This is a genomic window from Pseudomonas sp. GNP012, from assembly GCF_054343835.1.
Genome location: NZ_JBTGUU010000001.1, coordinates 5,778,390 through 5,893,732, shown reverse-complemented (window position 1 = coordinate 5,893,732; position 115,343 = coordinate 5,778,390). Strand labels below are relative to the sequence as shown.

Annotated in this window: 96 protein-coding genes and 2 pseudogenes (2 of these 98 cut by a window edge); 39 read left to right on the top strand and 59 right to left on the bottom strand. The window is 60.9% G+C overall.

Translation table 11 applies throughout. The features are described from left to right. From gspG to ACXX83_RS26570, 17 genes are all read right to left on the bottom strand, one after another. Window positions 1-398, bottom strand: partial view of a type II secretion system major pseudopilin GspG gene (gspG, locus tag ACXX83_RS26650; protein WP_458550027.1) — the 5' portion only. Its footprint begins 58 nt before the window's first position; only the first 398 of its 456 coding nucleotides appear in the window; the start codon lies at window positions 396-398; its stop codon lies beyond the left edge, outside the window. A gap of 3 nt (window positions 399-401) precedes the next feature. After that, window positions 402-1,610, bottom strand: coding sequence for a type II secretion system inner membrane protein GspF (gene gspF, locus ACXX83_RS26645; protein ID WP_458550026.1), 1,209 nt, complete (start codon window positions 1,608-1,610; stop codon window positions 402-404). Between the two features lie 3 nt (window positions 1,611-1,613). After that, window positions 1,614-3,086 (bottom strand): type II secretion system ATPase GspE, encoded by a 1,473-nt coding sequence (gene gspE / locus ACXX83_RS26640; protein ID WP_458550025.1) that lies wholly within the window; start codon window positions 3,084-3,086, stop codon window positions 1,614-1,616. Window positions 3,087-3,090: 4 nt separating this feature from the next. Continuing rightward, window positions 3,091-5,010 (bottom strand): type II secretion system secretin GspD, encoded by a 1,920-nt coding sequence (gene gspD, locus ACXX83_RS26635; protein WP_458550024.1) that lies wholly within the window; start codon window positions 5,008-5,010, stop codon window positions 3,091-3,093. An 8-nt stretch (window positions 5,011-5,018) separates the two neighbouring features. Beyond that, entirely contained in the window at window positions 5,019-5,555 is a 537-nt protein-coding gene (locus ACXX83_RS26630; RefSeq protein ID WP_458550023.1) for a type II secretion system protein N, read from the bottom strand. Between the two features lie 77 nt (window positions 5,556-5,632). Next, window positions 5,633-7,099, bottom strand: coding sequence for an N-acetylglucosamine-binding protein GbpA (gene gbpA, locus ACXX83_RS26625; protein ID WP_458550022.1), 1,467 nt, complete (start codon window positions 7,097-7,099; stop codon window positions 5,633-5,635). A gap of 294 nt (window positions 7,100-7,393) precedes the next feature. After that, window positions 7,394-8,461, bottom strand: a complete 1,068-nt coding sequence (gene hemE / locus ACXX83_RS26620; RefSeq protein WP_015093145.1) for a uroporphyrinogen decarboxylase — start codon at window positions 8,459-8,461, stop codon at window positions 7,394-7,396. 254 nt (window positions 8,462-8,715) lie between these two features. After that, on the bottom strand, window positions 8,716-10,134 hold the full coding sequence (locus ACXX83_RS26615; protein WP_007975602.1) for a glutamate synthase small subunit GltD family protein: 1,419 nt from the start codon (window positions 10,132-10,134) through the stop codon (window positions 8,716-8,718). Between the two features lie 32 nt (window positions 10,135-10,166). Further along, window positions 10,167-14,612, bottom strand: coding sequence for a glutamate synthase large subunit (gene gltB / locus ACXX83_RS26610; RefSeq protein WP_458550021.1), 4,446 nt, complete (start codon window positions 14,610-14,612; stop codon window positions 10,167-10,169). Between the two features lie 349 nt (window positions 14,613-14,961). Next, a complete protein-coding gene (locus ACXX83_RS26605) occupies window positions 14,962-16,563 on the bottom strand; it encodes an ExeA family protein (RefSeq protein WP_458550020.1) in 1,602 nt (533 codons plus the stop codon). A 10-nt stretch (window positions 16,564-16,573) separates the two neighbouring features. Continuing rightward, window positions 16,574-17,674, bottom strand: coding sequence for a 3-dehydroquinate synthase (gene aroB, locus ACXX83_RS26600; protein ID WP_015093142.1), 1,101 nt, complete (start codon window positions 17,672-17,674; stop codon window positions 16,574-16,576). A gap of 150 nt (window positions 17,675-17,824) precedes the next feature. Continuing rightward, window positions 17,825-18,343, bottom strand: a complete 519-nt coding sequence (gene aroK, locus ACXX83_RS26595) for a shikimate kinase AroK (protein ID WP_015093141.1) — start codon at window positions 18,341-18,343, stop codon at window positions 17,825-17,827. A 4-nt stretch (window positions 18,344-18,347) separates the two neighbouring features. Next, window positions 18,348-20,411: a type IV pilus secretin PilQ gene (locus ACXX83_RS26590; RefSeq protein ID WP_458550019.1), complete on the bottom strand. Its 2,064-nt coding sequence runs from the start codon at window positions 20,409-20,411 to the stop codon at window positions 18,348-18,350. A gap of 13 nt (window positions 20,412-20,424) precedes the next feature. Beyond that, window positions 20,425-20,952 (bottom strand): pilus assembly protein PilP, encoded by a 528-nt coding sequence (locus ACXX83_RS26585; RefSeq protein WP_458550018.1) that lies wholly within the window; start codon window positions 20,950-20,952, stop codon window positions 20,425-20,427. After that, entirely contained in the window at window positions 20,949-21,572 is a 624-nt protein-coding gene (locus ACXX83_RS26580; protein ID WP_458550017.1) for a type IV pilus inner membrane component PilO, read from the bottom strand. The genes ACXX83_RS26585 and ACXX83_RS26580 overlap by 4 nt, the downstream gene beginning before the upstream one ends. Next, a complete protein-coding gene (locus ACXX83_RS26575) occupies window positions 21,569-22,135 on the bottom strand; it encodes a PilN domain-containing protein (RefSeq protein ID WP_458550016.1) in 567 nt (188 codons plus the stop codon). Before ACXX83_RS26575 ends, ACXX83_RS26580 begins: the two co-directional genes overlap by 4 nt. Beyond that, window positions 22,135-23,199 carry a pilus assembly protein PilM gene (locus tag ACXX83_RS26570; protein WP_458550015.1) on the bottom strand — a complete coding sequence of 355 codons (1,065 nt, stop codon included), beginning with the start codon at window positions 23,197-23,199 and terminating at the stop codon, window positions 22,135-22,137. The genes ACXX83_RS26575 and ACXX83_RS26570 overlap by 1 nt, the downstream gene beginning before the upstream one ends. Window positions 23,200-23,415: 216 nt before the next feature. On the opposite strand from ACXX83_RS26570, the gene ACXX83_RS26565 reads away from it, so the two are divergent. Further along, the gene (locus tag ACXX83_RS26565; RefSeq protein WP_437179746.1) at window positions 23,416-25,854 is read left to right on the top strand and encodes a penicillin-binding protein 1A; all 2,439 of its coding nucleotides are present in this window, start codon (window positions 23,416-23,418) and stop codon (window positions 25,852-25,854) included. A gap of 263 nt (window positions 25,855-26,117) precedes the next feature. Here ACXX83_RS26565 and ACXX83_RS26560 read toward each other — a convergent pair whose 3' ends face one another. From ACXX83_RS26560 to rpmE, 3 genes are all read right to left on the bottom strand, one after another. Continuing rightward, window positions 26,118-27,386 (bottom strand): malic enzyme-like NAD(P)-binding protein, encoded by a 1,269-nt coding sequence (locus ACXX83_RS26560; protein WP_008047852.1) that lies wholly within the window; start codon window positions 27,384-27,386, stop codon window positions 26,118-26,120. A 180-nt stretch (window positions 27,387-27,566) separates the two neighbouring features. Further along, on the bottom strand, window positions 27,567-28,358 hold the full coding sequence (locus tag ACXX83_RS26555) for a thermonuclease family protein (RefSeq protein WP_458550014.1): 792 nt from the start codon (window positions 28,356-28,358) through the stop codon (window positions 27,567-27,569). Window positions 28,359-28,393: 35 nt separating this feature from the next. Continuing rightward, complete coding sequence (gene rpmE / locus ACXX83_RS26550; protein WP_007975586.1) at window positions 28,394-28,612, bottom strand: 50S ribosomal protein L31; 219 nt, start codon at window positions 28,610-28,612, stop codon at window positions 28,394-28,396. A 290-nt stretch (window positions 28,613-28,902) separates the two neighbouring features. Between rpmE and ACXX83_RS26545 the strand changes: the two genes are divergently transcribed. The 10 genes from ACXX83_RS26545 to ACXX83_RS26500 all read left to right on the top strand — a co-directional run bounded on the left by ACXX83_RS26545 (window position 28,903) and on the right by ACXX83_RS26500 (window position 41,933). Then, window positions 28,903-31,122 carry a primosomal protein N' gene (locus tag ACXX83_RS26545; protein WP_015093133.1) on the top strand — a complete coding sequence of 740 codons (2,220 nt, stop codon included), beginning with the start codon at window positions 28,903-28,905 and terminating at the stop codon, window positions 31,120-31,122. 236 nt (window positions 31,123-31,358) lie between these two features. Next, a complete protein-coding gene (gene argS / locus ACXX83_RS26540) occupies window positions 31,359-33,095 on the top strand; it encodes an arginine--tRNA ligase (protein ID WP_015093132.1) in 1,737 nt (578 codons plus the stop codon). Window position 33,096: 1 nt separating this feature from the next. Beyond that, window positions 33,097-33,804, top strand: coding sequence for an SPOR domain-containing protein (locus ACXX83_RS26535; RefSeq protein WP_015093131.1), 708 nt, complete (start codon window positions 33,097-33,099; stop codon window positions 33,802-33,804). A 247-nt stretch (window positions 33,805-34,051) separates the two neighbouring features. Further along, window positions 34,052-34,582: an ATP-dependent protease subunit HslV gene (gene hslV / locus ACXX83_RS26530; protein ID WP_007975582.1), complete on the top strand. Its 531-nt coding sequence runs from the start codon at window positions 34,052-34,054 to the stop codon at window positions 34,580-34,582. A 54-nt stretch (window positions 34,583-34,636) separates the two neighbouring features. Continuing rightward, the gene (hslU, locus tag ACXX83_RS26525) at window positions 34,637-35,974 is read left to right on the top strand and encodes an ATP-dependent protease ATPase subunit HslU (protein ID WP_015093129.1); all 1,338 of its coding nucleotides are present in this window, start codon (window positions 34,637-34,639) and stop codon (window positions 35,972-35,974) included. A gap of 155 nt (window positions 35,975-36,129) precedes the next feature. Further along, a complete protein-coding gene (locus ACXX83_RS26520; RefSeq protein ID WP_007999201.1) occupies window positions 36,130-36,507 on the top strand; it encodes a gamma-butyrobetaine hydroxylase family protein in 378 nt (125 codons plus the stop codon). 258 nt (window positions 36,508-36,765) lie between these two features. Continuing rightward, a complete protein-coding gene (gene phaC / locus ACXX83_RS26515) occupies window positions 36,766-38,445 on the top strand; it encodes a class II poly(R)-hydroxyalkanoic acid synthase (protein WP_015093128.1) in 1,680 nt (559 codons plus the stop codon). 155 nt (window positions 38,446-38,600) lie between these two features. Beyond that, the gene (gene phaZ, locus ACXX83_RS26510) at window positions 38,601-39,455 is read left to right on the top strand and encodes a poly(3-hydroxyalkanoate) depolymerase (RefSeq protein ID WP_007975576.1); all 855 of its coding nucleotides are present in this window, start codon (window positions 38,601-38,603) and stop codon (window positions 39,453-39,455) included. Between the two features lie 115 nt (window positions 39,456-39,570). Further along, window positions 39,571-41,253, top strand: a complete 1,683-nt coding sequence (gene phaC / locus ACXX83_RS26505) for a class II poly(R)-hydroxyalkanoic acid synthase (RefSeq protein ID WP_015093127.1) — start codon at window positions 39,571-39,573, stop codon at window positions 41,251-41,253. Window positions 41,254-41,312: 59 nt separating this feature from the next. Next, the gene (locus tag ACXX83_RS26500; RefSeq protein WP_007975574.1) at window positions 41,313-41,933 is read left to right on the top strand and encodes a TetR/AcrR family transcriptional regulator; all 621 of its coding nucleotides are present in this window, start codon (window positions 41,313-41,315) and stop codon (window positions 41,931-41,933) included. Window positions 41,934-42,126: 193 nt separating this feature from the next. Here the strand turns inward: ACXX83_RS26500 and ACXX83_RS26495 are convergent, their stop codons facing one another. From ACXX83_RS26495 to ACXX83_RS26485, 3 genes are all read right to left on the bottom strand, one after another. Next, window positions 42,127-42,984 carry a phasin family protein gene (locus ACXX83_RS26495; protein ID WP_458550013.1) on the bottom strand — a complete coding sequence of 286 codons (858 nt, stop codon included), beginning with the start codon at window positions 42,982-42,984 and terminating at the stop codon, window positions 42,127-42,129. Between the two features lie 10 nt (window positions 42,985-42,994). Continuing rightward, entirely contained in the window at window positions 42,995-43,417 is a 423-nt protein-coding gene (locus ACXX83_RS26490) for a phasin family protein (RefSeq protein WP_217836950.1), read from the bottom strand. Window positions 43,418-43,661: 244 nt separating this feature from the next. Then, complete coding sequence (locus ACXX83_RS26485) at window positions 43,662-43,937, bottom strand: polyhydroxyalkanoic acid system family protein (RefSeq protein ID WP_015093124.1); 276 nt, start codon at window positions 43,935-43,937, stop codon at window positions 43,662-43,664. Window positions 43,938-44,092: 155 nt separating this feature from the next. Between ACXX83_RS26485 and ubiE the strand changes: the two genes are divergently transcribed. The 11 genes and pseudogenes from ubiE to ACXX83_RS26430 all read left to right on the top strand — a co-directional run bounded on the left by ubiE (window position 44,093) and on the right by ACXX83_RS26430 (window position 52,268). Continuing rightward, window positions 44,093-44,863 carry a bifunctional demethylmenaquinone methyltransferase/2-methoxy-6-polyprenyl-1,4-benzoquinol methylase UbiE gene (ubiE, locus tag ACXX83_RS26480; RefSeq protein WP_007975568.1) on the top strand — a complete coding sequence of 257 codons (771 nt, stop codon included), beginning with the start codon at window positions 44,093-44,095 and terminating at the stop codon, window positions 44,861-44,863. After that, window positions 44,863-45,486, top strand: a complete 624-nt coding sequence (locus tag ACXX83_RS26475; protein ID WP_126048766.1) for a ubiquinone biosynthesis accessory factor UbiJ — start codon at window positions 44,863-44,865, stop codon at window positions 45,484-45,486. The genes ubiE and ACXX83_RS26475 overlap by 1 nt, the downstream gene beginning before the upstream one ends. After that, window positions 45,483-47,087 carry a ubiquinone biosynthesis regulatory protein kinase UbiB gene (ubiB, locus tag ACXX83_RS26470; RefSeq protein WP_458550012.1) on the top strand — a complete coding sequence of 535 codons (1,605 nt, stop codon included), beginning with the start codon at window positions 45,483-45,485 and terminating at the stop codon, window positions 47,085-47,087. The genes ACXX83_RS26475 and ubiB overlap by 4 nt, the downstream gene beginning before the upstream one ends. An 80-nt stretch (window positions 47,088-47,167) precedes the next feature. Then, window positions 47,168-47,569: a phosphoribosyl-AMP cyclohydrolase gene (gene hisI / locus ACXX83_RS26465; protein ID WP_108230768.1), complete on the top strand. Its 402-nt coding sequence runs from the start codon at window positions 47,168-47,170 to the stop codon at window positions 47,567-47,569. Then, a complete protein-coding gene (locus ACXX83_RS26460; protein WP_007975564.1) occupies window positions 47,562-47,894 on the top strand; it encodes a phosphoribosyl-ATP diphosphatase in 333 nt (110 codons plus the stop codon). The genes hisI and ACXX83_RS26460 overlap by 8 nt, the downstream gene beginning before the upstream one ends. Before the next feature lie 25 nt (window positions 47,895-47,919). Then, entirely contained in the window at window positions 47,920-48,192 is a 273-nt protein-coding gene (locus ACXX83_RS26455) for a twin-arginine translocase TatA/TatE family subunit (protein ID WP_015093120.1), read from the top strand. A 10-nt stretch (window positions 48,193-48,202) separates the two neighbouring features. Next, window positions 48,203-48,652, top strand: a complete 450-nt coding sequence (gene tatB, locus ACXX83_RS26450) for a Sec-independent protein translocase protein TatB (RefSeq protein WP_095964598.1) — start codon at window positions 48,203-48,205, stop codon at window positions 48,650-48,652. Next, complete coding sequence (gene tatC / locus ACXX83_RS26445; RefSeq protein WP_217836948.1) at window positions 48,649-49,443, top strand: twin-arginine translocase subunit TatC; 795 nt, start codon at window positions 48,649-48,651, stop codon at window positions 49,441-49,443. Before tatB ends, tatC begins: the two co-directional genes overlap by 4 nt. Then, window positions 49,440-50,147, top strand: coding sequence for a 16S rRNA (uracil(1498)-N(3))-methyltransferase (locus ACXX83_RS26440; protein ID WP_458550011.1), 708 nt, complete (start codon window positions 49,440-49,442; stop codon window positions 50,145-50,147). The genes tatC and ACXX83_RS26440 overlap by 4 nt, the downstream gene beginning before the upstream one ends. A 204-nt stretch (window positions 50,148-50,351) precedes the next feature. After that, window positions 50,352-51,413, top strand: a pseudogene (locus tag ACXX83_RS26435) (methyl-accepting chemotaxis protein); the annotation flags it as partial. After that, window positions 51,396-52,268 (top strand): methyl-accepting chemotaxis protein, encoded by an 873-nt coding sequence (locus ACXX83_RS26430; protein ID WP_420832649.1) that lies wholly within the window; start codon window positions 51,396-51,398, stop codon window positions 52,266-52,268. The pseudogene ACXX83_RS26435 and the gene ACXX83_RS26430, both read left to right, overlap by 18 nt. Before the next feature lie 199 nt (window positions 52,269-52,467). On the opposite strand, the gene mdoH is transcribed toward ACXX83_RS26430, so the two are convergent. The 14 genes from mdoH to hutU all read right to left on the bottom strand — a co-directional run bounded on the left by mdoH (window position 52,468) and on the right by hutU (window position 71,142). Beyond that, window positions 52,468-55,038 carry a glucans biosynthesis glucosyltransferase MdoH gene (gene mdoH, locus ACXX83_RS26425; RefSeq protein ID WP_217836945.1) on the bottom strand — a complete coding sequence of 857 codons (2,571 nt, stop codon included), beginning with the start codon at window positions 55,036-55,038 and terminating at the stop codon, window positions 52,468-52,470. Next, on the bottom strand, window positions 55,031-56,845 hold the full coding sequence (locus ACXX83_RS26420) for a glucan biosynthesis protein G (protein ID WP_015093113.1): 1,815 nt from the start codon (window positions 56,843-56,845) through the stop codon (window positions 55,031-55,033). The genes mdoH and ACXX83_RS26420 overlap by 8 nt, the downstream gene beginning before the upstream one ends. Window positions 56,846-57,166: 321 nt before the next feature. After that, window positions 57,167-57,604, bottom strand: a complete 438-nt coding sequence (gene dtd / locus ACXX83_RS26415) for a D-aminoacyl-tRNA deacylase (RefSeq protein WP_015093112.1) — start codon at window positions 57,602-57,604, stop codon at window positions 57,167-57,169. After that, window positions 57,601-58,572, bottom strand: a complete 972-nt coding sequence (pip, locus tag ACXX83_RS26410; RefSeq protein ID WP_095964593.1) for a prolyl aminopeptidase — start codon at window positions 58,570-58,572, stop codon at window positions 57,601-57,603. The genes dtd and pip overlap by 4 nt, the downstream gene beginning before the upstream one ends. Before the next feature lie 104 nt (window positions 58,573-58,676). Next, window positions 58,677-59,582: an alpha/beta hydrolase gene (locus tag ACXX83_RS26405; RefSeq protein WP_458550010.1), complete on the bottom strand. Its 906-nt coding sequence runs from the start codon at window positions 59,580-59,582 to the stop codon at window positions 58,677-58,679. 154 nt (window positions 59,583-59,736) lie between these two features. Then, window positions 59,737-60,684: a choline ABC transporter substrate-binding protein gene (locus ACXX83_RS26400; protein ID WP_217836942.1), complete on the bottom strand. Its 948-nt coding sequence runs from the start codon at window positions 60,682-60,684 to the stop codon at window positions 59,737-59,739. A gap of 263 nt (window positions 60,685-60,947) precedes the next feature. Further along, complete coding sequence (hutG, locus tag ACXX83_RS26395) at window positions 60,948-61,751, bottom strand: N-formylglutamate deformylase (RefSeq protein WP_217836941.1); 804 nt, start codon at window positions 61,749-61,751, stop codon at window positions 60,948-60,950. Between the two features lie 10 nt (window positions 61,752-61,761). After that, the gene (hutI, locus tag ACXX83_RS26390) at window positions 61,762-62,967 is read right to left on the bottom strand and encodes an imidazolonepropionase (RefSeq protein ID WP_217836940.1); all 1,206 of its coding nucleotides are present in this window, start codon (window positions 62,965-62,967) and stop codon (window positions 61,762-61,764) included. Window positions 62,968-63,182: 215 nt separating this feature from the next. Next, window positions 63,183-64,715 carry a histidine ammonia-lyase gene (hutH, locus tag ACXX83_RS26385; RefSeq protein ID WP_217836939.1) on the bottom strand — a complete coding sequence of 511 codons (1,533 nt, stop codon included), beginning with the start codon at window positions 64,713-64,715 and terminating at the stop codon, window positions 63,183-63,185. A gap of 119 nt (window positions 64,716-64,834) precedes the next feature. Then, window positions 64,835-66,358, bottom strand: coding sequence for a histidine ammonia-lyase (hutH, locus tag ACXX83_RS26380; protein WP_458550009.1), 1,524 nt, complete (start codon window positions 66,356-66,358; stop codon window positions 64,835-64,837). Window positions 66,359-66,508: 150 nt separating this feature from the next. Beyond that, a complete protein-coding gene (locus ACXX83_RS26375) occupies window positions 66,509-67,339 on the bottom strand; it encodes a quaternary amine ABC transporter ATP-binding protein (RefSeq protein WP_015093103.1) in 831 nt (276 codons plus the stop codon). Continuing rightward, entirely contained in the window at window positions 67,336-68,187 is an 852-nt protein-coding gene (locus ACXX83_RS26370) for an ABC transporter permease (RefSeq protein WP_217836937.1), read from the bottom strand. Before ACXX83_RS26370 ends, ACXX83_RS26375 begins: the two co-directional genes overlap by 4 nt. A gap of 70 nt (window positions 68,188-68,257) precedes the next feature. Further along, window positions 68,258-69,226 carry an ABC transporter substrate-binding protein gene (locus ACXX83_RS26365; RefSeq protein WP_126048741.1) on the bottom strand — a complete coding sequence of 323 codons (969 nt, stop codon included), beginning with the start codon at window positions 69,224-69,226 and terminating at the stop codon, window positions 68,258-68,260. Between the two features lie 233 nt (window positions 69,227-69,459). Further along, window positions 69,460-71,142, bottom strand: coding sequence for a urocanate hydratase (gene hutU / locus ACXX83_RS26360; protein WP_104451135.1), 1,683 nt, complete (start codon window positions 71,140-71,142; stop codon window positions 69,460-69,462). Between the two features lie 450 nt (window positions 71,143-71,592). On the opposite strand from hutU, the gene ACXX83_RS26355 reads away from it, so the two are divergent. Continuing rightward, entirely contained in the window at window positions 71,593-73,230 is a 1,638-nt protein-coding gene (locus ACXX83_RS26355) for a methyl-accepting chemotaxis protein (RefSeq protein WP_458550008.1), read from the top strand. Between the two features lie 6 nt (window positions 73,231-73,236). Here the strand turns inward: ACXX83_RS26355 and ACXX83_RS26350 are convergent, their stop codons facing one another. Together ACXX83_RS26350 and hutC are read right to left on the bottom strand one after the other, a co-directional pair. Next, on the bottom strand, window positions 73,237-73,809 hold the full coding sequence (locus ACXX83_RS26350) for a HutD/Ves family protein (protein ID WP_458550007.1): 573 nt from the start codon (window positions 73,807-73,809) through the stop codon (window positions 73,237-73,239). A gap of 10 nt (window positions 73,810-73,819) precedes the next feature. Further along, on the bottom strand, window positions 73,820-74,530 hold the full coding sequence (hutC, locus tag ACXX83_RS26345) for a histidine utilization transcriptional repressor HutC (RefSeq protein WP_162135916.1): 711 nt from the start codon (window positions 74,528-74,530) through the stop codon (window positions 73,820-73,822). Between the two features lie 146 nt (window positions 74,531-74,676). On the opposite strand from hutC, the gene ACXX83_RS26340 reads away from it, so the two are divergent. Further along, complete coding sequence (locus ACXX83_RS26340; RefSeq protein ID WP_458550006.1) at window positions 74,677-76,041, top strand: formimidoylglutamate deiminase; 1,365 nt, start codon at window positions 74,677-74,679, stop codon at window positions 76,039-76,041. A 122-nt stretch (window positions 76,042-76,163) separates the two neighbouring features. On the opposite strand, the gene ACXX83_RS26335 is transcribed toward ACXX83_RS26340, so the two are convergent. Next, complete coding sequence (locus ACXX83_RS26335; RefSeq protein ID WP_015093096.1) at window positions 76,164-76,733, bottom strand: lipocalin family protein; 570 nt, start codon at window positions 76,731-76,733, stop codon at window positions 76,164-76,166. Window positions 76,734-76,763: 30 nt separating this feature from the next. Beyond that, complete coding sequence (locus tag ACXX83_RS26330) at window positions 76,764-77,018, bottom strand: hypothetical protein (protein ID WP_007975531.1); 255 nt, start codon at window positions 77,016-77,018, stop codon at window positions 76,764-76,766. 285 nt (window positions 77,019-77,303) lie between these two features. On the opposite strand from ACXX83_RS26330, the pseudogene ACXX83_RS26325 reads away from it, so the two are divergent. Together ACXX83_RS26325 and ACXX83_RS26320 are read left to right on the top strand one after the other, a co-directional pair. Next, window positions 77,304-78,338, top strand: a pseudogene (locus ACXX83_RS26325) (HAMP domain-containing protein); the annotation flags it as partial. 93 nt (window positions 78,339-78,431) lie between these two features. Further along, complete coding sequence (locus tag ACXX83_RS26320; RefSeq protein ID WP_412071740.1) at window positions 78,432-79,196, top strand: methyl-accepting chemotaxis protein; 765 nt, start codon at window positions 78,432-78,434, stop codon at window positions 79,194-79,196. 133 nt (window positions 79,197-79,329) lie between these two features. Here ACXX83_RS26320 and ACXX83_RS26315 read toward each other — a convergent pair whose 3' ends face one another. The 5 genes from ACXX83_RS26315 to ACXX83_RS26295 form a co-directional block, all read right to left on the bottom strand. After that, window positions 79,330-79,932, bottom strand: a complete 603-nt coding sequence (locus ACXX83_RS26315; protein WP_458550005.1) for a DUF924 family protein — start codon at window positions 79,930-79,932, stop codon at window positions 79,330-79,332. Window positions 79,933-79,935: 3 nt separating this feature from the next. Further along, on the bottom strand, window positions 79,936-80,946 hold the full coding sequence (locus ACXX83_RS26310; protein ID WP_015093094.1) for a class 1 fructose-bisphosphatase: 1,011 nt from the start codon (window positions 80,944-80,946) through the stop codon (window positions 79,936-79,938). 275 nt (window positions 80,947-81,221) lie between these two features. Continuing rightward, window positions 81,222-82,595 carry a DUF3999 domain-containing protein gene (locus ACXX83_RS26305; RefSeq protein ID WP_458550004.1) on the bottom strand — a complete coding sequence of 458 codons (1,374 nt, stop codon included), beginning with the start codon at window positions 82,593-82,595 and terminating at the stop codon, window positions 81,222-81,224. Further along, window positions 82,592-85,795, bottom strand: coding sequence for a DUF2339 domain-containing protein (locus ACXX83_RS26300; protein ID WP_458550003.1), 3,204 nt, complete (start codon window positions 85,793-85,795; stop codon window positions 82,592-82,594). The genes ACXX83_RS26305 and ACXX83_RS26300 overlap by 4 nt, the downstream gene beginning before the upstream one ends. Before the next feature lie 156 nt (window positions 85,796-85,951). Continuing rightward, on the bottom strand, window positions 85,952-88,402 hold the full coding sequence (locus ACXX83_RS26295) for a glycogen/starch/alpha-glucan phosphorylase (RefSeq protein ID WP_015093091.1): 2,451 nt from the start codon (window positions 88,400-88,402) through the stop codon (window positions 85,952-85,954). A gap of 255 nt (window positions 88,403-88,657) precedes the next feature. On the opposite strand from ACXX83_RS26295, the gene ACXX83_RS26290 reads away from it, so the two are divergent. Continuing rightward, window positions 88,658-89,095 (top strand): YkgJ family cysteine cluster protein, encoded by a 438-nt coding sequence (locus ACXX83_RS26290; RefSeq protein ID WP_007970630.1) that lies wholly within the window; start codon window positions 88,658-88,660, stop codon window positions 89,093-89,095. Between the two features lie 218 nt (window positions 89,096-89,313). On the opposite strand, the gene typA is transcribed toward ACXX83_RS26290, so the two are convergent. Beyond that, complete coding sequence (gene typA, locus ACXX83_RS26285; protein ID WP_007970631.1) at window positions 89,314-91,134, bottom strand: translational GTPase TypA; 1,821 nt, start codon at window positions 91,132-91,134, stop codon at window positions 89,314-89,316. 139 nt (window positions 91,135-91,273) lie between these two features. Further along, window positions 91,274-92,728 carry a tRNA uracil 4-sulfurtransferase ThiI gene (thiI, locus tag ACXX83_RS26280; protein WP_126048719.1) on the bottom strand — a complete coding sequence of 485 codons (1,455 nt, stop codon included), beginning with the start codon at window positions 92,726-92,728 and terminating at the stop codon, window positions 91,274-91,276. Between the two features lie 328 nt (window positions 92,729-93,056). Between thiI and glnA the strand changes: the two genes are divergently transcribed. The 4 genes from glnA to ntrC all read left to right on the top strand — a co-directional run bounded on the left by glnA (window position 93,057) and on the right by ntrC (window position 98,117). Then, on the top strand, window positions 93,057-94,463 hold the full coding sequence (glnA, locus tag ACXX83_RS26275; RefSeq protein ID WP_007970634.1) for a glutamate--ammonia ligase: 1,407 nt from the start codon (window positions 93,057-93,059) through the stop codon (window positions 94,461-94,463). A gap of 312 nt (window positions 94,464-94,775) precedes the next feature. After that, window positions 94,776-95,291, top strand: coding sequence for a DUF4124 domain-containing protein (locus tag ACXX83_RS26270; RefSeq protein ID WP_015093089.1), 516 nt, complete (start codon window positions 94,776-94,778; stop codon window positions 95,289-95,291). Window positions 95,292-95,598: 307 nt separating this feature from the next. Then, entirely contained in the window at window positions 95,599-96,684 is a 1,086-nt protein-coding gene (gene glnL / locus ACXX83_RS26265; RefSeq protein WP_015093088.1) for a nitrogen regulation protein NR(II), read from the top strand. Continuing rightward, window positions 96,681-98,117 (top strand): nitrogen regulation protein NR(I), encoded by a 1,437-nt coding sequence (gene ntrC, locus ACXX83_RS26260; protein ID WP_015093087.1) that lies wholly within the window; start codon window positions 96,681-96,683, stop codon window positions 98,115-98,117. Before glnL ends, ntrC begins: the two co-directional genes overlap by 4 nt. Before the next feature lie 547 nt (window positions 98,118-98,664). On the opposite strand, the gene ACXX83_RS26255 is transcribed toward ntrC, so the two are convergent. Next, complete coding sequence (locus ACXX83_RS26255; RefSeq protein WP_458550002.1) at window positions 98,665-99,105, bottom strand: hypothetical protein; 441 nt, start codon at window positions 99,103-99,105, stop codon at window positions 98,665-98,667. Between ACXX83_RS26255 and ACXX83_RS26250 the strand changes: the two genes are divergently transcribed. Further along, window positions 99,104-99,559, top strand: coding sequence for a tRNA (cytidine(34)-2'-O)-methyltransferase (locus ACXX83_RS26250; RefSeq protein WP_015093085.1), 456 nt, complete (start codon window positions 99,104-99,106; stop codon window positions 99,557-99,559). The genes ACXX83_RS26255 and ACXX83_RS26250 overlap by 2 nt on opposite strands. A gap of 132 nt (window positions 99,560-99,691) precedes the next feature. Here ACXX83_RS26250 and secB read toward each other — a convergent pair whose 3' ends face one another. The 3 genes from secB to ACXX83_RS26235 are packed head-to-tail and all read right to left on the bottom strand — an operon-like array spanning window position 99,692 to window position 100,903. Continuing rightward, on the bottom strand, window positions 99,692-100,177 hold the full coding sequence (secB, locus tag ACXX83_RS26245) for a protein-export chaperone SecB (protein WP_015093084.1): 486 nt from the start codon (window positions 100,175-100,177) through the stop codon (window positions 99,692-99,694). A 56-nt stretch (window positions 100,178-100,233) separates the two neighbouring features. Next, window positions 100,234-100,488: a glutaredoxin 3 gene (gene grxC, locus ACXX83_RS26240; RefSeq protein WP_007972741.1), complete on the bottom strand. Its 255-nt coding sequence runs from the start codon at window positions 100,486-100,488 to the stop codon at window positions 100,234-100,236. Window position 100,489: 1 nt separating this feature from the next. Beyond that, complete coding sequence (locus tag ACXX83_RS26235) at window positions 100,490-100,903, bottom strand: rhodanese-like domain-containing protein (protein WP_015093082.1); 414 nt, start codon at window positions 100,901-100,903, stop codon at window positions 100,490-100,492. Window positions 100,904-101,055: 152 nt separating this feature from the next. Between ACXX83_RS26235 and gpmI the strand changes: the two genes are divergently transcribed. The 4 genes from gpmI to ACXX83_RS26215 all read left to right on the top strand — a co-directional run bounded on the left by gpmI (window position 101,056) and on the right by ACXX83_RS26215 (window position 106,259). Continuing rightward, window positions 101,056-102,585 (top strand): 2,3-bisphosphoglycerate-independent phosphoglycerate mutase, encoded by a 1,530-nt coding sequence (gene gpmI, locus ACXX83_RS26230; RefSeq protein WP_015093081.1) that lies wholly within the window; start codon window positions 101,056-101,058, stop codon window positions 102,583-102,585. 251 nt (window positions 102,586-102,836) lie between these two features. Next, on the top strand, window positions 102,837-104,132 hold the full coding sequence (locus ACXX83_RS26225) for a murein hydrolase activator EnvC family protein (RefSeq protein ID WP_458550001.1): 1,296 nt from the start codon (window positions 102,837-102,839) through the stop codon (window positions 104,130-104,132). Between the two features lie 31 nt (window positions 104,133-104,163). Then, window positions 104,164-105,480, top strand: coding sequence for a S41 family peptidase (locus ACXX83_RS26220; protein ID WP_458550000.1), 1,317 nt, complete (start codon window positions 104,164-104,166; stop codon window positions 105,478-105,480). A 2-nt stretch (window positions 105,481-105,482) separates the two neighbouring features. Beyond that, a complete protein-coding gene (locus ACXX83_RS26215) occupies window positions 105,483-106,259 on the top strand; it encodes a divergent polysaccharide deacetylase family protein (protein ID WP_458549999.1) in 777 nt (258 codons plus the stop codon). 124 nt (window positions 106,260-106,383) lie between these two features. On the opposite strand, the gene ACXX83_RS26210 is transcribed toward ACXX83_RS26215, so the two are convergent. From ACXX83_RS26210 to ACXX83_RS26180, 7 genes are all read right to left on the bottom strand, one after another. After that, entirely contained in the window at window positions 106,384-107,139 is a 756-nt protein-coding gene (locus ACXX83_RS26210; protein WP_217836924.1) for a substrate-binding periplasmic protein, read from the bottom strand. Between the two features lie 78 nt (window positions 107,140-107,217). Further along, window positions 107,218-107,988: an imidazole glycerol phosphate synthase subunit HisF gene (hisF, locus tag ACXX83_RS26205; protein ID WP_007972752.1), complete on the bottom strand. Its 771-nt coding sequence runs from the start codon at window positions 107,986-107,988 to the stop codon at window positions 107,218-107,220. 9 nt (window positions 107,989-107,997) lie between these two features. After that, on the bottom strand, window positions 107,998-108,735 hold the full coding sequence (gene hisA, locus ACXX83_RS26200) for a 1-(5-phosphoribosyl)-5-[(5-phosphoribosylamino)methylideneamino]imidazole-4-carboxamide isomerase (protein WP_007972753.1): 738 nt from the start codon (window positions 108,733-108,735) through the stop codon (window positions 107,998-108,000). 42 nt (window positions 108,736-108,777) lie between these two features. Then, window positions 108,778-109,035 carry a DUF2164 domain-containing protein gene (locus ACXX83_RS26195; RefSeq protein WP_458549998.1) on the bottom strand — a complete coding sequence of 86 codons (258 nt, stop codon included), beginning with the start codon at window positions 109,033-109,035 and terminating at the stop codon, window positions 108,778-108,780. Further along, complete coding sequence (hisH, locus tag ACXX83_RS26190) at window positions 109,036-109,674, bottom strand: imidazole glycerol phosphate synthase subunit HisH (protein WP_458549997.1); 639 nt, start codon at window positions 109,672-109,674, stop codon at window positions 109,036-109,038. It lies immediately after the preceding gene. Then, entirely contained in the window at window positions 109,674-110,267 is a 594-nt protein-coding gene (hisB, locus tag ACXX83_RS26185; RefSeq protein ID WP_003186751.1) for an imidazoleglycerol-phosphate dehydratase HisB, read from the bottom strand. Before hisB ends, hisH begins: the two co-directional genes overlap by 1 nt. A gap of 283 nt (window positions 110,268-110,550) precedes the next feature. Further along, window positions 110,551-112,215 carry an OFA family MFS transporter gene (locus ACXX83_RS26180; RefSeq protein WP_458549996.1) on the bottom strand — a complete coding sequence of 555 codons (1,665 nt, stop codon included), beginning with the start codon at window positions 112,213-112,215 and terminating at the stop codon, window positions 110,551-110,553. Window positions 112,216-112,445: 230 nt separating this feature from the next. On the opposite strand from ACXX83_RS26180, the gene panM reads away from it, so the two are divergent. From panM to mutY, 3 genes are all read left to right on the top strand, one after another. Further along, window positions 112,446-112,850, top strand: coding sequence for an aspartate 1-decarboxylase autocleavage activator PanM (panM, locus tag ACXX83_RS26175; RefSeq protein ID WP_126048697.1), 405 nt, complete (start codon window positions 112,446-112,448; stop codon window positions 112,848-112,850). A 78-nt stretch (window positions 112,851-112,928) separates the two neighbouring features. After that, the gene (locus tag ACXX83_RS26170; protein WP_458549995.1) at window positions 112,929-115,160 is read left to right on the top strand and encodes an AsmA family protein; all 2,232 of its coding nucleotides are present in this window, start codon (window positions 112,929-112,931) and stop codon (window positions 115,158-115,160) included. Continuing rightward, window positions 115,157-115,343 carry the 5' end (the start) of an A/G-specific adenine glycosylase gene (mutY, locus tag ACXX83_RS26165; RefSeq protein WP_458549994.1) on the top strand. Its footprint extends 881 nt past the window's final position, so the window shows 187 of its 1,068 coding nt (coding positions 1-187); it begins with the start codon at window positions 115,157-115,159; its stop codon lies beyond the right edge, outside the window. The genes ACXX83_RS26170 and mutY overlap by 4 nt, the downstream gene beginning before the upstream one ends.

Below are 115,343 nucleotides of genomic sequence, written 5' to 3'. Positions count from 1 at the left end.
GCACCCAGGGAGTACAGGTCGTACGTGCCATCCGTCGATCTCACACCCGGATTGAGGTACTGATAAGGCGTGTTCCACGGGTCGACCGGCATGCTCTTGAGGTAACCCTGAGGGTTCCAGCCGCGCGGCGCGGGCAAGCCCGAGGGACGTTTGACCAACGCTTCCAGGCCTTGCTGGGTCGAGGGGTAATGGGCGTTGTCGAGGCGATACATTTCCAGGGCGGTGGAGATGGCCTGGATATCGATTCTGGCGGCGGTGACCTTGGCCTGATCGGGGCGGCTCATGAACTGCGGCACCACAATGGCCCCCAGCACACCGATGATGACCACCACCACCATGATTTCGATCAGGGTAAAACCGCGTTGCACGCGGGAAAGGCTTTTGCGGGCAGGTTGCATGGATCAATTCACCAATTGGTTGAGGCTGAGAATCGGGAGCAGGATGGCCATGACGATCAGCAGCACAACGCCGCCCATCAGCACCAGCATGGCGGGCTCGAACAGGCTCACCACCAGCGCAATGCGCGCGGCGAGGCTGCTTTCCTGTTGTTCGGCGGCCCGGGCCAACATGCGATCGAGTTCGCCGGCACGTTCACCGCTGGCGATCATGTGCAGCATCATCGGCGGGATGTCGCCGCTCAATTCCAGCCCGCGAGTGAGTGTTCCGCCTTCGCGCACGGAACGGGCGACATCGACCATCCGCGCGCGAATGGTCAGGTTGCCGATGACCGAGGCGGAAATTTCCAGTGCGTCCACCAAGGGCACGGCACTTTTGCCGAGGATCGCCAGGGTGCTGGCAAACCGCGCGGCTTCCATGGCCCGCAGTACTTCACCGATGACGGGCGCACTCAGCAGCCAACGATGCCAGCGCAGACGCCACTGCGGCTGCTGCCAGCTCCAGCGCCACAGGCCGAACAGCGTCGCCAGTACGCCCATCAACAACAGGAAATGGTTGCGCAAGCCGTTGCTCACGCCGATCAGCGCCTGGGTTAGCCAGGGCAACGGCTGGCCGCTGTCGACGAAGATCTTCACCACATCCGGCACCACATAGCCGAGCAGAAAACCGACGATTGCTGCGCTGGCCAGCATCAGGATCAAGGGGTACACCAAGGCCATCTGGATCTTTTGCCGCGAGGCCTGGCGAGCCTGCGTGTAAGCCGCCAGTTGCTCCAGCACATGACCCAAATGCCCCGAGCGCTCGCCGGCGGCCACGGTGGCGCGGAACAATTCGGGGAAGGCCCTGGGAAATTGTCCCAGGGCCGAGGCCAGGGCGTGGCCTTCCATCACCCGGCTCCTGACCGCCGAGAGCAGGCCTGCGACCTTGCGCTTCGAGCTCTGTTTCGCCACCGCCTCGAGCGCTTCTTCCAGAGGCAGCCCGGCCTGAACCAGCGTTGCCAGCTGCAAGGTCAACAACGCCAGATCAGCCGCGCTCAGACCTGCGCCGCGAGTTTGCCTGCCTGTATCGCTGCCGACCCGGACCTCGATCAACACACGCGGCCACACGCCACGTTCACGCAACAGCTGTCGCGCATGACGGGGTCCATCGGCTTCCAGGCGCCCCTTGCAGGATCGGCCTTGGGCATCTAGGGCGCGGTAGTCGAAGGTGGGCATCCGTCAGTGCTCCTGGGTCACGCGCAGCAACTCATCGAGGCTGGTCAAGCCTTCCAGCACCCGCTGACGCCCGTCCTGGAACAGGCTGCGCGAAACCTTGCGCGTTGCGTCGACGAGGTCTTGCTCACTGGCGCCCTGATGGATCAGCGCCGAGACGGCGGGCGTCACGCTGATCAGTTCGTAGATGCCGATGCGCCCGCGATAGCCGTGCTGGCACTGCGCGCAGCCCGAGGCTTTGCACAACGTGTGCGACGTGGCCGTGTCGAGCCCCAGGCGCTCACAGGCCGCCGCGTCGGCGGTGTACGAAACCTTGCAATGGGGGCACAGGGTGCGCAGCAGGCGCTGGGCCAGAATGCCCACCAGCGAAGACGCCAACAGGTAGGCATCGACACCCATGTCGACCAGCCGCGTGACAGCGCCGACCGCACTGTTGGTGTGCAAGGTCGACAGCACCAGATGCCCGGTCAAAGACGCCTGCACGGCGATCTCGGCGGTTTCGCGGTCGCGGATTTCGCCGACCATCACCACGTCCGGGTCCTGGCGCAGAATCGCCCGCAGGCCGCGGGCAAAGGTCATGTCGACTTTCGGGTTGACCGGCATCTGGCCCACACCCGGCAGGTGATACTCGATCGGGTCTTCGACCGTGAGGATGTTGCGGGTCTGGTCATTCAGGCTGCTCAACGCGGCGTACAGGCTGGTGGTCTTGCCGGAGCCGGTCGGCCCGGTCACCAGCAGGATGCCGTGGGGTTTGCCCAATAGCTGGCGCAGGGCCGCGAGGGTATCGTCCAGCATGCCCAGCCGATGCAGGTCCAGGCGCCCGGCCTGTTTGTCGAGCAGGCGCAGAACCACCCGTTCACCGTGGGCCGAAGGCAGCGTCGAGACCCGCACATCGACTTCATGCCCGGCCAGACGCAAGGCCATTCGCCCATCCTGGGGCACGCGTTTTTCCGCGATGTCCAGGCGCGCCATGACCTTGATCCGCGACACCAGCAACGTCGCCAGTTCGCGCTTGGGCCTGAGCATTTCCCGCAGTTGGCCATCCACCCGCATGCGCACCGACAGGTACTGCTCGAAGGTTTCCAGGTGCACGTCCGAGGCGCGCTCGCGCACGGCTTCACCGAGCAGTGCGTTGATCAGACGAATGATCGGCGCATCGCCCTGTTGCTCCAGCAGGTCGGCGGTCTGCGGCACCTGATCGACCAGACTGAGCAAGTCCAGTTCTTCGTCCAGCCCTTGGGCTACCTGCTCCATCGCGCTTTGTCCCTCGCGATAGGCTGCCGCCAGGCGTGAGGCGTATTCTTCGGCGTCGACGATGACGAACGGCAGCGTCGACCCGCACACCCGGCGCGCCTCTGACAATGCGCTGAGCGGTGCATCGCTGCGCAGGGCAAGGCGCAGATCGTCGCCGTCACGCTCCAGCAACACACCAAAACGCCGGGCGAAACCGAAGGGCAATTGCTCGCTGAATTCGCCCATGGGTTTACTGCGCCTTGCCGCGCAAGTCGAACACTGACGCGTCGCTGGCTGGTTCAAACAACCCGCGTGCCTCGGATGGCAGCAGCAACGAGTTGTTTTCCCCCGCCCCTGTCTTGCTCAGGTCACGTAGCGCGTTGTAACGCTGCTGGCTGACCTGGGACAGGTCCTCCTTGCTGCGCACGATGGTCGGGCGCAAGAACACCATCAGATTGCTTTTGGTCTGGGTGTCGCGGCTCCAGCGAAACATCGCGCCGAGATAAGGAATGTCACGCAGCAGCGGCACGCCGCTTTTCTGGGTGCGCACGCTGTCGCGGATCAGGCCGCCGATCACGATGATTTCGCCATCGTCGGCGAGGATGGTGCTTTTGAGCGCTCGCTTGTTGGTGATCAGGTCCGAGGAGTCGATGCCCGACACCGAGGGGGCGATGTCCGACACCTCCTGCTCGACCTCCAGGCGCAACGTCGAGCCTTCGTTGATGTAAGGCTTGATCTTCAGGCTGATGCCGACGTCCTTGCGCTCGACGGTGGTGAACGGATTCTCTGCGCCGTTGCTGTTGGTGGCGTAGGAGCCGGTCTTGAACGGCACGTTCTGGCCGACGATGATTTCCGCTTCCTGATTGTCCAGGGTCAACAGGCTCGGGGTGGACAGCAGGTTGCTGTGGGTGTTGCTGGCCAGCGCCGAAATCAGCGCCCCGAAGTGGTCACTGCCCAGTTGCAGGATCGCCCCTTCCGGCGCCGATCGTTTCTCGTCGAACTTCAACCCGCCGACAATAGGAATGTCGGTGCCGGGAAAGTTGATGAAGCCCTTGGCGTCGCCGGTGTTGAGGTTCCACTGCACACCAACGGCCTCGGCGATGTCGCCGGAGATTTCGACGATGGCGGCATGGATCAACACCTGGGCCCGCGGCTGGTCCAGCTGGCGCACGATGCTTTCGATGGTCCGCACCTGTGCCGGCTCGGCAATCAGCACCAGCGCGTTCTGGCTTTCGTCGGCCTTGATCATGAAGGCTGCGCCGCCCGACATATCCTTGGCGCTGCCGATGGCGGACGTCTGTTTTCTGCCCTGCCCCATCGACTCCAGAATCTCGGCCAACTGCTTGGCATCGCTGTGACGCAGGCGAATCACCCGGGCGTTGTCGAGGGTCGTGGTGGCCGGTGTATCGAGCCCACGGGCCAGTTCGATCAAACGCTGGCGAACGACCGGCGGGCCTATGAAAATCAGGCGATTGGTCCGGGTGTCAGCCAGTACCTGTATGGCCGACTCGGCATTGCGCTTGCCCATGGAGGCCTCGATCACCGGCGCGACATCGCCCGCCTGGGCATGCTTGAGCTCAAGCACCGCGTGCAGGTTGTTCTGCCCGGAGTCCAGTTCGCGGATCACCCGGGCGATGCGCTTCACATTGGCGGCCGTATCGGTCAGCACCAACGCGTTGGCCGACACCGAGGGGCCGACATAACCGTTGGCAGAAACCAGCGGCCGCACCAGCCCGGCAATATCGGTGGCGCTACCGGTGTTCAACCCGATGACTTCGGTCACGAATTGCGACGCCGTGGTGGTTTTTACCGTGCCCTGACCGGCCCGGGTCCTGGCTTCGGCAACCGGGGCGATGAGAATCCGGTCGCCCTCATCGATCACCGTGAAATTGTGGGCATCGAGCACTGAATAGAACAACCGGCGCACCCCTTCACGATCGAGGGCCTGCCGGGACATGACGGTTATACGACCGGAGACCTTGGGGTCCAGCACTACCGTGGTCCCGAGAATGCTGGAGATCTCTTCGACGATGTCGCGCAGCTCTGCGTTGTTCATCGCCAGTTGCCATTTTTCTTCGGCGCCTCGTAGCGTGCCCGGGAAGGCTGCAGCCGCCAAAACGGCAAGCAAGAGCATTGAACGCAACCAATGCGCGCCGACGAAGCTGTTCATGAAATTCATCACTCTGGTTGCCCGAAGAGCGGGCGTAAAAAATGGGTGGTCGTGGTGACCGATTGAGCATCGACGGATGATTCGAGTCCCTTCAGAAAACGTGCGCCAGGGGGGAGGAGCGTTAGTAGCTCTTCCCGGCCCTTGTTCCACAGCACAACCTGGTGGGTCTCGATACGACGCAGGACACTGCCGCCGGGCAAACGCTCGCCCACCTGATAGAGACGGGAGCCTTGAGCATTGGCCAGCAGCGCCTTGGATAGTCCGTTGCTGACAAAGCTCGCCTGCAAGGTCAGCGGTTCGGCGCTGGGCCGCGGTGTGGCCTCTGGCGTCAAGCCGAACACGATGGCAATCGATGTTGTTTCGAGCGGCTCACGTACAGGCACCGTCTCCAGAGCTGCGATGTCGGGCAACGGTGAAGCCAGATGCTCGCGAAACGCCCGTTCCTGCCACGCCAGAAACACCGCAGCGCCCACTGGCAACGCGAGCCAACAAATGCTGCTCAGGCATGCCCGAAAGCGTTGTCCGGAAAAATTCGAAACCTTCATTTTCAACTCGGTACTCAGCAGAAGTGCCTGGCATCAGGCGACCTTTTTTGAGGTCGCCTGATGCCAGTTGCGAGGACTTACAACTTGTCCCACGCCATGTGCCAGTGAGCACCGACACCCGGTTCAAAACCGTTGGCGGTAGGGGCGTACTGCTTGCAATAACCCGAAGCAGGGAATGGCTTGCACTCAAAGACTTCATCAGTCTTCGGTTGCAGCACCTTGGTGCCGGCGGTGTAGTCGCTGAGGCCTTCAGGGAACACGAAGTCGTATTCGATGACCGCGCCTTCACCGGTCAGTTGGGTGGTCTTGGTGTCCTGACGGGTGGTGCGGCCATCCAGGGTGGTGCCGACCAGGGTCAGCGTGTGCGCACCCGGATTGCTGCGCACATCCAGGGACAACGAGGTGGAGCCGGTGGCCACTTGTGCCGACGTGGTTCCGACCGGTTTGTTGTTCTGATCGAACAAGGTCGCTTCGACGTCCATCGCGCGGTTCGCAGTCATGCTGAATTCGACTTTGGCCCGGCCTTTATCCAGGACGTATTCGGCTTGCTGAGAGGTCACCGCCATGTGCGCAGCGGCGTCTTCCTTCATGGCCAACTGCACTTCATAGCGGACTACACCGCTTTCTTTTTGCACGTAGAGGCGGTTGGTGCCTTTGACCGGGGCAACATTGCCGCTCTCGTCACGGATACCGGCGCGAACCAGAGTGTGGGTCTGGTTGATTTTTTCCGCCAGCTTGTACGACCAGTTTTGCGGTGTGCCTTCTTCAGCGTTATCGATGCTGATTTCCACGCTGTATTGCGCACTCTCGCCCTTGGCGGTAAACGCGCGAGCCTTGACCTTGTCACCCGCCAGCAACGGGGTCGATGACGCAATGCTGCCTACCGGCGACCAGCCGCCCGGCAAGTCGGGTTCGGCAAGGATGTTCACGTCTGCGACATTGTAAAACGCGGCGTCGGTGTCACCGACGGTCCAGATGGACAGGATGACGTGGTGGCCGGACTTGTCGGACGGGAGGGTGCAGCTGTGCCTGGCGCCCGACACCGGCAACTGGTTGCCGCCATCGATGGTGCAGAACGGCGTGCTTTCGAAGGTGGCGCGCTTGAGCGACTCGTTCGGGTTCCAGCCGTCGCTGGAGATGAAATACTCGTGCTTGGTCGCCGGGTGGGCGGCGGTGTAACGCCATTGGAAATCGATGTTGCGATCCTTGATTTCCGTCAGGTGCCAGCGGGTGGCGGACTGTGCGTCCAGTGCGGAGAACAGCGCGTGACCGCCGCTGGCTATTTTGCCATCGACCGGCCCCTGCAAGGGGGCACCGCCGACACCTGCCGGAAAGCCCTTGAAGGTTTCACCGACGCTCTGCGGCTCGTACTGCGCGCCGCCACAGTTGGTGTTCAAACCTTTCTGGCAGGTCAGTGCGCGTGACGGCGGCACATCCAGATAGCCGTGGGCGGATGCGGTTTGAGAGGCCAGCATTGCCGATAACAGGATCATCGAAGAGGTGCAGGCCGTTAATGCACTTCTTTTATCAAATGTAAGTTTCATGATGTGTTCCAGACTGCCTATCGAAAACAAGGCGCCTTGCAGGCGGCGATGTTTGCTTCGTTACCGTTCAGCGTTGTGCTGAACAGGGGTCTGGAACCTTACGGGGATGACGAAGAATTCTATGTAGGAGTAATCATCGCACCGGGCGGGAATAGTCTTTTCATCCGATTTTCCGACAAGAAAGGAAAACACTCTTACAGAAAGAGATGCTTTATCCGGGAAATGTTTCTGTGGGACATAAAAAAACCTGTCCGGCTCAAGGCGGGACAGGCTTCTGGAAAACGGCGCTGGCCGTTACTCGTGATATTGCGCCGACAATTCATGCACGGCACGCAGGAATGCACCGGCGTGTTCCGGATCGACTTCCGGCGTAATGCCATGACCGAGGTTGAACACGTGACCACTGCCTTTGCCGTAGCTGGCGAGAATGCGCCCGACTTCAGCGCGAATGGCTTGCGGTTTGGCGTAGAGCACGGTCGGGTCCATGTTGCCTTGCAGCGCGACTTTGTCGCCAACACGGGCACGGGCGTTGCCGATATCGCAGGTCCAGTCCAGGCCCAATGCATCAGCACCGGCATCTGCGATGCTTTCCAGCCACAGGCCGCCGTTCTTGGTGAACAGGATGACCGGCACCTTGCGGCCTTCGTGCTCGCGGATCAGGCCGCTGACGATTTTGCGCATGTAGGCCAGGGAGAACTCCTGATACGCCGCTGCCGACAGGTTGCCGCCCCAGGTATCGAAGATCTGCACCGCTTGCGCACCGGCCATGATCTGACCGTTGAGGTAGCTGGTGACCGACTGCGCAAGCTTGTCCAGCAACAGGTGCATGGCTTGCGGGTTGTCGTAGAGCATGGCCTTGGTCTTGCGGAAGTCTTTCGACGAGCCGCCTTCGACCATGTAGGTCGCCAGGGTCCATGGGCTGCCGGAGAAACCGATCAACGGCACACGTCCGTTCAGTTCACGACGGATGGTGCTGACCGCATCCATCACGTAGCCGAGGTCTTTCTGCGGATCGGGAATCGGCAGGGCTTCGATGTCGGCCAGGGTGCTGACGACCTTCTTGAAGCGCGGACCTTCGCCGGTTTCGAAGTACAGGCCCTGGCCCATGGCATCGGGGATGGTCAGGATGTCGGAGAAGAGGATCGCCGCGTCCAGTTGCGGATAACGGTCGAGCGGTTGCATCGTGACTTCGCAAGCGAACGCCGGGTTCATGCACAGGCTCATGAAATCGCCGGCCTTGGCGCGGCTGGCGCGGTATTCAGGCAGGTAGCGACCGGCCTGACGCATCATCCACACGGGGGTGACGTCTACGGGTTGCTTGAGCAGGGCGCGCAGGAAACGGTCGTTCTTCAGGGCAGTCATGTCGGCATCCGGAAAAAAAGTGCGGGCATTTTCTCAGAGCCGGGCGCAAAAGGCACGGATGCAGGTCAGCCTTTTGTCTATCGGGTCAATTTGTCGCGGTGGAATGCAGTATTTGTCTCACCACAAAACGACTGTGGGAGCGAGCCTGCTCGCGAAGAGGCCGGCACATCCAACATTGAAGTTGGCTGACAGACCGCTTTCGCGAGCAGGCTCGCTCCCACAGGGTTACTGCATTTCAAGTCTGGATCGGGTGCTTAGACGCCCAGGTAATCCAGGATCCCTTCAGCCGCATTACGGCCTTCGAAGATCGCCGTCACCACCAGGTCCGAACCGCGCACCATGTCGCCACCGGCGAAGATTTTCGGGTTGCTGGTCTGGTGCTTGTACTGGCCTTGCTCCGGTGCCACGACGCGGCCCTGGCTGTCGGTCTGGATCTCGAACTGCTCGAACCACGGCGCCGGGCTAGGGCGGAAACCGAAGGCGATGACCACGGCGTCGGCCGGGATGATCTCTTCGGAGCCCGGGATCGGCTCGGGGCTGCGACGGCCACGGGCGTCCGGCTCGCCGAGACGGGTCTCGACCACCTTCACGCCTTCGACCTTGTCTTCGCCGACAATCGCGATCGGCTGGCGGTTGTAGAGGAACTTCACGCCTTCTTCCTTGGCGTTCTTCACCTCTTTGCGCGAGCCCGGCATGTTCGCTTCGTCACGACGATAGGCGCAGGTCACCGACTTGGCGCCCTGGCGGATCGACGTACGGTTGCAGTCCATCGCCGTGTCGCCACCGCCCAGTACCACGACCTTCTTGCCTTTCATGTCGACGAAATCTTCCGGCGACTTTTCAAAGCCCAGGTTGCGGTTGACGTTGGCGATCAGGAAGTCCAGCGCGTCATACACGCCTGGCAGGTCCTCACCGGCAAAACCGCCCTTCATGTAGGTGTAGGTGCCCATGCCCATGAATACGGCATCGTATTCTTCGAGCAGTTGCTCCATGGTCACGTCCTTGCCCACCTCGGTATTGAGGCGGAACTCGATGCCCATGCCGGTGAAGACTTCGCGGCGATTGCTCAACACGGTCTTTTCCAGCTTGAACTCGGGGATGCCGAAAGTCAGCAGGCCACCGATTTCCGGGTTCTTGTCGAACACCACCGGGGTCACGCCGCCGCGCACCAGCACGTCGGCACAGCCCAGGCCCGCAGGCCCGGCACCGATGATCGCGACACGCTTGCCGGTCGGCTTGACCTTGGACATGTCCGGGCGCCAGCCCATGGCGAACGCGGTGTCGGTGATGTACTTCTCCACCGAACCGATGGTCACCGCGCCGAAGCCGTCGTTGAGGGTGCAGGCACCCTCGCACAGACGATCCTGCGGGCACACCCGGCCGCAGACTTCCGGCAAGGTGTTGGTCTGGTGCGACAACTCGGCGGCCTGGAGGATGTTGCCCTCGGCCACCAGTTTCAGCCAGTTGGGAATGAAGTTGTGCACCGGGCACTTCCATTCGCAATACGGGTTACCGCAACCCAGGCAGCGGTGGGCCTGGTCGGCCGACTGCTGGGGCTTGAAGGGTTCGTAGATTTCCACGAACTCTTTCTTGCGTTGACGCAACAGTTTCTTCTTCGGATCCTTGCGCCCGACCTCGATGAACTGGAAGTCATTATTCAGACGTTCAGCCATTTTAAAACCTCATCAAACTCTTCAGGCGCATATCACTGCGGGTTGGCACGGGTGCTGGAAAGCAACGATTTCAGGTTGGCAGCCTTGGGCTTGACCAGCCAGAAACGACGCACGTAATCATCGAGGTTCTCGGCGAGTTCACGACCCCACTCGCTGTCGGTTTCCTCGACGTACTCGTTCAGCACGCGTTGCAGGTGGCTACGGTAGGCTTCCATCGCCTCGCCGCTGATCCGCTGGATTTCCACCAGTTCGTGGTTGACCCGGTCAACGAAGGTGTTGTCCTGGTCGAGCACATAGGCGAAACCGCCGGTCATGCCAGAGCCGAAGTTGTAACCGGTCTTGCCCAATACGCAGACGAAGCCACCGGTCATGTACTCGCAGCAGTGATCGCCAGTGCCTTCCACGACAGTGTGGGCACCGGAGTTACGCACGGCGAAACGCTCGCCCGCGGTGCCGGCGGCGAACAGCTTGCCGCCAGTGGCGCCGTACAGACAGGTGTTGCCGATGATGGCACTGTCCTGGGTGCGGTAGACGCTGCCCTTCGGCGGCACGATGACCAGCTTGCCGCCGGTCATGCCCTTGCCGACGTAGTCGTTGGCGTCGCCTTCCAGGTACATGTTCAGGCCACCGGCGTTCCACACACCAAAGCTCTGGCCCGCAGTGCCCTTGAAGCGGAAGGTGATCGGCGCGTTGGCCATGCCCTGGTTGCCGTGCTTGCGCGCGATTTCGCCGGAGATCCGTGCACCGATGGAACGGTCGCAGTTGCAGATATCCAGGGCGAATTCAGCGCCGCTCAGGTCGTTGATCGCCGAGGTGGCCATGTCGACCATTTTCTCGGCCAGCAGGCCCTTGTCGAACGGCGGGTTGCGGTCTACGCCACAGAACTGCGGTTTGTCCGCTGGCACGTGGTCACTGCCCAGCAACGGAGTCAGGTCGAGGTGATGCTGCTTGGCAGTCTGGCCTTCGAGGACTTCCAGCAGATCGGTACGGCCGATCAGCTCCTCGAGGGAGCGCACGCCCAGCTTGGCCAGCCACTCACGGGTTTCTTCGGCGACGTAGGTGAAGAAGTTCACCACCATGTCGACGGTACCGATGTAGTGGTCCTTGCGCAGCTTCTCGTTCTGGGTCGCGACGCCGGTGGCGCAGTTGTTCAGGTGGCAGATGCGCAGGTATTTGCAGCCCAGGGCGATCATCGGCGCGGTGCCGAAGCCGAAGCTTTCAGCGCCGAGGATGGCCGCCTTGATCACGTCGAGGCCGGTTTTCAGGCCGCCGTCGGTCTGCACCCGGACTTTGCCGCGCAGGTCGTTGCCGCGCAGGGTCTGGTGGGTTTCGGCCAGGCCGAGCTCCCACGGCGCGCCCGCGTACTTGATCGAGGTCAGCGGCGATGCACCGGTGCCGCCGTCGTAGCCGGAGATGGTGATCAAGTCCGCGTAGGCCTTGGCCACACCGGCAGCGATGGTGCCGACGCCCGCCTCTGCTACCAGCTTCACCGAAACCAGCGCCTTCGGGTTGACTTGTTTCAGGTCGAAAATCAGCTGCGACAAGTCTTCGATCGAATAGATGTCGTGGTGCGGCGGTGGCGAAATCAGGGTCACGCCCGGCACTGCGTAACGCAGCTTGGCGATCAGACCGTTCACTTTACCGCCCGGCAGTTGACCACCCTCGCCCGGCTTGGCGCCCTGGGCGACCTTGATCTGCAGCACTTCAGCGTTGACCAGGTATTCCGGGGTCACACCGAAACGGCCAGTCGCAACCTGCTTGATTTTCGAGCTCTTGATGGTGCCGTAGCGCGCCGGGTCTTCGCCGCCTTCGCCGGAGTTGGAACGCGCACCGAGGCGATTCATGGCTTCGGCCAGGGCTTCGTGAGCTTCCGGCGACAGGGCGCCCAGGGAGATACCGGCGGAGTCGAAGCGCTTGAGCACCGATTCCAGTGGTTCGATCTCGCTCATATCCAATGGAGTGTCGAGGGTTTTGACTTTCAGCAGGTCACGGATCATCGACACCGGGCGGTTGTCCACCAGCGAGGTGTATTCCTTGAACTTGCTGTAGTCGCCCTGCTGCACAGCGGCCTGCAGGGTGTTGACCACGTCCGGGTTGTACGCGTGATATTCACCACCGTGGACGAACTTCAGCAGGCCGCCTTGCTGGATCGGCTTGCGCGGACTCCAGGCTTCGGTGGCCAGTGCTTTCTGCTCGGCTTCGATGTCGACGAAACGCGCACCCTTGATGCGGCTCGGCACGCCACGGAAGCTCAGGTTGCAGACTTCCTCGGACAGGCCGATGGCCTCGAACAACTGCGCACCGCGGTACGACGTGATGGTCGAGATGCCCATCTTCGACAGGATCTTCAGCAGGCCTTTGGTGATGCCTTTACGGTAGTTCTTGAACACCTCGTAGAGGTCGCCCAGTACTTCACCGGTACGGATCAGGTCACCCAGCACTTCGTAAGCCAGGAACGGATAAACGGCAGAGGCACCGAAACCGATCAACACGGCGAAGTGATGCGGATCGCGAGCGGTCGCGGTTTCCACCAGGATGTTGGAGTCGCAGCGCAGGCCTTTTTCGGTCAGGCGGTGGTGCACCGCACCGGTGGCCAGGGACGCATGAATAGGCAACTTGCCCGGGGCGATGTGACGGTCACTCAGCACAACCTGGGTACGACCGGCGCGCACGGCTTCTTCGGCCTGGTCGGCGACGTTGCGGATGGCCGCTTCGAGGCCGACGCTTTCGTCGTAGTTCAGATCGATGATCGCGCGCTCGAAGCCCGGGCGATCGAGGTTCATCAGCGAGCGCCACTTGGCCGGGGAAATGACCGGCGAGCTGAGGATCACGCGCGAGGCATGTTCCGGCGACTCCTGGAAAATGTTGCGCTCGGCACCGAGGCAGATTTCCAGCGACATGACGATGGCTTCGCGCAGCGGGTCGATCGGCGGGTTGGTGACCTGCGCGAACTGCTGGCGGAAATAGTCGTACGGCGTGCGCACGCGCTGGGACAGCACGGCCATCGGCGTATCGTCGCCCATCGAGCCCACGGCTTCGTAGCCCTGTTCGCCCAGCGGACGCAGCACCTGGTCGCGCTCTTCGAACGTGACCTGGTACATCTTCATGTATTGCTTGAGCTGATCAACGTCGTAGAACGCCGAACCGTGGTCGTTGTCTTCCATGGTCGCCTGGATGCGCAGGGCATTCTTGCGCAGCCATTGCTTGTACGGATGACGGGACTTCAGACGGTTGTCGATCGCATCGGTGTCGAGGATCTGGCCGGTTTCGGTGTCCACGGCAAAGATCTGGCCAGGTCCCACACGACCCTTGGCGATCACATGTTCAGGCTGGTAGTTCCAGACACCGATTTCCGAAGCCAGGGTGATGAAACCGTTCTTGGTGGTGACCCAACGCGCCGGACGCAGACCGTTACGGTCGAGCAGGCACACCGCGTAGCGACCGTCGGTCATTACCACGCCAGCCGGGCCGTCCCACGGTTCCATGTGCATCGAGTTGTATTCGTAGAACGCACGCAGATCCGGGTCCATGGTCTCGACGTTCTGCCACGCTGGCGGAATGATCATCCGCACGCCACGGAACAGGTCGATGCCACCGGTGACCATCAGCTCCAGCATGTTGTCCATGCTCGAGGAGTCCGAACCCACGCGGTTGACCAGCGGGCCGAGCTCTTCCAGGTCCATCAGGTCGTTGGTGAACTTGGTGCGACGGGCCACGGCCCAGTTGCGGTTGCCGGTGATGGTGTTGATCTCGCCGTTGTGCGCCAGGAAGCGGAACGGTTGAGCCAGCGGCCATTTCGGCAGGGTGTTGGTGGAGAAGCGCTGGTGGAACACGCAAATCGAAGTTTGCAGGCGCTCATCGCTCAGGTCCGGATAGAAGGCGGTCAAGTCCGCCGGCATCATCAGGCCTTTGTAAATGATGGTCTTGTGCGAAAAGCTGCAGACGTAGTGGTCGGTGTCGGCGGCGTTGGCCACGGACGAGCGACGACGGGAGGTGAACAGCTTGACGGCCATGTCCTGGTCGCTCAGGCCTTCACCGCCGATGAACACTTGCTCGATCTGCGGCAGGCGCTCAAGGGCCAGGCGGCCGAGGACGCTGGTGTCGATCGGCACTTTGCGCCAGCCGACCAGTTGCAGGCCGGCGGCCAGGATCTCGCGGTTCATGTTCTCGCGAGCGGCTTCGGCTTTGACCGGGTCCTGGTTGAAGAAGACCATGCCCACCGCATATTGCTTGGGCATTTCGACGCCGAAGGTTTCCTGGGCGATGGCTCGCAGGAACACGTCCGGCTTTTGAATCAGCAGACCGCAACCGTCACCGGTCTTGCCGTCGGCATTAATCCCACCGCGGTGGGTCATGCAGGTCAGGGCCTCGATGGCCGTTTGCAAAAGGGTATGACTGGGCTCGCCCTGCATATGGGCTATCAGGCCGAAACCACAGTTATCCTTGAATTCATCTGGTTGGTACAGACCTGCTTTCATAGACACTTTCTCACCAGGCTGCCTCTAATCGAGGCAAATTTCTTTTCAATTCAACCACTTGCCATCCGCGCCGAACGTACGCCAGCTTTGCGGGGACAAAAGGGAGGTCATTGTACACACCGACACTTGGCCTCACAAATTTGACGACGAAATGTCGCAAATCCATGTCGCATTTGTGAAAGGTTTAAAGCGATCTGCTGTGCTAGTCAAAACTTTTTTAATTTTGACCGCAACGACTCAAAGACTACTGTGACGCAGACACCACAAGGCACGCAGCCCGGAAGGCGGCGCGCACTTGTAGAAATTTTGAGGTGCTTGGAGAGGCGGCCTGGGTAAGGCCGCCGAATCTTCAGCGAGTTGTTGCCAGTTCCTGTTGGACGCTGGCGACAGTGCGAGGCCAAGGTTTACCAGCCTGAACCTTCGCTGGCAAGGCCTTGATGGCGGAAACGGCTGCATCGCGATTGGCGAAGTTACCGTAGGTGATCACGTAGAGCGGCTTGCCATTGAGGACTTTCTTGAAATAGCGGTACTCGCCGCCCTGCTCCTTGACGAAGCTTTGTGCGGCCGTTTCGGAGCTGGTGCCGAGGATTTGCACCACGTAATTGCCCGGTGCCTGACCGGCGTACCAGGTGCCACCAGCCGCCTTGGCCGCCGGAGCCGGTTTCTCGGCAGGCTTGGCCGCCGCCGCAACGGCTGGCTTGGCTGGCGCTGGAGCAGGCTTGGCCACTGGAGCAGGGGCTGGCTTGGCGGTGGCGACCTGAGTCGGCGCAGGTGCCGGCGCGGGTGTCGGCTTGGCCGCCGGTGTCGGCGCAGGGCCGGCAGGAACGCCCACAGGCGGCGCCGTGGTGGTCACCGTCGGCGGTGTGGCGCTGGAGCCTTCAACCGGAACGCCGTCATCGCCTTCGGTGATGCCGCCTGCGGCTTCAGCCAGCGGGGCGCGCATGACCGGTTGCGAGTTGCCGACCAACGGCAATGGCATCGGCTGCGTGTTGCCGGCGAATTCGACGGCCGGAGCACCGCCATTCGCGGTCGGCTGGCCCTGGCCAAGCGGCAGTTGCGCCTGTTCATTGGCCGGCGCACCCGTGGTCGGTGCCTTGTTGCGACCCGGCATCATCCAGGCGGCAGCAACCGCAACCACGACAACGGCGGAAATCGCCAATACGTGTTTCTTCGGCATATTGAACCCCATTTTTGGACGCTTGACCGCAGAGCGGCTGGCGATCATGGCTTCGATCATTGCATCGCGGGCGACCTGATTGATGCTGCCAGGCCAACCTTCGGAGCTTTCGTGAATATCAGAGATCTGATCCGCGGTGAAAAGTTCGATGCCGCGGCCAGCGCCCTCGAGCCGCTGCTCCAGATACTCGCGGGTTTCGTCCTCGGTATAGGGCTGCAGTTCGATGACGTGGAATCGCTCTTCCTCGAGATGCAAAGCCTCAAGCTGAGCGATCATCGAGGTCTCACCGAACAGGAACACATGCGGGCGACCTTCAGGCGCGCCGGCCGCCAGGACCATCAGAACCTCAAGGGCAGACTCATCGAGCTGTTCGGCGTCATCGACCAGCAAATAGACTTCCTGCCCGGTGAGTGCAAGCTGCACCACCTGGGCCAGAATAGCGTCGGCATCCGCCTGGGCGACATTCAGCGCCTGGGCCACCTGACGCAGCACACCGGCCGCATCGCCGGCGCCACGGGCGGACACCACCACGCTTTGTACCGACTGCTTGTTGGTGCTGGCGACCAGGGCTTGACGCAGCAGGGTCTTGCCACTGCCCTCGGGACCGGTGACCACCAGCAGCAGTTGACTGTAGCGGGCCAGGTGATGCAACTGCCCCAGCACGGGTTTGCGCTGGGCCGGGAAAAATTTGAAGCCAGGCACCCGTGGAGCAAAAGGGTCATGACTCAACTGGTAATGGCCGAGGAAAGCCTCGTCAGCATGCAAACTAGTCATCGTGTTCTTATTAACCTTTAAGCTGAGCCAGGGCGCGGTAGTCTGCCCCCAGCGTGGCCTGTAGAACCTCTTTCGGATAATCGTCGGTCACCACCGCTTCACCCATGTGGCGCAGCAGCACCAGGCGCAAACGACCGTCGATCACTTTTTTATCAATGGACATATGTTCGAGGAAATCGGCTTCTGTCATCTCTTCTGGCGGGATGACAGGCAGCCCTGCACGCTGGAACAGACGAATGCCGCGATCACGCTCCTGCTCGCTGATCCAGCCCAGTCGCGCGGACATTTCCAGCGCCATCACGGTACCGGCAGCCACCGCTTCTCCATGTAGCCAGACACCATAGCCCATGTGGGTTTCGATGGCGTGGCCAAAAGTGTGGCCCAGGTTCAACGTGGCACGAACGCCCGTCTCTTTCTCATCGGCACCGACCACCGCGGCCTTTGCCGCGCAAGAGCGCTCGATGGCATAGGTCAGGGCTTGCTGGTCCAGATTGCGCAGGCGGTCGACGTTGTCTTCGAGCCAGGTCAGGAACGGCTCATCACAGATCAGCCCGTACTTGATGACTTCGGCCAGACCGGCGGACAGTTCGCGCGCCGGCAGGGTATTGAGGCTGGCGGTATCGATCAGCACCACGTTCGGCTGATAGAAGGCGCCGACCATGTTCTTGCCCAGCGGATGGTTGATCCCGGTCTTGCCGCCCACCGAGGAGTCGACCTGCGACAGCAGCGTAGTCGGAACCTGGATGAAATCGACGCCGCGCTGGTAGCAGGCGGCGGCAAAGCCGGCCATGTCACCGATCACACCGCCACCGAGAGCGATCACCGTGGTGCGGCGGTCATGCCGCGCGGTCAGCAGACCGTCGAAAATCAGCTGCAGGGTTTCCCAGGTCTTGAAGGCTTCACCGTCGGGCAGCACCACGGAAATCACCGAGTACTGCGCCAGGCTGCGGGTCAGACGCTCAAGATAGAGCGGTGCAACAGTCTCGTTGGAGACGATCGCCACTTGCCGTCCGCGAATGTGCGGGGCCAGCAGCTCAGGCTGATCCAACAAACCTTCGCCAATATGAATCGGGTAGCTGCGCTCGCCTAGATCGACCTTGAGTGTCTGCATGTGTCCCCACAGTGAAGATGAATCAGGCGTCCTGCCTTGAGTTAACGAATATCCACGGCATCTGCTGGTATGACGCCGTTCGGTAGCCATCTGCCACAACCTTGAGCGGTCATGGCCAAACGCCGAGGATAGCGCATTTCGCGCGGCGCTTTAACGGGGTGGCAACTGCTGCAGGCGCTCTAGAATGTCGAGTACGACCATTCGCGGCGGTCGCTCATCGGTTTCGACCACCAGGTCGGCAATTTCCCGATAAAGCGGATCGCGGATCGCCAACAGATCCCGAAGGGTCTTGGCCGGATCGGCAGTACGCAACAATGGCCGATTGCGGTCACGGGCCGTGCGGCCGACCTGCTGCTCGACCGACGCATGCAGATAAACCACCCGCCCACCGGCATGCAGTGCCCGACGATTGGCTTCGCGCATGACCGCGCCACCACCTGTCGCCAGCACCACTCCGTCGTAATCGCACAGCTCGGCAATCATTGCCTGCTCGCGATCACGAAAGCCCGGTTCGCCCTCTTTATCGAAGATCCAAGGGATATTGGCGCCCGTGCGCAATTCAATTTCCTTATCGGAATCTTTGAATGGCAGGCGCAGCTCTTTGGCCAGCAACCGGCCGATGGTGCTTTTTCCAGCACCCATCGGTCCTACAAGAATCAAATTTCGCACAGAATCAATGACTCACAGCAATCGCCTGATTATTCATGATACGCGGAGTGAGAAATACCAACAGCTCGGATTTTTTCTCCGAAACCACATCACGCCGGAAAAGGCGGCCAAGATACGGCACATCGCCAAGAAATGGCACCTTATCTACGACCTTGCTCTGAGTATTTGAGAAAACGCCGCCAATGACGATGGTCTCGCCATCGTTGACCAGGACCTTGGCGTTGACCTCGTTTTTCTTGATCGGCGGTACATCCTGGACCTTGTTCAGGTAGTCCGGCTCGTCCTTGGTCACCTTGACCTCCATGATGATCCGGTTGTCGGGCGTGATCTGCGGCGTCACCTCCAGCGACAGCGACGCCTCCTTGAACGACACCGAAGTCGCGCCACTGGAACTGGCCTCCTGATAGGGAATCTCGGTGCCCTTGAGGATCTTGGCGGTTTCCTTGTCGGACGTGACCACCTTGGGTTGCGAGACGATTTCCCCGTTGCCGGTTTTCTCCATGGCCGTCAGCTCCAGATCCAGCAAGACGTTATCGGTGATGAACGCGATGCCGATTCCCGAGGTGTTGTTGGCTACGCCCATGTCGACGAACGGTGAGTTGGTGCTGGTACTGCCGGGCGTGCCGATGGTCGATGACCCGTTGAGTCCATTGCTGACACCGGAGGTGTTCCAGTTGCCCCTGTTCTGTATCGATCCGCCCCAGCGCACCCCGAGGCTTTTGTCATAGTCGACGTTGGCTTCGACAATGCGCGCCTCGATCATGACCTGACGCACAGGGATATCCAGCTGCGTGACAATCCTGCGCAGCTCATCAAGCCGGTCCTGGGTCTGGTAGGCAATGATGTTGTTGGTGCGCTCGTCGACGGTGATCGACCCCCGCTCATCGGGTTTCGCTTCGGCACTGGTCACCGACTGGAAGAGTTTGGCGATGTCCGCCGCCTTGGCGTAATTCACCTGCAACAGTTCACGGCGCAACGGCGCCAGATCGGCAATCTGCTTTTGTGATTCCAGTTCCTGTCGCTCACGGGCAGCAATTTCATCGGCCGGCGCAACAAGCAGGACATTACCGACCTTGCGCTTGTCCAGCCCCTTGGTTTTCAGCACCAGATCCAGCGCCTGATCCCACGGCACGTTCTGCAGGCGCAACGTGATGCCCCCCTGCACCGTGTCGCTGGCCACCAGATTGAGGTTGGTGAAATCGGCGATCAATTGCAGCACCGACCGCACATCGATGTCCTGGAAGTTCAGCGAAAGCTTCTCGCCGCTGTAAGCCTGTGACCCGGCATTGCGCTTTTGCAGGTCGTCGACCGTCGCCGGGCGAACGCTGACCGTGAGCTTGCTGTCGGTCTGATAGGTCGAGTAATCGAACGCACCACCGGGCTCGATGCTGATGATGGCTCGATCGCCGCTCGCGCTGGCCTTGACGTACTGCACGGGCGTGGCGAAATCCTTCACATCCAGACGCACGCGCAACGGCTCGGGCAATCGGGTTTTGGCGAACCCGACAATAATCTTGCCCTCGCGCTGTTGTATGTCGGGCGCAATCGACGGGTCCGACAAGTCGATCACCACGTTGCCCTCGCCCTGCGTCCCTCGCTGAAAATCCACACCCCGAATGGCCTTGCCTGGCGTCGCAGCGGCGCGTGCCGGCATTGCCGGGGCCGCCGGCCTGGGTGTCGACGGTTTGACACCCTGCCCGACAACCACCAGCAAATTGTTGCCTTCAATTCGCGAGTCGTACGGGGCCGACTGAGCCAGGTTGATGATCAATCGCGTACGTCCCCCGGCCTCCACCACCGTTGCACTACGGGCATTTCCACTACCGAGATCGCGAGTCTTGCTGGCCAACTGACTGACGACACCCGGCAAATCCAGCGCAATCCGGGCCGGCGACTCCGTCATGTAACCCTGAGGCAACGGGGGCGGTGCATCGAACGACAACTTCAACTCGACCCGGTCTCCCGGCAGTGCGGCGACATCCAGCGCCTTGAGATTGGCCGCTTGTACCATCGGCGACAACATCGCTATCCATAGCGAAAGGCCGAAGGTGGAGAAAATCCTGTTCATTATTCGGGTTCCACTATGAGTGCTCTTTCAAAGGGATGGTCCGGGGACGCTCCAGCCACGCACCCTGACCATCAGGGACAATTTCAACCACATCGACTTGCGAACCACTGATCGCAACGATTCGTCCGTCGTTACGCCCCAGGTAATCACCGACCTTCAGGCGGTGCACGCCACCCGCCCCGCGCAACAGGGCAAAGGAGCCCGTCGCATTGGAAAGGGTGCCGACCATTTCAAACTGCTCGATGTTGAAACCTTCGAGGTATTGCCTGACCCGGTCAGGGTCGGGTTTGACGTTGCGCGAACCCCGCCGATGGGCCGCCAGATCAGTACTGATCTGTGGTGAAAACGGACTGCGCAGGTTCGCTGCGTCGTAGGTGAATGTCGGGTAAGTCCGGAATACCGGCGTTGGTTCAATACTGCCCGGCCCGCGCAGGCGTATTTCGCTCAGGTAGGCGTCCAGATCGCTGTAGTTATCGCCTGCGCCACAACCGGACAGAACAGACAGCAACAGCACCATAGGAAAACAACGCGCCGGATTCATTGATGCCGCCCCATTTCGTTGTAGCGGTAGGTCTTGGCGAGGATGCTCAAGCGCAGTTTCGGAGCCCCCTGGGGACTGACGGGGACAAGGTCGAAATCGTGCAAGGTGACGATTCGCGGCAACCCGGCCACGCCACTGACGAAGGTGGCCAGGTCGTGGTACCCCCCGGTGACCGTGATCTGGATCGGCAACTCGATGTAGAACGGCTGGGCGACCTCCGGCAGCAGCTTGATCTCTTCGAACTCCAGGCCGCTGCCCAAACCTGTACGCGTGATGTCTTCCAGCAAGCCGGGCACTTCGGTGTCGCCGGGCAGTTGCCGCAACAGCACGCTGAAAGCGCTCTCCATCTCCTTCAACTGTCGGGTGTAGAGATCGAGATTCGCCGCCAAGCGCGCTTTACCGGCGAACTGCTCCTTGAGCGTCGACTCTTCCTCGCGCTTCAGATCAAGCTGGCTCTCGAGGTCGCGAGTGGAAAAGTTGTAGCCCAAGGCCAGCACCACAAGCATGAGCAAACCGGCCACCAGACACTTGATCGCCGGCGGCCAGGCCCCCATGTTGCTGGTGTCCAGCTCATTGATGTCGATCTTGCGCAGCCCTTCGAACCATTCGGACAGGCTCATTTGCCTCCCTCCGGTGCTGCCGGTTGAGTCTGGCGAACGGTCAACTGGAAGACGTTGGTCTGCTCCACCTGACCGGCAGCTGCGGCCTTGACTTCGGTCAGGCTCGGCGCATCGAACCAGTCTGATGCCTCGAGGTTGCGCATCAAGTCTGAAACACGGTTGTTGGATTGCGCGGCACCGGTGATGGACAAGGTCTTTCCGGTCATTCTCACTTCGGTGAAATACACGCCGTCAGGCAGTGCCCGCGCCAACTGGTCAAATATTCGCCCACTGGTTTGGCGATTGTCTTGCAGGCCCTGGATGATGTGCATGCGTTCGACCAGTTGCTGGCGGCGCTCCTTGAGATCATTGATCTGCGTGATCCGCTCATCGACCACGGCGATTTGCCTGCCGATGTAATCGTTACGGGCGATTTGCCGGTCGATGGCACGGCTGATGGCCTGGTTGGCAACCAGCACCGCACCCATCGTACCCGCCATAGCGGCCACCAGGACCAGCAGGAAGCGTTTGCGGCGAACTTCACGCCGCTCCTCGCGCCAGGGTAAAAGGTTGATCCGCGCCATCAGTCGAAGCTCCTGAGGGCAAGACCACAGGCGATCATCAACGCCGGGGCATCACTCGCCAGGGCGGCACCATTGACCTTGCTGCCCAGCATCATTTCGGAAAAAGGGTTCGCGATCAGGGTCGGCGTGCCCAATTGCTGCTCGATCAAAAGGGGCAGCCCCGGGACCGACGCGGTACCGCCGGCCAGCAGGATATGGTCGACGGCGCTGTACTGGCTGGCAGCAAAGAAGAACTGCAACGAGCGCGACACCTGCTGCACCAGTGCCTGTTGAAATGGCTGCAAGACCTCACCGGCATAGTCTTCCGGCAGGCCGCCCTTCCTTTGCGCCAGACTCGCCTGCTCCAGCGTCAGGCCATAGCGACGCTGAATTTCCCCGGTCAACTGCCGACCGCCGAACAGTTGTTCACGGGTGTAGATAATCCGCCCGTTGTGCAGCACGCTCAGGGTGGTCATGGTGGCGCCGATATCCACCACTGCGACCGTCAAAGGTTCCTTGGAAACCGCAAGCCGACTGGCCAGCAACCCGAATGAACGCTCCAGTGCATAGGCCTCGACATCGACTACGCGGGCGGTCAGCCCAGCCAGAGCCAGGGCGGCCTCGCGGACCTCGACGTTTTCCTTGCGGCAAGCCGCGAGCAGCACGTTGACCCGCTCTGGGTTGCGCGCGCAGGTGCCCTGGACTTCAAAGTCAATCGCGACCTCATCCAGGGGATAGGGAATATATTGATCCGCCTCGATCTTCAGCTGACTTTCCATTTCGTCTTCGGAAAGAGCGGCATCCATCTCGATGATCTTGGTGATCACCGCCGAGCCTGCCACAGCCACGGCCACACCCTTGAGGCCGGTTCTGGCCCTGGTCAGCGCGCGCGCGAGGGCCAGCCCCACGCCCTCGAGGTCAGCGATGTTCTTTTCGATCACCGCGCCGACGGGCAAAGGCTCGACCGCATAAGCCTCGATCCGGAAGCGTTCGCCCTGACGGCTCAATTCCAGAAGCTTTACCGAGGTAGAGCTGATATCGATTCCGAGGAGCGTACTGGATTTTTTGTTGAAGAGTCCTGGCACTACCAATTCCCTATGACTTTCCGTGAGTTACGGACTGTGCAATGTCCATTGCGTTCAATCCGCCCGTCTTGACAGCAGCGCCAACCGCGCTCCCGATCAGAAAAATGCTTATAATGCCCAGCGTTTTTTTCCGCATTTGCTCAAGCGCGGGTCGTTCTCATTTAGCCTGAACCCTGTTGCCCAATTCATTTTTGCCCTGGATATCCAAAAGCCTTGATTCGTCTGCTGAAGTTTTTCGGTTGGTCCATCGTCGCGGTTTTCTGCGGACTCCTTCTGGGTCTGAGCGGGGCGTACCTCTACCTTAGTCCCGGGCTGCCGTCCGTGGAGGCGCTGAGAAGCATCCAGTTGCAGATTCCTTTGCGGGTCTACAGCAGCGATAACAAGTTGATTGCAGAGTTCGGCGAAATGCGCCGCACACCGATCCGTTTCGCCGACATTCCCCCCAATTTCATTAATGCGTTACTAAGTGCTGAAGACGACAATTTCGCCAACCACTATGGCGTCGATCCCGGCAGCCTGATGCGTGCCGCGACCCAACTGGTCAAAAGCGGACACATCCAGTCCGGTGGCAGCACGATCACCATGCAGGTGGCGAAGAACTTCTTCCTGACCAGCGAACGCAGCTTTTCGCGCAAGACCACCGAGATCCTGCTGGCCCTGCAGATCGAACGACAGCTGACCAAGGACGAGATCCTCGAGCTGTACGTCAACAAGATCTACCTGGGTAACCGTGCGTACGGCATCGAGGCGGCGGCGCAGGTCTATTACGGCAAATCGATCCGCGATGTCAGCCTGGCGCAGATGGCAATGATTGCCGGCCTGCCGAAGGCACCATCGCGCTTCAACCCGCTGGCCAACCCGGCGCGCAGCAAGGAGCGTCGCGACTGGATCCTGGGGCGCATGTACAAACTCGGCAAAATCAGCGAGGCCGACTACACCGCCGCGATCAACGAGCCGCTGAACGCCAGCTATCACGTACCGACTCCGGAAGTGAACGCTCCCTACATCGCCGAAATGGCCCGCGCCGAAATGGTCGGGCGTTATGGCAGCGACGCGTATACCGAAGGCTTCCGCGTCACCACCACGGTGCCGAGCGACCTCCAGGAACTGGCCAACACCGCAGTCCACGAAGGCCTGATGACCTACGATCAGCGCCACGGCTATCGCGGCCCCGAGTCGCGGCTCCCGGGCAAGACGCGTGAAGCCTGGGTAACCGAGTTGACCAAGCAACGCACCATCAGCGGCCTGGAACCGGCCATCGTGACCCAGGTCGACAAAAGCGGCCTGCAGGTGCTGACCCGCACCGGGCAGGAACATGTCAGCTGGGACACCATGAAGTGGGCCCGTCCGTTCCTGAACACCAACAGCATGGGCGCCAACCCGAAGCAGCCTTCAGACGTGGCCCAGGTCGGCGACCTGATTCGCGTGCAGCGTCAGCCGGACAACTCGCTGAAGTTCAGCCAGATCCCGCAGGCCCAGGGCGCGCTGGTGTCCCTGGACCCACAAAACGGTGCCATTCGTGCCCTGGTCGGCGGCTTCGCCTTCGAGCAGAGCAACTACAACCGCGCACTGCAGGCCAAGCGCCAGCCGGGTTCGAGCTTCAAACCGTTCGTCTACGCCGCCGCACTGGATAACGGCTACACGGCCTCCAGCCTGGTGAACGACGCCCCCATCGTGTTCGTCGACGAGTATCTGGACAAGGTCTGGCGGCCGAAAAACGACACCAACACCTTCCTCGGCCCGATCCGCCTGCGTGAAGCGCTGTACAAGTCGCGCAACCTGGTGTCGATCCGCTTGCTGCAAGCGATGGGCGTTGGCAAGACCATCGACTACATTGCTCGCTTCGGCTTCAACAAACAGGACCTGCCACCCAACCTGTCCCTGGCGCTGGGCACCGCGACTCTGACGCCCATGGAGATCGCTACCGGCTGGAGCACCTTCGCCAACGGCGGCTACAAGATCACCCCGTACATCATCGACAGGATTGAAAGCCGCAACGGCGACACGCTATTCGTCGCCAATCCCCCGAGCGTGCCTAAGGGCGTTGCTGCCAGCGATGGCATTGCCGCACCAGCGCCTCAAGCTTTCACGGTCAATGCAACGCCGGGCGAGACCCCGGGTGCTGCGCCTACGCCACAAGCACCCGCCGTGGCCGAACGCATCGTTGACGGGCGCACCACGTACATCCTCAACAGCATGCTTGAGGACGTGATCAAGCTCGGCACCGGTCGCCGCGCACTGGCCCTGGGACGCCCGGACATCGCCGGCAAGACCGGTACGACCAACGAATCCAAGGACGCCTGGTTCTCCGGTTACAACGCCGATTACGTAACCACCGTATGGACCGGTTTCGACCAGCCGGAAAGCCTGGGCCGCAAGGAATTCGGCGGCACCGTCGCGCTGCCGATCTGGATGAACTACATGGGCGCAGCACTCAAAGACAAGCCGCCGCATACGCAAGCGGAGCCGGAAGGCCTTCTGAGCCTGCGGGTCGACCCGATCAGCGGCCGCGCGGCCAGCCCGGGCACGCCAGGCGCCTACTTTGAGCTGTTCAAGGCCGAAGATACGCCGCCGTCGGGCAACGAGCTCGGTAACGGCAATGCGCCGGGCAGTCCATTGCCAGCGGATGAAGCAGCGCCGATCGATTTGTTCTGATTGCAGCAATGATGAAAAGCCCCGCCTTCGAAAGAAGAGCGGGGCTTTTTTGCCTGCAAGTTTTGCATTGATAGGTCCGGCCTCTTCGCGGGCAAGCCCGCTCCCACAGTGGGCGATGGTGAACACAGGTTTTATGTACGCCTCCGACCCTGTGGGAGCGGGCTTGCCCGCGAAGAGGCCTGTACAGACAACACATAAGCAGCAGGCAATAAAAAGCCCCGACTCAAATGAGCCGGGGCTATCGGTTGAAGCACTACAACGGCTTAGCCGTTGAACACGTCATCCACGCTTTTGAGCGGGTAGTTCTTCGGATACGGCAGGGTCGCCACACCGGTCTCGATGGCGGCTTTAGCCACGGCATCGGAGATCAGGGTGATCAGACGGGCATCCATTGGCTTCGGAATGATGTACTCACGACCGAATTCCAGCTTGATGCCGCCATAGGCGTCGCACACTTCCTGAGGCACTGGCAGCTTGGCCAGTTCACGCAGGGCGTTGGCCGCAGCCACTTTCATTTCTTCGTTGATGCGCTTGGCGCGAACGTCCAGGGCACCACGGAAGATGAACGGGAAGCCCAGTACGTTGTTGACCTGGTTCGGGTAGTCGGAACGACCGGTCGCCATGATCACGTCGCTACGGGTGGCGTGCGCCAGCTCCGGGGAGATTTCCGGATCAGGGTTGGAGCACGCGAACACGATCGGGTTCGGCGCCATCGACAGCAGGCCTTCAGCACTCAGCAGGTTCGGGCCGGACAGACCAACGAACACGTCAGCGCCTTGCAGGGCGTCAGCCAGGGTGCGCTTGTCGGTCGCGTGAGCGAACACAGCCTTGTACTGGTTCAGGTCGTCACGGCCGGAGTGGATCACACCGGTACGGTCGACCATGTAGATGTTTTCGATGTTCGCGCCCATGCTCACCAGCAACTTCATGCAGGAGATGGCGGCGGCGCCGGCACCCAGGCAGACGATCTTGGCTTCCGGCAGGGTTTTGCCAGCGATTTCCAGGGCGTTGATCATGCCGGCCGCGGTCACGATAGCGGTGCCGTGCTGGTCATCGTGGAATACTGGAATATCGCACTGCTCGATCAGAGCGCGTTCGATTTCAAAGCACTCGGGTGCCTTGATGTCTTCCAGGTTGATGCCACCGAAGGTGATGGAGATGCGCTTGACGGTGTCGATGAAGGCCTGCGGGCTTTCGGAGTCGACTTCGATGTCGAAAACGTCGATGCCGGCGAAGCGCTTGAACAGTACGCCTTTACCTTCCATCACTGGCTTGGAAGCCAATGGGCCGAGGTTACCCAGGCCGAGAATCGCGGTGCCATCGGAAATGACTGCAACCAGGTTGCCTTTGCCGGTGTACTTGTAGGCCAGCTCGGGATCGCGGGCGATCTCGCGTACTGGCTCGGCTACGCCCGGGCTGTAGGCCAGCGACAGGTCGCGAGCGGTAGCAGTGGCCTTGGTGAGCTCGACACTCAGCTTCCCTGGACGAGGATTGGCGTGATATTCGAGAGCGGCAGTTTTCAGATCAGACATTTTGGCATTCCGCTTTTTACTGTTGGACAGACTGGTCAGCGAGGATACGCGCCTCGCAAAGTCCCCACAAGACTGACTGGTCACCCCTGTCAAGCGCCCGCCCTTACGACTTTGGGCCAAGAGCCACGGCTCACAAGGGCTAGACTGTTCACAATCGATTGAAAAAATGTCTACAATTTTTTATCGCTGCACCACTTGAAGCATCGCCGGGTCGGTCAAGGGCAACATCCAGCGCGCCTGCCCTTCTTTCAGGCCGCCACGTCGCGAACGATCCAGCACCCAGCCGCGCGCCTCGATCTGCCTGCCCTTGAGGCTTTCCAGCGAACTCACATCGAAACGCGCCAGCAGATTGGGTGCAACGCGCAATACAACCGAGTCCTGCAACTCGATCCAAACCCCACCGCGATTGCGCTGCACCTTGCTCACACGACCGCTGAGCACAGCAAAGCCGGAAGCGCTGATCTGCTCCGCTTTCAATACAGGCGACTGGCGCCACACACCGAGCCCGGCCTGTCGAGCGTTGCGCTCTGCAGCTTGCTGACAGGCGACCAGATCGACATTCGGCGCCACGGCCACCTGGAAACCCAGGCCTTCGGCAAGCATTTGCGCTTCCAGGTTGGCGCCATCTGCACCGTAGACATGTGCCAGCGTGCGGCCGTAATGGTCCTTGCTTTCTTTGCCAGGCACCAACCCGACCCGCCCGTCACTGGCCGCCACCAATGCCTCAAGGCGTTTGCGCGCGGCCACGGCGAAGGGCTCGTCGGAACGCCCCTGCTTGCCCAGCTCCGGCGTGTTCAAGCCAATCATGCGCACATTGCGGCCATCGCCCAGGCGCAGGGTGTCGCCATCCACCACCCGCTGCACCGCGACGGGTGTCAGGCCGCCTGGCGTCGGACAAAAGGCCTGCGCGCCAGAAAGCCAAATCGCGGACACAAAAAAGGCGCCCGCGAGGGACGCCTTTTTCATCAGCATGGAAAAACCGCAGCGGCTTCCCAAGTTGATTGGCCTTAGGCCTTTTTCGCGCCGAAAGCACCGAAACGGTCGGCGAACTTCTGTACGCGACCACCGGTGTCCAGAGTCTTCTGCTTACCGGTGTAGAACGGGTGGCATTCGTTGCAAACGTCGATCGCCAGGGCTTTGCCGAAGGTCGAACGGGTTTCGAACTTGTTGCCGCAGCTGCAGGTAACAGCAACTGCCGGGTATTCTGGATGGATATCAGCTTTCATGGTGTTTTCCTCAGGCTAGCGTGCCGCCACCCAACACTATTGTTGAATACCGCACGTAATTAGGCCGCGGATTCTACCAGACAATCCTGCTCACGCAAGCTGTCGCTTCTACCGACCGTCTGCTAGGCTCCCGGCCCAAAGCACATTCCCCTGTGGGAGCGAGCTTGCTCGCGATAGCGTCGTGTCAGGCAACATAAATACTGACTGACAGGGCCTCATCGCGAGCAAGCTCGCTCCCACAGGTTATGGGTCCAGCCTTTCATTTATTGCCCGCAAAGAGAATCCCCCGCGTGCCCGACGCCATTCTGCGCCTCGCCCTGCCTTCGCCGCTGCGCCGCCTGTTCGACTACCGCGCTCCGGCCGGCGTCCTGCGTGCCCAACTGCACCCCGGCATGCGCCTGCGGGTACCGTTCGGCCGGCGCGAGATGATCGGGATTCTGGTGGAAGTCACCGATACCAGCGAAGTACCGGCCGAGAAACTCAAGCCGGCCCTGGCCCTGCTCGACGCTACGCCACCGCTGCCGCCCGCGCTGTTCAAGCTGTGCCTGTGGACCTCTCAGTACTATCAGCACAGCCTCGGCGACACCTTGAGCTGGGCATTGCCGGTGCTGCTGCGCCAGGGTGAACTGGCGGAAGCGCGACAGGAACGCTTCTGGTCTGTCGCGCCAGGCGCCAGCCTCGATGATCCGCGCATCGCCCGCGCCCCGCGCCAGCGCGAAGCCCTGGCCACGCTGGCCCAGCATCCCCACGGCGTCGCCCATCAGTTGCTGAGCAAACTGATGCTGAGCAAGGACAGCCTGGACTTGCTGCTGGCCAAGGAGTTGGTGCAGGTCGAGATCCGTCGCCACGCCCCCGGTGCACGCCATGAACACTGGCTGGCGCAACCGGAACTGCCGCTGAACCCGGAGCAGCGCGCCGCCTATGAGGCCATTCGCGCCGGCTTCGACAGTTACCACGCGTTCCTGCTGGCCGGCGTCACCGGCAGCGGCAAGACCGAAGTCTATCTGCAGTTGATCCGCGAAACCCTCGAGGCCGGCAAGCAGGCACTAGTGCTGATCCCGGAAATCAACCTCGGCCCGCAGACCCTGGCGCGCTTCGAACAGCGCTTCAATGCCCGCATCGCGCTGATCCATTCGGCGGTCAATGACCGCGAACGCCTCGATGCCTGGCTGGCCGCCCGTGACGGTGAGGCCGACATCATTATCGGCACCCGTTCTGCCCTGTTCACGCCGATGAAGAACCCCGGCCTGATCATCATCGACGAAGAGCACGACGGCTCCTATAAACAGCAGGAAGGCTTGCGCTACCACGCCCGCGATCTGGCGCTGGTGCGGGCGCGACAGGAAAACATCCCGATCGTCCTCGGCTCCGCCACCCCCTCGCTGGAAAGCCTGCACAACGCCTACACCGGCCGCTACGGACTGCTGCGCCTGAATGAGCGCGCCGGCGGGGCCAAACAGCCGCGTTTCCTGCGCCTGGATGTCAAAAGCCGCCCGCTGGACAGCGGCATTTCCGGGCCGATGCAACAAGCCATCGGCCAGACCCTGGCTGCCGGGCAGCAGGTACTGGTGTTCCTCAACCGCCGCGGCTTCGCCCCGACCCTGCTGTGTCACGATTGCGGCTGGATGTCCGAGTGTCAGCGCTGCGATGCGCGAATGACCGTGCATCAGCGTTACGGCGAGCTGCGTTGCCACCATTGCGGCTACGTCGAACGCGTGCCGCGCCAGTGCCCGAAGTGCAACAAGGTCGATCTGCGCCCCGTCGGCGCCGGCACCGAACGGGCCGAGGAGCGCCTGGCGATTCTGTTCCCGGACTATCCAGTGCTGCGGGTCGACCGCGACAGCACATCGCGCAAGGACGCGATGAACCAGCTATTCGCGACCATTCAGAAAGGCCAGCCGTGCATCCTGATCGGCACGCAAATGCTTGCCAAAGGCCACCACTTCCCCCGGGTGACGCTGGTGTCGATCCTCGACGCCGACGGCGGCCTGTTCTCCGGCGACTTCCGCGCCAGCGAACGCATGGCGCAGTTGATCGTCCAGGTCGCCGGCCGCGCAGGCCGCGCCGAAGAGCCGGGCAAGGTGATTATCCAGACGCACCTGGCCGACCACCCGCTGCTGGTGCAACTGACCGAGCAAGGCTATTTCGCTTTCGCCGAACAGGCCCTGAGCGAACGCCGTGCGGCTGGTTTGCCGCCGTTTGCACATTTGGCGTTGTTGCGGGCCGAAGCGCATAAACCGGGTCAGGCCGAAGGTTTTCTCGATGAGGCGTGCAGCGAGGCCGAGCGCTTGCTGGCTGAACAGGGTTTGACCGGGATCGAACTGTTGGGGCCGGTACCGGCGCCGATGGAACGACGGGCCGGGCGTTATCGTGCCCAACTGCTGTTGCAGGCTACGGCGCGGGCGCCGCTGCATCGGTTGCTGGCCAGTTGGTTGTTGGTGCTGGAGCAGATGCCGAGCGGGCGGGCGGTGCGCTGGTCGCTGGATGTTGATCCTGTGGATTTGTATTGATTTCAAACCCGTAATCGCGAGCAAGCTCGCTCCCACAATGGTATTTCAGTGGGCATACAATATGTGTCCACCACAAAACCTGTGGGAGCGAGCTTGCTCGCGATTGCGGTCGAATTGTCACCACACATCCACAACCTGCCTGCTAAGGTTGGCAAGCCCGTCTTCGCAACGGATAATGCCCAGTTTTTCCACCAGCGCATGATGCGCCGCCGCGCCTGCGGTCGAAAGAGAAGACCATGAAAGACACCATTCGCCAGCTGATCCAACAAGCCATCACCCAACTCGTCAACGAAGGTGTGTTGCCTGAAGGCCTGTCGCCGGCGATCCAGGTGGAAAACTCCCGCGACAAGAAGAACGGCGACTTCGCCAGCAACATCGCCATGATGCTGGCCAAACCGGCCGGCATGAAGCCCCGCGATCTGGCGGAAAAAATCATCGCCGCCCTGCCGGCTGACGAAAACGTCAGCAAGGCCGAAATCGCCGGCCCTGGCTTCCTGAACTTCTTCCAGAACACCGACGCCCTGGCAACCCGCCTGGACGCCGCCCTGGCCGATGACCACATCGGCGTACGCAAGGCTGGCCCGCTTCAGCGCACCGTGGTCGACCTGTCGGCGCCGAACCTGGCCAAGGAGATGCACGTCGGCCACCTGCGCTCGACAATCATCGGCGACGGTGTAGCCCGCGTTCTCGAATTCCTCGGCGACACCGTGATCCGTCAGAACCACGTCGGCGACTGGGGCACCCAGTTCGGCATGCTGATGGCTTACCTGCAGGAAAACCCGATCACCAGCGACGAGCTGTCGGACCTGGAGAACTTCTACCGCGCCGCCAAGCAGCGCTTCGACGAATCCGAAGAGTTTGCCGACCGCGCTCGTGGCCTGGTGGTCAAGCTGCAGGCCGGCGATGCCGACTGCCTGGCACTGTGGACCAAGTTCAAGGACATCTCGCTGTCGCACTGCCAGAAGATCTACGAACTGCTCAACGTCAAACTGACCATGGCCGACGTGATGGGCGAAAGTGCCTACAACGACGACCTGATCAACGTGGTCAACGATTTGAAGGCCGCTGGCATGCTGGTCGAGAGCAACGGCGCCCAGTGCGTGTTCCTCGACGAGTTCAAGAACGCCGATGGCGACCCGCTGCCGGTGATCATCGTCAAGGCTGACGGCGGCTACCTCTACGCCACCACCGACCTGGCGGCCGTGCGCTACCGCAGTGGCAAGCTCAAGGCCGATCGCGCGCTGTACTTCGTCGACCAGCGTCAGGCCCTGCACTTCCAGCAAGTGTTCGCCGTGGCGCGCAAGGCCGGTTTCGTGACCCATCCGATGGAAATGGAACACATGGGCTTCGGCACCATGAACGGCGCTGACGGCCGTCCGTTCAAGACACGTGACGGCGGCACCGTGAAGCTGATCGACCTGCTGACCGAAGCCCAGGAGCGTGCCTACACCCTGGTCAAGGACAAGAACCCGGAACTGGCCGAGGCCGAGTTGCGCAACATCGCCAAGGTGGTGGGCATCGGCGCAGTGAAATATGCCGACCTGTCCAAGCACCGCACCAGCGACTACAGCTTCAACTTCGACCTGATGCTCAACTTCGAAGGCAACACCGCGCCCTACCTGCTGTACGCCTACACCCGCGTGGCCGGCGTGTTCCGCAAACTCGGCAAGGACTTCAGCGAAGTCGACGGCCAGATCGTGCTCGAAGCGACGCACGAACACGAACTGGCAGCGAAGCTCGCGCAGTTCGGTGAAATCCTGAACAACGTGTCCGAAAAAGGCACCCCGCACATCCTCTGCACTTACCTGTACGACGTCGCCGGCCTGTTCTCCAGTTTCTACGAGAACTGCCCGATCCTCGCCGCCGATACCCCGGCACAAATGCAGAGCCGCCTGCGCCTCGCTGCGCTGACCGGACGCACCCTCAAGCAAGGCCTGGAACTCTTGGGCCTGGAAACTCTGGAGCGTATGTAAGTTGGCTGCCAAGAAAAAACCTGCACCCAAGCGTGGCGCCAGCCGTTACCAAGCTCCTGCAAAGCAACCGATCCCGGGCTGGCTGTGGATGGCCATCGGCCTGACGGTCGGCGCGTTCATCGTGTTCCTGATGAAGCTGGAACCGGGCAAGGGCAGCGACACGGTCAAGCGTGAAAAGGTCGAGCAACAGCAGAAAGCCAGCAAGATCGCCGAGGCCAACAAGACCCCGCCGAGCCCGACGCAACCGGTGAAGCCGAAGTACGACTTCTACACCTTGCTGCCGGAATCGGAAGTCATCGTGCCGCCGGATGCCGTGCCGGAAAAAACCCTGCCGACGCCGCAAGTGCCGGCCATCCCGACAACGCCGGTCACCCCGGCCGAAGCGGCGAAGATCGACACGGCTCGCGCCCAGGCTGCATTGGCCGGGATCACGCCGCCACCAGCGCCACCGGTCAAGGCTGCGCCTGTGACGAAGTTTTTCCTGCAGGCTGGCTCCTTCCGCAAAGAGACCGATGCGGACAAGGTTCGGGCGCAGATCATCCTGCTGGGCCAGGCCGTTTCGGTTGAGTCCGGTACGGTGAAGGACGAAACCTGGTATCGGGTGCTGGTCGGACCGTTCAGCAACCGCGAACAACTCACGACCGCCCAGAAACAACTGGCCGGCGCCGGCTTCAGCAATCTGTTGTTACAACAACGCCAGAGCCGCTGATCGACTGCCACAGGCACCGTGTCATCGTTCTTCGTCGGAACGCCGCCCGGAGCAAGCCCGCTCCCACATTCGACCGCGATCCAATGTGGGAGCGGGCTTGCTCGCGAAGGGGCCTTGGCAAACACCACCGCTCCCATCTGGCTCACACCACTCGTCCCCTCTCTCGCCTTACAGTTGAAAAACCCTCCACCACCCCCATATGAATGGGCATAAGGCATTTTCGCCCCGCTGCGTGGAGACTCTCCCCTTGACCACCATCGTTTCAGTTCGCCGCCACGGCAAAGTCGTCATGGGCGGCGACGGCCAGGTTTCCCTTGGTAATACCGTGATGAAAGGCAACGCGAAAAAAGTTCGCCGCCTGTACCACGGCCAGGTCATTGCCGGTTTTGCCGGTGCCACCGCCGACGCCTTTACCCTCTTCGAACGTTTCGAAGGCCAGCTTGAAAAACACCAGGGCCACCTGGTGCGCGCCGCCGTCGAACTCGCCAAAGAATGGCGTACCGACCGCTCCCTGAGCCGCCTTGAAGCCATGCTCGCGGTCGCCAACAAGGACGCCTCCCTGATCATTACCGGCAACGGTGACGTGGTCGAACCCGAAGACGGCCTGATCGCCATGGGTTCCGGTGGCGCCTACGCCCAGGCCGCGGCTAGCGCGCTGCTGAAAAAGACCGACCTGTCAGCCCGGGAAATTGTCGAAACCGCCCTCGGTATCGCCGGCGACATCTGCGTATTCACCAACCACACCCAGACCATTGAGGAGCAGGACTGCGCCGAGTAAGTCCGTGCAGCCACCGCACCACGGCTCATTCTTGCTTGAGGTCCACTGAATATTATGTCCATGACTCCCCGTGAAATCGTCCACGAACTCAACCGCCACATCATCGGCCAGGACGATGCCAAGCGCGCCGTCGCCATTGCCCTGCGCAACCGCTGGCGCCGCATGCAGCTGCCTGAAGAGCTGCGCGTTGAAGTCACGCCAAAGAACATCCTGATGATCGGCCCGACCGGCGTCGGCAAAACCGAGATCGCCCGTCGCCTGGCGAAACTGGCCAATGCGCCGTTCATCAAGGTCGAAGCGACCAAATTCACCGAAGTCGGCTATGTCGGCCGCGACGTCGAATCGATCATTCGTGACCTGGCCGATGCCGCGATCAAGCTGCTGCGCGAGCAGGAAATCGTCAAGGTTCGCCACCGCGCCGAAGATGCCGCCGAAGAGCGCATCCTCGACGCCCTGCTGCCACCGGCGCGCATGGGCTTCAGCAACGACGACGCCCCGACTGCCGATTCCAACACCCGCCAGCTGTTCCGCAAGCGCCTGCGCGAAGGTCAGCTGGATGACAAGGAGATTGAAATCGAAGTCGCCGAAATGGCCGGCGTCGACATCTCCGCGCCACCGGGCATGGAAGAAATGACCAACCAGCTGCAAAGCCTGTTTGCCAACATGGGCAAGGGCAAGAAAAAAGCCCGTAAGCTCAAGGTCAAAGAAGCGCTGAAGATGGTGCGCGACGAAGAAGCCAGCCGTCTGGTCAACGATGAAGAGTTGAAGGCCAAGGCCCTGGAAGCCGTCGAGCAGCACGGCATCGTGTTCATCGACGAAATCGACAAGGTCGCCAAGCGTGGTAATTCCGGTGGTGTCGATGTATCCCGCGAAGGCGTGCAGCGCGATTTGCTGCCACTGATCGAAGGCTGCACCGTCAACACCAAGCTGGGCATGGTCAAGACCGACCACATCCTGTTCATTGCTTCCGGTGCGTTCCACCTGAGCAAGCCGAGCGATCTGGTGCCCGAGCTGCAAGGCCGTCTGCCGATCCGTGTCGAACTCAAGGCCCTGAGCCCGGAAGATTTCGAACGCATCCTCAGCGAGCCTCACGCCTCGCTCACCGAGCAATACTGCGCACTGCTGAAAACCGAAGGCCTGGGCATCGAGTTCCAGCCGAGCGGCATCAAGCGCATCGCGGAGATCGCCTGGCAGGTCAACGAGAAGACCGAAAACATCGGTGCCCGTCGCCTGCACACCCTGCTCGAGCGCCTGCTCGAAGAGGTGTCGTTCAGCGCCGGCGACCTGGCCAGCTCCCATGACGGCAAGGTGATCCAGATCGACGCCGACTACGTCAACAGCCACCTGGGCGAATTGGCGCAGAACGAAGACCTGTCCCGTTATATCCTGTAAGCCATACTTACAACGATGACGGACCCTGTGGGAGCGGGCTTGCTCGCGAAAGCGGTCTGACAATCAACATCACTGTTGAATGTTAAGGCCCCTTCGCGAGCAAGCCCGCTCCCACATTTGAATCGGGGGTCCCACACACAAACGGACATCCACTCATGACCCAACTCCCCACCGACATCAAGCTGCACAAAGCCTCGAAAACCCTGTCGCTGAAATACGCGTCCGGCGAGGAATACACCCTGCCCGCCGAGTTCCTGCGCGTGCACTCGCCTTCCGCCGAGGTCCAGGGCCACGGCAAACCCATCCTGCAATTTGGCAAGATCAACGTCGGCCTGACCAAGGTAGAACCGGCCGGTCAGTACGCACTGAAACTGACCTTCGATGACGGTCACGACAGCGGTCTGTTCACCTGGGAATACCTCTACGAACTGGCGCGACGTTATGACGCACTTTGGGAAGATTATCTGGCCGAACTCAAGGCCGCCGGAAAAACCCGCGACCCGAACGAATCCGTCGTCAAGCTGATGCTCTAATCCGAGCCTCTTGCTCTTTAGAGGGCATTTTCTAATTTCATCTGTTTGAATGCTCCGCTTCAGGGCCGTCGCTTGGCCTGCTTGCGAAAAAAATTAAACTCGGGTAACCAATGGAACTGGCAAGTTCCCTGCAGTGCTCACTGCGAACAAAAGCAGCGATGCAGTATTAACGGTCACCCGAGCAGCAGTACCTGGCATTGGTTGTGTGACTGCACAGCAGGCCCCGGGTACTCGTCTCAGGACATTGGAGCGTCGTAGATGAGTAACAAGAATAACGATGACTTGAAGCAACAAGCCTCCGAAAACACCTTGGGGCTGAATCCTGTCGTTGGATTGCGTGGAAAGGATCTACTGGCTTCTGCTCGCATGGTGCTCAGGCAGGCCATCAAACAACCGATTCACAGCGCCAGGCATGTCGCCCATTTCGGTCTTGAACTCAAGAACGTACTGCTAGGCAAATCCGAGCTTCTTCCGAATAGCGACGACCGTCGCTTCGCCGATCCGGCCTGGAGCCAGAACCCGCTCTACAAACGTTATTTGCAAACCTACCTGGCGTGGCGCAAGGAACTCCACGACTGGATCGATGACAGCAACCTGCCGGCCAAGGACGTCAGTCGCGGGCACTTCGTGATCAACCTCATGACCGAGGCCTTCGCCCCGACCAACACGGCGGCCAACCCGGCGGCGGTCAAGCGTTTCTTCGAAACCGGCGGTAAAAGCCTGCTCGACGGCCTCTCGCATCTGGCCAAGGACCTGGTACACAACGGCGGCATGCCGAGCCAGGTCAACATGGGGGCATTCGAAGTCGGCAAGACGCTGGCCGTGACCGAAGGTGCAGTGGTGTTTCGCAACGACGTGCTGGAGCTGATCCAGTACAGGCCCACTACCGAGCAGGTGCACGAGCGCCCTTTGCTGGTGGTGCCACCGCAAATCAACAAGTTCTACGTTTTCGACCTCAGCCCGGAGAAAAGCCTGGCGCGGTTCTGCCTGCGCAGCAACGTGCAAACCTTCATCGTCAGCTGGCGCAATCCAACCAAGGAGCAGCGTGAGTGGGGGCTGTCGACTTACATCGAGGCGCTCAAGGAAGCGGTCGACGTGGTCACCGCGATCACCGGCAGCAAGGACGTGAACATGCTCGGCGCCTGCTCCGGCGGCATCACCTGCACCGCACTGCTTGGCCATTACGCCGCGATTGGCGAGAACAAGGTCAACGCCCTCACCCTCCTGGTCAGCGTGCTCGATACCACCCTGGACAGCGATGTGGCGCTGTTCGTCGATGAACAAACCCTCGAAAGCGCCAAGCGCCACTCCTATCAGGCCGGCGTGCTGGAAGGCCGCGACATGGCGAAAGTCTTTGCCTGGATGCGCCCCAACGACCTGATCTGGAACTACTGGGTCAACAACTACCTGCTGGGCAACGAGCCACCGGTATTCGACATCCTGTTCTGGAACAACGACACCACCCGCTTACCGGCCGCGTTCCACGGCGACCTGATCGAAATGTTCAAAAGCAATCCATTGATTCGTCCGAATGCACTGGAAGTGTGCGGCACACCGATCGACCTGAAGCAGGTCACCGCCGATATCTTTTCCCTGGCCGGAACCAGCGACCACATCACCCCGTGGCGCTCCTGCTACAAGTCGGCGCAACTGTTCGGCGGCAATGTTGAATTCGTGCTGTCCAGCAGCGGGCATATCCAGAGCATCCTGAACCCGCCGGGCAATCCGAAATCGCGCTATATGACCAGCACTGAAATGCCCGCCAATGCCGATGAATGGCAGGAAGAGTCGACCAAGCACGCCGATTCGTGGTGGCTGCACTGGCAGGCCTGGCAGGCACAGCGCTCGGGCAACCTGAAAAAAGCTCCGCTGAAACTGGGCAACAAGGCGTACCCGGCGGGCGAAGCTGCACCGGGCACTTACGTGCATGAGCGGTAACTGACACACCTCGACTTCCCTGTGGGAGCGAGCTTGCTCGCGATGACGGTGGCAGGTTTGGCATATGCGCTGACTGACACTCCGCTATCGCGAGCAAGCTCGCTCCCCCAGGGGGCGGGGATGAACTGGAAAAAGCGACCCACAGGGCCTGAAGCATGCCGCAACCCTTCATATTCCGTACCGTCGACCTGGATGGCCAGACGCTCCGCACGGCGGTACGCCCCGGCAAGCCTCATTTGACGCCCCTGCTGATTTTCAACGGCATCGGCGCCAACCTGGAGCTGGTGTTCCCGTTCATTGCGGCGCTGGACCCGGACCTGGAAGTCATCGCCTTCGACGTACCCGGTGTCGGCGGTTCGTCGACGCCAAACCGGCCGTATCGTTTTCCGGGGCTGGCCAAGCTCACGGCGCGGATGCTCGACTATCTCGACTACGGGCAGGTCAACGTCATCGGCGTGTCCTGGGGTGGCGCCCTGGCCCAGCAGTTCGCTTATGACTATCCGGAGCGTTGCAAGAAACTCGTGCTGGCCGCCACGGCGGCGGGTGCAGTGATGGTGCCGGGCAAGCCGAAAGTGTTGTGGATGATGGCCAGTCCACGACGCTACATCCAGCCGTCCCACGTGATCCGCATTGCGCCGATGATCTACGGGGGTGCGTTCCGTCGCGACCCGACGCTGGCCGCCAGCCATGCGGCCAAGGTACGTTCGGCGGGCAAGCTCGGTTACTACTGGCAGCTGTTCGCCGGCCTCGGCTGGACCAGCATCCACTGGCTGCACAAGATCCGCCAGCCGACCCTGGTACTGGCCGGCGACGATGACCCGTTGATCCCGTTGGTCAACATGCGCTTGCTGGCCTGGCGGATTCCCAACGCCCAGTTGCACATCATCGATGACGGTCATCTGTTCCTGATTACCCGGGCCGAAGCGGTGGCCCCGATCATCATGAAATTCCTGGAGGAGGAGCGCCAGCGCGCGGTAATGCATCCGCGTCCGGCGCCATTGGGCAGTTAATGCGCTGCATCAGCGGTCGGCAGGACGCCACGCCGCGCAACAACCCGTTACAGCGTCTATGGTGTTCTGGTTCAGTGTGTTTGTTTTTGGCCTGAAGACGAAGGAGTGTTGAATCATGCGCGAGAAACCAGCGAGGGAATCCTTAGCGACTCCCGCCGCGTTCATCAATGCACAGAGTGCGATTACCGGCCTGCGCGGTCGGGATCTGCTGTCGACCCTGCGCAGTGTGGCCGCCCATGGCTTGCGCAACCCACTGCACAGCGCCCGGCATGCCCTCAAACTCGGCGGTCAGCTTGGCCGCGTGCTGCTGGGCGAAACCCTGCACCCGACCAACCCGCACGACGGTCGCTTCGCCGACCCGGCGTGGAGCCTCAACCCGTTTTATCGCCGTAGCCTGCAGGCCTATCTGAGCTGGCAGAAGCAGGTCAAAAGCTGGATCGACGAGAGCAACATGAGCCCGGACGACCGCGCCCGCGCCCACTTCGCCTTCACCTTGCTCAACGACGCCCTATCACCCTCCAACACCCTGCTCAACCCACTGGCGGTCAAGGAGCTGTTCAATTCCGGTGGTAACAGCCTGGTGCGAGGCATCGGCCATCTGGTGGACGATCTGCTGCATAACGACGGCCTGCCCCGGCAAGTCACCAAGCAAGCGTTCGAGGTCGGCAGGACGGTCGCCACTACCACCGGAGCCGTGGTGTTTCGCAACGAGCTGCTGGAGTTGATCCAGTACAAGCCGATGAGCGAAAAGCAGTATTCCAAGCCCCTGCTGGTAGTGCCGCCGCAAATCAACAAGTACTACATTTTCGACCTGAGCCCGCACAACAGTTTCGTCCAGTACGCCCTGAAAAACGGCCTGCAAACCTTCATGATCAGCTGGCGCAACCCGGATGTGCGTCACCGCGAATGGGGGCTCTCGACCTACGTCGAAGCCGTGGAAGAAGCGATGAATGTCTGCCGGGCGATCACCGGCGCACGGGAGGTCAACCTGATGGGCGCCTGCGCCGGCGGGCTGACCATTGCCGCGCTGCAAGGTCATTTGCAGGCCAAGCGGCAGCTGCGCAGGGTGTCCAGCGCGACATATCTGGTGAGCCTGCTCGACAGCCAGCTGGACAGCCCCGCTACGCTGTTCGCCGACGAGCAGACGCTGGAGGCTGCCAAGCGCCGCTCCTATCAGAAAGGTGTGCTGGATGGCCGCGACATGGCCAAGGTCTTCGCCTGGATGCGCCCCAACGATTTGATCTGGAGCTACTTCGTCAACAACTACCTGTTGGGCAAGGAGCCACCGGCGTTCGACATCCTCTACTGGAACAACGACAACACGCGTCTGCCGGCCGCTCTGCACGGCGATCTGCTGGACTTCTTCAAGCACAACCCGCTGACCCACCCGGGCGGACTGGAAGTGTGTGGCACGCCGATCGACTTGCAGAAGGTCACCGTCGACAGCTTCAGCGTCGCCGGCATCAATGATCACATCACACCGTGGGACGCTGTGTACCGCTCGACGCTGTTGCTCGGCGGCGAACGGCGCTTCGTGCTGTCCAACAGCGGTCATGTGCAGAGCATCCTCAACCCGCCGAGCAACCCGAAAGCCAACTACATCGAGAACGGCAAACTGAGCAGCGATCCCCGTGCCTGGTACTACGACGCCAAGCATGTCGACGGTAGTTGGTGGACCCAATGGCTGAGCTGGATTCAGGAACGCTCCGGCGCGCAGAAGGAAACCCACATGGCGCTCGGCAACCAGAACTACCCACCGATGGAGGCAGCACCCGGTACTTACGTGCGCGTGCGCTGACGTTCAACGAGCCACGGCCGCTGCCGGCCGTGGCAAGACCCGATCATTAAGAAGACTGGATGAAAACCCGCGACCGGATCCTCGAATGTGCCCTGCAGTTGTTCAATCAGAAGGGCGAACCGAATGTCTCCACCATGGAAGTTGCCAACGAAATGGGCATCAGCCCGGGCAACCTCTACTACCACTTTCACGGTAAAGAACCGCTGATACTCGGGCTGTTCGAGCGCTTTCAATGTGAATTGCAACCACTGCTCGACCCACCGTCCGACGTCGAATTGGGCCCCGAAGATTACTGGCTGTTCCTGCATCTGATCGTTGAGCGCCTGTCCCACTACCGGTTTCTGTTCCAGGACCTGTCGAACCTCGCCGGACGCCTGCCGAAACTGGCCAAGGGCATTCGCAACCTGCTCAATGCACTCAAGCGCACACTGGCGTCGTTGCTCGCACGCTTGAAGGCTCAAGGGCAATTGGTCAGCGACACCCAGGCGTTAGGGCAACTGGTGGAACAGATCACCATGACCCTGCTGTTTTCACTGGATTACCAGCGGATTCTCGATCGCGAAGGCGAGGTGCGGCTGGTGGTTTACCAGATCATGATGCTGGTGGCGCCGCATCTGTTGCCACCTATCAAAGTGGCGACGGAGCAAATGGCGATGCAGTACCTGGAAGCACACGAGTAAGCCTGACACCCGCCAACCCTTGTGGGAGCGAGCTTGCTCGCGATGGCGTCTGTTCAGCCAACCTGGATGTCGACTGATACACCGCTATCGCGAGCAAGCTCGCTCCCACAGTGGGCTTGTGTCGCTCAGAAATTCGCGCACAAACAAAAACGCCCGACCTTGGCAGGCCGGGCGTTTTCTTGAGCCCTGAAAATCAGGACTGACTGGTTGGCGTCGATGGAGCTGGCGCGGCAGTCGGGGTGACAGCAGGGGTTGGCGCGGTCGCGGAGTTCGAGGCGCTGACCGGAGCGGCTGCCGGGGTTGCCGGCTTGGCAGCTGCTACTGCTGGTTTTGGCGCGGCGGCTTTTGGAGCTGCCGGCTTCTTCACTGCAGGTTTTTTCGCAGCAGCAGGTTTGGCTGCAGCTGTTTTAGCCGCAGGCTTGGCCGCTGCTGGCTTGGCAGCCGGTTTGGCAACAGCTTTCGCCGCAGCCGGTTTGGCCGCTGGCTTGGCCGCTGCAGGTTTGGCGGCTGCAGTTTTCGCGGCTGGCTTGGCAGCTGGTTTAGCCGCGGCTTTTGCCAGTGGCTTGGCAGCAGTTTTCGCGGCTGGCTTGGCGGCGGCAGTCTTGGCTGCCGCGGTTTTCGCCGCAACAGGCGCAACCTTGGCCCCGGTCAGTTTTTCGATTTGCTTAGTCAGGGTCTCGACCTTGCTGTGCAGTGCCTTGACTTCGTTGCGGCTCGGTACACCCAGACGCGAGATGGCGCTGTTCAGACGCTTGTCGAAAGCACCTTCCAGCTCATCCCACTTGCCCAGTGCGCGATCTTTCACGCCGCTGATGCGCGATTTGGCCGAAGAAGCGGAGTCCTTGGCGGCCTCGACTGTCTTGCCAACAGCGCTCTTGGTGAGTTTCTCGGCTTTCTCGCCATCCTTAACCAATGCATCGAAGAGTTTGCTGCCGTCAGTGTCGATCTTCGAGTACACGCCTAAACCAGCCAGCCAGATTTTTCGGGAGTAATCTTCAACCTTCCCGATCCACGAGCTGCCTTCTTTTTCGGTTTTCTTTTTAACAGCCATCCCGTTCTCCTTAAGATTTACGCGCGACACGTTCGAGCAATGCCGTCAGCTCATCGAGCTTAGCAGAGAGTGTCTCAACGTCATGTTTAGACGGAATGCCGATACGATTCAAGGCACTTGCGACACGCGTGTCGAACACCTTCTCGACCTTGTCGAGTTGAACTTCGACACGGCCTTTGAAAGTGCTGACTTCACTCTTGACTTCATCGATCTCGGCATTGGCCGCTTCAAGTTTCTCAGCAACTACTTTTTTGCCTTTCTTTTCAACAACCTGACCAGCCTTGATCAGCTCTTGAAAGTATTCGCTGCCCTCTTGGCCGACCTTGGCGTAGGCGCCCAGGCCTGCCAGCCAGATCTTGCGGGCATAGGATTTGACGTCGCCCAGCGTGCTGGTCGATGCGTCGATTTTTTTCTTCAAAATAACTTTGGCCATGGTGCACCTCACGCGCAGAAGGTTTGAGGAACTGCCCGGATAAGTGTCGGGCTCTGGCACAAAGTAGGGAGAAAAATTAGAAACGGCACCCTAACAAATGACATAAACCTTTGAGAGCACCGCAACAAAATGTGGGAGCGGGCTTGCTCGCGAAGGCGTCGTGTCAGTCAACATCCTGGTCAACTGACAGACTGCCTTCGCGAGCAAGCCCGCTCCCACAGGGGATCTCATTTCAACCAGAAAATCAGACCAGGGCCTTATCCAGCGCCTTTTCGATTTCCGCTTTGATCATGCCGCTCATGGCCGACATCATCAGGCCCAACTCCACATCGACCTTGATCGAATCTTCACTGACATGCACCGCCCCCTTCACACCCGAGCGCTTGAGGTTCAGGGTGTCGCCAGACCACTGCGGCTCCAGGCCATACTGATCGGAAAGTTTCTGCGCCAGCTTGTCGGCCTTCTCGCGAGCCGCTTCCTTACCCAGGCCGTGGGCACGTTCAACACTAATACGGGCCATTGAATGACTCCTGCTTTATGGATGCTTTCCCGGAGCATCTTGACCTCTGCTGCGTCAAAACGTCCCGATGGTTGCCCATCTTACCTTCAGCCTTGCCAAGACAAAGCATGCCTTGGGGATTAGAATGTCGCGCATTCTCTTTTGGTGACAGCGATATGACTGATCAGCGCAAAGGCAGCGATGCCGAACCCACCACTCACTTCGGCTTCAAAAACGTTCCGGAAAGCCAGAAAGCGGAAAAAGTCGCTGAGGTTTTCCACTCGGTAGCCGCCAAGTACGACCTGATGAACGACCTTCTGTCGGGCGGCATGCACCGTCTGTGGAAGCGTTTCGCGATCGAACTGTCGGGCGTTCGCGCCGGCAATCGCGTGCTCGACATCGCCGGCGGCACCGGCGACCTGACCAGGAAATTCTCGCACCTGGTAGGCCCGACCGGCCAGGTCGTACTGGCCGACATCAACGAGTCCATGCTCAAGGTCGGCCGTGACCGCCTGCTGGACCTGGGCGTGGCCGGCAACGTCGAATTCGTCCAGGCCGATGCGGAAAAACTGCCGTTCCCGGACAACCATTTCGACTGCGTGACCATCGCCTTCGGCCTGCGCAACGTGACCCACAAGGAAGACGCCCTGCGCTCGATGCTGCGCGTGCTCAAGCCGGGTGGCCGCCTGCTGGTGCTGGAATTCTCCAAGCCGACCAACGCACTGATGTCCAAGGCCTACGACGCCTACTCGTTCGCCTTCATGCCGTTGATGGGCAAGCTGATCACCAACGACTCGGAAAGCTATCGCTACCTGGCCGAATCGATCCGCATGCACCCGAACCAGGAAACCCTGAAGTCGATGATGGTCGAGGCCGGTTTCGACCGCGTGACCTATCACAACATGACCGCAGGCATCGTTGCCCTGCACCGCGGCATCAAGCCCTGATGCTGCTCGCCGGCCTGCTCGCCAGCGTTGAACTCGGCCTGAACCGGGTGCTGCGCCTCGACAGCACGGCGCTGCCGCGGCTGGCACACCTGACCGGCAAAGTGATTGCCGTCGATTGCCGCAGCCCGGCGCTGCACCTGTTCATCCTGCCCAGCGACGAAGGCCTGATGCTCGCCTCCCAGTGGGAAACCGGAGCCGACTGCACCTTGCGTGCACCGGCCTCAAGCCTGTTGAAACTGGCCACGAGCAAGGACAAGACTTCCGTCCTGCACGCCCCAGAAGTCGAACTCGATGGCGACAGCGGCGTGCTGCTGGAGCTGGCGGCGATCCTCCAGGACCTGGAGCTGGACTGGGAGTACGAGCTCTCGCGCTGGCTCGGCCCGGTCGCCACACAACTGGTCGGCGGCCACCTGCGCAGTCGCGCCCGCTGGTACCAGCAAGGCTTTGCCAGCCTGGGCCAGAACCTGGGCGAATACCTGGCCGAAGAATCGCGTACCCTTGTCGGTCAGCGCGAAGCCGAAGCCCGATTCAGTGAACTGGACCAGATCAAGCTCGATCTGGAACGTCTCGAGGCGCGTTTCGAGCGCCTTTCCCGATCCCTCGACCCAAGCGATAACGCATGAAGCTGCTTGCCGTCCGCCGTTTGTTGCGCATCCAGCGCGTCGTGATCCGCTACCGCCTCGATGACCTGCTGTTCGCCCTGCCACTACCGTGGTTTCTGCGGGCGCTGCGTTACGCGTTGCCGTGGCGCTGGTTCCCGCGCAAGACCCTGGACCTGAGCCGTGGCGCGCGCCTGCGCCTGGCGTTGCTGGACCTGGGGCCGATATTCATCAAGTTCGGGCAGATCCTGTCCACTCGCCGCGACCTGTTGCCCGAGGACATCGCCGATGAACTGATGAAGCTGCAGGACCGCGTGCCGCCGTTCGACTCGCAAGTGTCGGTCAAGCTGATCGAAGAACAGCTTGGCAAGAAAATCAGCGACGTGTTCAGCCGCTTCGATGTCGAGCCGCTGGCCTCGGCTTCGGTGGCGCAGGTGCATGCCGCGCAACTGAAAACCGGCGAAGAAGTGGTGGTCAAGGTGATCCGCCCCGGTCTCAAACCGGTGATCGCCCAGGACCTGGCGTGGCTGTTCATCCTCGCCCGCGCCGCCGAAAAACTCTCCGCCGATGCGCGCCTGCTGCACCCGGTGGACGTGGTCAGCGATTATGAAAAAACCATCTACGACGAACTCGACCTGCTGCGCGAGGCGGCCAACGCCAGCCAGTTAAAGCGCAACTTCGACGGCTCGCCGCTGCTGTACGTGCCGCAAGTCTATTGGGACTGGTGCCGGCCGAAAGTACTGGTGATGGAGCGCATCTACGGTATCCAGGTCACCGATCTGGCGACCCTGGCCGACCAGCGCACCGACATGAAAATGCTCGCCGAGCGTGGCGTGGAGATTTTCTTCACCCAGGTGTTCCGCGACAGCTTCTTCCACGCCGACATGCACCCCGGCAACATCTTCGTCAGCACCGTGAATCCGTGGAGTCCGCAGTACATTGCCATCGACTGCGGCATCGTCGGCAGCCTGACCCCGGAAGACCAGGACTACCTGGCACGCAACCTGTTCGCCTTCTTCAAGCGCGATTACCGTCGCGTGGCGCAGTTGCACATCGATTCGGGCTGGGTGCCGGCAGAAACCAAACTCAACGAATTCGAAGCGGCGATACGTACTGTGTGCGAGCCGATCTTCGAAAAACCGTTAAAAGATATTTCCTTCGGTCAGGTGCTGATGCGCCTGTTCCAGACCGCTCGGCGCTTCAACATGGAGGTTCAACCGCAGTTGGTTCTGCTGCAAAAAACCTTGTTGAACATCGAAGGCCTGGGCCGTCAGCTATACCCGGACCTGGACCTGTGGAACACCGCGCAGCCGTTCCTCGAACGCTGGATGCGCGAGCGGGTCAGCCCCAAAGCCCTGCTCGGCAACGTGCACAGTCAGTTCGAGCAGATCCCGCACCTGGCCAACATGGCCCGCGACCTGCTCGAACGCATGTCCCACCCCCACGCCTACGATCCGCCGCCAGCGTGGCACCGACGCCGGGACGAATGGTTCCTGCGCCTGCTCGGCACGGCGCACCTGGCCGGTGGAGCGATCCTCGCCGCGGGCGGACCGCTGAACCAGTTGGCCTATTGGCCGGCCGGCATCATGATGGCCGTCGGTTTGTATCTGGTCGTGCGCCGATAGCCAGTTGTGCTGCGCACTGGCACACTGTTTCAACGTTGAGCCTGACTAATGAAGTGTCGGGCTCGCTGTCGGAGTCGAAGATGAAAAACTGGCTGGACGAGATCAAATGGGATGCCGACGGCCTGGTGCCGGCGATTGCCCAGGACTACAAGACCGGGCGCGTCCTGATGATGGCCTGGATGAACCGCGAGGCACTGGAACTGACGGCGGCCGAGAACCGCGCCATCTACTGGTCGCGCTCGCGTGGCAAGCTGTGGCGCAAGGGCGAAGAGTCCGGCCACGTGCAGACCCTGCATGAGATGCGCCTGGACTGCGACGCCGACGTCATCATCCTGATGGTCGAGCAGATCGGCGACATCGCCTGTCATACCGGCCGCCAGAGCTGCTTCTATCGCGTCTACGAGAACGGCGACTGGACAACGGTCGACCCGGTCCTTAAAGATCCGCATGCCATCTATTGCGCAGGGCACAAACATGAGTGACACACTGACCCGCCTGGCCGAGGTGCTGGAAGAGCGCAAAGGCGCCGCCGCCGACAGCTCGTATGTCGCCAGCCTGTATCACAAGGGTTTGAACAAGATTCTGGAAAAAGTCGGCGAAGAGTCGGTCGAGACCATCATTGCTGCCAAGGACGCCGCCGTCAGCGGCGACTGCAGCGATGTGATCTACGAAACCGCCGATTTGTGGTTCCACAGCATGGTCATGCTCGCCCAATTGGGGCAGCATCCGCAGGCTGTACTCGATGAACTGGACCGTCGTTTCGGTCTCTCCGGACACGCCGAGAAAGCCTCGCGCCCGTCCGCCTGAATAACTATTAGAGAGGAGCAGCAGCATGGGCATTTTTGACTGGAAACATTGGGTCGTCATCCTGGTTGTCGTGGTACTGGTATTCGGCACCAAGAAATTGAAAAACCTCGGCACCGACGTCGGCGAATCGATCAAGGGCTTCAAGAAAGCCATGAACGACGACGAAAAACCGGCCGACCCGAATGCGACCCCGGCCCAACCGGTTCCACCGGTCCAGCCACAGACCACTGTGAACCAGCCGCACACCATCGACGTGCAGGCACAGAAAGTCGAAGAGCCGATCCGCAAAGACGTGTGAGCACTGACTAATGTTTGGTATCAGCTTCTCTGAACTGCTGCTCGTCGGCCTCGTCGCCCTGCTGGTGCTGGGTCCCGAGCGCTTGCCGGGCGCTGCGCGCACCGCTGGCCTGTGGGTCGGACGCCTGAAGCGCAGTTTCAACGCAATCAAACAGGAAGTTGAACGTGAAATCGGTGCCGACGAGATTCGTCGGCAACTGCACAACGAACACATCCTGTCGCTTGAGCAGGAGGCGCGGAAAATCTTCACGCCGACCCAGCAGGAGCCGACGCCGGTCGAGCATGTGGGTGCGCAGACGATTCAAGCAACTGCCCCCGCTGCCGCGACAACGCCTGCTGTTGCGGCTGTCGAGCCTGCGCCGATTGTTGCTGCAACCACTCCGGTTGAACCCGTTACACCTGCGGCTGCGCCCGTTGCGCCGGCCCCTCATGACCCAACATTGCCGCCGCGAGCCCCATGAGCGATCTTCCTGAAAACGACCAGCACATGCCGCTGGTTTCGCACCTCACCGAGTTGCGTACCCGACTGCTGCGCTGCGTAGCGGCGATTTTCATCATCTTCGCCGGCCTATTCGCCTTTACCCAGCAGATCTACACCTTCGTCTCGACTCCGCTGCGTGCGTACCTGCCCGCCGGCGCGACGATGATTGCCACCGACGTGTCGTCGCCGTTCCTGACGCCGCTGAAGCTGACAATGATGGTCTCGCTGTTCTTGGCGATCCCGGTGATCCTGCACCAGATCTGGGGCTTCATCGCCCCGGGCCTGTACAAGCATGAAAAGCGCATTGCCGTGCCCTTGCTGGTCTCCAGCATCTTTCTGTTCTACGCCGGCATGGCCTTCGCCTATTTCCTGGTGTTCCCGCTGATCTTCAAATTCTTCGCCGCCGCCACCCCGGCCGGCGTGGAAATGATGACCGACATCACCAGCTACCTCGATTTCGTCATGACGCTGTTCTTCGCCTTTGGCGTGGCGTTCGAGATCCCGGTGGCCGTGGTGCTGCTGGTGTGGATCGGCGTGGTCGACGTCAAATACCTGAAGAAAATCCGCCCATACGTGATCATCGGCTGCTTCGTGGTCGGCATGATCCTGACGCCGCCGGACATCTTCTCGCAGACCCTGCTGGCCGTGCCGATGTGGCTGTTGTTCGAAATCGGCATTCTGTTCAGCAGCCTGATCAGCAAACGTGGCGACCATCCGGAAGACCAACCGGCTGACGATCACAACGACCAGCCGCCAGCGACCCAAGCGTGAACCTGCTGCTCCTTGAAGAGGCCGACTTCATTGCGGCCGACCGGGTGATCCTGCGTGATCGCCGGCTGACCCACATGCAGGAAGTCCACCGCTGCGAAGTGGGCGACAGCATGCGCGTCGGGCGGATCGGCGGGCTGATGGGCTCAGCTGAAGTGCTGCGCCTGGACACCGACGAAGCGGAATTGCGCGTCACCCTCGAGCAACCGCCACCGGCCAAGCTGCCATTGACCCTGGTATTGGCCCTGCCACGCCCCAAGATGCTGCGCAGGGTGTTCCAGACCGTGGCGGCCATGGGTGTGCCACGTATCGTGTTGATCAACAGCTATCGCGTCGAGAAGAGCTTCTGGCAGACCCCCTTCCTGGAGCCCGAGGCCATTCGCGAGCAATTGATCCTCGGCCTCGAACAGGCCCGGGACAGCGTGCTGCCGGAAGTCGTGATCGAGAAGCGCTTCAAGCCGTTCGTCGAGGACCGTTTGCCGGCGATCACCGACGGCACCCTTGGCCTGGTGGGGCATCCCGGCAATTACCCGCCCTGCCCTCGCGCACTCAGCGAACCGGTGACCCTGGCCATCGGCCCCGAGGGTGGCTGGATTCCCTACGAGATCGACCTGCTGGGCAAATCCGGCCTGCAACCGGTACAACTGGGCGAGCGCATCCTGCGCGTCGAAACCGCCGTGACCGCACTGCTGGCCCGCCTTTTCTAATCCCGGACACAATTCCCTGTGGGAGCGGGCTTGCTCGCGAAGGCGGTGTATCAGTCGGCATTGAAGTGACTGACACTCCGCTTTCGCGAGCAAGCCCGCTCCCACAAGTCATCATCCGTCCGTACATCGGGCATCGCCTACAGATTCAGGTTCCCCTGCCGATACACCCCCATAAAACCAAATTGTGGTCCGGGGAGTTTCAGCATGTACCAATGGCTAGCCGAGAATCTGGGAAACGTCAGCGTCAAACGCAAGCTGGGGATCGGCTTCGGCCTGGTGCTGTTACTGACCCTGCTGATTACCTTCACCGGCTGGAGCGGTTTGAGCGGCGTCACCAGCCGTGGCGATAAACTGGGGTTCATCGCCAGCCTCAACGACCTGACCAGAGACCTGCGCATTGCACGCCTGGATTACGAGATGCGTCGTGGTGAACAAGGCCCCGGTGCCGTCAACGATCTGCTGGGCAAACTCGAAAGCGGGCTGCAGACCGCCCGCAGCCTGATCGAACAACCGGCCGACACAGCCATGGTCGATCAACAACTGGCCGCTGTCGCCGAATACCGTCGTGCCTTCAACGACATGACCCAGGCCGGCGCCCAGCGTGAAGATGCCCGCAGCAAACTCGGCGCCACCGCCGACAACGCCGTGGCCCGTGTCGCCGAAGTGGAAAAATCCATGCTGCAAGGTGACAGCGTCGCAGCATTCAATAGCGTGATCGACCTGAGCAAACTGATCCAGCAGGCGCGCTTCCAGGTTCGCGGCTACACCTACAGCGGCAAGAGCGAAGCCGAACAGCCAGCCTTCGACGCGATCGATAACGCCCTGAAGAACCTCGAGAGCCTGCCGGCCAAACTGCCTGAAGAACACATCGCCAACCTGCAACAGGCGACTGATTCACTGAAGGCCTACCGCGCCGCCGTCAGCCAGTTCCGCGACTCCCAGGTGGCCAGCGCCAAGGCCCTGGTACGCATGTCCGCCCAAGGCGACATCCTGTTGGACATGAGCCAGAAACTCACCGTCTCGCAAACCGTCGTGCGTGACACCGACGCCGCCCACGCCAAGAACATGCTGACCCTTGCCACCGTTCTGGCCATCGCCTTCGGCCTGCTGGCCGCCTGGACCATCACCCGGCAGATCATCATTCCGTTGAACCAGACCCTGGCTGTCGCTGAGCGCGTTGCCAGCGGCGACCTGACCCACAACCTGACGTCGCAGCGTCGCGACGAACTCGGCCAGTTGCAGCGCGCCATGCAGAGCATGACCCAAGGCTTGCGCGAACTGATCGGCGGCATCAGCGATGGCGTCACGCAGATTGCCAGCGCCGCTGAAGAGCTGTCCGCAGTCACCGAGCAGACCAGCGCCGGGGTCAACAGCCAGAAAGTCGAGACCGATCAGGTCGCCACCGCCATGAATGAAATGGCCGCCACCGTGCAGGAAGTGGCGCGCAACGCCGAAGAGGCCTCCGAAGCCGCCGTCGCCGCCGACCAGCAGGCCCGTGAGGGTGACAAAGTGGTGGGCGAAGCCATCGCCCAGATCGAGCGCCTGGCCGCGGAAGTCGGCCACTCCACCGAGGCCATGGGCGAACTCAAGCGCGAAAGCGACAAGATCGGCAGCGTGCTCGACGTGATCAAATCCGTGGCCCAGCAAACCAACCTGCTGGCGCTCAACGCCGCGATTGAAGCCGCCCGAGCTGGTGAAGCCGGACGTGGGTTTGCCGTGGTCGCCGACGAAGTCCGCAGCCTGGCCCAGCGCACCCAGAAATCCACCGAAGAGATCGAAGAGCTGATCGTCGGCCTGCAAAGCGGCACGCAGCAAGTGGCGACCATCATGGACAACAGCCGCACCCTGACCGACAGCAGTGTCGAACTGACCCGCCGCGCCGGTGGCTCACTGGAAAGCATCACCCGCACCGTCTCGGCAATTCAGGCGATGAACCAGCAGATCGCCGCTGCCGCCGAACAGCAAAGCGCCGTGGCCGAAGAGATCAACCGCAGCGTGCTGAACGTGCGGGATGTGTCGGACCAGACCTCGGCAGCCAGTGAAGAGACGGCAGCGTCCAGCGTTGAGTTGGCACGACTGGGGACGCATTTGCAGATGCTGGTAGGCAAGTTCAGGGTTTGAGGTGATCTGCAGAGCTCGGCTCACTCAGGACCGAGGTGATGCCTTCGCGGGCAAGCCCGCTCCCACACTGAAATGCGGTCCCCTGTGGGAGCGGGCTTGCCCGCGAAAGCGATCGACCAGACACCGCTGTTACAGAATCTGGTGCAGCTCAAAAACAAACTTCAAGCCATAAAAAAACCCGCTTTCGCGGGTTTTTCTATCATGCCAACTGAGGCTGTTCGCTCATTGGCTTGAGCGGCAGCAACGGTGCATGGGGATCTGCCTTCACCGACTTGCGCCAGGCGCCCAGCCAATCCGGGTGACCTTCGCTCCAGACCTGTTCATGCAAGCGAGCCAATGCCACCGGGTCGCTCAGCAGTTGCACACGCTCGTTGTTGGTCAGGCCTTCAGGTCCAACCTTCATCGCGTGCCGCACCCGCTCGATGCGCAACCACTCGATCGGCTCAGCCTGATTGTGCCGAGAGGTCGCCAGCGAGCACGCCAGGGCGTTCTGCTGCGGGTCGACCACCGAACGGACAAAGCCGTCGCTCAGCGCGTGCCAGCGGTTTTCGTGGGTGTACTGGTCGGTGGCCAGCAAGGCCTGTGGCGGATTGTATTCCTCGGGAATCAGGAACAGGCTCTCGTCACGGGACTTCAGGCCCAGGCCCACGCGGCTGGAGATCACCGACACCGGTATCGACAGCATCAACGAACCGACGATCGGCACCAGCCACCACAGGAAGCTCGGGTTCAGCCAGATCACCAGCAGGGCCCAGAAGAAGCCCAGCAGGGTTTGCGGACCGTGGCGCTTGATCGCTTCGCTCCACGGCGTGGAGTCGTCGTCACGCTGCGGCGAGTTCCAGGTCGCGGCCCAGCCGAGGAACGCGGCGAGGACGAAACGGGTGTGGAAGATCATCCGCACCGGCGCCAGCAGCATGGAGAACAGCATCTCCAGCAGCATCGACAAGGTTACCTTGAACTTGCCGCCGAACTCTTTCGCACCCTTGGCCCAGATCAGGATGATGCTCAGCAGCTTCGGCAGGAACAGCAGCACGATGGTGGTCGAGAACAGCGCAATCGCCTTGTCCGGGTGCCATTGTGGCCACAGCGGATAGAGCTGGCGCGGTTCGAGGAAGTACTGCGGCTCCATCAGCGTGTTGACCGCCAGCAGCGCGGTCGACAGCACCAGGAAGAAGAACCACAGCGGCGCCGACAGGTAGGACATCACGCCGGTCAGGAACACCGCGCGATGCACCGGGTGCATGCCTTTTACCAGGAACAGACGGAAGTTCATCAGGTTGCCGTGGCACCAGCGACGGTCACGCTTGAGTTCGTCCAGCAGGTTCGGCGGCAGTTCTTCATAGCTGCCCGGCAAATCGTAGGCAATCCACACGCCCCAACCGGCACGGCGCATCAGCGCGGCTTCAACGAAGTCGTGGGACAGGATCGAACCGGAGAACGCGCCTTTACCGGGCAACGGCGCCAGGGCGCAGTGATCGATAAACGGCTTCATGCGGATGATCGCGTTGTGGCCCCAGTAGTGCGACTCGCCCAGTTGCCAGAAGTGCAGGCCGGCTGTGAACAACGGGCCATACACGCGAGTGGCGAACTGCTGCATGCGCGCATACAGGGTGTCCATGCCCGACGCCCGTGGCGCGGTCTGGATGATCCCGGCGTCCGGCGTCGCTTCCATCAGGCGCACCAGACTGGTCAGGCACTCGCCGCTCATCACGGAGTCGGCGTCGAGTACGACCATGTACTTGTAGTCACCGCCCCAACGACGGCAGAAGTCGTCGAGGTTGCCGCTCTTGCGTTTTACGCGACGACGACGGCGGCGATAGAAGATCTTGCCGAAGCCACCGGCTTCGCGGCAGACGTCCAGCCAGGCCTGTTGCTCGGCAACACAGATATCGGCGTCGTTACTGTCGCTGAGAACGAAGAAATCGAAGCGGTCCAGGTCACCCGTGGCCGCAACCGACTCGAAGGTCGCCCGCAGGCCGGCGAACACCCGAGGCACGTCTTCGTTGCAGATCGGCATCACCAGTGCGGTGCGCGCATCCTTTGGAATCGGCTCGTTACCGGCACTTTTACCGGAGATACGGTATTTATCGTGACCGGTCAGCAATTCGAGGAAGCCCATCAGCGCGGTCCAGAAACCGGCCGATACCCAGCAGAACAGAATCCCGAACAGGATCAGGATGCTGGTCTGCAAGGCGTACGGCAGCACTTGCGTGGCGGTTTGCAGCAGCGGTTGGTGCAGCACTTCGTTGAGGTCGACGAACGACCAGCCCTGGTACGGCATGATGCCTTTCATGTACCAACCGGCGACGATGGTCTGGCCGAGCATCAGCAGCAACAGAATGTAGCGACGGATCGAACCGACAGTACGCCAGCGCGCAGCCGGCAGTACACGCTCGTCCTTCGGCGGCTTCGGCGGGTTGGTACGACCGGTCATCCGCCGCCAGCCACGCACCAGAATGTTGGTGCGCCACGGCTCCGGCACGACCTTGGTCCGCCGGATCGGCGGGGTCGCCTTGAGGCAGACCCGGCCGTTGGCGTCGAGCACCAGCATTTCCGCGTCCTGCAGCTCTTCGGCGGTGCTCAGGGTCAGGCGTTTGCCGACCGAAGCCTGGGCGGCTTCGGTCGGGGCGTCGAACGTCGAAGACGACAGGCGTTCGTGCAATTCGCTGAAAGACTGGCAGCCCGCGAGTTCCGCGCGCTGCTCGTCGGTCATCGGCAGATGCGCCAGATACTCGGAAAGAGTTTCTGGCCGTACTTGAGAGTTACTCATCGGCAGGCAACTGATAGCTCCAGGTCTCGGTCAGGACTTCTTCAGTCGGCGCCGATTCCGGTGTGGCTGGGGCCGCGTCGGCAGCGACAGGCTGCTTGGCGTCTTTATTGGCCTTGTCCTTGGCATCTGCAACAGGCTTCGCTTCAGCCTGCTTGGCCTCTGCTTGCCTGGCTTCCTTGTCCGCTTTCTCTTGTTGCTTGGCGGCAACCTTGTCGGCCTTGGCAACCGACGAGTTGGACGACGGAATCGACGTCTTGGCCAGGTCCGCCGGCACGATGTTCTGCACCAGCGCAGCACGCATCTCGGTGGACTTGCCCGGATCCTTGATCTTCATCCGCAGGGTCAGGCGCCAGCCCTTGGTTTCAGGGTTGTAGCGCACGCTGTTTTCTACCAGCTCGGCGTTGTCGCCGATGCTGACCTGACTGCGAACCTCGGCATCGGCCGGCAATGCCGCCAGGGACGGACCTTCGAAGTCCACCAGGTAGGCAACGCTGCCATCGGGCTGACGAATCAGGTTGGACTGCTTGACGTCACCGGTCGAACGCAGGGTCTGCTTGACCCAGGCACTGTCCGGCGCGTGAATCGCCGCTTCGTCCATGGTCCAGTGCATACGATAAGCGACATCGAGCGGCTGGCCAGGTTCCGGCAATTTTTCCGGGTTCCAGAAGGCCACGATGTTGTCGTTGGTTTCGTCGGCGGTCGGAATCTCGACCAGGTCGACGGTGCCCTTGCCCCAGTCCCCCTTCGGCTCGATCCAGGCGCTTGGGCGCTTGTCGTAGCGGTCGTCGAGGTCTTCGTAGTGGCTGAAGTCGCGGCCACGTTGCAGCAGGCCGAAGCCGCGCGGGTTTTCCACGCTGAAGTTGCTCACCGCCAGGTGTTTCGGATTGTTCAGCGGACGCCAGATCCACTCGCCGTTGCCGGCATGGATCGCCAGGCCGCTGGAGTCGTGCAGTTCGCGGCGGTAGTTCAGTACTTTCGACGGCTGGTTGGCGCCGAACAGGAACATGCTGGTCAACGGGGCGATGCCCAGTTTGCCGACCTTGTCACGCAGGAACATCTGCGCCTTGACGTCGACGATGGTGTCGCTGCCCGGACGCAGGGTCAGGCGATAGGCACCGGTGGCACGCGGAGAGTCCAGCAGGGCGAAGATCACCAGGTGCTTGTCGCCCGGCTTGGGCTGTTGAATCCAGAATTCGCGAAAACGCGGGAATTCTTCGCCGGACGGCAAGGCGGTATCGATGGCCATGCCGCGAGCGGACAAGCCATAGACGTGACCTTTGCCGACGACGCGGAAGTAGCTGGCGCCGAGCATGGTCATGATTTCGTCTTGCTTGTCGGCCTTGTTGACCGGGTACAGCACACGGAAACCGGCGTAGCCCAGTTGCTCGGTGGCTTTCGGGTCGAACTTCACATCGCCGAAGTCGAAACGACTTGGATCGTATTTGATCTCTTCGACGGTGTTCGCCGTGATTTCGTTGATTTTCACCGGCGTATCGAAGTGCATGCCCTGGTGATAGAAGGACAGCTTGAACGGCGTCTTCTGATCAGCCCATTCGGCTTTTTCCGTCAGAAAACGAATTTTCTGGTAGTCCGCGAACTTCATTTCGCGGAACTCGTTCGGCAGGTTACTGCGCGGCGCTTCGTATTTCTGCGCGGCCAGCTCTTTTGCCTTGGCCGATACATCATCCAGACTGAATGCCCAAAGCTGGCCGGCGCTGAGCAGGCAGAGCAGTGCAGAGCCCGCTACCAGGGCGCTGCGTAACCGTTTGACAGACAATTTTGGTGCGTTACAGGGACTAACAATCACGAGCAACCCTCGCCGAAAACAGATCAAAAAACCAACGGCCAGTTAAAGGGTCTGCACGGTGTACGGTCTGAAAAAACCGCCCTTGCAAACCACTCTTGCCAAGTTGGCGAGCATTGTTCCGACTCCGCTGGGGCGAAATGATTCCCCAATCGGATCCAGACAAGTCTCTACCTAAGTCAAAATGGACCAACGAACGCTGATCCCCGTAGCGCGCGATTATCTAGTAGGCCGCGTTACAACGCATCAGGGGTAACAAAGTATTTATCGCGACAAAGCCCTGTTTTCAGTCGAAATGAGCGTAAAAACTTGTTTCAAGCGCTTTCAGGTCTGTAACAGGAAGGTGACCGGGCCATCATTGACCAGGTGCACCTGCATATCCGCGCCGAATCTACCTGATGCCACAGTGCCATGCACCTGTTTCGCTTTGCTTAATAGATAGTCGAACAATTCCTCACCCAAGGCCGGAGGGGCCGCAGTCGAGAAACCCGGACGCAGCCCGCTTCTGGTATCGGCAGCCAGGGTGAACTGAGAGACCAGCAGCAGTCCGCCGCCCACATCCGCCAGGGACAGATTCATCTTGCCCTCAGCGTCACTGAACACCCGATAGTTAAGCAGTTTATTAAGAAGTTTGTCGGCGCTGGCCCGCGTATCGTCTGGTTCAACGGCCACCAGAACCAGCAATCCCTGATCAACGGCACCCACGACTTCGCCGGCAACCTCGACTCGCGCGCCACGCACCCGTTGCAGCAGGCCCTTCATGCCTCGTCAGGCGCCAGGTCGAGCAGACGCCGGGCCATCTGATCGGCGGCGCGGACCAGCGCGTCGGTGATGCCCGGTTCGGAAGCGGCATGACCGGCATCGCGGATGACCTGCAGTTCGCTGTTCGGCCAGGCTTGATGCAATTCCCAGGCGTTATCCAGCGGGCAGATCACGTCATAGCGGCCATGGATGATCACGCCGGGCAAATGGGCGATCTTGCCCATGTCGCGGATCAACTGGTTCGGCTCCAGGAAGGCGTGGTTGCTGAAGTAGTGGCATTCGATGCGGGCAATCGACAATGCACGCTGTGGCTCGGAGAAGCGATCGACCACCAGCGGGTTAGGACGCAGGGTCGCAGTACGACCCTCCCAGGTGGACCAGGCCTTGGCCGCGTGCATCTGGGCAATCTGGTCGTTGCCGACCAGACGCTTGTGGAACGCGGTAAGCAAGTCGCCGCGCTCATCCAGCGGGATCGGCGCGATGTAGTCCTGCCAGTAATCGGGGAACAGACGGCTCGCGCCAGCCTGATAGAACCATTCGATTTCCTGCGGACGGCACAGAAAAATCCCGCGCAGGATCAGACCGTGTACACGCTCAGGATGGGTTTGCGCATAGGCCAGCGCCAGGGTCGAACCCCAGGAGCCGCCAAACAGCACCCATTTGTCGATGCCCAGGTGCTGGCGAATCCGCTCCAGGTCGGCGACCAGATCCCAGGTCGTGTTGTTTTCCAGGCTGGCGTGGGGAGTGGAGCGACCACAGCCGCGCTGGTCGAAGGTAACGATGCGATACAGGTTGGGATCGAAGAAGCAACGACTCTGGGCATCACATCCGGCACCGGGGCCGCCGTGTATGAACACCACCGGCAAACCTTCCGGTGAACCGCTTTCGTCGACATACAGCGTGTGGGTCTCGTCGACGGCCAGATCGTGCCGGGCGTAGGGTTTGATCTGCGGGTACAAAGTCTGCATTGCGCACTCCGTAAGGGGTCGAGGTCATCCCTGGGGGGACTTCTATTATTCTGCCGTCCGGCATCATAAACCCGAATTACGTCTATGAGCATGCCCCTGGGGAGTCAGAGTTTAGCCGCCAGGTATCCGAACAGGGTCTGGTACAGCTCATCGACCTCGGCCACCTGCCCGCGGGCCCGCAAACAGCCATGAACCAGGCCCTCGCCGACATACAGCGTGGCAGTCCCGCCCGCAGCGTTCAGTCGCTTGGCATACCGCACGCCGTCATCACGCAACGGGTCGAATTGCGCCACGGCGATCCATGCCGGTGGCAATCCCCTGAAATCCGTGGCGAGCAACGGCATGGCGTAGGCGCTCGGATGGCGGGTGCCCTGCAGGTAAAGGGCGTGATAGCAATCGACGTCACTGCTGCTGAGTAACGGCGCGTCGATGCACTCGCTGCGCGATGGCAGCCGGTGATCGCCGCCCAACCCCGGATAGATCAGAACCTGCGCGCACGGCAACGGCTCGCCGGCATCGCGCAGTGCCAGGCACAACGCTGCTGCGAGATTGCCACCGGCACTGTCACCGGCCACCAGCATGCGCTCCGGATCGAGTTGAAACGGCCCGGTGCGCAGCGCTCGCCAGACCTTCAGGCAATCATCGAACGCAGCGGGAAAAGGATGCTCCGGTGCCCGGCGATAGTCGACGGCGATCACCAGCACACCGAGTGTCGATGCCAATTCGGCGCAGATGAAATCGTGGGAGTCCAGGTCCCCCACCACCCAGCCGCCACCATGCAGGTAAACGATGCACGACGTACTGCTGGCCGGTGGCTGATAGGAACGGACGGCAACGCCGGACAACACGAAGTCGACCACATACAACCCGGCGGGACGTGCCGGAGTAAACGCCCGGCACATCTCGCTGTAGGCCTGGCGCAATCCGGCGAGGCTGCTGTCGGTGCTGTTGAAACTGACGGTTTTCTCGACGAATGCCGTCATCTGTCTGGAAAGCGGGTAAGAAGCCATGAGCCGGGTGCCCGTTCAGGGAAAGGTGTGGGACCCACCCTGTGGGAGCGAGCCTGCTCGCGAAGAGGCCGGCACTTCCAACATCAATGTTGACTGTCAGACCGCCTTCGCGAGCAGGCTCGCTCCCACAGGTCTTGCACAAATCAGACGGGGGTCAGTTCTTCAGGCTGGCCTGAACCGCCGCCACGCCGTCCTTGCCATCGAAACTGCTGACACCCGCCAGCCAGCGCTGCAGGTCTTCGGGATGCTCGCGCAGCCATTTTCTGGCGACATCCTGAGCCGTTTGGCGCTCCATGATCGGTACCATCAGCTGGCTTTCCTGGGCAGCGGTGAACGTCAGGTTCTCCAGCAACCGATTGACGTTCGGGCAGCGCTCGGCGTAATCCGGGGCGGTGACGGTGGATACGGTCGCCGCACCTTCGTTCGGCCCATACACGTCTTCGCTGCCGGTCAGGTAGTCGATCTTCATGTTGATGTTCATCGGGTGCGGGGTCCAGCCGACGAATACCACGAACTCCTTGCGATTCACCGCCCGCTGCACGGCCGCCAGCATCCCGGCCTCACCGGACTCGATCAGTTTGAAGTCCTTGAGGCCGAAGTGATTGGTCTCGATCATCGTCTTGATCGTGGTGTTGGCACCGCTGCCCGGCTCGATACCGTAGATCTTGCCGCCGAGCTGGTCTTTGAACCTGGCGATATCGGCGAAGGTTTTCAGGCCGGCCGCTGCCACGTAGTCAGGGACCGCGAGGGTGGCCTGGGCATCGGCCAGGCTCGGCTTGTCCATGACCTTCACCTGATTGGCAGCCAAGAAGGGTGCGATGTTCTTGTCCATCGCCGGTTTCCAGTAACCGAGGAAGATGTCGAGGCGCTTGTCACGGATGCCGGCGAAAATGATTTGCTGCACAGCGCTGGTTTGCTTGCTTTCGTAGCCCAGACCGTTGAGCAGCACATCGGCCATGCCACTGGTGGCGATCACGTCGGTCCAGTTGACCACACCCATGCGCACGGTCTTGCAGGAGGGATCGTCAGCGGCCAGGACGCTGGTGCTCAGGAGAGCGGTGCCGCAGAAGATTGAGAGACAGCGGGCGAACAGTCTTTTCATCAGGATGATCTCGTGCGGCAGGATTATTGTCGGGCCGGTGTCTTTGTGCACCATGGCCAGAACAATACGCAGCAGACGAGCGGTAAAAGCGACCTGTGGCGACCGTGTTTTGCACGGTGGCGACTGTTCCGACGCGCTTTCAAGATAAACACATACCTGTGGGAGCGAGCTTGCTCGCGATGGCGGTGGATCAGTCGACATAGATGTAACTGACAGACAGCTATCGCGAGCAAGCTCGCTCCCACAGGGTTATATACCAAGCATTAAGCGTTGTAGTGCTTCTCGCCCCAGGCCAGCAGCCCTTGCAGCAACTCCTTCAACACCACCTGCGTAGGCTCCGCCAGATCCGCCCGATAACGGAACGGCTCGAACTCTTCCATATAGGTGCACTGCCCGAGTTCCAGTTGCACTGCGTGGATGTTCTCGCCCGGGTTGCCGTAATGACGGGTGATGTGGCCGCCCTTGAAGCGTCCGTTCAACACATGGGTGTAGTTGTCGTGGCGTGCGCAGATGGCTTCCAGTCGGGTCGCCAGCTGAGGATCGCAACTGGCGCCATTGAAGGTGCCGAGGTTGAAGTCCGGCAGCTTGCCATCGAACAAGTGCGGGATGATCGAGCGGATCGAGTGTGCATCGAACAGCAGCGCGTAGCCGAACTCGGCCTTCAGTCGCGCCAGTTCCTGCTGCAGGGTGCTGTGGTACGGCGTCCAGATCTTTTCCAGATAGGTCGCACGCTCTTCTTTCGAAGGCTCCAGCCCTTCACGGAACAACGGCACGCCGTCGAACAGCGTGGCCGGATACAGGCCGGTGGTCGCGCCCGCGTACAGCGGCTTGTCGTCAGACGGACGGTTCAGGTCTATGACGAACCGCGAGTATTCGGCTGCCAGGGTACTGGCGCCCAGTTCAGCGGCGAAGTCATACAACTGCGGAATGTGCCAGTCGGTGTCCGGCAGGCTTTTCGCCTGGGGGATCAGGCCGGCCTCGACTGTCGGGGTCAGACGCACACCGGCGTGGGGCATGCTGATCAGCAGCGGTACGCGGCCTTGTTTGAAGTTAAGTACCTTATCCACAACGGCTCTCCTACAGATTTGTCTCGACGCCGTGGCGCACGACGCGTTTTTCCAGGTCGCCGCCCAGCCAGTACGACAGGTCGGCCGGACGATCGATTTGCCAGGCGACGAAATCCGCGACCTTGCCGGCCTCCAGCGAGCCGTGGGTATCGGCCATGCCCAGCGCGGTAGCGGCGTGAATCGTGGCACCCGCCAAGGCCTCTTCCGGGGTCATGCGGAAGCAGGTGCAGGCCATGTTCAGCATCAGGCGCAACGACAGTCCCGGTGAGGTGCCCGGGTTGAGGTCGCTGGCGATGGCGATTTTCACGCCGTGCTTGCGCAGGGCATCCATCGGCGGCAATTGGGTTTCGCGCAGGAAGTAAAAGGCTCCGGGCAGCAACACCGCGACGGTACCGGACTCAGCCATGGCGATGGCGTCGTCTTCGGTCATGAATTCCAGGTGATCGGCGGACAACGCGTGGTAACGCGCCGCCAGGCTCGAACCGTGCAGCGAGGACAATTGCTCGGCGTGCAGCTTCACCGGCAAGCCCAGTTCCCGGGCGGTGATGAATACGCGCTCGACCTGCGCCGGCGAGAACGCCAGGTATTCACAGAATGCATCCACCGCGTCTACCAGCCCTTCGGCCGCCAGGGCCGGCAGCATGTCAGCGCAGATGTGATCGATGTAGTCGTCGGCGCGATCGGTGTATTCCGGCGGCAAGGCGTGAGCGGCCAGACAAGTGCTGCGCACGCTGACGGGCAGTTCGGCACCGAGGCGACGGGCCACACGCAGCATCTTGCGCTCGTTGGTCAGGTCCAGGCCGTAGCCGGACTTGATTTCGATGCTGGTGACGCCATCGCGCATCAGGCTTTTCAGGCGCTTGGCGGCACTGGCGAACAGTTCGTCTTCACTGGCCGCGCGGGTGGCGCGCACGGTGCTGGCGATGCCACCACCGCTGGCGGCGATTTCCGCGTAGCTGACGCCTTGCAGGCGCTTTTCGAATTCACCGCTGCGGTTACCGCCGAACACCGTGTGGGTGTGGCAGTCGATCAGTCCCGGGGTGACCCAGGCGCCTTCAAGATCGTTGACGGCCGGGTAATCCCCCGCCGGCAGTTCAGCGCGCGGGCCGATCCACTCAATGAGCGCGCCTGACGTCACGATGGCCGCATCCTCGATGATCGAGTAGACGCCTTGCGCCATGGTTGCGACGTGACAGTGTTGCCAGAGCGTTTTCATCCTTGGCCTCCGTTAGGTTATCGATGAGAAAAAGTCGGCAGAGAGCCCGCGTTTCAAACCCTTTGCTGGCTGTTGCATTGCTCGTCCTTGATTATTTTTATGCGACGCAAAACCGAATCGCCTCCTGTAGGAGCTGTCGAGTGCAACGAGGCTGCGATCTTTTAAAAAACAAGATCAAAAGATCGCAGCCTGCGGCAGCTCCTACATTGGAACCTTTACAGGCTCGGCAGCAACTTCGCCGAAACCAGCTCGTTCAGGCAACGCGAAGCCAACAGCTCGGTCGCGGCATTGATGTCCGGCGCAAAGAAGCGGTCCTTCTCATAGAACGGCACTTCGTTGCGCAGGATGGCGCGGGCCTTTTCCAGTTTTGGCGAAGTCTTCAGACCGTTGCGCAGGTCCAGGCCCTGAACCGCGGCCAGCCATTCCACGGCGAGAATGCCACGGGTGTTTTCGGCCATTTCCCACAGACGCTTGCCAGCCGCCGGCGCCATCGACACGTGGTCTTCCTGGTTGGCGGAGGTCGGCAGGCTGTCCACCGAGTGCGGATGGGACAGCGCCTTGTTTTCGCTGGCCAGTGCCGCGGCGGTCACCTGGGCGATCATGAAGCCGGAGTTCACGCCGCCGTTGGCCACCAGGAACGGCGGCAGTTGCGACATGTGCTTGTCCATCATCAGCGAGATGCGGCGTTCGCTCAGGGAGCCGATTTCGGCGATGGCCAGGGCCATGTTGTCGGCGGCCATGGCCACCGGTTCGGCGTGGAAGTTACCGCCGGAAATCACGTCACCTTCCGCGGCGAACACCAGCGGGTTGTCCGATACGGCGTTGGCTTCGATCGCCAGCACTTCGGCGGCCTGACGGAACTGGGTCAGGCAGGCGCCCATGACTTGCGGCTGGCAACGCAGGGAATACGGGTCCTGGACCTTCTCGCAGTTTTCATGGGAGTCGGAGACTTCGCTGCGCTCGCCGAGCAGATCGCGATAAGCGGCGGCCGCGTCGATCTGGCCTCTCTGGCCACGGGCCGCGTGGATGCGGGCGTCGAACGGCGAGCGCGAGCCCAGTACCGCTTCCACGGTCAGGCCGCCCAGTGCCAGGGCACCGGCGAACAGGTCTTCACCTTCGAACAGGCCGCGCAGGGCGAAAGCAGTGGACACCTGGGTACCGTTGAGCAGCGCCAGGCCTTCTTTCGCGGCCAGGGTCAGCGGGGTCAGGCCGGCAACTTTCAGCGCTTCGGTGGCTTCCATCCACTCGCCTTTGTAGCGTGCCTTGCCTTCGCCCAGCAGCACCAGCGACATGTGGGCCAGAGGCGCCAGATCACCGGAAGCACCCACCGAACCTTTCAGTGGAATGTGCGGGTACACCTCGGCGTTGATCAGGGCGATCAGCGCGTCGATCACCACACGGCGTATGCCGGAGAAACCACGGCTCAGGCTGTTGACCTTGAGCACCATGATCAGGCGCACCAGTTCGTCGCTGATCGGCTGGCCGACACCGGCGGCGTGGGACAGCACCAGCGAGCGCTGCAGGTTTTCCAGGTCTTCGCTGGCGATGCGGGTCGAGGCCAGCAGGCCGAAACCGGTGTTGATGCCGTAGGCGGTGCGGTTCTCGGCTAGGATCTGCTCCACGCAAGCCACGCTGGCTTCGATCTGAGCTGCAGCGCTGTGATCGAGGGTCAGTTTGACCGGTTGCTGATAGACATCACGCAGTTGGGCAAGGCTCAGTTGGCCGGGAATCAAATTAAGCGCAGTCATGTTCATTCTCCTTTTGAGAGTTTGTTGTTAACTACCAGACGCTCCGGAAATATCCGTTGTCCGTCGCTTCCCCCCTTTTAAGGGGGCTGGCGCCTTGGCACGCTGGTCTTGTATGGAAATCAGTTCAAGTTCGGTAAGGTTTTTTTCAGCAAAGCAGGGTCTTTCAGAACGCCGGCAGCGGCGGCAATGTCCGGCGCCAGCCAACGGTCCTGGTCGTAAGCCGGAACGCGCTCGCGCAGCAGACGCCAAGCGGCATCGGTGCCCGCGCCGAAGCGTTGTTCTTTCAAGAATTCAAACGCCTGGGCCGCCAACAGGTACTCGATGGCGAGGATCTGCGTGCAGTTTTCCAGGGCGCGATGCAGCTTCAGCGCTGCGTTGGTGCCAAGGCTCAGGTGATCTTCCTGCAGGCCCGACGTCACGTAGTTATCCAGCACCGCCGGTTGCGCCAGCTGGCGGTTCTCCGCGCACAGGGAAGCGGCCACGTATTGCACGATCATCATCCCGGAGTTCACCCCCGGGTTGGCCACCAGGAACGCCGGCAAGCCGCTGACGTGCGGGTTGATCAAGCGGTCCAGGCGACGTTCGGCAATCGAGCCGATTTCCGCCATGGCAATCGCCAGCAGGTCCGCGGCCATGGCCACGGACTGGCCGTGGGGGTTGGCCTGGGACACCACTCGATAGTTGTCCGCAGTGCCCAGCACCAGCGGGTTGTCGGTGGCGCCGTTGAGTTCGGTTTCGATCTGCCGGGTCGCGTGCACAAGTTGATCGCGCGCAGCGCCGTGCACTTGCGGGATCGAACGAATACTCAGGGCATCTTGCGTGCGAATGCCTTTGCTCTGGGCAATCACTTCACTGCCGTCCAGCAAGGCGCGCAGGTTGATCCCGACCTGTTGCATGCCAGGGTGCGGCTTGAGTGCGATGATCTCGGCATCGAACGCGTCGATCTGCCCGCGCTGGGCTTCGAAGCTCATGGCGCCGATCACGTCGGCCCATTCCAGCAGGCGCGTAGCGTCGGCAATGGCCAGGCAGCTCAGGCCGGTCATGCACGGCGTGCCGTTGACCAGGCACAAACCGTCCTTGGCACCGAGCTTGACCGGTTGCAGGCCTTCTTCGGCCAGCGCCTGTTGCGCGGCAACGATCTGCCCGCGATAGCTGACATTGCCCACGCCCAGCAGCGCGATGCCGATGTGGGCCATGTGGGTCAGGTAGCCCACGGAACCCTGGGACGGCACCTGCGGGGTGATGCCGCGGTTGAGCAGCGCCAGCAGCGCTTCGACGACCTGACGGTGCAGGCCGGATTTGCCGTGGCTGTAGTTGACGATGGCGGCGCACATGATCGAACGGGTCTGCTCGTCGGCCAGTGGTGCACCAACGCCGCAGGCGTGGCTGAGCAAGGTATTGCGCGACAACTGGCTGAGTTGCTCGTCCTGCAGCGAGACGTTGCACAGCGCGCCCAGGCCGGTGTTGATGCCGTAGGCACGTTCGCCGCTGGTGACGATGCGCTGGACGATGGCCTGGGCGTTTTCGATGCGCGCCCAGATCGGCGCCGACAGCTCAAGCTGCGCGCCATGACGAGCGACGGCGACCACATCCTGCCAAGTGACCTGCGCTTGGGTGATAACGATTTTTTCAGCCCGGGACATCTTCAACCTCTGCGAACAACCTGAATATTGATACAGCTTCACTGACGCCTTCGCGGGCAAGCCCGCTCCCACAGGGTTTTGTGAACACCGGAGATCCACTGTGGGAGCGAGCTTGCCCGCGAAGGGGCCCGCCCAGCCACCACAATTCCCTTAAACCACCGCCGCCCGACGCTGCACAAAGCGGTCGACATACTCATCCGCCGGCGAGTGCAGGATCTCTCTCGGCGTGCCGACCTGGATCAGGCGGCCGTCCTTGAGGATTGCGATGCGGTTGCCGATGCGCACGGCCTCGTCGAGGTCGTGGGTGATGAAGACGATGGTCTTGTGCAGGGTCTTTTGCAGTTCCAGCAGCTGGTCCTGCATCTCCGCGCGAATCAGCGGATCGAGGGCACTGAACGCTTCGTCCATCAGGATGATGTCGGTGTCCGCCGCCAGGGCGCGAGCCAGGCCCACACGCTGGCGCATGCCACCGGAAAGCTGATGCGGGTATTTGTTTTCGTAACCCTTGAGGCCCACGGTATTGATCCAGTGCAGCGCACGCTCGGCGCACATGGCTTTGCTTTCGCCACGGATTTTCAGGCCGTAGGCGACGTTGTCCAGCACGCTCTTGTGCGGCAACAGGCCGAAGCTCTGGAAGACCATGCTGATCTTGCGCCGGCGAAATTCGCGCAGGGCTTCCATGTCGTATTGCAGGATGTCCACGCCGTCCACCAGGATCGCACCGCTGGTCGGGTCGATCAGGCGGTTGAAGTGGCGTACCAGGGTCGACTTGCCGGAACCCGACAGGCCCATGATCACGAAGATCTCGCCGCTGCCGATGCTCAGCGACAGGTCGTTCACGCCGACCACGCAGCCGGTTTCGGCCAGCACCTGATCCTTGGTCTTGCCCTGGCCGACCATGGCCAGCGCGTCCTTGGAACGGTTGCCGAAAATCTTGAAGACGTTTTTGACTTCGATCTTGCTCACGGTTGCGTTGTTCATTTGCTCACCTCATGCCGTGCGCGACCATACGCCTGTGTAATGCGGTCGATCACCACAGCCAGAATCACGATCGCCAGACCGGCTTCGAGGCCACGTCCGACGTTGAGGGTCTGAATCCCCACCAGCACGTCTTCACCCAGGCCACGGGCACCGATCATCGAGGCAATCACTACCATCGACAGGGCCATCATGGTGGTCTGGTTGATGCCCGCCATGATGCTCGGCAGGGCCAGCGGCAGTTGCACGCCGAACAGTTGCTGCCAGCGGTTGGCACCGAAGGCGTTGATCGCTTCCATCACTTCGCCGTCGACCTGGCGAATGCCCAGGTCGGTCAGGCGGATCAGCGGCGGCGCGGCGTAGATCACGGTGGCGAAAATCGCCGGGACCTTGCCCAGGCCAAACAGCATCAGCACCGGGATCAGGTACACGAAGCTCGGCATGGTCTGCATGATGTCCAGCAACGGCATCAGCACCGAACGCAGGCGATTGCTGCGTGCCGAGAGAATGCCCAGTGGTATGCCGATCAACACCGAAATGATCGTCGCCACCATCATCAGCGCCAGGGTCTGCATCAGCTTGTCCCAGAGGCCGACCGCCCCCACCAGGAACAGCAGGCCGACGATCACTGACGTGGTCACGACTTTACGGGTCGCGTGCCAGGCCACGCCCGCCACGATCGCCAGCATCAGCCACCAGGGCGCTGCACGCAGCAGCCCTTCAAGATTGACGATGGCCCACAGGAGGGTGTCGGAGATGCTGCGAAATACGTCGCCGTAGTTGGTGACCAGCGAATCGACCCAACTGTTGACCCAGTCGGCGATGGAAAAGGTAAAGCTTTCGGGAAACATAAGAGACTCTCAATCAAGGGGTTGCGATCAAGCGTCCGACTGCCGTTGCCAGCAGTCGGAGAAGCCCAACCTACAAGGCCGCGTCGATTTTCTTGGCTGCGTCTTCGCTCACCCACGCGTGCCAGACTTCAGGATGTTCCTTCAGGAAGATCTTGGCCAGTTTTGGTGATTCGATCCGCTCTTTGCTCATGCGCCCAAGGTTCTGGTTCAGCAGGTCGATTGGCACGTTGACCTTTTCCAGCACGGCCACCAGTTCCGGGGCTTCGTCGTGGAAAGTCTTGGATAGGCCGACCTTGATGGTCACAGTCTTGTTCACGCCTGGTTTCTCTTCGAGTTTCACCGCGTCGATCTGGCCCATCAGCGGCGTTGGCGACCAGTAGTAGAACAGGATCGGCTCGCCACGCTTGTAGCTCGACAGCACCGCGGCATCCAGCGCCGGGCCGGTGCCTGGGCGGAAGTTGGTGTAGGTGCTTTCCAGGCCGTAGCTTTTCAGCATTTCGCTGTTGTCCAGCTCGCAGGTCCAGCCGGCCGGACAGTTGTAGAAACGGCCCTTGGATGGCTCTTCGGCGTCCTTGAACACCGCCGAGTATTTGCCCAGGTCAGCAATGTTTTTCAGGTCCGGCGCCTTGGCTTCCAGCTTGCGCTTGGCGTCGCCTTCGATCACGTAGCGCGGCACGTACCAGCCCTCGACGGCACCCACGACAGGTGCACCGACACCGACGACCTTGCCGGCTTTCTCAGCCTTGTTCCAGACTTCGCTGCGGCCGACCCACTCTTCGGCAAACACTTGAATATCGTTGCTGCTCAGGGCGTTTTCCATGGTGATGGAGTTACCCGGCAGGCTGTCAGTCTTGCAGTCGTAGCCTTTCTCCAGCACGACTTGCATCACGTCGGTCAGCAACATGGCGCTTTCCCAGTTCAAACCGGCGAATTTCACCGGTTTGCCCGACTCGCACCAACCCGCCGCCTGAGTGGCGCCAGCGCTGGCCAGCAGGCCCATGGAAAGCAATGTGGTCAGCAGGGTCTTGTTCGATTTCATTGTTGTGACGCTCCTAATCATGAATTGGCTTACGGCAGTCAAGAGGCATCCAGCCCTGTCCACGTCCAATCAGGCCTGCGCCGCAGCGCGACCGACATTCAGCTTTTGTTCGGTGACAGCGTCCTGCTCGAAACGGCAGGATCAAACGGTCTGGTGTTGCGCTATGCCGCTGCCTGGCCAGTGAGAGCGAGCGGGCTCGCTCTCACATAAAAGCAGCTCCCACGGATCAGGTGTTACTTGCCGGTAATCATCGGCAGGTTCAGCCCTTGCTCCTTGGCGCAGTCGATGGCGATCTGGTAACCGGCATCGGCGTGACGCATAACGCCAGTGGCCGGGTCGTTGTGCAGCACGCGAGCGATACGCTCGGCCGCTTCGTCAGTACCGTCGCAGACGATCACCATGCCCGAGTGCTGGGAGAAGCCCATGCCGACGCCGCCGCCGTGGTGCAGGGACACCCAGGTCGCGCCGCTCGCGGTGTTGAGCAGGGCGTTGAGCAGTGGCCAGTCGGACACGGCGTCGGAACCGTCTTGCATCGATTCGGTTTCGCGGTTCGGGCTCGATACCGAGCCGGAGTCCAGGTGGTCGCGGCCGATCACGATTGGCGCGGACAGCTCACCGCTACGTACCATTTCGTTGAACGCCAGGCCCAGCTTGGCGCGCAGGCCCAGGCCAACCCAGCAGATACGTGCCGGCAGGCCCTGGAAGCTGATGCGCTCGCGCGCCATGTCCAGCCAGTTGTGCAGGTGGGCGTCGTCCGGGATCAGCTCTTTTACTTTAGCGTCGGTCTTGTAGATGTCTTCAGCGTTGCCTGACAGCGCAGCCCAACGGAACGGGCCGATACCGCGGCAGAACAGCGGACGGATGTAGGCCGGTACGAAGCCTGGGAAGTCGAATGCGTTTTCCACGCCTTCTTCCTGGGCCATCTGACGGATGTTGTTGCCGTAGTCGAAGGTCGGCACGCCCATTTTCTGGAAGTCCAGCATCGCTTTGACGTGAACGGCCATCGATTGCTTGGCGGCCTTGATCACAGCGGCAGGTTCAGTCTTGGCGCGAGCACGGTACTGGTCCCAGGTCCAGCCAGCCGGCAGGTAGCCGTTCAGTGGATCGTGGGCGCTGGTCTGGTCGGTGACCATGTCCGGACGCACACCGCGCTTGACCAGTTCCGGCAGGATTTCAGCCGCGTTACCAAGCAGCGCGATGGAGATCGCCTTGCCTTCTTTGGTGTACTTGTCGATACGCGCCAGCGCGTCGTCGAGGTCTTTGGCTTGCTCATCGACATAGCGGCTTTTCAGACGGAAATCGATGCTGACCTGCTGGCATTCGATGTTCAGCGAGCAGGCACCGGCCAGTGTCGCGGCCAGAGGCTGGGCACCGCCCATGCCGCCCAGGCCAGCGGTCAGGACCCACTTACCCTTGAGGTTGTCGTTGTAGTGCTGGCGACCGGCTTCGACGAAGGTTTCGTAGGTGCCCTGGACGATGCCCTGGCTGCCGATGTAGATCCAGCTGCCGGCGGTCATCTGGCCGTACATGGCCAGGCCTTTGGCGTCCAGTTCGTTGAAGTGTTCCCAGCTCGCCCAGTGCGGCACCAGGTTGGAGTTGGCGATCAGTACGCGCGGGGCGTTGGCGTGAGTCTTGAACACGCCGACCGGCTTGCCGGATTGCACCAGCAGGGTTTCGTCTTCGTTGAGGTTGGTCAGGCTTTCGACGATCTTGTCGTAGCATTCCCAGTTACGGGCAGCGCGACCGATACCACCGTAAACCACCAGCTCCTTAGGGTTCTCGGCAACTTCCGGGTCGAGGTTGTTCATCAGCATGCGCAGCGGCGCTTCGGTCAGCCAGCTCTTGGCGGTCAGCTTGTTACCGCGTGCGGCACGGATTTCAACGTCACGAAACTTAGTAGGTTTAATGTCAGTCACGAAAAAGACTCCTCAGCAATCAATCCAAACCAACCCAGGCAGTGGGCGAGCAAGCCAATGGGCATCAGTGCACACCGGCGAATCAGTGGACGATGGTTGAGTCCTCGTGACTCATACGCATACGTCTTTACTTGTACATACAAGCATATGCAATCAGGCGGCCAACTTATTGGATGAGCATTCAAGAAAAATCATGAAACGGCTGGAGAGCGCCTGGAACAAGGGTTCCGGGGAAGATGAAATTTTTCCGGGGGATTTTTGTGGCGAGGGGACTTTGTTACCTGAGCGGGGTTTTGCGCCATGCTGGGGCGTTCGGTAACACCTGATGCCCAATTGAGCGCATTCCAGAAACACCCTACAACATCATCAGAAACATCCGACTCCACCTCCATCAATCCTCGCCGACTTCACGAGCAAGCCCCCTGATGTCACTTCTGCGAGGAACCCGTAATGAAACAGTGGAAAGTTCAAACCCACCTGCTCCTGCTTGCCGGCATTCTCCTGAGCAGCCTGACCGGCATCGGCGCACTCGGCCTGTACGGCATGCGCGCTACGGTCCAGGGACTGGAGACGGTTTACCTGGACCGGGTCATTCCGCAACAGGATCTGAAGAAAATCTCCGAGCTGTATTCAGTCCGGATCGTCAACGCTATCCACAAGGCCCGCGATGGCATCCTCAGTGGCGTCGATGCAGCGCAGCAGATACGGCAAGCGATGCTTGAAATCGAACCGCTCTGGCGCACCTACCTCTCGACTCGCCTGGTTGATGAAGAGGTGCGACTGATCAACGAAATCACACCGCTGATGCAGGCGACCAAAGTACCGCTCCAGCGTTTGCAGGCGGTCTTGAACCGCAACAACGCCGCCAGTCAGAGCCTGGAGCAGTTCGCCACACACCAGCTTTACCCCTTGATCGACCCGCTGACCTCACTGTTCTCGCAGCTGACGGATGCTCAACTGAAAGAAGCTCGCAATCAGTTCGAGCACAGCCAGGCACTCTATGAGACCAATATGAGGCTGATGGCCGTGATCCTGGCTCTGGCACTGTTGTTTGGCAGTCTTTACGCCCTGCTGTTCAGCGCCAGGCTGGCGCGATACCTGGGCGCCGAGCCTCACGAGCTGGCCAGTATCAGCACAAGGATTGCCCAGGGCAGGCTCGGCGCTCCGGTGAACAGTAACGCGAAGTCAACGGGTGTCATGCAATCGGTCGAGGCCATGCGACGCAGCCTGGCCAGCATGATCGGCAAGGTGCGCGAGGCCTCGCAGCATATCGAGTCCTCGACCCTGAACCTGAGCATCTCGTCTGAACAAGGCCTGAAACAGGCGGCCGAGCAAAATGGGGCGGCCTCTTCCATTGCCGCCGCCGCGGAACAGATGTCAGCCAACATTACACACATCGCCGAGAACGCCGCGCAGGCGCACGACACCACCCTAAAGGCCGAGCAGATCACCGCTTTCGGCATTGCCACCATGGAGCGCTCTATCCTCGAGATGCAGCAGATCGCCCAACTGGTGACCCAGTCGTCGGATGAGATCGACCAATTGACCCTGCACTCCAACGCCATCGGGAAGATTGTCGGCATGATCCACAGCATTGCCGAACAGACCAATCTGCTCGCACTCAATGCCACCATCGAGGCGGCGCGGGCCGGTGAACAAGGACGCGGGTTTGCCGTGGTGGCTGACGAAGTGCGGGAGCTGGCAACCCGCACGACCCGCTCTACCGCCGAGATTGTGGTGCTGGTGAGCACAATTCAAAGCGGCATGAGAAAGGCCAACAGTAGCATGAACACTGGGCGCGAGCGCGTACTTCAGGGCCAACAACTGATCGACAGCGCCGGAGCGTCGATGAATGACGTCAAGACCGCGCTCAACGCGTCACTCAATGCAGTCAGCCAGATCTCCAACGCCTTGCAGGAACAGCGTGAAGCCAGCGAAGACGTGGCGCGCAATGTGGAAAACGTGGCGCAGCGGGTCGAGGAAAATGTCGCGGCGCAACAGCAGGCGGTGCAAACCATCCAGGCACTCAAGCAGATGTCGAGTGAGCTGGAGGCGACCGTTCGAGGTTTTACCCTCGAACGGGAATGACCGGGATCAGTCGCGCGAGGTCAGTTCGATCACGCAGCACAGCCCATTGATGGCGACATCCAGTAATCCGGCATCAGCCTCCAATTGCAGGCAATCATGACGGCCCAATTGCCGGGCGTTGTTATCGACCGACACCTCAACCTGCTCACTCACGCTGAACACCAACACCGTGCCCGCCGAACTGAAAAACCGCTGCTCGCCCGACAACCACTGCAACCGCGCGCTGTAACGCTGCGGCGCGTAAATCAGGTTGAAATCGCGAATCGGCCCACCGAGCAATGTGCAAGTCACCTTGCTTTCACCACTGAAGGCAAACGGGTCCAGCGGTAACAGTGGCCGTGTGTTCTGGCCATCCACCGTCAAGGTCATGCCGTCGCCCTGCAAAACGGTGATCACTCGCTCATAACCGGCAAAAGTGGAAAAACCGCCCGATTCGCCAATGTCGGCAATCGACAGGCGCCAGCCAAAGCCATCCAGGCCGGTGCCAGCATCGCGGGTGATTTCTTCGGTGCTGCCGCCGCCGTTTTTCCACGGCATGCGCGGGTAATCGACCGCACGTAAAACTTTCAGACTACTCATTCATGGCTCTCTATTTATGAAACCGACCTTCCAGACGATGACGGGAACCAGGGTGGATCAATCGAGCGGCGGTCACCGGCTGACGACCGGACCAGGTGCGGCGACGGATCAGCAGGCACGGCTCGCCTTTTTCAATCTGTAGCAATTTGCATTCGGACGGCTCGGCCAGGATCGCCTCGACCACGTGCTCGCCTTCGGTCAGCGGCGCGACCTGGTTCAAATAGGCATAGGGCGTTTGCAGGGTGAAGTCCTGCTTGAGGTAATCCGGCGCCACCAGCGCGTTGACGAAACGGTCTTCGATCTGCACCGGAATATCGTTTTCGAAATGCACGATCAGTGAATGGAACACCTTCTGCCCTTCGCGCATGTCCAGGGCAAGGGCGCGCTCGGAGCCGGCGGCCTCTTCTTCAAGGGTGATGACCTTGCAGGTGTGGCGATGACCGCGGGAGGCGATTTCGTCGGCGATGTTGTGCACTTCGAACAGGGCCGATTGGCTTTTCGGCTCGGCGACGAAGGTACCGACGCCTTGCATGCGCACCAGCAGGCCATCGGCGGTCATCTCGCGCAGCGCGCGGTTGATGGTCATGCGGCTGAAGCCCAACTGGCTGACCAGCTCACTTTCCGACGGAACGCGGTAGTGCGGCGGCCAGTTTCCACTGTCGATTTGCTGGGTGATCATTTGTTTGACGCGGGCGTACAAGGGCGCCGGACTGTCGCCCATGTTCGCGGCCAACGGAGAGACTGGAGGCGGAGTCGGCACGGTTAATCCTTGGTCGTTTGGATAGGGTTGCTAGCTTGCCGGAGTTTACCGGGCAGGCAAACGTCTGTATATGTATATACAAATAACACACGATGGGGTGCTGAACCATGTCCGCCTTCTTTGCCGAACGCGCGCTGCTGCCTAGTGGATGGGCCAACAATGTACGTCTTGAGGTCAGCGCCGATGGCGTATTGACCCATATCCAGGCCGATTCTCATGCAGATGGCGCCGAGCGGTTGAGCGGTCCGCTGCTGCCTGGCATGCCGAATCTGCACTCCCACGCCTTCCAGCGGGCCATGGCCGGGCTGGCGGAAGTGGCGGGAAATCCGAACGACAGTTTCTGGACCTGGCGCGACCTGATGTATCGCCTCGTCGGAAAAATCAGCCCGGAGCAACTCGGCGTCATCGCCCGTCAGCTGTACATCGAAATGCTCAAGGCCGGTTACACCTCGGTCGCGGAATTTCATTACGTACACCACGACTTCAGCGGCCAACCTTATGCCGACCCGGCTGAACTGGCCCTGCGTATCAGCCAGGCAGCAGGTTCCGCGGGCATCGGCTTGACCCTGTTGCCGGTGCTCTACAGCCACGCAGGTTTCGGTGGTCAGTCCCCGAACGAAGGCCAGCGCCGCTTCATCAACAGCACCGAAAACTACCTCAAGCTGCAGTCGCGCCTGCAACCGGTCCTTGCGCAGCAACCGGCGCAAGCCCTGGGCCTGTGTTTCCACTCGCTGCGCGCGGTCACGCCGCAGCAGATCAGCGAAGTGCTGGCAGCCAGCGACAAGCAGTGCCCGGTGCATATCCACATCGCCGAGCAGCAGAAAGAAGTCGACGACTGCCTGACCTGGAGTGGCCGTCGTCCGCTGCAATGGCTGTACGAAAACGTCGACGTCGATCAACGCTGGTGCCTGGTCCACGCGACCCACGCCAACCCGGAAGAAGTCACGTCGATGGCCAAGAGTCGCGCCATCGCCGGCCTGTGCCTGACCACCGAAGCCAACCTCGGCGACGGGATCTTCCCGGCGGTGGACTTCCTCGCCCAGGGCGGCCGCATGGGTATCGGTTCCGACAGCCATGTATCACTGAGCGTGGTGGAAGAATTGCGCTGGCTGGAATACGGCCAGCGTCTACGCGACCAGCGGCGAAATCGCCTGTATGGCGCGGAGCAGCCGATGGTCGGGCGCACGCTGTTTGATGCCGCGCTGGATGGCGGCGCCCAGGCACTGGGTCAGCCGATTGGCGCGCTGGAAGTCGGCAAGCGCGCCGACTGGCTGGTGCTCGACGGCAACGATCCGTACCTGGCAACAGCCAACGGCGACGGGATTCTCAACCGCTGGCTGTTTGCCGGTGGCGATCGTCAGGTGCGGGATGTGCTGGTCAATGGCCAGTGGGTAGTGCGTGATGGGCGCCATGCTGATGAAGAAGAAAGCAGCCGCGCCTTCGCCCAGGTCCTGCGCGAATTGCTGGGCTGACATCAAACAAAAATGTGGGAGCGGGCTTGCTCGCGAAGGCGGACTGTCAGTCAACATCTCTGTTGAATGTGACACCCTCTTCGCGAGCAAGCCCGCTCCCACATTTGGATATGTGCTGACGGTTAGTTCGAGGTCTTGGCCATCTGCTGTTCCGACGCCCGCCAGATCAACCGGGTAGTGTCGTAACCCTGCTGACGCGCCCTGCTCAGCAGCTCCTCGCGCACCACTCCATTCACGGTCGGCGTGCGCGACAACAGCCACAGATACTTGCGGCTCGGGTCACCGACGATGGCGGTCTTGTAGTCATCGCTGACGTACAGCACCCAGTAATCGCCCTTCGCCGTACCCGGGATCAGCCTGGAAAACCAGGTATCGAACTCGACCTTCAGCTTGTCGTTCTTGCCCGGCACCTCCGGATAAGCCGTGCCCTTGACCTCTTCCCATTGCCACTGCGCTGTCAGGCAGCGGTTCAATACCGCGACGTTGCCGTCGGGTTTAAGCGTGTAATGGGCTTCGGATTGCGCACAGTCGCGCTGGAAGTACATCGGCAAACGGGCCAGCTCGTACCAGGTGCCCTGGTAGCGCTTGAGGTTGACGCTGTTGGCCGTCTTGGGCGCCAAAGGGTCCGGGCCAGACGTGGCACAGCCAGCCAACACCAGGCCGGCAAAAAGGATGATCAATAACCGCTTCATTATTTTTCTCCCGTGGGCGATCGCCCCGGTTTACTTCAGGCCTTGGCCGGAAAACATCAGCACTTTGTCACCGGCGAACTGCACGCTGATAAAGCTGTTCTTGTCGCCCCAGGTGCAACTGGACATGCCGAGCGCGCCTGAACAATCGGCGGGTTTGCCCAACAGGGTTTCCACATCGGCCTTGGCCATGCCGGCCGAGAGCTTCGAGTAGTTTTCCTGATTGACCTTGCTGCAGGCAGCGAGCAATACGCAGAATGAAAGCAGGGCGATGGAACGCAGCGACATGGTGAAACTCCGGGGGGGCGTAGGGGATTGGCATGGCTGCCAAGCTGAAGCTTAGAAGAGAAAACCCCTGTCTGGTTCCCTGCCCGGCAGGCTATTTATCGGGCCATTCGTCTGCCTTTTGCCGAAAATCATTCACTTTCCTCGTTCACCGGGCATTTCGTCGTTTTTCAGGAAAATCCGCCTAATCTTTGGCGCCGTTCAGTCGACATAAATGCAACGCAATGCCACGTCGGTGGCATTTGCTCCCCCATTTTGTAGAACAGCCCCTCTGCGGTAGCTCATCCCATGACCAGAAACATGAAGTTCAGCCACAAGATCTTGCTGGCTGCCGCCCTCGTGGTGGCCGTCGCATTCGCTTGTTTCATCCTGTTCAACGACTATCGCCAGCGCGAAACCCTGCGCAACAGTACCGAGGCCTCGATGCAGGAACTCGGCAGCCTGACCACCAGCAACATCCAGACCTGGCTGGAAAGTCGGATGCAATTGCTGCAGTCGATGGCCCAACAGGTCAGCGCCGATGGCAATGCACCCGCCAGTCTGAAACGGATCATCGACCTGCCCGCCTACACCGGCAACTTCCAGCTGAGCTACTTCGGTGGCGCCGATGGCGTGATGTTCTCGGTCCCGGCCGGCAACCGCGCGGCGGACTACGACCCACGCGCCCGCGGCTGGTACAAGGCGGCCAATAGCGCACAACAAACCATCGTCACCGAACCCTACATCGCCGCCTCCTCCGGCAAACTGGTGATCACCGTGGCCACCCCGGTGCAGCACCAGGGTCAGATGATCGGCGTCGCTGGCGCCGACATCGATCTGTCCAGCGTCAGCGCGATCATCAACTCGCTGAACTTCGGCGGCCACGGCCATGCGTTCATCGTCGGTGCCGACGGCAAGATCCTGATTCACCCGGACAGCAAGCTGGTGCTCAAGAGCCTGGCCGAAGCCTATCCGAGCGACACGCCGAAAGTCAGCCCGGGCCTGAAAGAAGTCGAGATCGACGGAAAGCGCCAGTTCATCTCCTTCACCCACGTCAACGGCGTGCCATCGGCGAACTGGTACGTGGCACTGGTGCTCGACCAGGAAACGGCGTTCTCGATGCTCAGCGAATTCCGCACCTCGGCGATCATCGCCATGGTGATCGCCGTAGTGATCATCATCGCGTTGCTGGGTATGCTGATCAGCCTGCTGATGCAGCCGCTGCTGACCATGGGTCGCGCCATGCACGACATCGCCGAAGGCGAAGGTGACCTGACCAAACGCCTGACCATTCACGGCCACGACGAATTCGGCGCGCTGGGGCTGTCGTTCAACCGCTTCGTCGAACGCATTCACACCTCGATCATCGAAGTGGCCTCGGCCACAGGGCAGGTCAACGAAGTAGCGCTACGTGTAGTGGCCGCGTCGAACTCGTCGATGTTCAACTCCGACCAGCAAGCCTCGCGCACCAGCAGCGTGGCCGCGGCGATCAACCAGCTCGGCGCCGCCGCGCAGGAAATCGCGCAGAACGCCGCCCTCGCCTCGCAGCACTCCAGCGATGCCCGCAGCCTGGCCGAAGACGGCCAGCAGGTGGTGGATAAAACCATCGCGGCGATGCAGCAGTTGTCGGCGAAGATCAGCGACTCGTGCGGCAACATCGAAACCCTCAACAGCAACACGGTCAACATCGGGCAGATCCTGGAAGTGATCACCAGCATCTCCCAGCAGACCAACTTGCTGGCGCTCAATGCCGCCATCGAAGCGGCCCGCGCCGGTGAGGCCGGTCGCGGTTTTGCCGTGGTGGCCGATGAGGTACGCAACCTCGCTCACCGCACCCAGGACTCAGCGCAGCAAGTGCAGACGATGATCGAAGAGCTGCAAGTCGGCGCCCGCGCAGCGGTGGGCATCATGACCGACAGCCAGCGCCAGAGCGAAAGCAGCGTCGGCATCGCCAACCAGGCCGGCGAACGCCTGGGCAGCGTGACCCAGCGCATCGGCGAGATCGACGGCATGAACCAGTCCGTGGCGACAGCGACCGAAGAGCAGACCGCCGTGGTGGAGTCGATCAACGTCGACATCACCGAAATCAACACGCTGAACCAGGAAGGCGTGGAGAACCTGCAGGCGACCTTGCGTGCGTGTGCCGATCTTGAGCAGCAGGCGGCGCGGTTGAAGCAGCTAGTGGGAAGCTTCAGGATCTAAGGCGCACTCACCGGCCCCTTCGCGAGCAAGCCCGCTCCCACAGGGATCAAAGACGGGCACAAATTTTGTGTCCGACCAAATCAACTGTGGGAGCGGGCTTGCCCGCGAAGGCGGCATCAGCCGCCATGAAGATCTAGAACCTCGACCCAGGCCTCGACAGAAACTCCAGTTCCTCAGCCGTACTCTCGCGCCCCAACACTGCATTCCTGTGCGGAAACCGCCCAAACTGCGCAATCACTTGCTGATGCCGCTCGGCATAGTCCAGATAATCGCTGAACAGTGCCCGATCGCTCTCCGGCTGCTGCGCCACCAATTCGATATAGCGCGAGACGCCTTCGTTCTGCACCGCCAGGTTCTCGCTATGCTCGAACACCAGGTAGATGAACACCCGCTGAATCGGTTGCAACTGCCGGTCGAAATCCGCGGCAATGCCTTGCGCCACCAGTGCCTGAGCCCTGATGTCACCGGAAAAAGCCTTGGGAGAATCACGAAAGATCATTCGCGGGAGTTGATCGAGCAACAGCACCAGGGCCAGCCAACCTTCGGGACGTTGCATCCACTCGGTCAAACCGCCGGCCAGTGCCTGCTCGACCCAGTCCCCGAAACGCTCACGCGCTTCGAGGTCCTGGCTGTCGCGCTTGCCGAACCATAACCTGCCCTTCTGCGCCGCCACTTCGCTCGCTGATCCGGAACTTGCGAACCACCAATCAAGCAACGGCTGCCAGGGCGCGGTCATGGTTTATTCCTTGTGGTAAGCCGTGACGCGGGCCACTTCTTCTTTCGAACCGAGGAACACCGCCACACGCTGGTGCAGGCCTTCCGGCTGGATGTCGAGGATGCGCTGGTGGCCATCGGTGGACGCGCCGCCCGCCTGCTCCACCAGGAACGACATCGGGTTGGCTTCGTACATCAGGCGCAGCTTGCCCGGCTTGGACGGCTCGCGGCTGTCACGTGGGTACATGAACAGACCGCCGCGGGTCAGGATGCGGTGCACGTCGGCCACCATCGCGGCGACCCAGCGCATGTTGTAGTTCTTTTTCAGCGGGCCTTCATCGCCTGCCAGCAATTCGCCGACGTAGCGCTGTACCGGTGCTTCCCAGTGACGCTGGTTGGACGCGTTGATGGCAAATTCCTGGGTGGCTTCAGGAATGGTGATGTTTTCGTGGGTCAGCACGAAGCTGCCCATTTCACGGTCCAGGGTGAAGCCTTTCACGCCGTCGCCCAGGGTCAGGATCAGCATGGTCTGCGGACCGTAGATCGCGTAACCGGCGGCTACTTGCTGGGTGCCTGGCTGCAGGAAGGCCTTTTCATTCAAAGGTTCGTTCTGGCTCAGGTATTCGTTCGGGCAACGCAGTACCGAGAAGATGGTGCCGACCGGGGCGTTGATGTCGATGTTCGACGAACCGTCCAGCGGGTCGAATACCAGCAGGTACGCGCCTTTCGGGTATTTGCCCGGGATCTGGTAGGCGTTGTCCATTTCTTCGGACGCCATGCCGGCCAGGTGACCGCCCCATTCGTTGGCTTCGAGCAGGATTTCGTTGGAGATCACGTCGAGCTTTTTCTGCACTTCGCCCTGGACGTTTTCAGTGCCCATGCTGCCCAGTACACCACCCAGGGCGCCTTTGGACACGGCGTGGTTGATCTCCTTGCAGGCACGCGCCACCACTTCGATCAGGAAGCGCAGATCGGCAGGAGTGTTGTTGCTGCGGGTCTGCTCAATCAAATAGCGACTCAAGGTAACGCGGGACATGGAAGGCTCCGGTGGAATGGGGGGCTAAAAACCCGCGCAGTTTAACGCGAGTCGGGGCGCATTTCCTCCTATCAGACGTGATCCGCCGAAGAGAGTTCATGCGCGGGGTTGAGCGTAGATGGAAATGGGCGGGGTGTGAGCCTGGAAAGGGTGGCTTGTTTCAATATTTTGGGTGTCTGGCTGACCGCTTTCGCGAGCAAGCCCGCTCCCACAAGAACGGCGCTGTACCTGTGGGAGCGGGCTTGCTCGCGAATGGCGCGTAGCGCCAGCCATTCTCAGGATTTGGCAGAAGGCTTGCGCAACAGACTGAACGCCATCGCCACCAGGAACACCACGCAGAGCAACAACACCGCCCACAAACCGAATTTCTTCCAGTGGGTGTCGACCGGCGCAGACGTGGCGCCTGCCGACGGCGGCGTAGTCACCGCCCCGACATCCACCAAGGCCCGGCCCAGGGTCGCCAGCTTCTGCGGGCTGTAATCCGGAATCAGCGTCGACAGCGGCAAGTTCGCCGCCTTCGCTGTCGTGTTCCCCACCACCAGCGTGTAAGGCCCCGGCCCACGTGCCAGAAACACCAGTTGCGTGGCGCGCATGGCAAACTTCAGCGTCGGTGCCTGATCACCCAGGCCACCACCGCGTTCGTCCACGGTCAGTTTCAATTGCTGGACGATTTGCCCAGACAACTGCAATTGGTTTTGCACCACGTCCTGACCATTCTGCGTCAGGCGATAGAGCAAACCGCTGCCCAACGACTGCCATGGCAGGCTGCTGTCGCGCCGGCCGGCCAGGCTCACTGGCGCCAGGCTGTTGGGCTGGCTCAACTCGACCTGCACCCGCTCGACATTAAGCCCCATCGGCAACTGCCAGGTGTATTCACCCGCCTTCACGCTGCTGCCGGCCAATGCCTGGGACCAGACCAACGGCAGTGGCAGGCTGCGGGTATTGGCGCTTTGCAGTTGCGCCGAAGTCAGTGTCGGCGCCGAATGCGGAGTGATCCACAGCAACCGCAGGTAGCGCGCCGACTGGCCCGGCAGGTTGACCTCATGCTGTTCGACCCGCTCGTCGGAAAAGGTCAGGCGCGCCACCTGCCCTTCGCCCCAGGACTGCCAATGCTGCAGATCATCGCTGGCTTCGATGGTGAAACGCTGGAAGCCGTCGCGTTCGCTGGTCCAGTCGAGAATCAATTGCTGCAATGGCGCCTTGATAGCGGACGCGTCGAGCAACCAGCCGCGCAACTCCTCCTCACCTGCCTCCAGCTGACTGGAGGGCTGCACCTCGACCAAGGTGCCGTTGGTGCTCGATTGCACCCGCACGCTCGGCGCGGTTTCAGTGGCGTCCACCGAGTTGTACAGCGCAAACCATTTCACCTCGGTCAAGGTACGCGTTTCATCGCTCCGCGCCGACTCCCGGGCCAAGGCATAAGCCTGAGCTTCACCCACGGCGTTGAATACACGCACATCGCTCAGGTCAGCCTGCCGTGCATTCAGTTGTACGCTCAGGGGCAGTTCAAGGCGATACCAAGGTCCTTCGCCCGTTACCGACAAAGGCACTTGGGTGGTGAAATCCGCCGGTTTTTCCTGGGCAACCGCCGACAACACCACACCCATGGCAACAATGCCCAGCCAACCCAGGTTCAGCTTCTGACTCAAGACGACACTCCTTGTGATTCCGGGACCGGTTTGCCGCTATCCGGCACGGCTTCGGCACGTTTGGGCGGTAGCGGAGCGAAATAACCCACCACCAGCAACAACACGCCGACACCAATGAACGACACGATTCGCGCCAGCCCGCCGCGATTGCTCAATTCGACAAAAAACAGCTTGGCCACGACCACGCCAATCAAGGCCGCACCGATCAGCCAGACTTCACGACGGCGACGCAAATGGCCGCCGATCATCAGGCTCAGGGCCATCAAGGTCCAGACAATGGACAGGCCGGCTTGTACTCGCATCGACTCCAGCAACAGATCCAGCTCGAACGGCACCGCGCTCCAATGGTGCGCCGTGCGCATCACCAAGGCCGTAAAGAACACGAACAGCGAGGCACCTGCGACCCCTTGCGTGGCAATGGCGGCGTAATCCTTGTGGACAGCCAGTTGGGGCATGGCGCTGCGGGACCAGACGTAGACGCCGAACAACGCAAACAACAGGCCCAGCTCCAGCGGGTTGATCAGTGGCACGTAAGGCAGTGGCTCGGCGTTGCCCTCACTGGCGACATTCGCCAGCCAGAACCAGCCGAGCATCAGCAAGGCCAGCGGCGCAGCGGCGTACACGCGGTATTCCCGAGAATAGGCCGACACCGGCCAAGGCCATGCGCGAGGTGCTGCCATCAACACCAGATACAGGCTTGGCAGAATCGCCCAGCCCAACCAGCGCCAGGCGTTGTATTGCTCGGACAACACCAGCAAGGCGTAACGCAGTTCCAGCGCCAGCACACCCATCAACAGCCAGCAGCCGAGCACATGAGCGACGCTCAGCACGGGCGCTGGCAGCATGGGCGCCAGGCGTCGCAGGGACATGAAATGCACGACGAACACGGCGGCCCACGCCAGCCAGCCAAAGTTGGCCGCCGGTTGATAACGCGAGTGCCAGGCCGCGAGCAGCACCAGCGCCGCAGCGGGTATCAGCACCGTGCCGAGCCCCCCCAGTGACGGCCATTTCAGGCGCAGCGCCAATACCGTCCACAGCGCAACACTCACGGCAGCGATGCCCAACAACAAGGTCGCCTGCATCGAATGCGGCGCAAAATGCAGCACTTCGATAACCCAGGCCAGCGCCCACCAACCCGCGCCCCACACCAGCAACGCCTGGGACAATCGCAACAGACTCAGCCCTTTGAGCGCGGTGAACGAATGACCGATCTGCAAACGCCAGGCCCCGACCATCGCGGCCAGCCCCAGCAGCAGCGGCGCCCAGAACCCGCCATGGGCCAGGGGCTGCAGACCGTCACTGAACTGCGGCCCAGCCGTCAGGAACAGCGCGCCACCCAACAGTTGCACAGCGAGCGCGGCGAACACGAACGTGCGCGATTGCAGGTACAAGCCAACAAACAACGTGAGCGCCCCGGCCAAGGCCCAACTGATCACCGTGCCGTGGCTGAAGAAAAACAAGGGAGCCAGCAAATAGAGAAACGCCAGCCCGAGACAAGCCAATACCGGCAGGCCTTTGAGCTCCCATGGCCTGATCTGCTCCGGCAAGGCTTTACGCAATTGGTAGAAGCTGAACAGCAACGCGACGCCCAGCAACAGCGCCCCTAGCGGTACACCGCCGAGCAGGCTGCTTTCGCTGTCGTGCAGCTCGCTGAGAAACGCCAGCGCCGCCCCCAGTTGCAGCAGCAAGGCAAAGGCCCGGCCCAAGGGCCTTTGTTGGCGCAGACCGAGCCAGAAGATCCCCGCGCCTTCCACCGCCCATGCCGCCGTCGTCCAGCGTGCATCGAGCCCCAGCGGTACCGCCAGGCTGGCGAAGATCACGCCCAGGGCCAGGCAGGTTTCTCCCAACAACAGCGTGCGCCCGGCCATCAGCCAACGGGCAAGCCCCATGTACATCATGCCCAGTGCCAAGGCACTGAATGCAGCAGCGAATTCCAGATGCTGCACCAGCACGAACTGCAAGCCGAAACCCACCAGTGGCGGGCCGAACAGCAGTGTGCCGTCGACGTAGTCACCCTTGCGCGCCGACCAGCGCAGCAGTGCTTCGCGACTGCCGTCTGCGGGTGTATCGCCCATCTCCATCAATCTGCGCCGGGCGAACAGCAGACCAATGGCCAGGTACATCAGGAAAAACAAAATCAGAAACGGCTCGGTGCTCCACAACAGCTCCGGCGAGTAGGAGCGCAGGCCCCAGGCGAATCCGATGCCGAACGTGCCGGTAAAGCCGATGACATTCAACAGCCGCCAGGCCTTGAACCAGGCGATGGCGAAGATACCGGCGTTGAGCAGGGTAAAGTAGCTGAACAGCGCGGCATGGCTGCCGGCGCCGGTGGAGGCCAGGATGGGCGCGGCGAATCCGCCCAGTGCGGCCGCGGCGGCCAGCCCCAGGGAATCCTGGGCAATGGCGAGAATCGCCGAGCAGACTGTCACCGCCACCAGCAGGCCAAACCCCGCCGAGGGATCGAGCAGCGGATGCAGGCGCATCGCGGCAAACACCGTCAGGTACAGCACGGCAATCCCGGCGCCCTGCAGGATCAATGCGTAACTGCTGTTGCGGGCCCTCAACCACCAACCCAGCCCGAGCAACCCCAGTGCTGTGGCAGCCACGCCTGCGTAGCGCAACTCAACCGGCACCACCACGCCTTCAGTGGCATAGCGCAGCAGAAAGGCCAGGCCGAGGAACAGCAGCACCACGCCGACGCGCAACACGGTATTGCCACCGAACAACCAGGCGCGGGCGCGACCTATGGCGCGGTCGATGAGATTCGGGCCACGCGGGGAGCCAGGCGATTGCGCTTCGCGAGCGGTCGGCTCGGGCTTCCAGGCATCGGTGGCCGGACGCCTGATTTCGCTGGCCGCAGCCTGGATTGGCTCGAGTTCGGGCGGCAGCTCCCAGATCAATTCCGTGGCTACGGCAGGGGTTTCATCAAGGAAGGTTTCAGGTGAGACAAGCGGTTCGCCGGTTTGCGGCGTCTTGACGCCCGATGCTTCGAGCAGCGCCAGCCGTTGCTCGACCGCTTGCAGGGCTACCTGCGCCTGCTCCAGCAAACGCTGCTGTTCGACGGCCTGCGAGTCCATGCGAGCCAAGCGAAGGGCCTGGCCGATACCCAACCCGAGTAACGCGCCCAGCAGCGCATCGCTGAATGACTCGTCGAGTATCCAGCCGAGCACCAGCCCTATCAGCATGAACATCCATTGCATGGTCGATATCCCTAAGCGCATTAGCCAATCCGGAAAGATTAGCTCAGCCGTATCCATAAAGATCGCAGCCTTCGGCAGCTCCTACACCACTCCTGTAGGAACTGCCGAAGGCTGCGATCTTCTCCGGCGCGCCAGTATATCCACCTGCCTGAAGACTTACTCCAGCGCCTTCCAGATTTCCGTGGCGTACTCGCGAATGGTCCGGTCCGACGAGAACCAGCCCATCCGCGCCGTATTCAACACCGCTGAACGCCACCATTCCTTCGAATCGTGCCAATGGGCTTCGACGCGCATCTGCGCGTGCCAGTAGGAATCGAAGTCGGCGCAGACCAGGAAGCGGTCGTAGTCCACCAGCGAATCGATCAATCCGGTGTAACGGGACGGATCATCCGGCGAAAACACCCCGCCACGAATCGCTTGCAGCACATCGTTCAGGCGATGGGACGCGGCGATGTCCGGTACGGCACTGAACTCATGGTTCTGCTTGCGCGCCTCCACCTGCTGCGCGCTGAGGCCGAAGATGAACATGTGCTCGGCACCGATGCGATCGCACATTTCCACGTTGGCCCCGTCCAGGGTGCCGATGGTCAGCGCGCCGTTCAGGCCGAACTTCATGTTGCTGGTGCCTGACGCTTCGAAACCGGCGGTGGAGATCTGCTCGGACAAATCCGCCGCCGGAATGATGCTCTCCGCCAGGCTGACGTTGTAGTTGGGCAGGAACACCACTTTGAGCAAGCCGCGCACGGTGGGGTCGTTGTTCACCACCCGGGCAATGTCGTTGGTCAGCTTGATGATCAGTTTGGCCTGGTGATAACTCGCGGCGGCCTTGCCGGCGAATATTTTCACCCGTGGAACCCAGTCGATTTCAGGTTCCGCGCGTATCGCCTGGTACAACGCCACGGTGTGCATCAGGTTGAGCAACTGGCGTTTGTATTCGTGGATACGCTTGACCTGCACGTCGAACATCGCCGCCGGGTTGACCGCCACGCCCAACCGCTCATGAATCAGGTATGCCAGGGCTTTCTTGCTGTGCAGCCGTTGCTCGGCGAACGCCTTGCGGAACGCGTTTTTCTCGGCGAACGGCTCGAGGGCGAGCAACCGCTCTTCCGGGTTGTCCAGCACCTCGGGCCCCAGGGCATCGACCAGCATCGAGGTTAGCTCGGGGTTGGCCTGGTACAACCAACGACGAAAGGTGATGCCGTTGGTTTTGTTGTTGATCCGCTCCGGATAGAGCTTATGCAGCTCGGAGAACACCGTCTTGCGCATCAGTTGCGTGTGCAACCCGGACACACCGTTGACGCTGTGGGAGCCGAGAAACGCCAGGTTGCCCATGCGCACCCGACGACCGTTGTCTTCCTCGATCAGCGACACCGCGCGCAGTACGTCGAAGTCGTGGATGCCTTTGGCCCGCAGGGAGTCGATGTGGTGGGCGTTGATCAGGTAAATGATCTGCATGTGCCGCGGCAACATGCGCTCCATCAAGCCGACCGGCCAGGTTTCCAGCGCTTCGGGCAACAAGGTGTGGTTGGTGTAGGAGAGCGTATCGACGGTGACCTGCCACGCCGCATCCCACGCCACGTCATAGACGTCGACCAGTTGCCGCATGAGTTCAGCCACGGCAATCGAGGGGTGAGTGTCGTTGAGCTGGATCGAGGCGTGATCGCCCAGGGTCAGCACCGAGGTGTGCATGTTGCGATGGCGGCGCAGCAGATCCTGCAACGAGGCGGCGACGAAGAAATACTCCTGGCGCAGGCGCAACTCCTGGCCGGCCTCGGTGCTGTCCGCCGGGTACAGCACCCGGGAGATGCTTTCGGCCCGGGCCACTTCGGCCACGGCGCCCAGGTGATCGCCGGCGTTGAAACGCTCCAGGTGCAGATCTTCCATGGCGCGGGCGCGCCACAGGCGCAGCGTGTTGACGCTCGCCCCGCGCCAGCCGACCACCGGCGTGTCGTAGGCAATCGCCCGCACGGTTTCCGCCGGGGACCATACTTGCCGGGATTTGCCGGTGTCGTCGGTCAGGGTCTCGACACCGCCGCCGAAACCGATGGTGTAGACCACTTCCGGCCGCTCGAACTCCCACGGGTTGCCGAAATCCAGCCAGTGTTCGGTCTGCTCCTGCTGCCAGCCGTCGACAATCGCCTGGCGGAACAACCCGTGTTCATAGCGGATGCCATAGCCATGACCGGCGATGCCGAGGGTCGACATGCTTTCCAGGAAACACGCCGCCAGACGCCCGAGGCCGCCGTTGCCCAGGGCCGCATCGGGCTCCAGCAGACGGATGCGCTCAAGGTCGACGCCGAGCTCGGTCAGGGCTTCGCGCGCCACGTCGAGCAGGCCGAGGTTGCTCAGGCTGTCGAACAGCAGCCGGCCGATGAGGAATTCGAGGGAAAGGTAATAAACGCGCTTCTGACCTTTGCGGTAGATCTGCCGCGTGTGGTCCATCCAGTGCTCGACCATGTGATCCCGCGCGGCCAGGGCAATGGCTTCGAACCAGTCATGGTCGAAGGCGTGATCCGGGTCTTTACCCACTGCATAAGTGAGTTTGGTCAAGACGGCGTCGCGGAATGCGGCCACCTCTGCTTCGCGAACAAGTGGTTCTTGAGTCATCGATAGGACCTCGAGCGAGCTTGGAGTTGTCTGAGCCTAGACGGTCTGACAGGCGGTACAGGCTCTGGTTCGGCAGTTTTTCCTGTAAGTGCGAATCGGGTCGGCAATACATTGTCGAGTACCTGATTCAATGCAGGGGCCGTGCCGGATTAGCGGTTTATTGGTCGGCAGTGAAAAAATCTGGCGAAAGGTTGTTCAAAAATCCACCAGTCCCGGTATGATCGCGCGCCCTGATGCACACGCTGGTAACAAACGATGATGAAGCCGAACCTGATCGCTGCCGCAGAGATCGACCGCCTCGATACCTGGGCCAAGTACTCTGCCCCGATGTGCGGCTCGTGCATGTCCAGCTGCTGCACCCTGCCCGTCGAGGTCAAGATCAAGGACCTGATCCGCATCGGCGTGGTCGACGAATTCGAGCTGGGCGATCCGCCGAAGAACATCGCCAAACGCCTGCAAAAGGAAGGTCTGGTCGAGCGCTTCAACCAGAAGTCGGGAATCTTTACCCTCCAGCGCATGAGCAACAACGATTGCCTGTACCTGGATCGTAAGAGCCGTCTGTGCACTATTTATGATAAGCGCCCGGATACTTGCCGCAACCACCCGAAAATCGGCCCGCGGCCAGGGTATTGCGCGTACAAGCCGAAGGAAGTGGAGCGCGAGCGGAATTCGCGCAGTATCGAGCGGTTCTGATATTTCCTGAAATTTTCGGTGGCTGATTGGCCGCCTTCGCGAGCAAGCCCGCTCCCACAGGTATTTTCGGTGTTCACACAATGTGTGCCTCACCTTGAACCCTGTGGGAGCGGGCTTGCCCGCGAAGGGGCCCTGACAAACACCACACAAATCCCAGACAAACAAAAACGCCCCCGGCCTTTCGACCGGGGGCGTTTTCGTTCAGCCGGGGCTAAATCTTATGCCTTGGCTTTCTTGGCAGCGCGGGTACGCTCGCTTTCGTCCAGGATCTTCTTGCGAAGACGGATGGACTTAGGAGTCACTTCACACAGCTCGTCGTCCTGGATGAATTCCAGAGCCTGTTCCAGGGTGAAGCGAACAGGTGGAACCAGAGCGATGGTTTCGTCTTTGCCCGAAGCACGCATGTTGTCGAGCTTCTTGCCCTTGGTAGGGTTGACGCCCAGGTCGTTGTCACGGCTGTTCAGACCAACGATCTGACCGTTGTAGATTTCCTGACCGTGTTCAACGAACAGCTTGCCACGCGCCTGCAGGGTTTCCAGGGAGTAGGTCAGTGCCTTGCCGGTTTCAACCGAAACCAGAACGCCGTTCTGACGGCCGGACATGTCGCCGGACTTCATCACGTCGTAACGGTCGAAGATCGAGGTCAGGATGCCAGCGCCGTTGGTCAGGGTCAGGAACTGGTTACGGAAACCGATCAGACCACGAGCAGGGATGTTGTATTCCAGACGCACACGGCCCTTGCCATCCGGCACCATGTTGGTCAGGTCGCCCTTACGCAGGCCCATCTCTTCCATCACCTTGCCCTGGGATTCTTCCGGCAGGTCGATGGTGACGTTTTCGAACGGTTCGTGCTTCACGCCGTCAACCAGACGGATGATCACTTCCGGACGGCCTACAGCCATTTCGAAGCCTTCGCGACGCATGGTTTCGATCAGTACCGAGAGGTGCAGTTCGCCACGGCCGGAAACCTTGAACTTGTCAGCCGAGTCGCCTTCTTCAACGCGCAGTGCAACGTTGTACAGCAGCTCTTTGTCCAGACGTTCCTTGATGTTACGGGAAGTCACGAACTTGCCTTCTTTACCGCAGAATGGCGAGTCGTTTACCTGGAAGGTCATGGAAACGGTTGGCTCGTCAACGGTCAACGGCTTCATCGCTTCAACGGTGTCCGGGTGGCACAGGGTGTCGGAGATGAACAGCGAGTCCATACCGCTGATGCACACGATGTCGCCTGCAGCAGCTTCTTCAACGTCTACACGGTGCAGACCGTGGTGACCCATCAGCTTCAGGATACGACCGTTACGCTTCTTGCCGTCGGCGCCGATAGCCACAACCGGGGTGTTCGGCTTGACGCGACCGCGAGCGATACGGCCAACGCCGATAACACCCAGGAAGCTGTTGTAGTCCAGTGCGGAGATCTGCATCTGGAACGGACCGTCACGGTCGACTTTCGGCGCAGGTACGTTGTCGACGATCGACTGGTACAGCGGGGTCATGTCTTCAGCCATTTCGGTGTGGTCCAGACCGGCAATACCGTTCAGGGCCGAGGCGTAGACGACTTTGAAGTCCAGCTGTTCTTCGGTGGCACCCAGGTTGTCGAACAGGTCGAAGATCTGGTCCAGAACCCAGTCCGGACGCGCGCCTGGACGGTCAACCTTGTTGATGCACACGATCGGACGCAGGCCGGCTTCGAAAGCCTTCTTGGTCACGAAACGGGTTTGCGGCATAGGGCCGTCTTGAGCATCAACCAGCAGCAGAACGGAGTCGACCATCGACATTACGCGTTCAACTTCGCCGCCGAAGTCGGCGTGGCCCGGGGTGTCCACGATGTTGATGTGGTAGCCGTTCCAGTTGATGGCGGTGTTTTTCGCCAGAATGGTAATACCGCGCTCTTTTTCCTGGTCGTTGGAGTCCATCACGCGCTCGTCGTTGAGCTCGTTGCGCTCCAGGGTGCCGGATTGACGCAGGAGTTTGTCTACCAGGGTGGTTTTACCATGGTCAACGTGGGCAATGATGGCGATGTTGCGTAGATTTTCGATCACTTGTGTATCTCGATCAGAGGATTCGGTGTGCTGACAAGTCTTGGCAGCGATTAACAGTAGCGTCCGTGAAAGCCGTTACAGCTTGACGGTGGCGTCGGGGGGCCGGTGACGCAGGCCACAGGCAAACAGCCCCGGGCACTTAGCTCGGTCGATAAACGCGCACATTGGCATGCCCCTCACTGAGCAAATGGTGGGCATGCAGGCGACTCATCACGCCTTTGTCGCAATACAGCAGGTACTGGCGAGTAGGGTCCAGTTCCTTGAAACGAGCGTTCACTGCATAAAACGGCATCGTTTGTACCTCGATGCCAGCAAGCTCCAGCGGGTCATCTTCAGCGGCATCCGGGTGACGGATGTCGATGACGATCTGACCGGCCAGCGCTTCGCTGACTTCTTCAATCTGCAAGTCCTGGCCCAATTCGTCGATCACGCGATCGATCGGCACCAGCTTGGCGTTTTCGAGCGCACGCTCGAGCACCGCCATATCGAATTCTTTCTCTTCGTGCTCGACACGGTAGCGCTTGGCGGCCGTCTTCGGATTGACCGAAATGACGCCGCAGTACTCCGGCATGTGCCGGGCGAAATCGGCGGTGCCGATCTCGTTGGCCGTGTCGATGATGTCCTGCTTGTGGCTGGCGATCAGCGGGCGCAAGACCAGTTTGTCGGTCACGCAATCGATCACAGACAGGTTCGGCAGCGTCTGGCTCGACACCTGGGAGATCGCCTCACCGGTGACGAGGGCTTCGATGTGCAGTCGATCGGCAATTTGGGACGAAGCGCGCAACATCATACGCTTCAATACTACGCCCATATGACTGTTATCGACTTTGCCGAGAATTTCGCCCAGCACTTCCTCGAACGGCACACTGACAAATAGCACGCGTTGCGAGCTGCCGTACTTCTTCCAGATGAAATGCGCGACTTCCATGACGCCCAGTTCGTGGGCACGTCCGCCCAGGTTGAAGAAGCAGAAATGCGCCATCAGGCCGCGGCGCATGATCTGGTAGGCCGCCACGGTGGAATCGAAGCCGCCGGACATCAGCACCAGCGTCTGCTCCAGGGCGCCCAGCGGATATCCGCCGATGCCGTTGTGCTGGCTGTGGATCACGAACAACCGTTGGTCGCGAACTTCGATGCGGACTTCGATTTCAGGCTTTTTCAGGTCGATCCCGGCGGCACCACACTGACGGCGCAACTGGCTGCCGACATATTTCTCGATATCGATCGAGCTGAACGGGTGCTTGCCGGCACGCTTGCAACGCACCGAAAAAATCTTGCCGGCCAGTGCATCACCGTAGTGCTGCTTGCACTTTTCAACGATGTCGTCGAAATCACCCAGCGGGTACTCGTCGATTTGCAGGAAGTGCGCGACGCCCGGCATGCAGCTCAGGCGCTCGCCCATCTCCTTCAGGGCCTTGGGATCGCTGACGCGGGTTTCCAGCTCGAGGTTGTCCCACACGCCGTTCACCACCACAGCCGGGTCCAGATCGCGGAGCACGGCACGGATGTTCTTGGCCAATTGGCGGATGAAACGCATCCGTACCGGGCGGCTCTTGATGGTGATCTCGGGGAAGACTTTTACGATTAATTTCATGGAAACAGCGCGCACAGGGCCTGCCGAAAAAGGGGGGCGCGGATTATAGCGGAAATTGCTCAAGGTTTAACCAGTTAATGTGCAGAAGGTTTTGCACGCACCAAAACGGGTCATTTATTCATTTTGACGCCACATTACGGGGCGGTATTTTCGGCTTTAAAGCGCATTAATGGCTGATAAGCGTGCTTTTGGGGCAAAAAACCCATGCTGGGGCACTGGCATGCAATTTGCTCCCTTGTGAGGCAGGTTGCCTTGGCAGAGTATTCGCGCCGGCATCACCCACATTTAAGGGCATCCACTACTAGCCCGAAGCCACCCGGAGGACACTATGTCGAAGTCGGTTCAACTCATCAAAGATCATGACGTCAAATGGATTGATCTGCGCTTCACGGACACCAAAGGCACTCAGCACCACGTGACCATGCCGGCTCGCGATGCGCTGGATGACGACTTCTTCGAAGTCGGCAAAATGTTCGACGGTTCCTCCATCGCTGGCTGGAAAGGCATCGAAGCCTCCGACATGATCCTGATGCCGGACGACTCCACCGCCGTTCTGGATCCATTCACCGAAGAACCGACCCTGATCCTGGTCTGCGACATCATCGAGCCTTCGAGCATGCAAGGCTACGACCGCGACCCACGTGCGATCGCCAAGCGCGCCGAAGAGCACCTGAAAGCCACCGGTATCGGTGACACCGTATTCGCAGGTCCAGAGCCAGAGTTCTTCATCTTTGACCAGGTGAAGTTCAAGTCCGACATTTCCGGCTCCATGTTCAAGATCTACTCCGAACAAGGTTCCTGGATGTCCGACCAGGACATCGAAGGCGGCAACAAGGGCCACCGTCCAGGCGTCAAAGGCGGCTACTTCCCGGTTCCACCGTTCGACCACGACCACGAAATCCGTACCTCCATGTGCAACGCACTGGAGGAAATGGGCCTGACCGTCGAAGTTCACCACCACGAAGTGGCAACTGCCGGCCAGAACGAAATCGGCGTCAAGTTCAACACCCTGGTGAAGAAAGCCGACGAAACCCAAACCCTGAAGTACGTCGTGCACAACGTTGCCGATGCCTACGGCCGCACCGCGACCTTCATGCCTAAGCCTCTGTACGGCGACAACGGCTCGGGCATGCACGTGCACATGTCCATCTGGAAAGATGGCAAGAACACCTTCGCAGGCGAAGGCTATGCCGGCCTGTCGGACACCGCCCTGTACTTCATCGGTGGCATCATCAAGCACGGTAAGGCCCTGAACGGCTTCACCAACCCGGCGACCAACTCCTACAAGCGTCTGGTTCCAGGCTTCGAAGCGCCAGTGATGCTGGCCTACTCGGCTCGCAACCGTTCCGCCTCGATCCGCATTCCTTACGTGTCGAGCCCGAAAGCCCGCCGTATCGAAGCCCGCTTCCCGGATCCGGCTGCCAACCCGTACCTGTGCTTCGCCGCACTGTTGATGGCTGGCCTGGACGGCATCCAGAACAAGATCCACCCTGGCGACGCTGCTGACAAAAACCTGTACGACCTGCCGCCTGAAGAGGCGAAAGAGATTCCACAAGTTTGCGGCAGCCTGAAAGAAGCCCTGGAAGAGCTGGACAAAGGTCGTGCATTCCTGACCAAAGGCGGCGTTTTCAGCGACGACTTCATCGACGCTTACATCGCCCTGAAAAGCGAAGAAGAAATCAAGGTACGTACCTTCGTACACCCACTGGAATACGAGCTGTACTACAGCTGCTGATCCGGTAGCGCTGCGGCACGCGGCGTGACAAAAAGAGGCCTCCTTCGGGAGGCCTTTTTATTGCCCACGATTTAGCGGCCTGCGAAGAACCCTGTGGGAGCGGGCTTGCCCGCGAAGACGTCAGTACACTCCACATCTGCTTATCAGACAGACCGCTTTCGCGAGCAAGTCGAATCGTCGCACCGCCGCTCCCACAAGGGGTTTTCTGTGTTCAGGCGGCCTCGGCAAATCATGCCCAGATGTTAACGGCTTGGGATAACCGCCCGGCCTGACCTATGCTGCAACCCAACGCTTTCGCTTCCGGTAGATTCCATGGGTCGTGGTTTTCTGTTCATCCTGCTGCTGATCGCCCTGCCCGCCATGGCGCAGATCTACAAATACACAGACGCCAACGGCGCCACTGCGTACAGCAATCAACCGCCTGACGGCGTCAGCGTCCAACCGGTCCACCTGCCGCCCCTCAACAGCATTGAGCGCCAGACTCCCGGCGAAGCCGCGCCTGTTGCTGAAGCCACCCGAAATGAGCAACCCCAAAAGCCCTATGAGGTGCTGGAGCTGACCGGCCTGCCCAATACCGAAGCTCTGCGCGCCAACAATGGCACCTTCACGATAAACGTACTGATCAAGCCGCGCCTGCAAGGCTCCCACCGGATGCGCCTGCTGCTGGACGGCCAGCCCTACGGCCAGCCAGTCAATGTGCCGATCCTGCAACTGGTGAATATCGATCGCGGCGAGCATCGCCTCGCCGTGCAAGTGATCGATGGCGAAAACGTTGTGCAGCAGAGCCCCACCGCAACCTTCACCTTGCAACGAGTGCACACGCGCTGAAGGCCTGGCTGCTGATTGCCGGCTGCATTGCACTGCTCATATCGGCACGAAAAACCCCATTACTGCGACTTTTCCAACCTCATTCAGATTTGCGCACTATATTGGTGCAACTGCTTGCACCGCACTCAGATTCCAACCCATTTTGGTTCGAAATTACCCGCGAAAGCTGGCAGAGCGCCACGCAAGCGAGCGTCAAACGCCCGTTTCAGGCCTTTGGCGCTTCTTTTCGGAGCCTTGGTTTACTTTTTGCTACTTCTAATTACCAACGTTTGTTTTTTGCGCTTGTTCCGCCCCAAAAGAGGTCCCGATGACCATTAGCGACGCACTCCACCGTTTGCTACTCGACAACCTCACCACCGCCACCATTCTGCTCGATGCCGAACTGCGCCTCGAGTACATGAACCCGGCGGCGGAGATGCTGCTGGCCATCAGCGGCCAGCGCAGCCATGGACAGTTCATCAGCGAGTTGTTTACCGAATCGACCGAAGCGCTGAACTCCTTGCGCCAGGCTGTCGAACAGGCCCACCCGTTCACCAAGCGCGAAGCCATGCTGACCGCCCTCACCGGCCAGACCCTGACCGTCGACTACGCGGTAACGCCGATTCTGAGCAATGGCGACACGATGCTGCTGCTTGAGGTCCACCCTCGCGACCGCTTGCTGCGGATCACCAAGGAAGAAGCACAGCTTTCCAAACAGGAGACCAGCAAGATGCTGGTGCGCGGGCTTGCCCATGAAATCAAGAACCCCTTGGGCGGGATTCGTGGCGCAGCGCAATTGCTGGCCCGGGAACTGCCGGAAGAAAGCCTGCGCGACTACACCAACGTCATCATCGAAGAAGCCGACCGCCTGCGTAACCTGGTCGATCGCATGCTCGGCTCCAACAAGCTGCCGTCACTGGCCCTGTGCAATGTCCACGAAGTGCTGGAGCGCGTCTGCCATCTGGTGGAAGCCGAAAGCCAGGGTTGCATCACGCTGGTGCGCGACTACGACCCTAGCATTCCCGACGTTTTGATCGACCGCGAACAGATGATTCAGGCCGTACTGAACATCGTGCGCAACGCAATGCAGGCCATCAGCAGCCAGAACGAGCTGCGCCTGGGCCGAATCAGCCTGCGCACCCGCACCATGCGCCAGTTCACCATCGGCCATGTGCGCCATCGCCTGGTGACCAAGATCGAGATCATCGACAACGGCCCCGGCATCCCTGCGGAGCTTCAGGAAACCATCTTCTTTCCCATGGTCAGCGGTCGCCCGGACGGTACCGGGCTCGGCCTGGCCATTACCCAGAACATCATCAGCCAGCACCAGGGCCTGATCGAATGTGACAGCCACCCCGGCCACACCACTTTCTCGATCTTTCTGCCACTGGAACAAGGAGCCACATCGACATGAGCCGTAGTGAAACCGTGTGGATCGTCGATGACGACCGTTCTATCCGTTGGGTCCTGGAAAAAGCCTTGCAACAGGAAGGCATGACCACGCAAAGCTTCGACAGCGCCGATGGCGTGATGAGCCGCCTGGCACGCCAGCAACCGGACGTGATCATTTCCGACATCCGCATGCCCGGCGCGAGTGGCCTGGACCTCCTGGCGCGGATTCGTGAGCAGCATCCACGGCTGCCGGTCATCATCATGACCGCTCATTCCGATCTGGACAGCGCTGTCGCGTCCTATCAGGGCGGCGCCTTCGAATACCTGCCCAAACCGTTCGATGTCGACGAAGCGGTTTCCCTGGTCAAGCGCGCCAACCAGCACGCCCAGGAGCAGCAAGGCCTGGAAGTCGTCCCGACATTGACCCGCACCCCGGAAATCATCGGCGAGGCGCCGGCGATGCAGGAGGTGTTCCGCGCCATCGGCCGCTTGAGCCATTCCAACATCACCGTGCTGATCAATGGCGAATCCGGTACCGGTAAAGAGTTGGTGGCCCACGCCCTGCACCGTCACAGCCCGCGCGCCGCTTCGCCGTTCATCGCGCTGAACATGGCGGCGATCCCCAAAGACCTGATGGAATCCGAACTGTTCGGCCACGAGAAAGGCGCGTTCACGGGCGCGGCCAACCTGCGTCGCGGGCGTTTTGAACAGGCGGACGGCGGCACGCTGTTCCTCGATGAAATCGGTGACATGCCCGCCGACACCCAGACCCGCTTGCTGCGGGTGCTGGCCGATGGCGAGTTTTACCGCGTCGGCGGTCATGTACCAGTGAAGGTCGATGTGCGCATCATCGCCGCGACTCACCAGAACCTGGAAACCCTGGTGCATGCCGGGAAATTCCGTGAGGACTTGTTCCATCGCCTCAACGTGATCCGCATCCATATCCCGCGCCTGTCGGATCGTCGCGAAGACATCCCGACCCTGGCCAAGCACTTCCTCAGCCGCGCAGCCCAGGAGCTGGCAGTCGAGCCCAAGCTGCTGAAAAACGAAACCGAGGAATACCTCAAGAACCTGCCGTGGCCGGGCAACGTGCGCCAACTGGAGAACACCTGTCGCTGGATCACGGTGATGGCTTCGGGTCGCGAAGTGCACATCGGCGACCTGCCGCCGGAGTTGCTGAGCCTGCCGCAGGATTCGGCACCGGTCACCAACTGGGAGCAAGCCCTGCGCCAATGGGCAGACCAGGCGCTGGCCCGTGGTCAATCGAGCCTGCTCGACAGCGCTGTGCCGGCCTTCGAGCGGATCATGATCGAGACCGCCCTCAAACACACCGCCGGTCGCCGCCGCGATGCCGCCGTTTTGCTGGGTTGGGGGCGTAACACCCTGACGCGCAAGATCAAGGAGTTGGGGATGAAGGTGGATGGTGGGGATGATGATGAGGGCGACGAAGCCTGAGTAATGACTGATTACTCACTGAACACACGATCCTGTGGGAGCGGGCTTGCTCGCGAAGGGGCCATAACATTCAACATCATTGTTGACTGTTACACCGCTTTCGCGAGCAAGCCCGCTCCCACATTCAAAGCTGCGTGCACCGCCTGAATGCACTGTGAACCGCAATCGCGCACAAAAACAGCTTCGAATCCCCATCTGCTTTCGCAATCGAATCCCTTTCGAAAAAACACGAAAGCCCCGAATCTCGGGGCTTTCAGCGTTTCAAACCGGCTTTTTTGTTTCTCTTTGTGAAAACTGGCACGCCCCCTGCAATAACCCTTTCAAGTGATTCAGATCACCGACCCGGTTTCGGGGACCTTGGTACAGGCAGGCCGGGGATTCCCCTCTTTACACCGGGCTCACACCGCAGCCGCGACGAGCCCAGCCGTTTTGGGGCCCTTGATACAGGCAGGTCAGGGGTTCCTTCTTTACACCAGGCTCACACCGCACTCGCGACGAGCCTCCCGTTTCGGGAACCTTGGTACAGGCAGGCCGGGGATTCCCTCTTTTATTGCTCCCGGAGATGGATCTCCAGCCGCCAGCGGTCATCGACCTCGCTACCGGCCCACTCGCCCTGCAGGGGTCGGGCCGCCACCAGCGTCAGCAGCAACCCTCCATCACTCAAACTTACCCGCCAGTTCACATCCTTGCCGCCAAGCTTGAGTTGGCCTTTCTGCGCCTGGCCCTCGGCGCCAAACAGCAGCGCGACACTGCCGTCGACGATTTCGCCATGGACCTTGGGTTCGTTGTTGAACCACACCACCAGCCCGTCGCCCGTCACCTCAACCTGCTGCAACTGACTCGGGTCTGGCGTGGTCAGGCGACCGATCATCAGGCCGATCATCATCCCGACAATCGCCAGCGAGCCCATCACCCGCAGGAATAGTTTCGAACGCACGTCTGCTTGCGGCGTAGAATGCGCGTCATCTTTACCTTCGGAGCCGTGCATGTTTCACGTCATCCTTTTCCAACCAGAAATTCCGCCGAATACCGGCAACGTTATCAGGCTGTGCGCCAACAGTGGCTGCCACCTGCATTTGATCGAGCCGCTGGGCTTCGAGATGGACGACAAGCGCCTGCGCCGCGCCGGCCTCGACTACCACGAGTATGCCACCTTGCAACGTCACGCCGACCTCGCCAGCTGCCTGGAAAGCCTCGGTCATCCACGCCTGTTCGCCTTCACCACCAAGGGCTCGCGGCCATTCCACGATGCCAGCTTCGCCCCAGGCGATGCGTTCCTGTTCGGCCCGGAAAGCCGGGGCTTGCCCGCCGAGGTGCTGGACGCCCTGCCCCCTGAGCAACGCCTGCGCCTGCCGATGCGCGAGGGCTGCCGCAGCCTGAACCTGTCGAATACGGTGGCCGTCGCGGTTTACGAAGCCTGGCGCCAGAACGACTTCAAATAACACCGCATAGCAAATGTGGGAGCGGGCTTGCTCGCGAAAGGGTCATCAACTTCAACATGAATGTTGACTGAAAAACCGCTTTCGCGAGCAAGCCCGCTCCCACATTGGACTTGCTTCGACGCTCAGAAATGCTTACTGAACAGTCGGCGTCTCGCCGGCAGCCTGCATGCGTTGCAGTTCTTGCGCATACAGCGCATCGAAGTTCACCGGAGCCAGCATCAGTGCCGGGAACGAACCACGGGTCACCAGGCTGTCCAGGGTTTCGCGAGCGTACGGGAACAGGATGTTCGGGCAGAACGCACCCAGGGTGTGGCTCATCGAAGCATCGTCCAGGTTCTTGATCAGGAAGATACCGGCCTGTTGCACTTCAGCGATGAACGCCACTTCGTCACCGTTTTTCACGGTAACCGACAGGGTCAGCACGACTTCGTGGAAGTCCGATTCCAGTGCCTTTTGACGGGTGTTCAGATCCAGGGCGACGCTCGGCTCCCACTGCTGGCGGAAGATCGCCGGGCTTTTCGGAGCTTCGAAGGACAGGTCACGCACATAAATGCGCTGCAAAGAGAATTGCGGTGCAGTTTCTTCTTCGTTCGCAGCAGTGTTCTGTTGGTCAGTCATCGCAGATCCTTCTTGATCCAGGGTTCTTTTAGGTTTGCTTGTTTGGGGTACTGGTGTCAGGCCCTGAGCAGCGCGTCGAGCTTGCCGGCGCGCTCAAGGGCGAACAAATCATCACAACCGCCCACGTGGGTGCTGCCGATCCAGATTTGCGGCACGGACGTACGTCCGGCCTTCTGGGCCATCGCAGCGCGCACCTGCGGCTTGCCATCGACCTTGATCTCTTCGAAGGCCACGCCTTTGTTCTCGAGCAGGTACTTGGCTCGCGAGCAGTAAGGGCAGTAATCGCTGGAATAGACGACGACGTTGCTCATATCACTTCACCAGCGGCAGATTGTCGGCTTTCCAGCTGGAAATACCGCCGGACAGCTTGGCGGCGGTGAAGCCGGATTTCATCAATTCACGAGCATGAGTGCCGGCGGTCTGGCCCATGGCATCGACCAGGATGATGGTCTTGGCCTTGTGCTTTTCCAGCTCGCCAACGCGGGCGATCAGTTTGTCCTGGGGAATGTTCAGCGCGCCGACAATGTGACCGGCGGCGAAATCCTTGGTTGGACGAATGTCGATCACCACGCCGGCGTCCTTGTTGACCAGGCCGGTCAGTTCGCCAGTGCTCAGGCTACGGCCGCCGCCCTGCATTTGATAGGCAATCAGCAACGCCAGCAGTACGACGAAGATACCGACGAGAATGTAGTGGTTAGTGGCAAATTGAATCAGGTTAGCAACCATCGAAGGAGGTTCCAGGGCGTTAAAATGTCGGCCAGTATACACAGCCACTATGGTGGGCCAAACCCCGTCCGGCGGTGACGCGGCCGGAACTTCGCTTTAAACTGCGACTCCCTTTTCCATCGCCCCTTTTTACTTGAGCCAGAGCGAATTCCATGACTACCACGCCTAAACCTTTGGTCCTGATGATTCTCGACGGCTTCGGTCACAGCGACAACCCCGAATCCAACGCCATTTTCGCGGCGAAAAAGCCTGTACTGGATCGCCTGTGGGCCACTGTGCCGAACGGCCTGATCTCGGGCAGCGGCATGGACGTCGGTCTTCCGGATGGCCAGATGGGCAACTCCGAAGTCGGTCACATGAACCTCGGCGCCGGTCGCGTGGTGTACCAGGACTTCACTCGCGTCACCAAATCGATCCGCGACGGCGAGTTCTTCGAGAACCCGACCATCTGCGCCGCCGTGGACAAAGCCGTCGCCGCCGGCAAAGCCGTGCATTTCATGGGCCTGCTGTCCGATGGCGGCGTGCATAGCCACCAGGATCACCTGGTCGCCATGGCCGAACTGGCCTTCAAGCGCGGCGCTCAAAACATCTACTTGCACGCCTTCCTCGACGGCCGTGACACGCCGCCAAAAAGTGCGCAATCCTCGATTGAACTGCTCGACGCCACTTTCCAGGCCCTGGGCAAAGGCCGGATCGCCAGCCTGATCGGCCGTTACTACGCCATGGACCGCGACAACCGTTGGGACCGTGTCTCCCAGGCCTACAACCTGATTGTCGATGGCCAGGGCGAATTCAACGCCGCCACCGCCCAGGAAGGCCTGCAAGCAGCCTACGAGCGCGGCGAGAGCGACGAATTCGTCAAAGCCACCTCCATTGGTGAGCCGGTAAAGGTCGAGGACGGCGACGCCGTGGTGTTCATGAACTTCCGCGCCGACCGCGCCCGCGAATTGACTCGCGTGTTCGTCGAAGACAACTTCAGTGAGTTCGAGCGTGCCCGCCAGCCGAAACTGGCCGGTTTCGTCATGCTGACCCAATACGCCGCCAGCATTCCTGCCCCGTCGGCCTTCGCCGCCGGCAGCCTGGAGAACGTGCTGGGCGATTACCTGGCAAAAAATGGCAAGACCCAGCTGCGCATCGCCGAAACAGAAAAATACGCCCACGTGACCTTCTTCTTCTCCGGCGGTCGCGAAGAACCGTTCCCGGGCGAAGAACGCATCCTGATTCCGTCGCCGAAAGTCGCTACCTATGACTTGCAGCCGGAAATGAGCGCACCGGAAGTTACCGACCGCATCGTCGACGCCATCGAAAACCAGCGTTACGACGTGATCGTGGTCAACTACGCCAACGGCGACATGGTCGGCCACAGCGGCGTGTTCGAAGCGGCGGTCAAGGCTGTTGAATGCCTTGACCTGTGCGTGGGCCGCATCGTCGACGCCCTGGAAAAAGTCGGCGGCGAAGCCTTGATCACGGCTGACCATGGCAACGTCGAGCAAATGTCCGACGAAACCACCGGCCAGGCGCACACGGCACACACCACCGAGCCGGTGCCGTTCATCTATGTCGGCAAGCGCGACCTGAAGGTTCGTGAAGGCGGCGTGCTGGCGGACGTGGCGCCGACCATGCTGAAGCTGTTGGGCCTTGAACAACCGGCGGAAATGACCGGGACTTCGATTCTGGTCTGATCGGATTTCCAAAACGCCACAAAATCTGTGGGAGCGAGCTTGCTCGCGATAGCAATCTGACAGCCAACATCTATGTTGAATGATCGGACGCCATCGCGAGCAAGCTCGCTCCCACAGTGGTTTTTGGAGTTTTTGAAATGGAATTCAGTCTGTCGCTTGCTCCAGTCATCACACAGTCAGAAATGGGCATTTTTTTTGCCGCCCATGGCGGGCATACTAGGCCGTCCCTTTCCCTGGTACCGCCCGCCCCTATGCTTCGCGTCCTGATAGCCCTAGCTCTGACTTGCCTGCTCCAACCGGCCTTTGCTGACGAGCGCGCAGACACCCAACAACAGTTGGACGCCACGCGTCAGGACATTGCCGAGCTGAAGAAGCTGCTGGGCAAGCTGCAGGAAGAAAAGTCCGGCGTGCAGAAAGAGCTCAAGGGCACCGAAACCGAAATGGGCAAGCTCGAGAAGCAGGTCGAAGCCCTGCAAAAAGAGCTGAAGAAAAGCGAAGCCGAGCTGCAGCGACTCGATGCGGAGAAAAAAAAACTCCAGAGCGCGCGCATTGAACAGCAACGACTGATTGCCATTCAGGCCCGGGCGGCCTACCAGAACGGTCGCCAGGAATACCTCAAGCTGCTGCTCAACCAGCAGAATCCGGAAAGATTCGCCCGTACCCTCACCTATTACGACTACCTGAGCCAGGCTCGCCTGGAGCAGCTGAAGAGTTTCAACGAAACCCTGCGCCAACTGTCCAATGTCGAGAAAGACATCGCCATGCAGCAGGCGCAACTGCTGGTGCAGCAAAGCAGCCTCGACACCCAGCGTGACGAACTCGAGAAAGTCCGCAAGGAGCGCCAGCAAGTCCTGGCCAAGCTCAATGACGACGTAAAGGCTCGCGATCAGAAACTGGCGGCGCGCGAGCAGGATCAGGCAGACCTGTCTAAAGTCCTTAAAACCATTGAAGAAACCTTGGCCCGCCAGGCCCGTGAGGCAGAAGAAGCGCGACAAAAAGCGCTGATTGCCCAGCAGGAAGCCGAAAAAAAGCGTTTACGTGAGGCCCAGGCGCAGGCAGATGCCAGCGACGACGCCCCACGCAAACCAGTCAGATCGATACCTGGCGCACTGGTTTCCAGTTCCGGCGAGACCTTTGGTGGTCCGTTTGCGTCAACCCGCGGCAAACTTCCGTGGCCTGTCGATGGTCGACTGCTGGCGCGCTACGGTGAAAGCCGTGGCGACGATGCCCGGACCAAGTGGGATGGCGTGATGATCGGCGCGTCTGCCGGCAGTACCGTGCATGCGGTGCATGGTGGTCGCGTAGTGTTTGCCGACTGGCTGCGAGGCGCCGGGTTGCTGGTGATCCTCGACCACGGCAACGGTTTTTTGAGTCTTTATGGTCACAACCAGACGCTGCTCAAGTCTGCGGGTGATGTGGTTAAAGCCGGTGAGTCCATCTCCACTGTCGGCAACAGTGGCGGGCAGGATACGCCAGCGCTGTATTTTGCTATTCGTCAGCAGGGTCACCCGAGTGATCCGGCGCAATGGTGCCGCGCGCAAGGATAAGCGCGTTACCTAATTCAGGAGTTTGTTAGACATGCTGCATTTGTCCCGCCTTACCTCGCTGGCCCTGACGATCGCCCTGGTGATCGGCGCGCCTCTGGCGTTTGCCGCTCAACCGGCCCCGGCGATTGCGCCTGCGGGCACTGCTGCGACCACCAAGGCGCCACTGCCGCTGGATGAGTTGCGCACCTTTGCCGAGGTGATGGACCGGATCAAGGCCGCTTATGTCGAACCGGTGGACGACAAGACCCTGCTGGAAAACGCCATCAAGGGCATGCTCAGCAACCTCGACCCGCATTCGGCTTACCTCGGCCCTGAAGATTTCGCCGAGTTGCAGGAAAGCACCAGCGGTGAATTCGGTGGCCTGGGCATTGAAGTCGGCGCCGAAGACGGCTTCATCAAAGTGGTGTCGCCGATTGATGACACCCCGGCTTCCAAGGCCGGCATTCAGGCCGGCGACTTCATCGTCAAGATCAACGGCCAACCCACCCGTGGCCAGAGCATGACCGAAGCCGTCGACAAGATGCGCGGCAAGATCGGCCAGAAAATCACCCTGACCCTGGTGCGCGACGGCGGCACGCCGTTCGACGTGACCCTGTCCCGCGCCGTCATCCAGGTCAAGAGCGTGAAGAGCCAGCTGCTGGAATCGGGCTACGGCTACATCCGCATCACCCAGTTCCAGGTCAAGACCGGTGAAGAGGTTTCCAAGGCGCTGGCCAAGCTGCGCAAGGAGAACGGCAAGAAGCTCAACGGCATCATCCTCGACCTGCGCAACAACCCGGGCGGTGTGTTGCAGGCGGCGGTGGAAGTGGTCGACCACTTCATCACCAAGGGCCTGATCGTCTACACCAAGGGCCGCATCGCCAACTCCGAGCTGCGCTTCTCTGCCACCGGCAAGGACGAAAGCGAAGCCGTGCCAATGGTCGTGCTGATCAACGGCGGCAGCGCCTCGGCTTCGGAAATTGTCGCCGGCGCCCTGCAGGACCAGAAACGCGCCGTGGTGATGGGCACCACCAGTTTCGGCAAGGGCTCGGTGCAAACCGTGCTGCCGCTGAACAATGATCGTGCATTGAAGATCACCACGGCGCTGTACTACACGCCGAATGGCCGTTCCATCCAGGCCCAGGGCATCGTCCCGGACATCGAAGTGCGCAAGGCCAAGATCACCAGCGAGCAGGACAACGACTACTTCAAGGAAGCCGACTTGCAGGGTCACCTGGGCAACGGCAACGGCGGTGCGGACAAACCGACCGGCTCCAGCAAGGCCAAGCCGATGCCACAGGACGATGATTACCAGCTGGCCCAGGCCCTGAGCCTGCTCAAAGGGCTGAGCATCACGTCCGGCCGTTGAGGATGCGCCTGCGGTACATTCTCGGCCTGCTTTGCTGTCTGGCGGGTGTTGTTCACGCAACACCCACCCCGACCACCCCGCAAAAAGCCTACCTGACCCTGATCATCGATGACCTGGGGCAGAACCTGCCCCGGGATCGCCGCGTGCTGGCCCTGCCCGGCCCGGTGACCACGGCAATCATGCCCGACACGCCTCACGCCACCGAATTCGCCCGCGAAGCCCATCGCGCGGGCAAGATCGTCATTCTGCACATGCCCATGGATCCGGCCACCGGACCGTTCGCCTGGCATCCCGAACTGCCTGTCGATGAGCTGGAAAAGCGCCTGAGCGCCGCGTTCAAAATGGTTCCCTACACCAGCGGCATCAACAATCACATGGGCAGCCGCATGACCGCACAACCCGCGGCCATGGCTTGGTTGATGGCAGATTTGCAACAACGGCACAAATTCTTCGTCGACAGCCGCACCAGCGCCCAGACCGTAGCCGCGGCCGAAGCGCAGAAAATCGGCCTGGCCAGCGTTTCGCGGGATGTGTTTCTCGACGATGAACGAACCGAAGCAGCGATCTTCAGCCAGTTGCAGACAGCGATCAGCCTTGCGCACAAGCAGGGTTCGGCGGTGATGATCGGGCATCCTTATCCACAGACACTCGCGGTGCTGGAGCGGGAGTTGCCGAAGCTGAAGGCTCAAGGAATTGAGTGGATTGATATCAGGCAGATGATCAGCGTGCGCGGTAATCGGGCCACCGCGGCACATGGGAAGGATGGGGTGTACCGCTAGAGCTACGCCGCAGAACCCATGTGGGAGCGGGCTTGCTCGCGAAGGCGTCGTGTCAGTCGACATTAATGGTGTCTGACAAACCGCCTTCGCGAGCAAGCCCGCTCCCACATTTAAGCACTGGGTGTTAGAGGTACCGCGCCATGATCTCGTCGACCTTGCCTTCCTTGCGCATCTGATCCAGCGCCGCCTGGAGCTTGGCCACCGTCTCGTCCGGCACGTCCTTGTTCAGTGCCAGGTACAGTTCGGCACTGTTGAAACGCAGTACGGTTTTCAACCCGTTTACCCCTTCCTGACGCGCCAGATAGCGCCCGGCCGGGTCACCGGTGGCCCACAGGTCGATCTGCCCGTTGACCAGTTTTTTCGCGTTGTCCTGATCGCGCAGTACAACAATAGGATTGAGCCCCTGCTTGGCCAGCGTCTCGGCAATCGCGTCGCCCTTGTAGGCGCCGATCTTGTACTTGCGCGCATCATTCAAGGTTTCGAGGGTGATCTTGCTGTCTGCCTTGGCCAGCATGATCCAGTCGTCTGGGCCGATTGGACCGACCCATTTGAACAGCTTCTCGCGATCCGGCAACCGCGCCATGACGAACACGCCATAGCCGGGTTTTTCCAGGGTGAGTTTGTAGATTCGCTCCCAAGGGAAACGCAGCGTCAGGCTGTAGGTAATGTTGGCGCGCTTGAAAATCTCGCGGACGATATCGGTGGCGATGCCATCGATGTTCTCGTCCTGAGCGAAGTTCTTGCCATTCTTCGCCATGTTGTAGGGCGGGAAGTTTTCAGTCAGCAACACCATGTCGGCATCGGGACTGTCTTTTGCGTGTGCTCCGCCGATGAACAACAGAGAAGCGCTGGCAAGGACGAGAAGAAAGCGTTTAAGCATGTCTGGCTACCGAAATCCATGGCGTACCCAAGAGTGCCTTGGGCACGCCATGATGTCCACTGGCCTGCACTGGTTTGTTCAGCGCATCACAATCCCGCGATGGGCCATATAAGCCTTGGCTTCCTGCACGGTGTATTCGCCGAAGTGGAAAATACTCGCCGCCAGAACCGCGCTGGCGTGACCTTCGATAATGCCATCGGCCAGGTGTTGCAGGTTGCCGACGCCACCGGAAGCGATCACCGGAATGCCCAGCGCATCGCTGATGGCGCGGGTGACGCCCAGGTCGAAACCGTTTTTCATGCCGTCCTGGTCCATGCTGGTAAGCAGAATCTCACCGGCGCCCAGGCCTTCCATTTTCTTTGCCCATTCGACAGCGTCGAGACCGGTTGGCTTGCGACCGCCATGGGTGAAGATTTCCCAGCGCGGAGTTTCGCCAGGTCCCGAAACCTTCTTCGCGTCGATCGCGACCACGATGCATTGCGAACCGAAATGCTGCGCGGCTTCGCCGACGAACTCAGGGTTGAACACCGCTGCGGTGTTGATCGAAACCTTGTCCGCGCCGGCATTGAGCAGGTTGCGGATGTCCTGCACGGTGCGCACGCCACCGCCCACGGTCAGCGGGATGAACACCTGGCTGGCCATGCGCTCGACGGTGTGCAGCGTGGTGTCGCGGCCATCGACGCTGGCAGTGATGTCGAGAAAGGTAATCTCGTCGGCGCCCTGCTCGTCATAACGACGGGCGATTTCCACCGGGTCGCCGGCGTCGCGGATATTTTCGAATTTCACACCCTTGACCACCCGGCCGTTGTCCACGTCCAGGCAAGGGATGATGCGTTTGGCCAGCGCCATGATCAGTCCTCAGCCTTTGTACGAATCGCAGAAAGCTTGCGCTTCGGCGACATCGAGGGTGCCTTCGTAAATCGCACGGCCGGTAATGGCGCCGATGATGCCCGGCGCCTTGGCGTCGAGCAGGGTCTTGATGTCGCCCAGGTTGTGGATACCGCCGGAAGCGATCACCGGGATCTTCGTTGCAGCAGCCAGTGCCGCGGTGAACGGAACGTTGCAGCCCTGCATCATGCCGTCTTTGGCGATGTCGGTATAAACGATCGCGGAAACGCCGTCGGCTTCGAATTGCTTGGCCAGGTCGATCACCTGAATGGTGCTGATTTCAGCCCAGCCGTCGGTGGCGACGAAGCCGTCTTTGGCGTCCAGGCCGACAATCACCTTGCCCGGGAATGCGCGGCAGGCTTCGGCAACGAAGGCCGGATCTTTCACGGCCTTGGTGCCGATGATCACGTAGCTGACGCCCGCTTTCACGTAGTGCTCGATGGTTTCCAGGGAGCGGATACCGCCACCGATCTGGATCGGCAGGTTCGGGTAGCGCTTGGCGATGGCGGTGACCACTTCGCCGTTGACCGGCTGGCCTTCGAAGGCGCCGTTCAGGTCGACCAGATGCAGACGGCGGCAACCGCCCTCCACCCACTTGGCAGCCATGCTCACCGGGTCATCGGAGAACACTGTGGAATCTTCCATGCGGCCCTGGCGCAGACGAACACAGGCACCGTCTTTAAGATCGATAGCGGGAATAATCAGCATCTGGCAAACCTTCAAATTTGAATGTTCAGCTTGGCTCGGAAATCAGTTTTTCTCGAGCGCCCACAGGTCGCTTTCGATGCTTTCGAACCTCTCCTTGAGGTGCGCCTGCACATCGAAAATCGCCCTGTTGTAATAGTGCGGAGCAATTTCACGGGTAAACAGCTCAAGAATCTCCGCCGCCTCGAACGAGCCGAGGTCGAGTTCGAAGCGGTCTTCCATGAAACGCTTGATCTTGCGATTGGCCTCGCTCTCCTGCTCGGGAGTGAGGGTCAGGATCGGCAGCTTCTTCTTGACGGCCATTTACCAGCGACCGTCCCACGCAGCGAAGTTCTGCAGCAACTGCAGGCCATGGGTATGGCTTTTCTCCGGGTGGAACTGCACGGCGAAACGCGAGCCTTCGGCCAGCGCCGCGGCGAAATCGACACCGTAGTGCCCGCCACCCACCACCTGCCGCGCGTTGGCGGCAGCGATGTAGTAGCTGTGCACGAAGTAGAAACGCGCCAGGTCCGGAATGTCATGCCACAGCGGGTGACTGACCTTCTGCTTCACTTCGTTCCAGCCCATGTGCGGGACTTTCAGGTGTTCGCCGTCCTCGACCAGATCCTTGCCGAAGAACTTCACCTGGCCCGGGAACAGGCCGATGCAGTCGACGCCGTCGTTCTCTTCGCTGGTGTCGAGCAAGGCTTGCATGCCCACGCAGATGCCAAGGAACGGTCGATCCTGGCTGACTTCACGCACCAGCGAATCGAAGCCGAGGCGACGTATCTCCGCCATGCAATCGCGAATGGCGCCAACGCCGGGGAAAACCACCCGGTCGGCTTCGCGAATCACGGTGGCTTCGCTGGTGATCAGCACCTTGCCGGCACCGACGTGCTCGAGGGCCTTGGCCACCGAGTGCAGGTTGCCCATGCCGTAATCGATAACCGCGACTGTCTGCATTACAGGACGCCCTTGGTCGAAGGCATTTGCCCGGCCATGCGGTCATCGAGCTCGACGGCCATGCGCAGGGCGCGACCGAAAGCCTTGAACACGGTTTCGATCTGGTGGTGGGTGTTGTGCCCACGCAGATTGTCGATGTGCAAGGTGACGTTGGCGTGGTTGACGAAGCCCTGGAAGAATTCCTGGAACAGGTCAACATCGAAGCCACCGACGGTGGCACGGGTGTAGGGAACATGCATCTGCAGGCCTGGACGGCCGGAGAAATCGATCACCACGCGCGACAGCGCTTCATCGAGCGGCACGTAGGCGTGACCGTAGCGACGGATGCCTTTCTTGTCGCCGATGGCTTTGGTGAAGGCCTGGCCGAGGGTGATACCGACGTCTTCCACGGTGTGGTGGTCATCGATATGCAGGTCGCCCTTGCTGACAATATCCAGGTCGATCAGCCCGTGACGGGCGATCTGGTCCAGCATGTGCTCAAGAAAAGGTACACCGATATCGAATCGGGCCTTTCCGGTGCCATCGAGGTTGATCGAGGCTTTGATCTGGGTTTCCAGAGTGTCGCGCTCGACAGACGCCTTACGTTCGGCCATCACCAGCTCCGCAAAATCATTGGGCGAAAAAGGCAGCCATTATAGGCGTGCGGGCGCCAAACAGAAACACGCGAGGTGATATCACTGACGGAGTGAATCCGGAGGTGTCGGCGATAGACATGTCCATACAAGCTATTTGGCGCACCACAAAACAACTGTGGGAGCGAGCCTGCTCGCGAAAGCGGTGGCTCAGCCAACACTTATGTCGACTGACACTCCCTCTTCGCGAGCAGGCTCGCTCCCACAGGCTGGGTGTCGGCCTGAGAGCTCTCAGGCCAGTCCCTTAGTGAAAGAGCACTGCCGTCTTCTGCAAGGTCACCCACACACCCCACGCCAACGGAATCACCACCACCAGCCACGCCGCCACCGCCAGCGGTTTGGTCCCAGGCGCGGCTTTCCACTCCAGCACGGTGCTGCTGTCAGCCCCTTTGTCATGGCCCAGCGCCTGTTCGGCGGCCAGTTCGGCGTCGGTCATGAAGTACTTGTCCGCCACCGGGCGCACCAGCAGGTTGCACAGGAAACCCAGCACCAGCAGGCCGGCGAGGATGTACAGCGTGATGTCGTACGCTGCTGCACGCTCAACGCCTATGCTCAGCTGATATTCACGCAGGTAGTTCACCAACACTGGACCGAGCACGCCGGCAGCCGCCCACGCCGTCAGCAGACGACCGTGAATCGCACCGACCATTTGCGTACCGAACAGGTCCGCCAGATACGCAGGAACAGTCGCGAAACCACCGCCGTACATCGACAGGATGACGCAGAACGCCGCCACGAATAGCGCGATGCTGCCCAGATGACCCAGGTTCGGAATCAGTCCGTACAGGGCAAAGCCCAAGGCGAAGAACACGAAGTAGGTGTTTTTGCGACCCAGGTAATCCGAGAACGAAGCCCAGAAGAAACGCCCGCCGATGTTGAACAGGCTCAGCAAACCGGTGAAACCGGCCGCGATGGCGGCGATCGAAGCCAGTTGCGAAGCGTCGAGTTGGCCGAACGCCAGGTCATTGCCCAACAACTTGCCACCGAACACTTCCTGCAACAGCGGCGACGCCATGCCGAGGATACCGATACCGGCCGATACGTTCAGGCACAGCACCAGCCACACCAGACGGAACTGCGGCGTCTTCCAGGCCACATTCACGTGAACATGACGATGAGTAATCATCGCGTTGGAGGCTTTTTTCGCCGGGGCGGTCCAGCCTTCAGGCTTCCAGCCGGTTGGCGGAACGCGGTAGGACAGCGCGCCACCGATCATGAACACGAAGTAGATCGCGGCCATGACCAGGAAGCTCTGCCACACGCCGACGCTGGTTGGCGAAGCGAAATGCCCCATCAGCGCTGCCGCCAGCGGAGCACCGACCATCGCACCACCGCCGAAGCCCATGATCGCCATGCCGGTGGCCATGCCGCGCTTGTCCGGGAACCACTTGATCAGCGTCGAGACCGGTGAAATGTAACCCAGGCCCAGGCCGATACCACCAATGACCCCGGAGCCGATCCACATCAGCCAGATCTGGTGGGTATACACGCCCAGCGCCGAAATCAGCAGACCGCCGCACCAGCACAGAGCCGATACAACCCCTGCCTTGCGTGGCCCGGCATGTTCCAGCCAGCCACCCCAGATGGCGGCCGAGCAACCCAGGAAGATGAAGAACAGGGTGTAGATCCAGCCGAGCATCGAGATCGGCCAGTCACACTGGGATGAAAAGACTTGTGCGATAAAACTCATGTCTGGCGCGCAGGCCACTGGCGCCGTGATGCCCAGCGCCTTGGACAGCGGCAACCAGAACACCGAAAAACCGTAGGCCATGCCGATGCACAAGTGGATGGCCAGCGCGGCCGGTGGCACCAGCCAACGGTTGAAACCGGGCCTGGCGATGATCCGCTCCTTGGACAGGAACGCAGGCTGGTCGGCGCCGAAGCCGTCCGCCGTGATGCTCGTGGTCATTGTGTATCCCCCAATTATCAGTAGGGTTCGCCAGCCACAGTTAACTCCCGGCCTTTATGCACGCAGACATGACCGTTTTTTGGTGGAGCGCCTTGTTGTGCGACAACAGGTCGCAGAAGGACGGACGAACGGGCAAAGGGTACCATCTGCCAGTGACAGAAAAACCAAACTGACATCACCTTTGGTACGTCGTCTGACCTCCATCGCTTCATGACCCCACAGGAATCACCATGCCGATCATTGTCGAGCCGCTGAACCAAGCCACGTCCCAGGATCGGCAGGATCTGCAGAAGATCTACCGCGACGCTCCAGACTGGTTGTTCGCCCCGTTTTCCGGCGAAGCGCAGTTGATCGAGGAGTGTTTACGCGACGGCACACTGATCGCCGGACGCTTCAACGATCGCCTGCTGGGCGCGGCCCGCTTGCAAAGGCACCAAGACGCCTGGCATTTGTCACAAATATGTGTGCGAAAAATTACCCGTCGCCGTGGTGTTGCCGAGCGACTGGTGGCCGAAGCGCAAAAAATGGCCGCTCAATCGGGCATGACGCTACGCCTGCTGGCGCCTGCCGGGCACCTGGAAGCGCAGGCGCTGGCCGCCAAGCTGAAACTGCCGCTGGATGTGCTGCCGGAGTGATCGCCGAACGGTCGTCCGTTCCGGGGCGCTATACTCCCCGGCTAAATTTTGAATTCGACTAATTACAAGGACTCGCCCATGAAAGCGTTCGGCAAAATCCTGGGTCTGGTACTTCTCGGGCTGTTGCTGATCATTGTGGCGCTGGGCTTTGCCCTGACCCACCTCTTCGATCCCAACGACTACAAAGACGAGATTCGCCAGATTGCCCGCGACAAAGCCCACATCGAGCTGACGCTCAATGGCGATATCGGCTGGAGCCTGTTCCCGTGGCTGGGCCTGGAGTTGCACGACGCCAGTGTCGCGACCATGGTCAAACCGACTGAACCGTACGCCGACTTGCAGATGCTCGGCCTGTCGGTGCGCGTACTACCGCTGCTGCGCCGTGAAGTGCAGATGAGCGACGTGCGCGTCGAAGGCCTGAACCTGCGCCTGAACCGCGACAAGCAGGGTCATGGCAACTGGGAGGACATCGGCAAGCTGCCTGCAACGGCCGGCACCGACGCGACCGGCACCCCGCCAGCCACTACCGAACCTGCGCCCGAAACCAGCGCCGCGGCGGAAAAACCGCCCCAGCCGATCCGCCTGGACATCGACAGCCTGACCGTGAACAACGCACGGGTCGAATACACCGACGAAAGAACCGGCAAGAGCTTCAGCGCCGAAAGCATTCAGTTGAGCACCGGCGCGGTCCATGACTCCGTCAACATTCCGCTCAAGCTCACGGCTTTCCTGTCAGCCAACCAGCCTGCACTGCGGGTGCGTACCGAACTCAACGGTGAGCTGCGCATCGCACGTGCACTGCAGCGCTATCAGTTCGAGGATATGAAGCTGACGGGGGAAGTGACCGGCGACCCCTTGCAAGGCAAGGCCGTGACGTTCTCCGCCCAGGGCCAGTTGGTGCTGGACAGGGCCGCCAACGTTGCCGAGTGGACCGGCATCAAGGTCTCTGCCAACCAGTTGCGGGCACTGGGTGAACTGAAGGTCAACGATCTGGACAAGACCCCACAGGTCAGCGGCGGCATCTCGATTGCCCAGTTCGACCTGGCGAAATTCGTCGACAGCATCGGCCAGAAACTCCCGGCCATGGCCGAAGGCAGCCTGAGCAAAGTCGAGCTGGTCAGCCGATTGGCCGCGACGCCGACCAGCCTGGCGCTTGACGACCTCAACCTGAAAGTCGACGACAGCACCTTCAGCGGCCGCATTGCCGTCGAAGACTTCGCCAAACAATCGCTGCGCGCCGTGCTCAAGGCCGATACCTTCAACGTCGACCGTTACCTGCCGCCGAAATCCGCCGAGGCCAATAGCGCGACACAAGTGCGTCAGGCCGAAGTCGCCAGCACCGAAGCCGATGCCATGGCCGGCGCCGGCAGCACGCCGTTGCCACCCGCGCCGACCAAGGACGCGTGGAGCAGCGAGCGCCTGTTGCCAGTGGAACGCTTGAGCAAGCTCGATGTGGACGCCGACCTGACCTTCGGCCAGTTGACCCTGCAGAAACTGCCGATCCATAACGCTGCGCTCAAGGCCACCGGCCAGGGCGGCCTGCTGACGCTGGCCAACCTGCGCGGCGACCTGTACGAGGGCAACTTCGAAACCACCGGCACGCTCGATGTGCGCCAGCCAGTGCCGGCGCTGAATCTGCAGACGAAGATCAGCCGGGTACCGGCGGAAAAAATCCTCGAAAGCCAAGGCAAGAATCCACCGGTCAAGGGCCTGGTCACGCTCAACAGCAACCTGACCGGCAACGGCAACAGCCAGAAGGCGTTGATCGAAACCCTCAACGGCAACGCCAGCTTCGTCATCAACAATGGCGTGCTGCTCAACGCCAACCTTGAGCAACAGCTGTGCAAAGGCATCGCTACGCTCAACCGCAAAACCCTCAGCGGCGAGCCACGCGGCAAGGACACTCCGTTCCAGGAGCTCAAGGGCAACCTGACCTTGCGCAACGGCGTAGCCAGCAACCCGGACCTGAAAGTGCGCATCCCGGGCATGACCGTCAAGGGTGACGGTGACATCGATCTGCGAGTGCTGGGCATGGACTACCGAGTCGGCATCATCGTCGAAGGCGATACCAGCGCCATGCCGGACCCGGCCTGTCAGGTCGGCGACAAGTTTGTCGGCATCGAGTGGCCACTGCGCTGCCGTGGCCCGCTGGAGCTGGGCGCCAAGGCCTGCCGTTTGGATAACGACCGCATGAGCCAGGTCGCGACCAAGTTGGCTGGCGAGAGGATCAGCGAAAAAATCGACGAAAAATGGGGCGACAAAGTCGACCCTAAACTGAAAGACGCGCTCAAGGAACTGTTCAAGCGATGAGAGCCGAGCAGTTTTCAACGGCGGTGCTGGACTGGTTCGACCGCCACGGCCGTCACGATTTGCCCTGGCAGCAGGACATCAACCCGTATCGGGTTTGGGTCTCGGAAATCATGCTGCAGCAGACCCAGGTCAGCACCGTGCTGAACTACTTCGACCGCTTCATGGCCTCGTTGCCAACGGTCC

Excerpts from the sequence above, each read along its gene's own strand:
- gspF (WP_458550026.1), bottom strand. The coding sequence starts at position 1,610 with ATGCCCACCTTCGACTACCGCGCCCTAGATGCCCAAGGCCGATCCTGC.
- gspE (WP_458550025.1), bottom strand. The coding sequence starts at position 3,086 with ATGGGCGAATTCAGCGAGCAATTGCCCTTCGGTTTCGCCCGGCGTTTT.
- gspD (WP_458550024.1), bottom strand. The coding sequence starts at position 5,010 with ATGAACAGCTTCGTCGGCGCGCATTGGTTGCGTTCAATGCTCTTGCTT.
- ACXX83_RS26630 (WP_458550023.1), bottom strand. The coding sequence starts at position 5,555 with ATGAAGGTTTCGAATTTTTCCGGACAACGCTTTCGGGCATGCCTGAGC.
- gbpA (WP_458550022.1), bottom strand. The coding sequence starts at position 7,099 with ATGAAACTTACATTTGATAAAAGAAGTGCATTAACGGCCTGCACCTCT.
- hemE (WP_015093145.1), bottom strand. The coding sequence starts at position 8,461 with ATGACTGCCCTGAAGAACGACCGTTTCCTGCGCGCCCTGCTCAAGCAA.
- ACXX83_RS26615 (WP_007975602.1), bottom strand. The coding sequence starts at position 10,134 with ATGGCTGAACGTCTGAATAATGACTTCCAGTTCATCGAGGTCGGGCGC.
- gltB (WP_458550021.1), bottom strand. The coding sequence starts at position 14,612 with ATGAAAGCAGGTCTGTACCAACCAGATGAATTCAAGGATAACTGTGGT.
- ACXX83_RS26605 (WP_458550020.1), bottom strand. The coding sequence starts at position 16,563 with ATGACTAGTTTGCATGCTGACGAGGCTTTCCTCGGCCATTACCAGTTG.
- aroB (WP_015093142.1), bottom strand. The coding sequence starts at position 17,674 with ATGCAGACACTCAAGGTCGATCTAGGCGAGCGCAGCTACCCGATTCAT.
- ACXX83_RS26590 (WP_458550019.1), bottom strand. The coding sequence starts at position 20,411 with ATGAACAGGATTTTCTCCACCTTCGGCCTTTCGCTATGGATAGCGATG.
- ACXX83_RS26585 (WP_458550018.1), bottom strand. The coding sequence starts at position 20,952 with ATGAATCCGGCGCGTTGTTTTCCTATGGTGCTGTTGCTGTCTGTTCTG.
- ACXX83_RS26580 (WP_458550017.1), bottom strand. The coding sequence starts at position 21,572 with ATGAGCCTGTCCGAATGGTTCGAAGGGCTGCGCAAGATCGACATCAAT.
- ACXX83_RS26575 (WP_458550016.1), bottom strand. The coding sequence starts at position 22,135 with ATGGCGCGGATCAACCTTTTACCCTGGCGCGAGGAGCGGCGTGAAGTT.
- ACXX83_RS26560 (WP_008047852.1), bottom strand. The coding sequence starts at position 27,386 with ATGTCTGATCTGAAAACTGCCGCTCTCGAATATCACGCCAATCCTCGT.
- ACXX83_RS26555 (WP_458550014.1), bottom strand. The coding sequence starts at position 28,358 with ATGCTGATGAAAAAGGCGTCCCTCGCGGGCGCCTTTTTTGTGTCCGCG.
- rpmE (WP_007975586.1), bottom strand. The coding sequence starts at position 28,612 with ATGAAAGCTGATATCCATCCAGAATACCCGGCAGTTGCTGTTACCTGC.
- argS (WP_015093132.1), top strand. The coding sequence starts at position 31,359 with ATGAAAGACACCATTCGCCAGCTGATCCAACAAGCCATCACCCAACTC.
- hslU (WP_015093129.1), top strand. The coding sequence starts at position 34,637 with ATGTCCATGACTCCCCGTGAAATCGTCCACGAACTCAACCGCCACATC.
- ACXX83_RS26520 (WP_007999201.1), top strand. The coding sequence starts at position 36,130 with ATGACCCAACTCCCCACCGACATCAAGCTGCACAAAGCCTCGAAAACC.
- phaC (WP_015093128.1), top strand. The coding sequence starts at position 36,766 with ATGAGTAACAAGAATAACGATGACTTGAAGCAACAAGCCTCCGAAAAC.
- phaZ (WP_007975576.1), top strand. The coding sequence starts at position 38,601 with ATGCCGCAACCCTTCATATTCCGTACCGTCGACCTGGATGGCCAGACG.
- phaC (WP_015093127.1), top strand. The coding sequence starts at position 39,571 with ATGCGCGAGAAACCAGCGAGGGAATCCTTAGCGACTCCCGCCGCGTTC.
- ACXX83_RS26500 (WP_007975574.1), top strand. The coding sequence starts at position 41,313 with ATGAAAACCCGCGACCGGATCCTCGAATGTGCCCTGCAGTTGTTCAAT.
- ACXX83_RS26495 (WP_458550013.1), bottom strand. The coding sequence starts at position 42,984 with ATGGCTGTTAAAAAGAAAACCGAAAAAGAAGGCAGCTCGTGGATCGGG.
- ACXX83_RS26490 (WP_217836950.1), bottom strand. The coding sequence starts at position 43,417 with ATGGCCAAAGTTATTTTGAAGAAAAAAATCGACGCATCGACCAGCACG.
- ACXX83_RS26485 (WP_015093124.1), bottom strand. The coding sequence starts at position 43,937 with ATGGCCCGTATTAGTGTTGAACGTGCCCACGGCCTGGGTAAGGAAGCG.
- ubiE (WP_007975568.1), top strand. The coding sequence starts at position 44,093 with ATGACTGATCAGCGCAAAGGCAGCGATGCCGAACCCACCACTCACTTC.
- ACXX83_RS26475 (WP_126048766.1), top strand. The coding sequence starts at position 44,863 with ATGCTGCTCGCCGGCCTGCTCGCCAGCGTTGAACTCGGCCTGAACCGG.
- ubiB (WP_458550012.1), top strand. The coding sequence starts at position 45,483 with ATGAAGCTGCTTGCCGTCCGCCGTTTGTTGCGCATCCAGCGCGTCGTG.
- hisI (WP_108230768.1), top strand. The coding sequence starts at position 47,168 with ATGAAAAACTGGCTGGACGAGATCAAATGGGATGCCGACGGCCTGGTG.
- ACXX83_RS26460 (WP_007975564.1), top strand. The coding sequence starts at position 47,562 with ATGAGTGACACACTGACCCGCCTGGCCGAGGTGCTGGAAGAGCGCAAA.
- ACXX83_RS26455 (WP_015093120.1), top strand. The coding sequence starts at position 47,920 with ATGGGCATTTTTGACTGGAAACATTGGGTCGTCATCCTGGTTGTCGTG.
- tatB (WP_095964598.1), top strand. The coding sequence starts at position 48,203 with ATGTTTGGTATCAGCTTCTCTGAACTGCTGCTCGTCGGCCTCGTCGCC.
- tatC (WP_217836948.1), top strand. The coding sequence starts at position 48,649 with ATGAGCGATCTTCCTGAAAACGACCAGCACATGCCGCTGGTTTCGCAC.
- ACXX83_RS26430 (WP_420832649.1), top strand. The coding sequence starts at position 51,396 with ATGCAGAGCATGACCCAAGGCTTGCGCGAACTGATCGGCGGCATCAGC.
- mdoH (WP_217836945.1), bottom strand. The coding sequence starts at position 55,038 with ATGAGTAACTCTCAAGTACGGCCAGAAACTCTTTCCGAGTATCTGGCG.
- dtd (WP_015093112.1), bottom strand. The coding sequence starts at position 57,604 with ATGAAGGGCCTGCTGCAACGGGTGCGTGGCGCGCGAGTCGAGGTTGCC.
- pip (WP_095964593.1), bottom strand. The coding sequence starts at position 58,572 with ATGCAGACTTTGTACCCGCAGATCAAACCCTACGCCCGGCACGATCTG.
- ACXX83_RS26405 (WP_458550010.1), bottom strand. The coding sequence starts at position 59,582 with ATGGCTTCTTACCCGCTTTCCAGACAGATGACGGCATTCGTCGAGAAA.
- ACXX83_RS26400 (WP_217836942.1), bottom strand. The coding sequence starts at position 60,684 with ATGAAAAGACTGTTCGCCCGCTGTCTCTCAATCTTCTGCGGCACCGCT.
- hutI (WP_217836940.1), bottom strand. The coding sequence starts at position 62,967 with ATGAAAACGCTCTGGCAACACTGTCACGTCGCAACCATGGCGCAAGGC.
- hutH (WP_217836939.1), bottom strand. The coding sequence starts at position 64,715 with ATGACTGCGCTTAATTTGATTCCCGGCCAACTGAGCCTTGCCCAACTG.
- hutH (WP_458550009.1), bottom strand. The coding sequence starts at position 66,358 with ATGTCCCGGGCTGAAAAAATCGTTATCACCCAAGCGCAGGTCACTTGG.
- ACXX83_RS26375 (WP_015093103.1), bottom strand. The coding sequence starts at position 67,339 with ATGAACAACGCAACCGTGAGCAAGATCGAAGTCAAAAACGTCTTCAAG.
- ACXX83_RS26370 (WP_217836937.1), bottom strand. The coding sequence starts at position 68,187 with ATGTTTCCCGAAAGCTTTACCTTTTCCATCGCCGACTGGGTCAACAGT.
- ACXX83_RS26365 (WP_126048741.1), bottom strand. The coding sequence starts at position 69,226 with ATGAAATCGAACAAGACCCTGCTGACCACATTGCTTTCCATGGGCCTG.
- ACXX83_RS26355 (WP_458550008.1), top strand. The coding sequence starts at position 71,593 with ATGAAACAGTGGAAAGTTCAAACCCACCTGCTCCTGCTTGCCGGCATT.
- ACXX83_RS26350 (WP_458550007.1), bottom strand. The coding sequence starts at position 73,809 with ATGAGTAGTCTGAAAGTTTTACGTGCGGTCGATTACCCGCGCATGCCG.
- hutC (WP_162135916.1), bottom strand. The coding sequence starts at position 74,530 with ATGGGCGACAGTCCGGCGCCCTTGTACGCCCGCGTCAAACAAATGATC.
- ACXX83_RS26340 (WP_458550006.1), top strand. The coding sequence starts at position 74,677 with ATGTCCGCCTTCTTTGCCGAACGCGCGCTGCTGCCTAGTGGATGGGCC.
- ACXX83_RS26335 (WP_015093096.1), bottom strand. The coding sequence starts at position 76,733 with ATGAAGCGGTTATTGATCATCCTTTTTGCCGGCCTGGTGTTGGCTGGC.
- ACXX83_RS26330 (WP_007975531.1), bottom strand. The coding sequence starts at position 77,018 with ATGTCGCTGCGTTCCATCGCCCTGCTTTCATTCTGCGTATTGCTCGCT.
- ACXX83_RS26320 (WP_412071740.1), top strand. The coding sequence starts at position 78,432 with ATGTTCAACTCCGACCAGCAAGCCTCGCGCACCAGCAGCGTGGCCGCG.
- ACXX83_RS26315 (WP_458550005.1), bottom strand. The coding sequence starts at position 79,932 with ATGACCGCGCCCTGGCAGCCGTTGCTTGATTGGTGGTTCGCAAGTTCC.
- ACXX83_RS26310 (WP_015093094.1), bottom strand. The coding sequence starts at position 80,946 with ATGTCCCGCGTTACCTTGAGTCGCTATTTGATTGAGCAGACCCGCAGC.
- ACXX83_RS26300 (WP_458550003.1), bottom strand. The coding sequence starts at position 85,795 with ATGCAATGGATGTTCATGCTGATAGGGCTGGTGCTCGGCTGGATACTC.
- ACXX83_RS26295 (WP_015093091.1), bottom strand. The coding sequence starts at position 88,402 with ATGACTCAAGAACCACTTGTTCGCGAAGCAGAGGTGGCCGCATTCCGC.
- ACXX83_RS26290 (WP_007970630.1), top strand. The coding sequence starts at position 88,658 with ATGATGAAGCCGAACCTGATCGCTGCCGCAGAGATCGACCGCCTCGAT.
- thiI (WP_126048719.1), bottom strand. The coding sequence starts at position 92,728 with ATGAAATTAATCGTAAAAGTCTTCCCCGAGATCACCATCAAGAGCCGC.
- glnA (WP_007970634.1), top strand. The coding sequence starts at position 93,057 with ATGTCGAAGTCGGTTCAACTCATCAAAGATCATGACGTCAAATGGATT.
- ACXX83_RS26270 (WP_015093089.1), top strand. The coding sequence starts at position 94,776 with ATGGGTCGTGGTTTTCTGTTCATCCTGCTGCTGATCGCCCTGCCCGCC.
- glnL (WP_015093088.1), top strand. The coding sequence starts at position 95,599 with ATGACCATTAGCGACGCACTCCACCGTTTGCTACTCGACAACCTCACC.
- ntrC (WP_015093087.1), top strand. The coding sequence starts at position 96,681 with ATGAGCCGTAGTGAAACCGTGTGGATCGTCGATGACGACCGTTCTATC.
- ACXX83_RS26250 (WP_015093085.1), top strand. The coding sequence starts at position 99,104 with ATGTTTCACGTCATCCTTTTCCAACCAGAAATTCCGCCGAATACCGGC.
- ACXX83_RS26255 (WP_458550002.1), bottom strand. The coding sequence starts at position 99,105 with ATGCACGGCTCCGAAGGTAAAGATGACGCGCATTCTACGCCGCAAGCA.
- secB (WP_015093084.1), bottom strand. The coding sequence starts at position 100,177 with ATGACTGACCAACAGAACACTGCTGCGAACGAAGAAGAAACTGCACCG.
- grxC (WP_007972741.1), bottom strand. The coding sequence starts at position 100,488 with ATGAGCAACGTCGTCGTCTATTCCAGCGATTACTGCCCTTACTGCTCG.
- ACXX83_RS26235 (WP_015093082.1), bottom strand. The coding sequence starts at position 100,903 with ATGGTTGCTAACCTGATTCAATTTGCCACTAACCACTACATTCTCGTC.
- gpmI (WP_015093081.1), top strand. The coding sequence starts at position 101,056 with ATGACTACCACGCCTAAACCTTTGGTCCTGATGATTCTCGACGGCTTC.
- ACXX83_RS26225 (WP_458550001.1), top strand. The coding sequence starts at position 102,837 with ATGCTTCGCGTCCTGATAGCCCTAGCTCTGACTTGCCTGCTCCAACCG.
- ACXX83_RS26220 (WP_458550000.1), top strand. The coding sequence starts at position 104,164 with ATGCTGCATTTGTCCCGCCTTACCTCGCTGGCCCTGACGATCGCCCTG.
- ACXX83_RS26215 (WP_458549999.1), top strand. The coding sequence starts at position 105,483 with ATGCGCCTGCGGTACATTCTCGGCCTGCTTTGCTGTCTGGCGGGTGTT.
- ACXX83_RS26210 (WP_217836924.1), bottom strand. The coding sequence starts at position 107,139 with ATGCTTAAACGCTTTCTTCTCGTCCTTGCCAGCGCTTCTCTGTTGTTC.
- hisF (WP_007972752.1), bottom strand. The coding sequence starts at position 107,988 with ATGGCGCTGGCCAAACGCATCATCCCTTGCCTGGACGTGGACAACGGC.
- hisA (WP_007972753.1), bottom strand. The coding sequence starts at position 108,735 with ATGCTGATTATTCCCGCTATCGATCTTAAAGACGGTGCCTGTGTTCGT.
- ACXX83_RS26195 (WP_458549998.1), bottom strand. The coding sequence starts at position 109,035 with ATGGCCGTCAAGAAGAAGCTGCCGATCCTGACCCTCACTCCCGAGCAG.
- hisH (WP_458549997.1), bottom strand. The coding sequence starts at position 109,674 with ATGCAGACAGTCGCGGTTATCGATTACGGCATGGGCAACCTGCACTCG.
- hisB (WP_003186751.1), bottom strand. The coding sequence starts at position 110,267 with ATGGCCGAACGTAAGGCGTCTGTCGAGCGCGACACTCTGGAAACCCAG.
- ACXX83_RS26180 (WP_458549996.1), bottom strand. The coding sequence starts at position 112,215 with ATGACCACGAGCATCACGGCGGACGGCTTCGGCGCCGACCAGCCTGCG.
- panM (WP_126048697.1), top strand. The coding sequence starts at position 112,446 with ATGCCGATCATTGTCGAGCCGCTGAACCAAGCCACGTCCCAGGATCGG.
- ACXX83_RS26170 (WP_458549995.1), top strand. The coding sequence starts at position 112,929 with ATGAAAGCGTTCGGCAAAATCCTGGGTCTGGTACTTCTCGGGCTGTTG.